The sequence below is a fragment of the Bradyrhizobium sp. MI1.10 genome (assembly GCF_055811035.1).
Genome location: NZ_JBVVPN010000019.1, coordinates 1 through 115,343 on the forward strand (window position 1 = coordinate 1; position 115,343 = coordinate 115,343).

Annotated in this window: 96 protein-coding genes, 12 pseudogenes and 1 riboswitch (1 of these 109 running past the window's edge); of the genes and pseudogenes, 74 read left to right on the forward strand and 34 right to left on the reverse strand. The window is 59.3% G+C overall.

Features of this window, described 5'->3' with window-relative positions:
• Window positions 1–59: 59 nt before the first annotated feature.
• Both AC0L3K_RS20485 and AC0L3K_RS20490 read left to right on the forward strand, forming a co-directional pair.
• Window positions 60–308, forward strand: coding sequence for a hypothetical protein (locus AC0L3K_RS20485; protein WP_473366779.1), 249 nt, complete (start codon window positions 60–62; stop codon window positions 306–308).
• A 107-nt stretch (window positions 309–415) separates the two neighbouring features.
• Window positions 416–664 carry a hypothetical protein gene (locus AC0L3K_RS20490; RefSeq protein WP_007599964.1) on the forward strand — a complete coding sequence of 83 codons (249 nt, stop codon included), beginning with the start codon at window positions 416–418 and terminating at the stop codon, window positions 662–664.
• 690 nt (window positions 665–1,354) lie between these two features.
• On the opposite strand, the gene AC0L3K_RS20495 is transcribed toward AC0L3K_RS20490, so the two are convergent.
• Window positions 1,355–2,779, reverse strand: a complete 1,425-nt coding sequence (locus AC0L3K_RS20495) for a methyl-accepting chemotaxis protein (RefSeq protein WP_007599966.1) — start codon at window positions 2,777–2,779, stop codon at window positions 1,355–1,357.
• A gap of 109 nt (window positions 2,780–2,888) precedes the next feature.
• Window positions 2,889–4,637, reverse strand: coding sequence for a methyl-accepting chemotaxis protein (locus AC0L3K_RS20500; protein ID WP_473366780.1), 1,749 nt, complete (start codon window positions 4,635–4,637; stop codon window positions 2,889–2,891).
• A 206-nt stretch (window positions 4,638–4,843) separates the two neighbouring features.
• Between AC0L3K_RS20500 and AC0L3K_RS20505 the strand changes: the two genes are divergently transcribed.
• The 9 genes and pseudogenes from AC0L3K_RS20505 to AC0L3K_RS20545 form a co-directional block, all read left to right on the forward strand.
• The gene (locus AC0L3K_RS20505) at window positions 4,844–5,590 is read left to right on the forward strand and encodes a YebC/PmpR family DNA-binding transcriptional regulator (RefSeq protein ID WP_473366781.1); all 747 of its coding nucleotides are present in this window, start codon (window positions 4,844–4,846) and stop codon (window positions 5,588–5,590) included.
• Window positions 5,591–5,660: 70 nt separating this feature from the next.
• Window positions 5,661–6,188, forward strand: a complete 528-nt coding sequence (gene ruvC, locus AC0L3K_RS20510; RefSeq protein WP_007599969.1) for a crossover junction endodeoxyribonuclease RuvC — start codon at window positions 5,661–5,663, stop codon at window positions 6,186–6,188.
• Window positions 6,185–6,802 carry a Holliday junction branch migration protein RuvA gene (ruvA, locus tag AC0L3K_RS20515; protein ID WP_007599970.1) on the forward strand — a complete coding sequence of 206 codons (618 nt, stop codon included), beginning with the start codon at window positions 6,185–6,187 and terminating at the stop codon, window positions 6,800–6,802. Before ruvC ends, ruvA begins: the two co-directional genes overlap by 4 nt.
• Window positions 6,799–7,329: a hypothetical protein gene (locus AC0L3K_RS20520; protein WP_473366782.1), complete on the forward strand. Its 531-nt coding sequence runs from the start codon at window positions 6,799–6,801 to the stop codon at window positions 7,327–7,329. The genes ruvA and AC0L3K_RS20520 overlap by 4 nt, the downstream gene beginning before the upstream one ends.
• The gene (ruvB, locus tag AC0L3K_RS20525) at window positions 7,326–8,378 is read left to right on the forward strand and encodes a Holliday junction branch migration DNA helicase RuvB (RefSeq protein WP_219682864.1); all 1,053 of its coding nucleotides are present in this window, start codon (window positions 7,326–7,328) and stop codon (window positions 8,376–8,378) included. Before AC0L3K_RS20520 ends, ruvB begins: the two co-directional genes overlap by 4 nt.
• 129 nt (window positions 8,379–8,507) lie before the next feature.
• The gene (locus tag AC0L3K_RS20530; protein ID WP_219682863.1) at window positions 8,508–9,425 is read left to right on the forward strand and encodes a metallophosphoesterase; all 918 of its coding nucleotides are present in this window, start codon (window positions 8,508–8,510) and stop codon (window positions 9,423–9,425) included.
• A gap of 50 nt (window positions 9,426–9,475) precedes the next feature.
• On the forward strand, window positions 9,476–9,667 hold the full coding sequence (locus tag AC0L3K_RS20535; protein WP_007599974.1) for a type II toxin-antitoxin system VapB family antitoxin: 192 nt from the start codon (window positions 9,476–9,478) through the stop codon (window positions 9,665–9,667).
• Window positions 9,664–10,035 carry a type II toxin-antitoxin system VapC family toxin gene (locus tag AC0L3K_RS20540; RefSeq protein WP_007599975.1) on the forward strand — a complete coding sequence of 124 codons (372 nt, stop codon included), beginning with the start codon at window positions 9,664–9,666 and terminating at the stop codon, window positions 10,033–10,035. The genes AC0L3K_RS20535 and AC0L3K_RS20540 overlap by 4 nt, the downstream gene beginning before the upstream one ends.
• Window positions 10,032–10,121: pseudogene (locus AC0L3K_RS20545) on the forward strand (4-hydroxybenzoyl-CoA thioesterase); the annotation flags it as partial. The gene AC0L3K_RS20540 and the pseudogene AC0L3K_RS20545, both read left to right, overlap by 4 nt.
• Here the strand turns inward: AC0L3K_RS20545 and AC0L3K_RS20550 are convergent.
• A complete protein-coding gene (locus AC0L3K_RS20550; protein ID WP_473366783.1) occupies window positions 10,103–11,806 on the reverse strand; it encodes a recombinase family protein in 1,704 nt (567 codons plus the stop codon). The pseudogene AC0L3K_RS20545 and the gene AC0L3K_RS20550 overlap by 19 nt on opposite strands.
• Before the next feature lie 740 nt (window positions 11,807–12,546).
• Window positions 12,547–12,707: pseudogene (locus AC0L3K_RS20555) on the reverse strand (IS256 family transposase); the annotation flags it as partial.
• 1,476 nt (window positions 12,708–14,183) lie between these two features.
• Here AC0L3K_RS20555 and AC0L3K_RS20560 point away from each other — a divergent pair.
• On the forward strand, window positions 14,184–17,288 hold the full coding sequence (locus AC0L3K_RS20560) for an efflux RND transporter permease subunit (protein WP_473366784.1): 3,105 nt from the start codon (window positions 14,184–14,186) through the stop codon (window positions 17,286–17,288).
• A 96-nt stretch (window positions 17,289–17,384) separates the two neighbouring features.
• On the forward strand, window positions 17,385–17,576 hold the full coding sequence (locus AC0L3K_RS20565) for a hypothetical protein (RefSeq protein WP_473366785.1): 192 nt from the start codon (window positions 17,385–17,387) through the stop codon (window positions 17,574–17,576).
• A gap of 422 nt (window positions 17,577–17,998) precedes the next feature.
• On the opposite strand, the gene queD is transcribed toward AC0L3K_RS20565, so the two are convergent.
• Complete coding sequence (gene queD / locus AC0L3K_RS20570; RefSeq protein ID WP_473366845.1) at window positions 17,999–18,361, reverse strand: 6-carboxytetrahydropterin synthase QueD; 363 nt, start codon at window positions 18,359–18,361, stop codon at window positions 17,999–18,001.
• A gap of 706 nt (window positions 18,362–19,067) precedes the next feature.
• Here queD and AC0L3K_RS20575 point away from each other — a divergent pair.
• A complete protein-coding gene (locus AC0L3K_RS20575; RefSeq protein ID WP_157234121.1) occupies window positions 19,068–20,486 on the forward strand; it encodes an MATE family efflux transporter in 1,419 nt (472 codons plus the stop codon).
• 86 nt (window positions 20,487–20,572) lie between these two features.
• On the opposite strand, the pseudogene AC0L3K_RS20580 reads toward AC0L3K_RS20575, so the two are convergent.
• Window positions 20,573–20,976, reverse strand: a pseudogene (locus tag AC0L3K_RS20580) (transposase); the annotation flags it as partial.
• Here AC0L3K_RS20580 and AC0L3K_RS20585 point away from each other — a divergent pair.
• Window positions 20,941–21,210: a hypothetical protein gene (locus tag AC0L3K_RS20585; RefSeq protein ID WP_157233980.1), complete on the forward strand. Its 270-nt coding sequence runs from the start codon at window positions 20,941–20,943 to the stop codon at window positions 21,208–21,210. The pseudogene AC0L3K_RS20580 and the gene AC0L3K_RS20585 overlap by 36 nt on opposite strands.
• A gap of 840 nt (window positions 21,211–22,050) precedes the next feature.
• Here the strand turns inward: AC0L3K_RS20585 and AC0L3K_RS20590 are convergent.
• From AC0L3K_RS20590 to AC0L3K_RS20610, 5 genes and pseudogenes are all read right to left on the reverse strand, one after another.
• On the reverse strand, window positions 22,051–23,451 hold the full coding sequence (locus tag AC0L3K_RS20590; RefSeq protein WP_473366786.1) for an aspartate ammonia-lyase: 1,401 nt from the start codon (window positions 23,449–23,451) through the stop codon (window positions 22,051–22,053).
• A 99-nt stretch (window positions 23,452–23,550) separates the two neighbouring features.
• Window positions 23,551–24,606 (reverse strand): LysR family transcriptional regulator, encoded by a 1,056-nt coding sequence (locus AC0L3K_RS20595; RefSeq protein ID WP_473366787.1) that lies wholly within the window; start codon window positions 24,604–24,606, stop codon window positions 23,551–23,553.
• Window positions 24,607–25,663: 1,057 nt separating this feature from the next.
• Complete coding sequence (locus tag AC0L3K_RS20600; protein WP_259217615.1) at window positions 25,664–26,869, reverse strand: MFS transporter; 1,206 nt, start codon at window positions 26,867–26,869, stop codon at window positions 25,664–25,666.
• An 879-nt stretch (window positions 26,870–27,748) separates the two neighbouring features.
• Window positions 27,749–28,058 (reverse strand): annotated as a pseudogene (locus tag AC0L3K_RS20605) (transposase); the annotation flags it as partial.
• 1,200 nt (window positions 28,059–29,258) lie between these two features.
• Window positions 29,259–29,465, reverse strand: a complete 207-nt coding sequence (locus AC0L3K_RS20610; protein WP_219682983.1) for a cold-shock protein — start codon at window positions 29,463–29,465, stop codon at window positions 29,259–29,261.
• A 414-nt stretch (window positions 29,466–29,879) separates the two neighbouring features.
• Between AC0L3K_RS20610 and AC0L3K_RS20615 the strand changes: the two genes are divergently transcribed.
• Window positions 29,880–30,185, forward strand: a complete 306-nt coding sequence (locus tag AC0L3K_RS20615) for a hypothetical protein (RefSeq protein WP_473366788.1) — start codon at window positions 29,880–29,882, stop codon at window positions 30,183–30,185.
• Between the two features lie 613 nt (window positions 30,186–30,798).
• On the opposite strand, the pseudogene AC0L3K_RS20620 reads toward AC0L3K_RS20615, so the two are convergent.
• From AC0L3K_RS20620 to AC0L3K_RS20630, 3 genes and pseudogenes are all read right to left on the reverse strand, one after another.
• Window positions 30,799–31,988: pseudogene (locus AC0L3K_RS20620) on the reverse strand (IS91 family transposase).
• A gap of 56 nt (window positions 31,989–32,044) precedes the next feature.
• Window positions 32,045–32,908: a site-specific integrase gene (locus AC0L3K_RS20625; RefSeq protein WP_473366789.1), complete on the reverse strand. Its 864-nt coding sequence runs from the start codon at window positions 32,906–32,908 to the stop codon at window positions 32,045–32,047.
• Window positions 32,909–33,336: 428 nt separating this feature from the next.
• Complete coding sequence (locus AC0L3K_RS20630; protein ID WP_456766250.1) at window positions 33,337–34,026, reverse strand: IclR family transcriptional regulator; 690 nt, start codon at window positions 34,024–34,026, stop codon at window positions 33,337–33,339.
• A 165-nt stretch (window positions 34,027–34,191) separates the two neighbouring features.
• On the opposite strand from AC0L3K_RS20630, the gene AC0L3K_RS20635 reads away from it, so the two are divergent.
• The 7 genes from AC0L3K_RS20635 to AC0L3K_RS20665 all read left to right on the forward strand — a co-directional run bounded on the left by AC0L3K_RS20635 (window position 34,192) and on the right by AC0L3K_RS20665 (window position 39,705).
• Window positions 34,192–34,980, forward strand: coding sequence for an ABC transporter ATP-binding protein (locus AC0L3K_RS20635; protein WP_473366790.1), 789 nt, complete (start codon window positions 34,192–34,194; stop codon window positions 34,978–34,980).
• Window positions 34,967–35,737, forward strand: coding sequence for an ABC transporter permease (locus AC0L3K_RS20640; RefSeq protein ID WP_259217608.1), 771 nt, complete (start codon window positions 34,967–34,969; stop codon window positions 35,735–35,737). The genes AC0L3K_RS20635 and AC0L3K_RS20640 overlap by 14 nt, the downstream gene beginning before the upstream one ends.
• 31 nt (window positions 35,738–35,768) lie before the next feature.
• The gene (locus AC0L3K_RS20645; RefSeq protein ID WP_259217606.1) at window positions 35,769–36,791 is read left to right on the forward strand and encodes an ABC transporter substrate-binding protein; all 1,023 of its coding nucleotides are present in this window, start codon (window positions 35,769–35,771) and stop codon (window positions 36,789–36,791) included.
• Window positions 36,792–36,841: 50 nt separating this feature from the next.
• Complete coding sequence (locus AC0L3K_RS20650; RefSeq protein ID WP_259217605.1) at window positions 36,842–38,107, forward strand: CaiB/BaiF CoA transferase family protein; 1,266 nt, start codon at window positions 36,842–36,844, stop codon at window positions 38,105–38,107.
• A gap of 55 nt (window positions 38,108–38,162) precedes the next feature.
• Complete coding sequence (locus AC0L3K_RS20655) at window positions 38,163–38,990, forward strand: citryl-CoA lyase (RefSeq protein ID WP_259217604.1); 828 nt, start codon at window positions 38,163–38,165, stop codon at window positions 38,988–38,990.
• Window positions 38,991–39,157: 167 nt separating this feature from the next.
• Entirely contained in the window at window positions 39,158–39,496 is a 339-nt protein-coding gene (locus AC0L3K_RS20660) for an SMP-30/gluconolactonase/LRE family protein (RefSeq protein ID WP_310473285.1), read from the forward strand.
• A 65-nt stretch (window positions 39,497–39,561) separates the two neighbouring features.
• Window positions 39,562–39,705 carry a hypothetical protein gene (locus tag AC0L3K_RS20665; protein WP_473366846.1) on the forward strand — a complete coding sequence of 48 codons (144 nt, stop codon included), beginning with the start codon at window positions 39,562–39,564 and terminating at the stop codon, window positions 39,703–39,705.
• A 714-nt stretch (window positions 39,706–40,419) separates the two neighbouring features.
• Here the strand turns inward: AC0L3K_RS20665 and AC0L3K_RS20670 are convergent.
• Complete coding sequence (locus AC0L3K_RS20670) at window positions 40,420–40,878, reverse strand: GNAT family N-acetyltransferase (protein ID WP_259217603.1); 459 nt, start codon at window positions 40,876–40,878, stop codon at window positions 40,420–40,422.
• 624 nt (window positions 40,879–41,502) lie between these two features.
• On the opposite strand from AC0L3K_RS20670, the gene AC0L3K_RS20675 reads away from it, so the two are divergent.
• The 3 genes from AC0L3K_RS20675 to metE all read left to right on the forward strand — a co-directional run bounded on the left by AC0L3K_RS20675 (window position 41,503) and on the right by metE (window position 46,900).
• On the forward strand, window positions 41,503–42,717 hold the full coding sequence (locus AC0L3K_RS20675) for an EAL domain-containing response regulator (protein ID WP_473351044.1): 1,215 nt from the start codon (window positions 41,503–41,505) through the stop codon (window positions 42,715–42,717).
• A gap of 577 nt (window positions 42,718–43,294) precedes the next feature.
• Window positions 43,295–43,498, forward strand: coding sequence for a 4Fe-4S binding protein (locus AC0L3K_RS20680; protein WP_007600001.1), 204 nt, complete (start codon window positions 43,295–43,297; stop codon window positions 43,496–43,498).
• A gap of 787 nt (window positions 43,499–44,285) precedes the next feature.
• Window positions 44,286–44,485, forward strand: a riboswitch (cobalamin riboswitch).
• Between the two features lie 99 nt (window positions 44,486–44,584).
• Complete coding sequence (gene metE, locus AC0L3K_RS20685; RefSeq protein WP_473366791.1) at window positions 44,585–46,900, forward strand: 5-methyltetrahydropteroyltriglutamate--homocysteine S-methyltransferase; 2,316 nt, start codon at window positions 44,585–44,587, stop codon at window positions 46,898–46,900.
• Between the two features lie 818 nt (window positions 46,901–47,718).
• Here the strand turns inward: metE and AC0L3K_RS20690 are convergent.
• On the reverse strand, window positions 47,719–48,786 hold the full coding sequence (locus AC0L3K_RS20690) for a cytochrome-c peroxidase (protein ID WP_473366792.1): 1,068 nt from the start codon (window positions 48,784–48,786) through the stop codon (window positions 47,719–47,721).
• 402 nt (window positions 48,787–49,188) lie between these two features.
• A pseudogene (locus AC0L3K_RS20695) lies at window positions 49,189–49,326 on the reverse strand (hypothetical protein); the annotation flags it as partial.
• Between the two features lie 2,030 nt (window positions 49,327–51,356).
• Here AC0L3K_RS20695 and AC0L3K_RS20700 point away from each other — a divergent pair.
• The 14 genes and pseudogenes from AC0L3K_RS20700 (at window position 51,357) to AC0L3K_RS20765 (ending at window position 66,174) form a co-directional block, all read left to right on the forward strand.
• Window positions 51,357–51,662, forward strand: a complete 306-nt coding sequence (locus tag AC0L3K_RS20700; RefSeq protein ID WP_341850297.1) for an XRE family transcriptional regulator — start codon at window positions 51,357–51,359, stop codon at window positions 51,660–51,662.
• Window positions 51,663–54,212: 2,550 nt separating this feature from the next.
• A complete protein-coding gene (gene nifD, locus AC0L3K_RS20705) occupies window positions 54,213–55,715 on the forward strand; it encodes a nitrogenase molybdenum-iron protein alpha chain (protein WP_473265626.1) in 1,503 nt (500 codons plus the stop codon).
• An 80-nt stretch (window positions 55,716–55,795) separates the two neighbouring features.
• The gene (gene nifK, locus AC0L3K_RS20710; RefSeq protein ID WP_473366847.1) at window positions 55,796–57,355 is read left to right on the forward strand and encodes a nitrogenase molybdenum-iron protein subunit beta; all 1,560 of its coding nucleotides are present in this window, start codon (window positions 55,796–55,798) and stop codon (window positions 57,353–57,355) included.
• A gap of 115 nt (window positions 57,356–57,470) precedes the next feature.
• Window positions 57,471–59,114 carry a nitrogenase iron-molybdenum cofactor biosynthesis protein NifE gene (nifE, locus tag AC0L3K_RS20715; RefSeq protein ID WP_473366848.1) on the forward strand — a complete coding sequence of 548 codons (1,644 nt, stop codon included), beginning with the start codon at window positions 57,471–57,473 and terminating at the stop codon, window positions 59,112–59,114.
• Window positions 59,115–59,119: 5 nt separating this feature from the next.
• Complete coding sequence (gene nifN / locus AC0L3K_RS20720) at window positions 59,120–60,502, forward strand: nitrogenase iron-molybdenum cofactor biosynthesis protein NifN (RefSeq protein ID WP_473366793.1); 1,383 nt, start codon at window positions 59,120–59,122, stop codon at window positions 60,500–60,502.
• A gap of 22 nt (window positions 60,503–60,524) precedes the next feature.
• Window positions 60,525–60,920, forward strand: coding sequence for a nitrogen fixation protein NifX (nifX, locus tag AC0L3K_RS20725; RefSeq protein ID WP_085394603.1), 396 nt, complete (start codon window positions 60,525–60,527; stop codon window positions 60,918–60,920).
• 10 nt (window positions 60,921–60,930) lie between these two features.
• Complete coding sequence (locus AC0L3K_RS20730; protein ID WP_473366794.1) at window positions 60,931–61,401, forward strand: NifX-associated nitrogen fixation protein; 471 nt, start codon at window positions 60,931–60,933, stop codon at window positions 61,399–61,401.
• 7 nt (window positions 61,402–61,408) lie between these two features.
• Window positions 61,409–61,633 carry a CCE_0567 family metalloprotein gene (locus tag AC0L3K_RS20735; protein ID WP_473366795.1) on the forward strand — a complete coding sequence of 75 codons (225 nt, stop codon included), beginning with the start codon at window positions 61,409–61,411 and terminating at the stop codon, window positions 61,631–61,633.
• The gene (gene fdxB, locus AC0L3K_RS20740) at window positions 61,623–61,907 is read left to right on the forward strand and encodes a ferredoxin III, nif-specific (protein WP_007605615.1); all 285 of its coding nucleotides are present in this window, start codon (window positions 61,623–61,625) and stop codon (window positions 61,905–61,907) included. The genes AC0L3K_RS20735 and fdxB overlap by 11 nt, the downstream gene beginning before the upstream one ends.
• Before the next feature lie 987 nt (window positions 61,908–62,894).
• A pseudogene (locus AC0L3K_RS20745) lies at window positions 62,895–64,054 on the forward strand (TlpA disulfide reductase family protein).
• A gap of 464 nt (window positions 64,055–64,518) precedes the next feature.
• Window positions 64,519–64,752 (forward strand): hypothetical protein, encoded by a 234-nt coding sequence (locus AC0L3K_RS20750; RefSeq protein ID WP_473366796.1) that lies wholly within the window; start codon window positions 64,519–64,521, stop codon window positions 64,750–64,752.
• A 197-nt stretch (window positions 64,753–64,949) separates the two neighbouring features.
• Window positions 64,950–65,303 carry a hypothetical protein gene (locus AC0L3K_RS20755; protein ID WP_473366797.1) on the forward strand — a complete coding sequence of 118 codons (354 nt, stop codon included), beginning with the start codon at window positions 64,950–64,952 and terminating at the stop codon, window positions 65,301–65,303.
• 34 nt (window positions 65,304–65,337) lie between these two features.
• Window positions 65,338–65,665: pseudogene (locus tag AC0L3K_RS20760) on the forward strand (Asd/ArgC dimerization domain-containing protein); the annotation flags it as partial.
• Window positions 65,666–65,712: 47 nt separating this feature from the next.
• Window positions 65,713–66,174, forward strand: coding sequence for a hypothetical protein (locus AC0L3K_RS20765; protein ID WP_473366858.1), 462 nt, complete (start codon window positions 65,713–65,715; stop codon window positions 66,172–66,174).
• 232 nt (window positions 66,175–66,406) lie between these two features.
• On the opposite strand, the gene AC0L3K_RS20770 is transcribed toward AC0L3K_RS20765, so the two are convergent.
• Window positions 66,407–66,997, reverse strand: a complete 591-nt coding sequence (locus AC0L3K_RS20770) for a hypothetical protein (RefSeq protein WP_007605617.1) — start codon at window positions 66,995–66,997, stop codon at window positions 66,407–66,409.
• Window positions 66,998–67,322: 325 nt separating this feature from the next.
• On the opposite strand from AC0L3K_RS20770, the gene AC0L3K_RS20775 reads away from it, so the two are divergent.
• The 10 genes from AC0L3K_RS20775 to AC0L3K_RS20820 all read left to right on the forward strand — a co-directional run bounded on the left by AC0L3K_RS20775 (window position 67,323) and on the right by AC0L3K_RS20820 (window position 74,348).
• Window positions 67,323–67,643: an iron-sulfur cluster assembly accessory protein gene (locus AC0L3K_RS20775; protein ID WP_473265628.1), complete on the forward strand. Its 321-nt coding sequence runs from the start codon at window positions 67,323–67,325 to the stop codon at window positions 67,641–67,643.
• A gap of 39 nt (window positions 67,644–67,682) precedes the next feature.
• Window positions 67,683–67,970: a NifU family protein gene (locus tag AC0L3K_RS20780; protein ID WP_473366798.1), complete on the forward strand. Its 288-nt coding sequence runs from the start codon at window positions 67,683–67,685 to the stop codon at window positions 67,968–67,970.
• Complete coding sequence (nifS, locus tag AC0L3K_RS20785) at window positions 67,971–69,182, forward strand: cysteine desulfurase NifS (protein WP_473366799.1); 1,212 nt, start codon at window positions 67,971–67,973, stop codon at window positions 69,180–69,182. It abuts the gene before it with no gap.
• Entirely contained in the window at window positions 69,179–69,403 is a 225-nt protein-coding gene (gene nifT / locus AC0L3K_RS20790; RefSeq protein ID WP_473347464.1) for a putative nitrogen fixation protein NifT, read from the forward strand. Before nifS ends, nifT begins: the two co-directional genes overlap by 4 nt.
• 851 nt (window positions 69,404–70,254) lie before the next feature.
• Window positions 70,255–71,808 carry a nitrogenase cofactor biosynthesis protein NifB gene (gene nifB / locus AC0L3K_RS20795; protein ID WP_473366800.1) on the forward strand — a complete coding sequence of 518 codons (1,554 nt, stop codon included), beginning with the start codon at window positions 70,255–70,257 and terminating at the stop codon, window positions 71,806–71,808.
• 15 nt (window positions 71,809–71,823) lie between these two features.
• Window positions 71,824–72,048, forward strand: coding sequence for a 4Fe-4S binding protein (locus tag AC0L3K_RS20800; protein ID WP_473366801.1), 225 nt, complete (start codon window positions 71,824–71,826; stop codon window positions 72,046–72,048).
• A gap of 1,091 nt (window positions 72,049–73,139) precedes the next feature.
• Complete coding sequence (locus AC0L3K_RS20805; protein WP_473366802.1) at window positions 73,140–73,457, forward strand: nitrogen fixation protein NifZ; 318 nt, start codon at window positions 73,140–73,142, stop codon at window positions 73,455–73,457.
• Entirely contained in the window at window positions 73,457–73,711 is a 255-nt protein-coding gene (locus tag AC0L3K_RS20810) for a nitrogen fixation protein NifZ (RefSeq protein WP_473366803.1), read from the forward strand. Before AC0L3K_RS20805 ends, AC0L3K_RS20810 begins: the two co-directional genes overlap by 1 nt.
• A complete protein-coding gene (locus AC0L3K_RS20815; protein WP_473366804.1) occupies window positions 73,708–74,067 on the forward strand; it encodes a DUF3024 domain-containing protein in 360 nt (119 codons plus the stop codon). Before AC0L3K_RS20810 ends, AC0L3K_RS20815 begins: the two co-directional genes overlap by 4 nt.
• Before the next feature lie 11 nt (window positions 74,068–74,078).
• Window positions 74,079–74,348, forward strand: coding sequence for a hypothetical protein (locus AC0L3K_RS20820; protein ID WP_473366849.1), 270 nt, complete (start codon window positions 74,079–74,081; stop codon window positions 74,346–74,348).
• A gap of 446 nt (window positions 74,349–74,794) precedes the next feature.
• On the opposite strand, the gene AC0L3K_RS20825 is transcribed toward AC0L3K_RS20820, so the two are convergent.
• Complete coding sequence (locus AC0L3K_RS20825) at window positions 74,795–75,178, reverse strand: hypothetical protein (RefSeq protein WP_473366805.1); 384 nt, start codon at window positions 75,176–75,178, stop codon at window positions 74,795–74,797.
• A gap of 1,131 nt (window positions 75,179–76,309) precedes the next feature.
• On the opposite strand from AC0L3K_RS20825, the pseudogene AC0L3K_RS20830 reads away from it, so the two are divergent.
• A pseudogene (locus tag AC0L3K_RS20830) lies at window positions 76,310–76,593 on the forward strand (conjugal transfer protein TrbE); the annotation flags it as partial.
• Between the two features lie 621 nt (window positions 76,594–77,214).
• Here AC0L3K_RS20830 and AC0L3K_RS20835 read toward each other — a convergent pair.
• From AC0L3K_RS20835 to AC0L3K_RS20870, 8 genes are read right to left on the reverse strand one after another with little or no spacing between them, the layout of a single operon-like run.
• Window positions 77,215–77,790 (reverse strand): DUF1045 domain-containing protein, encoded by a 576-nt coding sequence (locus AC0L3K_RS20835; protein ID WP_473366806.1) that lies wholly within the window; start codon window positions 77,788–77,790, stop codon window positions 77,215–77,217.
• Window positions 77,791–77,812: 22 nt separating this feature from the next.
• Window positions 77,813–78,523, reverse strand: a complete 711-nt coding sequence (gene phnL / locus AC0L3K_RS20840) for a phosphonate C-P lyase system protein PhnL (RefSeq protein WP_473366807.1) — start codon at window positions 78,521–78,523, stop codon at window positions 77,813–77,815.
• 13 nt (window positions 78,524–78,536) lie between these two features.
• A complete protein-coding gene (gene phnK / locus AC0L3K_RS20845) occupies window positions 78,537–79,316 on the reverse strand; it encodes a phosphonate C-P lyase system protein PhnK (protein ID WP_473366850.1) in 780 nt (259 codons plus the stop codon).
• Window positions 79,313–80,119 (reverse strand): alpha-D-ribose 1-methylphosphonate 5-phosphate C-P-lyase PhnJ, encoded by an 807-nt coding sequence (locus AC0L3K_RS20850; RefSeq protein WP_473366851.1) that lies wholly within the window; start codon window positions 80,117–80,119, stop codon window positions 79,313–79,315. Before AC0L3K_RS20850 ends, phnK begins: the two co-directional genes overlap by 4 nt.
• A 49-nt stretch (window positions 80,120–80,168) precedes the next feature.
• Window positions 80,169–81,362, reverse strand: a complete 1,194-nt coding sequence (locus AC0L3K_RS20855) for a carbon-phosphorus lyase complex subunit (RefSeq protein WP_473366808.1) — start codon at window positions 81,360–81,362, stop codon at window positions 80,169–80,171.
• Window positions 81,359–81,955, reverse strand: a complete 597-nt coding sequence (gene phnH / locus AC0L3K_RS20860) for a phosphonate C-P lyase system protein PhnH (RefSeq protein WP_473366809.1) — start codon at window positions 81,953–81,955, stop codon at window positions 81,359–81,361. The genes AC0L3K_RS20855 and phnH overlap by 4 nt, the downstream gene beginning before the upstream one ends.
• Window positions 81,945–82,418 (reverse strand): phosphonate C-P lyase system protein PhnG, encoded by a 474-nt coding sequence (gene phnG, locus AC0L3K_RS20865; RefSeq protein WP_473366810.1) that lies wholly within the window; start codon window positions 82,416–82,418, stop codon window positions 81,945–81,947. Before phnG ends, phnH begins: the two co-directional genes overlap by 11 nt.
• Window positions 82,419–82,433: 15 nt before the next feature.
• Window positions 82,434–83,885 carry an alpha-D-ribose 1-methylphosphonate 5-triphosphate diphosphatase gene (locus AC0L3K_RS20870; protein ID WP_473366852.1) on the reverse strand — a complete coding sequence of 484 codons (1,452 nt, stop codon included), beginning with the start codon at window positions 83,883–83,885 and terminating at the stop codon, window positions 82,434–82,436.
• A 164-nt stretch (window positions 83,886–84,049) separates the two neighbouring features.
• Between AC0L3K_RS20870 and AC0L3K_RS20875 the strand changes: the two genes are divergently transcribed.
• The 9 genes and pseudogenes from AC0L3K_RS20875 to AC0L3K_RS20915 all read left to right on the forward strand — a co-directional run bounded on the left by AC0L3K_RS20875 (window position 84,050) and on the right by AC0L3K_RS20915 (window position 93,327).
• Window positions 84,050–84,661 carry an ABC transporter substrate-binding protein gene (locus AC0L3K_RS20875; protein ID WP_473366811.1) on the forward strand — a complete coding sequence of 204 codons (612 nt, stop codon included), beginning with the start codon at window positions 84,050–84,052 and terminating at the stop codon, window positions 84,659–84,661.
• A pseudogene (locus AC0L3K_RS20880) lies at window positions 84,598–84,915 on the forward strand (extracellular solute-binding protein); the annotation flags it as partial. The gene AC0L3K_RS20875 and the pseudogene AC0L3K_RS20880, both read left to right, overlap by 64 nt.
• Window positions 84,909–85,220 (forward strand): hypothetical protein, encoded by a 312-nt coding sequence (locus AC0L3K_RS20885; protein WP_473366859.1) that lies wholly within the window; start codon window positions 84,909–84,911, stop codon window positions 85,218–85,220. The pseudogene AC0L3K_RS20880 and the gene AC0L3K_RS20885, both read left to right, overlap by 7 nt.
• 467 nt (window positions 85,221–85,687) lie before the next feature.
• On the forward strand, window positions 85,688–86,866 hold the full coding sequence (locus tag AC0L3K_RS20890; RefSeq protein ID WP_473366812.1) for an ABC transporter ATP-binding protein: 1,179 nt from the start codon (window positions 85,688–85,690) through the stop codon (window positions 86,864–86,866).
• Window positions 86,867–86,949: 83 nt separating this feature from the next.
• Window positions 86,950–87,807: a carbohydrate ABC transporter permease gene (locus AC0L3K_RS20895; RefSeq protein WP_473366813.1), complete on the forward strand. Its 858-nt coding sequence runs from the start codon at window positions 86,950–86,952 to the stop codon at window positions 87,805–87,807.
• On the forward strand, window positions 87,804–88,637 hold the full coding sequence (locus tag AC0L3K_RS20900) for a carbohydrate ABC transporter permease (protein WP_473366814.1): 834 nt from the start codon (window positions 87,804–87,806) through the stop codon (window positions 88,635–88,637). Before AC0L3K_RS20895 ends, AC0L3K_RS20900 begins: the two co-directional genes overlap by 4 nt.
• 371 nt (window positions 88,638–89,008) lie before the next feature.
• Window positions 89,009–89,761: a phosphonate metabolism transcriptional regulator PhnF gene (gene phnF / locus AC0L3K_RS20905; protein WP_473366815.1), complete on the forward strand. Its 753-nt coding sequence runs from the start codon at window positions 89,009–89,011 to the stop codon at window positions 89,759–89,761.
• A gap of 1,309 nt (window positions 89,762–91,070) precedes the next feature.
• A complete protein-coding gene (locus tag AC0L3K_RS20910; protein ID WP_473366853.1) occupies window positions 91,071–92,621 on the forward strand; it encodes a porin in 1,551 nt (516 codons plus the stop codon).
• Window positions 92,622–92,694: 73 nt separating this feature from the next.
• Window positions 92,695–93,327, forward strand: coding sequence for an HIT family protein (locus tag AC0L3K_RS20915; RefSeq protein WP_473366816.1), 633 nt, complete (start codon window positions 92,695–92,697; stop codon window positions 93,325–93,327).
• 498 nt (window positions 93,328–93,825) lie between these two features.
• On the opposite strand, the gene AC0L3K_RS20920 is transcribed toward AC0L3K_RS20915, so the two are convergent.
• Window positions 93,826–94,053 (reverse strand): transposase, encoded by a 228-nt coding sequence (locus AC0L3K_RS20920; RefSeq protein WP_473366854.1) that lies wholly within the window; start codon window positions 94,051–94,053, stop codon window positions 93,826–93,828.
• Here AC0L3K_RS20920 and AC0L3K_RS20925 point away from each other — a divergent pair.
• The 12 genes and pseudogenes from AC0L3K_RS20925 to AC0L3K_RS20980 all read left to right on the forward strand — a co-directional run bounded on the left by AC0L3K_RS20925 (window position 93,946) and on the right by AC0L3K_RS20980 (window position 105,063).
• On the forward strand, window positions 93,946–94,407 hold the full coding sequence (locus tag AC0L3K_RS20925; protein WP_473366860.1) for a hypothetical protein: 462 nt from the start codon (window positions 93,946–93,948) through the stop codon (window positions 94,405–94,407). The genes AC0L3K_RS20920 and AC0L3K_RS20925 overlap by 108 nt on opposite strands.
• A 387-nt stretch (window positions 94,408–94,794) precedes the next feature.
• A complete protein-coding gene (locus tag AC0L3K_RS20930) occupies window positions 94,795–95,844 on the forward strand; it encodes a glycerophosphodiester phosphodiesterase (protein ID WP_473366817.1) in 1,050 nt (349 codons plus the stop codon).
• 53 nt (window positions 95,845–95,897) lie between these two features.
• Window positions 95,898–96,053, forward strand: a complete 156-nt coding sequence (locus AC0L3K_RS20935) for a hypothetical protein (RefSeq protein ID WP_473366818.1) — start codon at window positions 95,898–95,900, stop codon at window positions 96,051–96,053.
• 23 nt (window positions 96,054–96,076) lie between these two features.
• On the forward strand, window positions 96,077–96,328 hold the full coding sequence (locus AC0L3K_RS20940) for a hypothetical protein (protein WP_473366855.1): 252 nt from the start codon (window positions 96,077–96,079) through the stop codon (window positions 96,326–96,328).
• A 22-nt stretch (window positions 96,329–96,350) separates the two neighbouring features.
• Window positions 96,351–96,623, forward strand: a complete 273-nt coding sequence (locus AC0L3K_RS20945) for a UTRA domain-containing protein (RefSeq protein ID WP_473366856.1) — start codon at window positions 96,351–96,353, stop codon at window positions 96,621–96,623.
• Window positions 96,624–96,840: 217 nt separating this feature from the next.
• The gene (locus AC0L3K_RS20950) at window positions 96,841–98,112 is read left to right on the forward strand and encodes an extracellular solute-binding protein (RefSeq protein ID WP_473366819.1); all 1,272 of its coding nucleotides are present in this window, start codon (window positions 96,841–96,843) and stop codon (window positions 98,110–98,112) included.
• A gap of 1,140 nt (window positions 98,113–99,252) precedes the next feature.
• Window positions 99,253–99,840 carry a CDP-alcohol phosphatidyltransferase family protein gene (locus AC0L3K_RS20955; protein ID WP_473366820.1) on the forward strand — a complete coding sequence of 196 codons (588 nt, stop codon included), beginning with the start codon at window positions 99,253–99,255 and terminating at the stop codon, window positions 99,838–99,840.
• Window positions 99,841–99,891: 51 nt separating this feature from the next.
• The gene (locus tag AC0L3K_RS20960) at window positions 99,892–101,064 is read left to right on the forward strand and encodes an aminotransferase-like domain-containing protein (protein WP_473366821.1); all 1,173 of its coding nucleotides are present in this window, start codon (window positions 99,892–99,894) and stop codon (window positions 101,062–101,064) included.
• Between the two features lie 24 nt (window positions 101,065–101,088).
• Complete coding sequence (locus tag AC0L3K_RS20965; protein WP_473366822.1) at window positions 101,089–101,931, forward strand: class I SAM-dependent methyltransferase; 843 nt, start codon at window positions 101,089–101,091, stop codon at window positions 101,929–101,931.
• A gap of 41 nt (window positions 101,932–101,972) precedes the next feature.
• Entirely contained in the window at window positions 101,973–103,151 is a 1,179-nt protein-coding gene (locus AC0L3K_RS20970) for an amidohydrolase family protein (RefSeq protein WP_473366823.1), read from the forward strand.
• A gap of 770 nt (window positions 103,152–103,921) precedes the next feature.
• Window positions 103,922–104,517: pseudogene (locus AC0L3K_RS20975) on the forward strand (transposase); the annotation flags it as partial.
• 249 nt (window positions 104,518–104,766) lie between these two features.
• Complete coding sequence (locus tag AC0L3K_RS20980; protein ID WP_473366824.1) at window positions 104,767–105,063, forward strand: recombinase family protein; 297 nt, start codon at window positions 104,767–104,769, stop codon at window positions 105,061–105,063.
• Window positions 105,064–106,481: 1,418 nt separating this feature from the next.
• On the opposite strand, the gene AC0L3K_RS20985 is transcribed toward AC0L3K_RS20980, so the two are convergent.
• From AC0L3K_RS20985 to AC0L3K_RS20995, 3 genes are read right to left on the reverse strand one after another with little or no spacing between them, the layout of a single operon-like run.
• The gene (locus tag AC0L3K_RS20985) at window positions 106,482–107,102 is read right to left on the reverse strand and encodes a CDP-alcohol phosphatidyltransferase family protein (RefSeq protein ID WP_473366825.1); all 621 of its coding nucleotides are present in this window, start codon (window positions 107,100–107,102) and stop codon (window positions 106,482–106,484) included.
• Complete coding sequence (locus tag AC0L3K_RS20990) at window positions 107,099–107,914, reverse strand: phosphocholine cytidylyltransferase family protein (protein ID WP_473366826.1); 816 nt, start codon at window positions 107,912–107,914, stop codon at window positions 107,099–107,101. Before AC0L3K_RS20990 ends, AC0L3K_RS20985 begins: the two co-directional genes overlap by 4 nt.
• 24 nt (window positions 107,915–107,938) lie before the next feature.
• Window positions 107,939–109,147 (reverse strand): pyridoxal phosphate-dependent aminotransferase, encoded by a 1,209-nt coding sequence (locus AC0L3K_RS20995; RefSeq protein ID WP_473366827.1) that lies wholly within the window; start codon window positions 109,145–109,147, stop codon window positions 107,939–107,941.
• 614 nt (window positions 109,148–109,761) lie between these two features.
• Here AC0L3K_RS20995 and AC0L3K_RS21000 point away from each other — a divergent pair.
• Window positions 109,762–110,067, forward strand: a complete 306-nt coding sequence (locus tag AC0L3K_RS21000) for a hypothetical protein (RefSeq protein ID WP_473366828.1) — start codon at window positions 109,762–109,764, stop codon at window positions 110,065–110,067.
• A 1,778-nt stretch (window positions 110,068–111,845) separates the two neighbouring features.
• On the opposite strand, the gene AC0L3K_RS21005 is transcribed toward AC0L3K_RS21000, so the two are convergent.
• From AC0L3K_RS21005 to AC0L3K_RS21015, 3 genes and pseudogenes are all read right to left on the reverse strand, one after another.
• Entirely contained in the window at window positions 111,846–112,964 is a 1,119-nt protein-coding gene (locus tag AC0L3K_RS21005; RefSeq protein ID WP_473366829.1) for an NAD(P)/FAD-dependent oxidoreductase, read from the reverse strand.
• A gap of 287 nt (window positions 112,965–113,251) precedes the next feature.
• On the reverse strand, window positions 113,252–113,755 hold the full coding sequence (locus AC0L3K_RS21010; RefSeq protein WP_473366830.1) for a hypothetical protein: 504 nt from the start codon (window positions 113,753–113,755) through the stop codon (window positions 113,252–113,254).
• A 482-nt stretch (window positions 113,756–114,237) separates the two neighbouring features.
• Window positions 114,238–114,517 (reverse strand): annotated as a pseudogene (locus tag AC0L3K_RS21015) (transposase); the annotation flags it as partial.
• Between the two features lie 186 nt (window positions 114,518–114,703).
• On the opposite strand from AC0L3K_RS21015, the gene aepX reads away from it, so the two are divergent.
• Window positions 114,704–115,343, forward strand: partial view of a phosphoenolpyruvate mutase gene (gene aepX, locus AC0L3K_RS21020; protein ID WP_473358004.1) — the 5' portion only. Its footprint extends 212 nt past the window's final position; only the first 640 of its 852 coding nucleotides appear in the window; the start codon lies at window positions 114,704–114,706; the stop codon falls past the right edge of the window.

Genomic DNA, 115,343 nt, shown 5'->3' on the forward strand with positions numbered 1-115,343 from the left:
TTCACTCTCTCCTCAGCTATTCGAGGAGGGGCAATTCCTCGTGACGCAGAGGGGGCAGTTTGCCACGGCGCGCGACAGCGACGGTCGCGGGCATTGCCGCCAGCGGCCTGCTTGGGCTTGCAACCCTGTCGCTTAGTCCAACCCCAGCCAAGGCTGTGATTTACTGCCAGTACGTAGAATATCCCGCGGGTTGCGTTGCCCGGGCAGGCGTCGTGCTCAGGCCGCGCCCGGTGGCGCGCGCCGCAGTCCGTCATAACGCCGGTGGCAATGCGAATGGTGGCGTCAACCGCGTTGGAGCCGGGCGGTAAAGGCCGGTTTCGCAAGCCAGCAAGAAGCCGTCATCGTTTCGTCCCGGTGGCGGCTTTTCTTGGTCTGGCGGGGATAGTCACTAGTACCGCCGGGGCGGCATTAGGGCATGAAACACACTTGGTATGTCACTTTTGAAGTGCCGCCGGACGGCACACTGTCAAGGCGGCGACATCCGCGTCTAACGAACACGTTTGAAAGCGAAGCAGCAGCTAAGGATTTTGCGCGCACCAAATTCAACGACGGACTGATCGTCACTGCAGGGACTATCATCCCTCACTTTCCGAGAGTGTCGATCCCATCGACCGAAATCCCAACGTGGCTTGAAGCACCGAAACAAGTTGATCCAGATCAATAGCTAGGCCACGGACGCTGGTGACATGCTCTGACGGGGCAGCAACCGGGAGCCTGAACATGAATGAACGTTCGGAGCCGAAACAGGTCTGTCGTCGCAACGCACTCACTTTCCTTGGATACGCAGGGGTGTTTGGGCTTGTGGCTTCGTCCTCAATTTTTGCGGCCTCAGAGGCTGTTGCTCAAACCACCGCGCCAGCCGCCGCGCCTACTACGCCGCCAGCGGACGCGCCTAAGTCGGGTACGGAACGCCGCCAGGAGCGGCGCAGCGGGCGAACAGAGCGGCGGCAGGAGCGCCGCGCCGGCCGCACGGAGCGGCGGCAAGCACGGCGTACGGGACGCGACGAGCGACGGGACGCTCGCGACGGCACCCCGGCCGCCACGACGACCACCGAGCAAAAGAAGTAGTCCGTTCATTGCCAAGCACAGCTACCGGGCCACCTCAGCGTAGGCCCGGAAGGCCGTACAGCGCGCGGCCTATCGAAATCGGCTTCTCTCGGAAGGGGAGAAGAGGGGCTGAAGATTTCGGAATAATAGCAGTATGCACCTGTTTTGCCCGACGGCGCAACCGCTTTGCGAGCGCCTAAGCCCACGGATTTATCGGGCACTTAAGCCATTGATTCCGCTCGCCCCGGCTACTGTGCATGGGGTTGTTTTTCAGGTTTTTTTGACCCAAGGGCCGCTGGAGCGGTCCTCAGCTCTGCCGAAAGCCCATCCGGAAGGCGCCCCAGTGCTTGCCGTGGATCATGATCGGTGAGGACAGGTCCTTCATCAGCACGAACTGACCGCCGCCCATGTCGCGGCGATAGGTCTGCAGCAGGAACGGCTTGGTGTTGGCTGCGACCTTCTGCACCGCGCGATCGGTGAACAGGCGGCGGTTGCGGCAATTGGCATTATTCCAGACCGGATCCTTGCCCTGCGGCAGACGGTAGTTCGGGTTGTGCGTTGGCAGATAGCCGCCCTTGGCCCAGGCGACGCAGAACACGATGCGGGGATCGGACTTCTGAATCGGATCCTGGATCGCGGGCAGCACGCGGTCGGTGAAGTCGACATAGCCAGTGTTGTACTGCTTGGGATCGGTGCCGGGGATTTCCCGGTAATTCTCGTCCATGAACTGATCGAGCGTGATCTCGCCGCGGCCGATGGCGGCTTCGAACTCGTCGGAGATCCGCTTGGCGGTCTCGACCACGATGCGGATCAGCGGCGCATCCGACGTCTCGACGCCGCTGTCGGCGATCAGCGCGATCAGGCCTTCGGACGTGTCGAGCAGTTTGGTCACGCGCTGATCGGCGTTCTTGAGATCGCGCGAGGAGAGGTCGACGCCCTTGGCGAGCTCGTTGAGCTCGCTGATGACGGTGTCGCAATGTCCGAGATTGGAGGTCGCGGCGCGCGTGACGCTGCCGATCTCCGCTTCCACGGAGGCGAAGCCCTGCTGGACCCGCGAGATGATGCCGGAGATCCGCTGGGCGCCTTCGCCGGCCGTCTTCGCGCGCTGCGAGGCATCGCTGCTCTCGCCGATCAGGCCTTCGATCTGGCCGTCGAGATCGCGCACGGTGTCGGAGATCTGGTGTGTGGCCTGGCGGGTGGCTTCCGCGAGGTTCTTGACCTCGCTTGCGACCACCGCGAAGCCGCGGCCGGCATTGCCGGCGCGTGCCGCCTCGATGGTGGCGTTGAGCGCGAGCAGGTTGGTCTGCTTCGCGATCGCCTCGATCGAGCCGGACACTTTTGCCACCTGCGCCAGCGCGGAGCCGACGGCGCTGAGCCGCGCCTCGATCCGCTCCACCGCCGCGACGAGCTCGGAGATGTGGCTGACCGCGGCATCGACCGCGCCACGCGACTGCGCGATCTCGCCGACCGCCGCTGACGTGGTCGTCTGCACCGCCTGCGACGCATTGGCGATGTCGTGATTGGCCGAGACCATCGTCTCGGCGGTTTCCTGGAGGTGATGGAACCGCTCCGACTGGTTCGCGACGCGGCTTGCGACTTCCTGGACGTTGCCGGCGATGTCAGCGAGTTCCACGCCGAGGCCGCCGATGCGGTCGGCGAGCTGATCGATCAGCCGTTCGGAAAGTGTTCGGTTGGAGCCGGTGTCCAGTACTGCAAGTTGTACGACGGACATGTCTTGAGAGTCCTCCAGTCAGAGCCGTTCGCCGGCTCTCCGCGGCATTCCCATTCCAATTCCGGTCTTAAGAGGTGATTCGCGCGTTGGCGTCTTGCCTGAGCGCGCACTAGAGCTTGTAGGCCGTCCTGAATCCGCCCCAGTGCCGGCCCTGCACGCGGATCGGAACGTCGATCTCGCGCATCATCACCGTGTTGCCGTTGCCCATGTCGCGCGCATAGCTCTGCACCAGATACGAGCGCAGGTTGCGCGCGGCGGCCAACCCCGCCGGATCGTTGAACATCCGCCGGTTGCGGCTATTGGTCGTGTTCCAGGCGGCATCGCCCGGCCGCTGCGGATGCGAGTAGATTCTGTTGTGCACCGGCAGGAACCCGTTGCGATCGACCATGGCGCAGAACGCCAGGCGCGGGTCCTTTGCCAAAAAGGCTTCCTGGAACGCCGGCAGCGCGCGGTCGGCCCAGTCGAGATATTTGGTGCGGTACTGCTGCGGATTGGTTCCTGCGATCTCGACATAATCGGTGTCGAAGAGCTCGTCGATCTTCACCTCGCCGCGGGCAATCGCCTGCTCGAAGATTCCGGTCAGCGCGTTACCGGCCTCCATGGCGCGGGTGACGAACTCCGTATTTTCCTCGTGGATCGACCAGAGCCTGTCCTCGATCTTCTCGCGGAGCTCGGCATTGGGACTAACGAATTGCGCGCGGGCGCCGGCCTTGGATTGCTCGACTACGCGCAGGCGGCAGGCGCCGACGCCTTCGAGGGTGCCTTCGATCATGGCTTGCGATGCAAGGCGGCCCGCGTCCGCGCCGCCGATCAGCACGCCGTCCATCGCTATCTCGTAGACCGGCAGCACCCCGCGGGCGGTTTCGAGCTTGAGATGGCAGGGCAGCCGTTCGGTCTTGCGGCGGTCGTCGTGCTCGCTCTGGCGCAGCAGCACGGCGCAGCGCGATTTCAATTTCTGTGCGAAGGCGGTCACGGCCTTGCCTGCGCTGGCGACGTTCTCGCCGTGGCTCTCGGCCGCCTTGGTCGCGGCATCGATCTCGGCCGCGCTTTCGCCGACCGAGATGATGAACTCCGATGCGCTTGTCGCGTTGCCGGAGACTTCGCTGGTGGTGGCGTTCTGTTCGGCGACCGCGCCGTTGACGGTCTCGAAGACCGGGCGGATGGCCTCGATCGCCTGCGAGATGCGGTGCACCGCATCCGCGGAGCCGGCGGCGTCGCGCTGCAGCGCGTCGATCTTTTTGGTGATCTCCTCCGTCGCGCCCTGGGTCTGCACCGCGAGTGCCTTGACCTCGGTGGCGACGACCGCAAAGCCTCTTCCCGCAGCGCCCGCGCGCGCGGCCTCGATGGTCGAGTTGAGCGCGAGCAGCGTCGTCTGCCGTGCGATCTGTGCGATCAGATTGACGACGTTGCCGATGGCGGCCGAGGATTCGCGCAAGCGGTCGACATTGGCGCGGGCTTCCTGTGCCGCGGCGCTGGCCTCGTCGGCGAGCTTGCCGGCCTCGCGAACCTGGGCCCCGATGCCTAGCGCCGACTGGGTGAATTTGTCGGCGGCATGGGCGAAGGTGGAGGCGTTCGATTGCGCGGCGTTGGTCCGGCCGGTGAGGGCGTCGGTACGGTCGCGAATGGCGGCAAGCGTCGTGGCGGTCGCCTCGGCACCGCCGGCCACCGAATTGGCGGCGCGCTCGAGCTGGCGAATCATCGCGCCCAGCTCGAGTTCCAGCAGTTCCAGGATTTCTTTGGCCGAATCGCTTTCGACGGCCACGGCAGACTCGGAATGGGCCGCCGGCTGCGCAGCCTGCGGGGCGGCCGCAGTTGCAGCCATGTCCGGCAGACGCTTCCGAAATAGTCCGAACGCCATCAGCTCTCTCTTGTCGGGGGACGGTCGGGCGCTATTTTCGCAAGCTGGAATGAAATCAGGGTTAACGATGCCTGACATCTAGGCACGGGCCCGTACGGTGTTACCTTAAAGTCGTAGAGCCTCTTTCTTTCCAGTGGGGTGGCGGCCTATAAGGCCGCGCTTCCCACGCTCACCTTGGCGCACGATTCCCCTAGAGAAGATCACGCATGGCCGGACATTCCCAATTCAAGAACATCATGCACCGCAAGGGGCGGCAGGATGCCCAGAAGTCGAAACTGTTCGGCAAGCTGGCGCGGGAAATCACCGTCGCGGCCAAGCTGGGGACGCCCGACCCCAACATGAACCCGCGCCTGCGTGCGGCCATCACCGCGGCGCGCCAGGAGAACATGCCGAAGGACAATATCGAGCGCGCCGTCAAGAAGGCGCTCGGCAATGACGGCGAGAATTACGACGAAATCCGCTACGAGGGTTACGGCCCCGGCGGCGTTGCCGTTATCGTCGAGGCGCTGACCGACAACCGTAACCGCGCGGCTTCCGACATCCGCTCCTTCTTCACCAAGTCCGGCGGCAATCTCGGTGAAACCGGCTCGGTGTCCTTCATGTTCGATCGCACCGGCATCGTCGAATACGACCGCAGCGTCGCCTCCGACGATGCCGTGCTGGATGCCGCGATCGAGGCCGGCGCCGACGACGTGATCTCGAGCGAAGGCGGCCACGAGATCTACGCCTCGACCGAAGGCTATCGCGACGTCGCCAAGGCGCTGGAGTCCAAGTTCGGCGAGCCGCGCAAGGCCGCGCTAATCTGGAAGCCGCAGAACACGGTCGCGGTCGACGACGAGACCGGCGAGAAGCTGCTCAAGCTGATAGACCTGCTGAACGAGCACGACGACGTCCAGCACGTCTACGCCAATTTCGAGGTGTCGGACGCGCTGCTGGCGAAGATGGGCGGGTAGGGGCCACTTCCCCTGTTACTTCCGTTCTGTTTCTGTTTCCCCCACGGCAGCCAGCCGCTATCACTGGCTCATGACGACGCTCCCGATTCGTGGCCCCGTTCGCATCATCGGCATCGACCCTGGCTTGCGCCGTACCGGTTGGGGCGTGATCGAGGCTGAGGGCAACCGCCTGATCTATGTCGCCTGTGGCTCGGTAGAACCGCCGGACGATTTGCCGTTGGCGAGCCGGCTGCTCGCGATCCATGAGGGGCTCGCCGCCGTCCTGTCCGGTCACAAGCCGATGGAGGCCGCGGTCGAGCAGACTTTCGTCAACAAGGACGGCGTCGCGACGCTGAAGCTCGGCCAGGCCCGCGGCGTCGCCATGCTCGCGCCCGCGATGTTCGGCATCAGTGTTGCCGAATACGCGCCGAACCAGGTGAAAAAGACGGTGGTCGGCGCCGGCCACGCCGACAAGCAGCAGATCGCGATGATGCTCAAGATTTTGCTGCCCAAGGCCGATCCGCCGTCCGCGGACGCCGCCGACGCGCTCGCCATCGCCATCACCCACGCCCATCATCGCCAGAGCACCGCGCTGCGGCTGAAGGTGGCAGGCTTATGATCGGCAAGCTCAAGGGCCTGATCGATTCCTACGGCGAGGATTTCGTCATCCTTGATGTTGGCGGTGTCGGTTATCAGGTGCATTGCTCGACGCGCACGCTGCAGCATCTGCCCTCGCCGGGCGAGGCCGCCGTGCTGTCGATCGAGACCTATGTTCGCGAGGATCAGATTAAACTGTTTGGTTTCCGCAGCGACCAGGAACGCGAATGGTTTCGCCTGCTCCAGACCGTGCAGGGCGTCGGCGCCAAGGTCGCGCTCGCCGTGCTCGGCACGCTACAGCCGTCCGATCTCGCCAACGCGATCGCGTTGCGTGACAAGGCTGCGGTGACGCGCACGCCCGGTGTCGGTCCCAAGGTCGCCGAGCGCATCGTCACCGAATTGAAGGACAAGGCGCCGGCCTTCTCCAATGTCGATCCGGCGGTCGTGCACCTCGCCGGCGCTGTCGATGACCAGCGCGCCCCGCGGCCGGTCGCGGATGCGATCTCCGCACTGGTCAATCTCGGCTACGGCCAGCCGCAGGCTGCGGCCGCGATCGCATCGGCCTCGCGCAGCGCGGGCGAGAGCGCCGAGACCGCGCAGCTCATCCGGCTGGGCCTGAAGGAGCTGTCGAAGTGAATGCGGCCCGCGCCAATCCCGTCGCCGGTCTTTTTCGTCGCCTTTCGCGCGTGGCCGGTATCGTCGTGATCTTCTCCATTGTGGGGCCGCTGACGGTCGCCGCGCTGGTTTCGGTGATGGTGACCACGCTCGGGGCCGCGGTGCTGCAGATGTTTCTTGCGCTCGTCGAGCTGGAAGCACTGCGCACCCTGGTTTCGATCGCGATCGTGCTGCTGGCCATCGCCACGGTTCTCGCCTCGTTCCTTCCCGCAGTCGCCGCCGGCTTGATCTTCGCGCTTGCCGCGGTCTACGCCGACCTCAACATGATCTGGATGGCGTGGCTCGCCGCGGCCGTGGCCGCCGCCGGGTTCGTCGGGTTTGGCATGTTCGTTGTGCCCTCCGAAACCTCGGCGGTGATCTTGCCGAGTGTCCGTTCCGCGCCTGAGGCGCTGAAGCTTTCCGCCATGCTCGCCGTCGTCGCTGTCATCCCGGCGAGCCTGTGCTGGTGGCTCGCGAAACCGCTGCACCGTGTTATCCTGCCCGCATGAGCACGCCTCCCCGCATGGTCACGCCCGAGCGCCGCAGCGATGATGTCGGCGACACTGCGCTGCGCCCGCAATCGCTGTCCGACTTCGTCGGCCAGCAGCAGGCGCGCAAGAATCTGTCCATCTTCATCGAGGCGGCGCGCAAGCGCGGCGAGGCGCTGGATCACGTGCTGTTCGTCGGCCCGCCGGGCCTCGGCAAGACCACGCTGGCGCAGATCGTGGCCAAGGAGCTCGGCGTCGGCTTTCGCGCCACGTCAGGCCCGGTGATCGCCAAGGCCGGCGATCTCGCAGCACTCCTCACCAATCTCGAAGAGCGCGATGTGCTCTTCATCGACGAGATCCATCGCCTGAGCCCGGCAGTGGAAGAAGTGCTTTATCCCGCGATGGAGGATTTCCAGCTCGACCTCATCATCGGCGAGGGCCCGGCGGCGCGTTCGGTGAAGATCGAGCTGTCGAAATTCACTCTCGTCGGCGCCACCACCCGGGCCGGCCTGCTCACCAATCCCTTGCGCGATCGTTTCGGCATTCCGGTCCGGCTCAATTTCTACACCATCGAGGAGCTGGAAAGCATCGTCACCCGGGGCGCCCGCGTGCTCAACGTCGGCATGAGCGTGGATGGCGCCAACGAGATCGCGCGCCGCGCGCGTGGCACGCCGCGTATCGCCGGCCGGCTGTTACGCCGCGTGCGCGATTTTGCTTCGGCGGCCGATGCCGACAGGATCGATCGCAAGATTGCCGACCACGCGCTGAGCGCGCTCGAGGTTGACGCCGCCGGCCTCGATGCCATGGACCGCCGTTACCTCACGACCATCGCGCAGAACTATGGCGGCGGTCCGGTCGGCGTCGAGACGATGGCCGCCGCTCTGTCGGAGCCGCGCGATGCGATCGAAGACATCATCGAGCCTTATCTGATCCAGTGTGGCTATCTGCAGCGGACCCCGCGCGGCCGCCTGCTCACCTCGCACGCCTTCCGCCATCTCGGCATCAGCGAGCCCTCGCGCGATGCGGCGGCACAGATCGGCCTGTTCGGCACCGACGAGAGCGACGACTGATCTACGCAACTGCAGACTGCTCGCGCCGTCATGAATTTCCGGTGATCTCGTGCAGAGGGTCTGCACAAACCCACCCCATTTCCGCTCCAATAGGATCGCATCAAGAAGCCGCATCACGATCGGGCTGCCATGATCACGCGCCGTCATTTCTTCCGTTCCATCGGCGGCCTGTCCGCCCTCGGCGTATCGACCGCGGCCTATGGCGTCGGCGTCGAGCCGGTCCTGCGGCTTCGTGTCACCCGCTATCATCCGACGCCGCGGCAATGGCCCGCGGACTTTCCGCTGAAGATCGCCGTGATCGCCGACATCCATGCCTGCGATCCCTGGATGTCGCTGGAGCGGATCGATTCCATCGTCGAGCGCACCAACGCACTGAACGCGGATATCATCGTGCTGCTCGGCGACTATGTCGCCGGCTTGCACCAGGTCACGCGCATCATTCCGGCGAACGAATGGGCCAAGGTGCTGGCCGGTCTGAAAGCGCCGCTCGGCGTCCATGCCGTCATGGGCAATCATGATTATTGGGCGGACAGGACCGTGCAGCAGGTGGGGCACGGGCCGACGGTCGCGCATCGCGCGCTGGAGGCGGCCGGCATTCCTGTCTACGAGAACGACGTCGTGCGGCTCGCCAAGGACGGCCGCGCGTTCTGGCTCGCTGGCCTCGGCGATCAGCTCGCCTTTCTGCCGGCGCGCCGCTTCCGGAGCACGGGGCGCTTCGGCGCTGACGATCTCGACGCGACGCTTGCCAAGGCCACCGACGATGCGCCGATCATCCTGCTCGCGCATGAGCCCAATATCGCGCCGCGCGTGCCCGCCCGCGTCGCGCTGCAACTGTCCGGCCACACCCATGGCGGCCAGATCCGCCTGCTCGGCTGGTCGCCGGCAGTTTCGCGGCAGCATGGCCTGCGGCTCGCCTATGGTCACTTCCGGCTCAAATGCGACCTCATCGTTTCCGGCGGCCTCGGTTGCAGCCTTATGCCGGTCCGCGTCGGCGTGCCGCCGGAAATCGTCGAGGTGACGCTGGGGCGGGGGCCGGTGGTGATCTAAGGCATGGAATTCTGCATCAAATGATGCTATATTCGATGTAGAGGTGCCCCATGAGAACGACGATCGCGATAGACGACGAGCTTTTTGCCAAGGCGCAGGAATTTGCTGGCGTCAGCGAAAAGGCAGCCGTCGTTAGGGAAGCCTTGATAGCCTTCGTTGAACGGGAGGCCGCACGCCGTCTCGCGCGGATGGGAGGTACCGAACCCAACGCCAAGGCTCCGCCGCGCCGCCGGCCCAAGTGAAAGTCCTGGCGGACACGTCGATCTGGATCGACCACTTCCGCCGCACGGATGGACGGCTTGCTGGCCTCCTCGATCACGGTGACATCGTTATTCATCCGTTCGTGATCGGCGAATTGCTCCTGGGGCGCGTGTCGAAGGCTTCTGACATGCTTGATGAACTGAACCTCCTCCCTAAGGCGACGATCGCCAGCAATAGCGAAGTCTTAGAGTTTATCGTTAAGCGAAAGTTGTCCGGATTGGGCATTGGGTGTGTCGATGCCCACTTGCTCGCATCGACGATGTTGACAGTCGAGGCAACAATCTGGACACGTGACAAGCGATTGCTTGCGGCAGCTCGGTCGTTGAAATTGGCTGCCGATATCCAATGAGTACGCCGATGTCTCATCTCGACGGCGAGATCCGCGACGGCCGCCACCGCATGCAGGTCCGCGTCTATTACGAGGACACGGATTTCCCTGACTTGCCATTGTCGTAGTATGCAAACGTGCTGATCTCTCGCTCCTTGCTGCGGTTTTCGGGAAAAAGGTTCTTTCCGCAAAGCGCGGAGCTGTTCAGGTAGGGCGTATATTCGTAGGGCATCCGCTTGCGAACCGGATGCACTACTATGCATTCAATCAAGTTGCGGAAGGCAATGCGAGTTTCGATCGCCTTCGGATTGGTTTTGAGCGCGGTGATAAGCCTTCTAACCTCCGAGGAGTATCGGTCACTGAATTTCGGGCGATCGAAGCCAACTATATTTTCGCCGCCACCGCCCAGCAGCCGCAAGCGCTCTTCAACGCTTTCCCGCTCCAGGTCGCACTCATCGATCCGCTTGAGCAATTCGTCCGGCTTGCGGCGGCTATTTGCGATGGCATAAGAGAGGCGTTCGATCTCGGTAGTCAATACGCGGCGTCGATGCTCTAGCTTATTGTGTTCGCTACCATTGTTCCGATCGTTTTTGCGCTCCTCCTTCCAAGTACGCATCGCCTCTTCAATGGCTTTCGGCGAAAGCAATTTCACCTGGATTTTTTCGGAGGCATCCTCGAGCAGAACGTCCATATCAAAGCTACGGGTGTGCTCGCAGGTGCCCCGCTGATGCGCGCTCGCGCATGCCGCGCGCGGCGCACCGTTACGCGAGGATTGAGCGATTCGCATATGGCCATTGCAGACGCCACACCGGAGCACACCGGCAAGCGGGTGCTCATTGTTGCGCGGACTCACGGCGCGACGCCGCGGCTGGCCAGTCGGTCCGAACATAGACACCGCGCGCACCCTACGAACCTTCTGCGCTAGATCCCAGAGCCCTTGCGGAACGATCCGCAGCTCTGGCTTTTTGACGATAATGTGGCGTTCTGCCGGATTGCGGCGCTTCTGTTTCTTCTGCGTCTCTGGGTTAAGAATTGTCGAGCGAACGTTCCAATGTATCTCGCCGATGTATAGTTCGTTGCCGATAATGCCGCGACCATGCCGACCGCCTGTGATGCACTGATGGTTCCAGGTGGTGCGACCCGCCTTGTTCTTGTGACGAGTTGCCCCTGGTGAGGGCACGCCTTCGCGGGTGAGGTCAGCGGCGATAGTTCGGGTCGAGCGGCCCGCTGCATATTCTTTGAAGATGCGGAGCACAATCTTTGCTTCGTTCTCATCGATTACGCGCTCGCCGGGCGCGCCCGGCCTTGGCCGATAACCATAGGCGTATGAGCCCGGAATTCTTCCGTTCGCAACAGCGTTGTCATGGCCGCGCCGAACCTTTTCGGCGAGCTGCGGCTTGTAAATCGTGTTGTACAGGCTTGCGATGCTAATGTCAGTGGCGGTCGCGTAGACTCCTTTCTGATCCATCAGCTCAACGCCGTTGAACTCGAAAACCTGCTTGAGACGCTGGATGGTTGCGGGATCGCGCGACAAGCGGTCGAAATGCTCAACGACGACTACGTCAAACTGCCGGCTTCGCACACCGTTGAGCAAGCGCTGATAGCCGTCCCGCGCACCTTCGGTAAGACCAGATTTTGCGGCATCCACAAACTCGCCGACGACATCGAGGTTGTTGCGCAATGCGACCTTGCGGCAGAGTAACAGCTGACCGTCAATCGAGCTCGCCTTTTGCATGTCGCTCGAATAGCGCGCGTATATTACGGCCGTTTTCTTCGATGACGGTGTCGTCATGCCGGTCCTCTATCGGCTGCCCCGAGCCATGATTTTCATCCCGTGCGATCTGACGTCCGATGGCGCGCGCCAACTCAAACCAGATTTCCTCATTGTCCGGATTATCCCAGCTCTGAGGATGGGAGGGGGCAAGCGGTCGAATGGTCGCTCGTTGTCTTCGGAAAGATCGAATGCGGGTAGGCATTTGCAAACTCGCGAGCGGAAGCTAGCGTAAATTTCCGCGCTGCGCTACGGCCAAGCCGCAGCGATTACTCGCAACGCGTCCCTCATGCTGGCTTCGGCAGCGTCGAATGAAAATGAAATTCGTCAAGTGCCGCAGCGTGCGTGAGGGCATTCCTGGCGATGAGGCGCGTAGTCCAGAGCAGAAATGCTAAGCAAAGCGGAGTAAAAATACTGTCGGCGGCGTAAGTTTGTTATCGGGTGCGGGTGCGGGTGCGGGTGCCCGGTGCGTAGGAGCCGTCCTCGGTTCCCCACAGATTGTAGTGGCTGCCGCAGAGCCCCGGCGAACTGTAACGTTCAGCCCAGACGCGGTGGTCCGACCCCAAGGACCCTTCGATGATTGGGTCTTTTCTTATTCCGCTTGTTCGATCGCTCTTGCGTCGAGGCTCCAAGAGCCAGCAATCGCGTCTTCGTGAGCTCCGCAGTAGGGCGCGAAAAGCACTGTCAGAAATACTCGTGTTCCTCAGCATGCTGTAACTGGCGCTCGGGCAACCGGTTCGCCGGCAAGAGGGCCGGGCCGGTCAGCTGGCGGCCGGAAGGCTGACGCTCGAATCATCGCTCAAAGGCGCGATGGTTTCTAGCGTCATGTAACGGGCGCGCTGGACGGCCCATTGTCGTTCTGTTCGAGCAGGACCGCTCCAATGAGGCGAACCATGGCCTCCTCGTTGGGGAACATGCCGACCATATGTCCAAACCGGTTCACAGCCTTGCTGCACCACATCGAGAAAGACGCTCTGCTTCGGGCGTTTCGACGACAAAAGCCCGCAGGCCGGCGCGGAGGTCGATGCGATAAGGGAGGCAAAGTACGAAGAGGGGCTCACGGACCTATCCGCGATCTCTGCGCACGGGTCCACACTGTCCCTACCGGCTACAGCCGGTGCGGCGCGTCTACATCCCCAAGCCGACGGGGGTAGGCGGCCTCTCGGTGTGCCGGCCGCTAGAGGACAAGATCGTCCAAAGCGCGGTGGCCGAGGTGTTGAGCGCCGCCTATGAGCCCGAATTCCTCGGGTTCTCCTACGGCCTCCGGCCGGGGCGGGATCCTCAGATGGAGCTTGATGCCCTGGATCCGGCTATCATGACATATCCAGTGTCTTCGATTCGGTCGACCACGAGTGGCTGCTGCGGATGGTGGCGCACAGGATTGCCGATCCTCGTATCCTGCAGCTCATCGAGATGCGGCTGCGAGCTAGCGTTCGTGAGAGCGGCGAGAAGCAGGACACACGCCGCAAAGGGCAGGATCAGTCCGCTCCTTTCCAACATCTTCCTGCATTACCTCCTCGATCGCTGGGTCGACCACTGGAGCGGTCGCCATGCACGCGGTCGCGTTGTGACCGTGCGCTTTGCGCACGACTTCGTCATCGGCTTCGAGAGCAAGGCAGATGCCCAGGAAATGCTCTTGGCCCTCAAGGCGCGACTGGCCGGCGCTCCATGCGGACAAAACCCGGTTGATCGAGTTGGGCGCGGTTCGCGGCCGTCCCGCGTCAGCCGCGCAGCGAGCGGTGGCCGAGACCTTCGCCTTCCTGGGGTTCACTTACTTTGCGGGCGGACCCAAGATGGCCGGTTCATCGTGAAGCACAAGACCGAAGGGAAACGCCTGTGCTCTCGAGCAACATCACAAGTCTCGCGCGGCTCATGCGGGCGTCGCTCGTCGACAAACGTTGGTATAGGTTATGCAACCCGTTCTATATCCCCGGCTTACCTCTGTAGAGTTGAGCTGCCCGTCGGCTTGTCTGTAGTTTCAGCGTCGAAGCTGGATCGTCCGAAGGGTGGGGCGGCGCGAAATCCTAAGCTGAGTTGATAAGTGTGCTGCAAGGCATTGCTGCCATTGAGGCGTGGGACGAGGTTAAATGGAAATACGTCAGCCCACTTCCGCGTTGGAGGTCCATCAGCACATTGTGTGCTCCCTCCAGAAGCAGGACCCAGTGATCTTGGACATCGGCTGCTACGACGGAGCTGACTCTTTACATTGTCTGCGGCTTTGCCCAGAGGCTCAGCTCTACTGGTTCGAGCCGGACCCCCCGGGGCGGTTGCTAGCTTAAGAGAAACATGGGGCTCTACCCTGAGAAGGTCCCCTAGCCACAGTCGCCGCGTTGATGACTGTTGCTGTAGCCTGGCTTACTGGCGAATTTCCGTCAGTCTCTTGAATGCGAGCATCGCGATGGCATTTACCGAGCTCTTCATCAAACGTCCGATATTGTCTATCGTCGTCAGTCTCCTGATCCTGCTGACCGGCATTGGTGCGGCCACCGTTTTGCCAATCCGGCAGTATCCTAAGCTGACCAACACGGTCGTCAATATCACAACCTCTTATCCTGGCGCCTCCGCCGACATGATCCAGGGGTTCATCACCACGCCCCTTGAGCAAGCGCTCGCTTCGGCCGAAGGCGTTGATTACATTACGTCCTCCTCGGTGCTCGGTGCCTCGACGATCCAGGTCTATATCAAGCTCAATTTCGAGCCCAACGAGGCGCTCACTGAAGTGCTCTCCAAGGTCAACTCGGTCAAATATTTAATCCCTAAGGAATCGAACGATCCGGTCGTCACCAAATCTGCCGGTCAGACCACAGCTGTCATGTATATCGCCTTCTCCAGCGAAGAACTGACGGCCAGCGCGATCTCCGACTATCTCTCGCGCGTGGTGCAACCGATTATGTCAACTGTAGACGGCGTCGCAGCGGCAGACATCCTCGGCGGCCAGAGTTTTGCGATGCGGTTATGGCTCGATCCCGCGAGAATGGCGGGCCACGGCGTGTCGCCAGCTGATGTTTCGGCTGCAATCGCGGCCAACAACTTCCAGGCTGCGGCCGGCCAGACTAAGGGCTATTTCACTCTCGCCGACGTCACGGTCAACACTGATCTGCGGAGTGTTGATGACTTCAAGCGCATGATCGTCAAAGCCAACGACGGCGGCTTTGTGCGCATGGAGGACATCGCGACAGTCGAGCTTGCGGCGCAGAGCACAAACGCCAGCGTCGCGATGAACGGCGAACACGCGATCTTCGTCGCCGTGCAGGCGAGCCCAGAAGGTAATCCACTGAACATAGCGCGAGGCGTTCGGGCACTGCTTCCAGAAATGAAGCGCAGCCTGCCGCCATCGCTGAAGATGGAAGTGGCCTACGACTCCACCAAGTTCATCCAATCATCGATAGACGAGGTGGAGAAGACGCTCCTTGAGGCGGTCGCGATCGTGGTGTTGGTGATCTTCCTGTTCCTGGCCTCCCTGCGGTCTGTCATCATTCCGGTCGTCACCATTCCGCTGTCCATTATTGGCGTCTGCAGTATGATGCTGGCGCTGGGGTTCTCATTCAATCTGCTGACCCTCCTTGCGATGGTGCTTGCGATCGGTCTTGTGGTTGATGACGCAATTATCGTGGTGGAGAACGTTCATCGCCATATGGAAGAAGGTGCGTCGCCCGCGCAGGCCGCTACGAATGGCGCGGGCGAGATCGTCGGCCCCGTCCTCTCCATGACGATTACGTTGGCCGCCGTGTACGCGCCCATCGGCTTTCTCGGCGGCCTCACCGGCGCGCTGTTCCGCGAATTCGCGTTTACACTGGCGGGTTCGGTGATCGTGTCGGGCGTGATCGCGTTGACGCTGTCGCCCATGATGTGCGCGGTCTTCCTGAAGAGCGCTGAAGAGGGGCGGTTTGCAAAGTTTGTGAATCGTGTGTTCAGCGCCATGACGCGCTGGTACGGCCGCAAGCTCGACCGCTCGCTCGACTATCGCCCGATTACCGGGCTGTTTGCGCTGACCATGCTGGGCCTCGTCGCCTTTCTGTATATGCACACTTCCAAGGAACTCGCACCCGAGGAGGATCAGGGCATCGTATTCGCACTGACAAAAGCGCCGAAATACGCCAATATTGATTACCTGGATTATTACGGCGCCAAGCTCGACAAGGCACTCCAGAAGTTTCCCGAGACGGATTTTCGCTTCGTGCTCAACGGCATCAGCGGTCCGCAGGGCGGCATGGCCGGGATGTTGCTTAAGCCCTGGGCCGAGCGCAAGCGCTCATCGATCGCGCTGAAATCGCTGGTCCAGGCCGAGCTGTCCAAACTGGAAGGCATCAACGCATTTGCCTTTAGCTTGCCGCCGCTTCCGGGCGGTTCGGGCGGCTTACCAGTGCAGATGGTGATCAAGTCGACGCTCGGTTTCCAGTACATCTACGAGCAGATGTCGGAGCTGAAGGATGCCGCGCGCAAGAGCGGTCTGTTCATGGTCAGCGACTCTGACCTTGAGTTCAACCAGCCGGGGGTGCGAATCAAGGTCGATCGATCCAAGGCGAGCGACCTTGGCATCACCATGCAGAACGTCGGTAGCGCGCTCGCGACCCTCCTTGGCGGAAACTACGTCAATCGCTTCAACCTGCAGGGCCGCTCCTACGAAGTGATCCCGCAGGTGCCGCGCGAGAAACGCCTGACGCCGGAATCACTTGGGAGCTATTATGTCAAGACAGCGGCGGGCTCGATGCTGCCGCTATCGACCGTGGTCTCCATCGAGACTGCGACCAATCCGAACGCACTCACCCACTACAACCAGCTCAACTCCGCGACCTTCCAAGCCGTACCGATGCCCGGCGTCACGATCGGTCAGGCTGTGGACTTCCTCGACGTCGAGGCAATGAAACTGCCCCCAGAGTTCAGCCACGACTTCCTCGGGGACGCCCGTCAATATGTGCAGGAGGGTAACAAACTAGTCATCACCTTTGCGTTTGCACTCATCGTCATTTTCTTGGTGCTCGCGGCGCAGTTCGAAAGTCTGCGCGATCCCCTCATCATCATGTTCAGCGTTCCCATGGCAATCGCCGGCGCCTTAATCCCGCTATTCTTTGGCTTGGCGACGATGAACATCTACACCCAAATCGGACTGTTGACATTGGCTGGGCTGATATCCAAGCACGGTATTCTGATGGTCCAGTTCGCCAATCAGCTGCAGCTCAAGGAGAGACTCGATTCCCGCTCGGCCATCGAGATGGCGGCGCGCGTCCGCCTCCGCCCAATCTTGATGACCACCGCGGCGATGGTCACGGGCCTCTTACCTTTGTTGACCGCAACGGGTGCTGGCGCCGCGAGCCGCTTCTCGATCGGGCTCGTGGTCGTCGCGGGCATGTCCATCGGCACGCTGTTCACGCTTTTCGTGCTGCCGGCGCTCTATGTCGCGATCGCGTCGGATCACCGCGCCGACGCGAGTTCCGATCACGTCCAGAACGCCGCCGAGCTCGCCTTCATCGGAGCATCCGATGCCCACCTGGCCAAGCGATGATCCTAACGATCAACTCGGGTTGCTCGATCGCGCCGCTAGCGTAGCGGCGCTGCTCGCCGACCGCGGTAACTTGATCGCACTGGGTGCCTGCAGTTCATGGCGGCGGACAGGAAGGATGATCCGCGGCTGCTGCGCTTCGTCTCGATCTACTGCTTGCCCGAGGTGAAGGACTACATCGCGACCAAATACCGCCGCTTCCGTGGCGGTGGCCTGCTCGGTCAGGTAACAACAGCATCCGCCTGTCGGAGCAGAAACGGATCCGCGACGCGCTCTTCGCCGAACACATGACCCCCCCCCAAGCTTCGCACCACCGGCTTGAAGCTCCGGACGCGCAAGGGACCGTGAAACCCTCCCAGGCATCCGTCGCTCACCACATCTGCACAACGCAGCGTCCGGGATGGCGGGTCGTCTCGCCGGTACAATCAGCATCGAATTCGCTCCTGAGGACGAGTCCCTCAGATCGTTCCGCGGTTAGCACAACGCGGGATTCCGAATCGTTTGGCCGGAAGCTTTTCGAATGCGGTCACGTGATGGGTGTCCTCATAGCCAAACCGGGCGCTCCGGTCGGATCCAAGGGCTCTTCTGTGAGCGCGGAAATCTAGCCGCGGGCGTGGCGGATGAAGAGCCGAATCGCAGATCGAGCAAGTCCGCTTCTGAGCCGAAGAACGACAGGCGCGCCGCATCGACACAGTCCCAAATGAGCGCTGAATTCAGCGATCGGGCCCGTCATATTCCGCCCAACTATCCGTCGTCTCGTACACCCTCACGCTCGAGAGTTGGGCGAGGCGCGGTTTCGCGTACTCCCAGATCCAGATGGCGATATTTTCCGCCGTCGGATTTTCCAGTCCCGGGACGTCGTTCAGGCAATGGTGATCGAGCTTCTTTATAAGAAGGCCAAACGCTTCCTCCATGTTGAAGAAATCCATTACGAATCCGGTGTGCGGATCGACTGCCCCTTTCAGCACGACCTCGACGCGATAGGAATGACCATGCACCCGATGACAGCGATGTGTCTGCGGGACGTTTGGAAGTCGGTGCGCTGCCTCGAACTTAAATGCTTGGGATATCTTCATGTGATGCCGAGTGTTTGTGGGACGGCACGCTGAGCCGCCATTTCGGCTGAGCCAGGCAGTATGAGATAGCCCGCCGCTCGACGGCGTCAGGGCGGTCTTTCGATCGAAGCAGAAATTGTCCAAGCCACGTTCATCGAACCGGTCTGGCAGGCTGCCGGTTGCGGCCACACGAATTTTCAGTTCGTGTCCGCGAGTGACGGCCAGCGCGGCGCGATTTACTGACGCAAATCCAGTCACCACGCTGGCCGGGGCCGGCAGCCTGCCGTTCGTCTCGATCGCGCTGAGGAACCCGATATCGTGTACAGATTGCAGGACATCATCGAACCACCACAGTGGTTCTGAGCACGTTCATTGCTTGTGCCATGCCGATGATGGAGCGTCTACTACAAGATCCGGTAGATGCCAAAACCAACTTGAGGCTCTAGGGTCTGGCCGCGTTTCCCCGACGATCATCATCCCGAGAAGTGAACGCAACCCGGCACGGTGCTCAACCAAAGGGCGGAACGGCACAATATGACTAGCAGAACCTGGGGGCTACCCTCGAACACTTCAGTCAGTATTCGCTACAACTGACGGGAGGCGATGCCCAGGCAAAAATCAGCTTTGAAAACGTCAACCTATCCAGGCGATCACGGCCTGCCAGAGCAGATCTGGAGAGGATTGCGCTGAGTACGCCATCGTCGAATTTGGAAAAGTTCACTCGTCCGTGAATGGACCGAATACAGAATTCGCCCTCGACAGCAAGCGCAATGTGATGCCAAAGAAAAAACAGCACGTCGATCTATCGGACCAGAATCTCTTGAGTCTTATCCTGCGGCTCGCCATTCCGTCTGTTGTTGGATTATCGATCCATGCGCTGCAGCAGGTCGTCAATGCGATCTTTGTTGGCGCCCTAGGCGCGCAGGCGATCGCAGCTGTTAGCATGACCTTGCCGATCGTGGTCCTGCTCGCCGCAGCCGGACAGGGGATCGGTGTTGGAGCAGCGTCGTTCATATCTCGTCATCTGGGCGCTCGTGAGTACCTAGAAGCGAGTCGAGGCGCAAGCACGGCACTCGCGCTGGCCGCTCCGATCGGTATCATAGTCACCCTCACTCTGCTTCCAAATCTGCCAGGGATATTTGCAACGCTCGGAGCAACCCCAACCATCATGCCCGTGGCGCTCGACTACGCGGGAACGGTTTTGTTGGGGTACACCCCGATGCTACTAAATACCGTCAGCGGGTTCATTGTAAGAGCCGAAGGCTATACACGATTTAGCATGTGGGTGATGATGACCGCGTTTATCCTGAACGCTGTGCTTGATCCCGTCTTCATATTTTCACTTGACCTTGGCGTGCGAGGCGCAGCCCTCGCAACGCTGGTGTCTCAGATCTCTGCTGTCGGACTGTATATCGTGTATTTTACGAAGCTTGGCGGGACGGTTCTCGTCAGGATATCTCACATATCATTGCGAGCAGATCGCATCAGACAGCTCGCGTTGGTAGGCGCGCCGGCGACAATGACGAGTATCTTATCTGCTCTTGCCGTTATGCTCTTGTACGGAGCTGCTGCGCCGTTCGGCGACGATTCCATCGCCGCGGTTGGAATAGCTGTGCGTATCTTGATGGTCGGCGCACTGCCTATCACCGGGTTCTGTATTGGCGCTCAAGCTATCCTGGGTTTCGGTTGGGGCGCACGCGACTATGCTCATATATTGAGAGCTGCGAAGTTCATGCTCTTCGTGACGATCGCATTCTCGGTGCTGTATTCTGCGGCCGTTGTGATTTTTGCGAGGCCTTTGGTGAGCCTATTTAGCGATAACGAGTACGTCACCGAAATTGCCGTCTCGACCTGCATCGTGTTCCATCTCTTCTTTGGACTGTTTGGGGTGCAGAGTTTCGTGACGGCAATGCTTCAGTCATTTGGGAGAGCGCGCCTCAGTGCAATTGTGTCCTTGGCCAGGCAGGGGTATCTCTTCATACCGGCCGTACTGTTATTCCCGCTGGTAGCGGGTTTTAACGGACTGTTAGCCAGTCAAGCTCTCGCAGAGCTTGGCGCCGGAATAATCGCTCTCATCGTCATGTTCAACCAGTTCGGCGAGCTCAGACGAGCGCTCCGGCACGGTCCTCAAGAGCGATCGGGATAGCGGGTTGAGCTGAGAACGGATATGATCGAGGCACAGAGCATTGGGCGCTAGCCTCCTGGGAGGCTCGCCCTTAAAGCGTGATGGGACTAGCTTCGATAGCCTGAGTTTTTGAGGTAGTTGGCGCATTCTTCGGGTGTAAATGCATAAAGGAGTTCGCTGATGGCGGCGCAGACCGCATCGACGGTTCGTGCGGCTGCCTTGCGGAGCAGATGCTTGAGTTTGGCAAAGACTTGTTCGATGGGGTTCAGGTCGGGTGAGTATTTTGGCAGGAAGAAGAGCTTTGCTCCGGCGAAGCGGATGAGCTGGCGTACGGCTTTGCTTTCGTGGCTGCCGAGATTGTCCGGGACGACGATGTCGCCGGGCCGAAGGGTCGGCAGGAGAACCTTCTCCACATAGATCCGGAAGCTCACGCCATGATTGGTCCCTCGATGAACCATGGCGCATCGATCCGGTCATGGCGCAGGGCCGCCAGAAAGGTAATGGTTTTCCAACCCATCTGGCCCCGAGCAACGCTGCCGGTCTCATCGACCCGCTTCATCCAGCCGATCGCCGTGCTGATCGCCACTCCAAACTGCTTGGCGGCCCGATTGCGCGCCCTACCGGCCAAATTAAGGGCGTCAGCTCTTACGGCATTGATATCGGCCAAAGGCTGGAAGTCGAAACGGCCCAAGGCAGCGGCAATGTGGTCGGCCGTGAAGCGGGGGTGATCTCAATCGAGAACTGACTGTCACACCAGTAACATGCGGCGTTTCCGAATTGGTGAATGGAAATGCGAACCCCTTTGCGCTTTGCCACTCTATGGCAAGCAGCTAAATGCAATGACGCCAATACAAAAGGTGATGCTAACTTTTGCTACAAACCAGGTAAACACTGGCACGGTCATCGACAAGGCCTATAGCCAGAGCATCTTGATTGACCTTACCTTATACTCAAACCGAATGTCGCATACGACATAAACAACGGCTGGGAGTGGGGAAACTTCAGCTGGGCCCCAGTCGAGACGACGGATGAGATTCTGACGCGCGCAGCTGCCTCTCGGCATCGGATGGATTTCGCGTGCCTCAGTGCCGTCTTGAATACGGCAGCGAACGAACGAAAAAATGTTGGGCCCGTGTTCGAACCTGCGGGACTCGATCACGCCTCGTGAATGTATCATCAGGTGAATCAGGCCGTAACCAGCTATCGGAGAACTTGCACATCTTGATCGGGCTACCGGCCGAACAGGATGTGAAGATTGGCGGAGGCCAGGACGGTCCCACGCGAATGGTTAGAATACGTTATCGACAATTTCTTACGTGTTTGCTGATTTTGCCGATCACTGCCCCTGGCACTTCGGCCAGGCGCGTCCGTATAAGCACGACTTGAAGAGAGGCCGGAGCACTGACCCATGAACAAGCGGCCTCTCGATCGCGGCGCATCGTCTCATCCGCCGCATCGGGTTGAGACAGGGCGATGGCGAGTTGGCTGTGGTATGACCTTCGTAGGTTGATCCTCCGGTGTTGTGCATCGACTCGCGGCATGCTCGTGAGCCCTTCCCGTACAAGGGCAGGTGCAGAATCGCGGCTCATGCGCCATTCTCGCGATAACGGGTGCTCTCGTGCAGCATCTGCAAAACCGCGCTACGGTTCAGAAGTCCGCGGTCGATCGCGATTTCGACGAAGGGCCGCATTTGCTCAGCGGCTGCAAGGACAAGTGTCGATACCTGTTCATAACCCAGGCGCGGTACGAACACGGTCGCAAGAGCCGAAGATTGCATCAAGTTGCTGAGCGACCGTTCCCGATTTGCCCGGATCCCCGAGATGCAGTGGTCGGCAAATATTCTGGCCGATCGCGTCAAAAGCTCGATCGAATCGAACAGGCGCGAGGCGATGACTGGCTCGAAGTGATTGATTTCGAGTTGGCCGCTCAACGCAGAGAGAGATACTGCGGCGTCGTTGCCGACGATAGCGAACGCAACTTGCTGGATCATCATCGGCAGAACTGGATTGAGTTTACCTGGCATGATCGAAGAACCGGGCTGGAGAGCGGGCAACCGCAACTCGCCAAGCCCCGTATTTGGCCCAGAGGAAAGGATGATCAGGTCAGAGGCAATTTTCGCCAATACCTCTGCTGCGATGCGGATTTCCGACGACACGCGTGCGAAGGCGTCGGCGTTCTGCATGGCATCGAACATGTCGTCGCCTGGGCGTACCGCGGCGCCCAAGATCGCCGCAAGATGTCCATAGACGGCACGGCGATAGCCCGGCACTGCTCCGAGCCCGGTGCCAATCGCAGTGCCTCCGAGGGGAAGCACCATCAATTCCTGGCGCGCCACGGACAGCTTCAAGGAGAGCCGCTTGATCGCTGATGCGTAACCGCCGAACGCCTGACCGAGCGTCATCGGCTGGGCGGCCTGCATGCATGTGCGGCCGACGCGCAATACGTCAGCGAATACAATGGCCCGCTCCGAAAGAGCGGCCGCCACCTTTTCCAGCGCACCCACCAGATCGCCGGACTTTTCGTGCGCCGCCAACTTGAGCGCCGAGGGCAGCACATCGTTCGTCGACTGGCAAAGGTTCACGTGATCATTTGGGTGGATCACGTCGTACCGGCCGGGCTTTTCACCGACAATTTGCAGGGCCCGGTTCGCCAGAACCTCATTCATGTTCATGTTGATCGATGTGCCGCCGGAGCCTTCGAGCAAATCGATGATAAACTGCCGATCGTGTTTACCAGCAATGACCTCGTCCGCAGCCGCGATTAGTGCTCCTGCTACTTTGGCGTCGAGGGCTCCGAGCTCACGGTTCGCCGCCGCGGCAGCGCGCTTGATGCGCGCTAGTGCCCGAAGAAGTGCCGGCTGATCACCGAGCTTCTGGAGTGAGATGTCGAAATTCTCGCTCCCACGCAGGGAGGCCAAGCCGTACAGGGCGCGCAGCGGCAGCTCGCGCGTTCCTAGACTGTCTATTTCGGTGCGAGTCGCTGACATCTCTGATCCCGGGTTCGGACGCTACGCAAACAACTCTCTCCGAAGACGGGCGAGAGTTAAAGCTGAGATCGGAGATGTTATGGAGGCTAATAAGTATGATTAATTAGGGATATACTGTTCGTCGAGCGTCCGGGTGGAGCCGCCCGCAACGCACCGGCAGGCGGCGTCCTCGTGAGCGAGCGGATCCAACACGATGCTGCCGACGGAACGAGCCATCCAGGGAATTTGAGCAGCGATCTGGGGCAAGGTCCAGTTCCGCAGGAGCACACGAATATCATCCGCTATTCGCGCAGCCAACGTGTCTAATCCGCCTTGCTTAGTCACCAACGCGATCGTGCGCGAGAGGCCGGTCGCCGGCAATGGCATGACTTCGAGCGCCGGTCGATGGACGGCAGCCTGCAATATGCACAGGGGTGTTGTAATCGCCACGCCCATGCCATTGGCGACCATCGAGAGCAGCGAGTCCGACGTGTCGAACGACATCGTCTGCGGATGCTCTATCCTTAGACGCCGGAGATGACGTTCAATTTGCGTTCCCATGTGCGAACGCGCAGTGTAGCGGATAAGTCGGTGCTCGAGGAGTAGGTCGTCCAGTGGACGATCGCGAAGAGTATCCGCCCAGGCAATCGGTGCTACCAGGAGGAATGGCTCGCGCAATAGGGGTAATGGGGTAACTTCGTCAACGCCCTCCATTGGATCCGATGTGACAGCTGCATCGATCTCGTTGCGCATCAATGCCTCGGCGTGCGCGGGTACCAGCCCCGAATACACGCTCACGCGAAGCGCGATTGAACCCGCCATGAGGCTGCGGACCAACAGTGGTCCAACTGTGGACGCGAACGTGTCGATCATCCCGAGCCGAAGGTCCTCGCGTTCGGGACGCGCTGCGGCGGCCCGCATTTCCTCGACAGCTCGTCCGACGCGCAGGGTTATCTCGCGCATGTGGGTGAGCAGAGCTTGCCCCGCCTCCGTGGGCCCAAGAGGACGACGATCGCGACGGACGAGGGACGCGCCAATATGCGCCTCCGCGCGCTTCATCGCTTGTGAAACGGCCGATTGAGTGATGCCAAGTCTGAGGCCGGCCGCGCTCATGCTGCCCTCTTCGATGACGACAGCCGCGACTTCCAGTACACGCAAATCAGGCAAGCTAAACATAGGAAGCTTACGCTAATGGATTTTTATCGGGTGTGCCACTAGTCCGATTTTGCAGTTGCGGCGAGTCAATCTGCTCAACAGGTTGGCGCACCGGAAACTCACGCTGACCGCGGAAACAGCCGCTCCAAAGCCGCAGCGGTGGAACTGTTCGATGAGACTTCATTTACCCACATTTCCAACCGCTCCAATTTCGGCGCAGAGTTCGATCCGGTGTGTCTGGAGAGTCCGCGCCAGATGACAACATTCCGAGCGCATTGTGGCAGGTCGCTTCACTCGTTTCGGGATGGCCGTCGCATTGGATCATCGGCCGTTGGTCGGACGTGTCTAGCGCGTAAACTTGATCTAGAGGCCGCGCCGATCTTGCGTCTCGTCTTAAGGCACCATCATGCGCGTTCATTGACAGTAAGCCCAGTTCTAGACCATGGCTTTGAGATCCCAGTGGGTCTAAGGACGCAATTGATCAAAGTCGCTGCTTGGAATGCCATTGTGATGCTGGTGAGCGCTCAATCAGGAAGGCACGCAAATAGGTCATCAGCTTGCTCATTTCGCGCAGGAAGGCGATGATGGCTCAGCTGCTCGGCAGCGCCTCAGAAGAGCCAGCAAAGAGCGCCTTCGGTTGAGCGCGATAGGACCGATCATCGAGAAGCGCGTCACACGCCAGCGTGAGGACGCTCACGGGATGAAGAAGGCGAGCTTGCCCGTCTGTCGGGTAGCGCCAATTATGATGCTAGAATGCCGGGTAATCTCAGGACAGAGACATTGTTGTGTGGAAAGAATGCAAAAGTGTTCCGCAGTGCGGTAGACCGCTCGACTGAATGCTCCTCGCAATGCCGCAACGGCGCAATCGCCCGAAATGTTCGCGTACATCGCCAGAAACCTCGATGCCGAGTTCCTCAACGAGTTCTCGGGCAAGGCCTGGCGTGGTGTTTCACCCCCTTCGACCGGTCCGCTTGGCTGCACGAACATTTTGGTCCAACGCTCGCGTACCAGCGGAAGGTTTCGTGCGACATTCGTGGTAGGGCACGCGGCGATCCGCGCGGTGCGCACGGCTGCGGCGTTATCCATCAAGCAACGCCCCCTTTTTTAGATCACCCTCTGGGGCTGCTTGCGGGAGAACTATCAGCAGAGGGATGATGACGACCATACCAGCTGCCAGCATCACTCCTGATGGGCCGGCTACAGTCAACATCTGGGCGCCAAGGACGGCTCCGAAGCCGATGGCCGAATTGATGACCGCCGAGTGCATCGCGGCAGCAGTCATCACTGTCGAACCGGCGGCGCGCAGGATCCAGGTCTGGAGTCCCGCGAACAGCGCCGCGACGGCAGCGCCCCAGATGACCAGCAAGACAAGGACCCGGCCTGTCCCCAAGTGGGGACCAAACCATCCAAGGCCAACGAGCGCCAGACACAGAGCAAGCAGCCCCGCAGTGATGATGGGCTTCATGAAGCGGTCGATGAGGACGCCCGCCAGGATGTTCCCCAGGAATCCTGCTCCGCCAAAGCCGAACAACAGCGCGCCGATCATGACTTGGGCAACGTTTGGAATCTCGCTGAGGAATGGTTCTATAAATGTGTACGCCCCGAAATGCGCCGCCGCCATGAATGTCGTTACGGCATAGATCCCCAACAGGTCATGCCTGCGGCAGACTGATCCAAGCTCTCTCCATCCCGCTGGCGTCCCGGCCTGCATTTTCGGAAGAACTGCCACCATCAGGGCTGAGGTGATCAGTCCGATGGCGCCAATTAATCTGAACGCTGCACGCCATCCGCTCACCTGACCGACGAAGTTCGCGAGCGGCACGCCAACAACGGTCGCCATCGAGATCCCGCCGAATACGATTGCCATCGCAACACCCATACTGCGGGACGGCGCAATCTTAGACGCAACCGCAGCCGCCATGGCCCAATAGAAACCGTGAACGACAGCGCCCACCGTGCGTGCCAGCAACAACCCTTCGAAAGTGTGAGACATCGTCGCCGCAAACGTTGTTGCGGAAAGGATAAGAGTCAAGGCGATGAGTAGCGGCTTGCGAGGAAACTTCTGAAGCAGAACGGGTGACAACAGACCGCTGGCAGCACCGATCCAGGCATAGAGGGCCACCGTGAGCCCGACCGCTGCCTGATCTCGTCCGAGGTCGCGAGCAATCTGAGACAACAGCCCGATAGGTGCTATCTCTGCCAAGACGATGTGAAACGAGGCGATGCCTAGCACGATGACGGCGAGCCAGATGCGGAGCGAAGATTCTGTGCCGTCACTCGTCATTATTAAACATCACTGTACGAAGGATCCGCCCGTTTGATTTGTCGATGATCAGCCGCTGCTTGTACGCATTTTTCATCCATGGACGTGGCGCCGCATGGCACGGGCGTCTCTCCGGATGTTAATCGACCTGCATCGGTGGTATCCGATCGTTACGGTTGCATGGGTCGTTCTCTCCATCAACTGCGAGAGTTGATAGTTGACACACGACAAACGGCACTCGGTGTCCTCGACTGGCGTCCTGAGTGGGACTGTCGTTCCGGCCGGCGTCGTGAAAGAGGGCCTGACCTTACTCGAAGAGCTGCGTCGCTCGCCACCAGGCGCTGCGCTTCGCCAACCCCGCCAAACGAACGGTGCAATAGCATCGTGATGCCTTTCGTGCGTTCGGACGGCCTGCAGATTGCCGAGCTGCCAACACCGAGGAGGAGGTCTCACTCACGATGTCCCGGCACGGCTTCGGCAGCTTTAGCAGGGCGCTCGCGGATCATGATCTCCGGGGAGCCGCGATTGCCTCGCCTGCGTACGCGCGCGCTGGGTGTCAATCGGCCCTTTAATTGCGGTTTGTTGTCAAAACTTACATTTCTGAACTCGCCCACGGCACGGTGGTAGTGCTCGCGCCGTCGGAGCTGGTCCGGATTGCGGAGACGGCGCGGGCCGGCTGATACGTGCATTAGATCGCCGGGGCTGGTTGAGGTCTTCGCTGGATCATGGTCCTTTCCAAGTCGCGCAGCGCCTCATGATGATGTCGGGGTCGGGCGCCTCAACGTTTGCAGCGGAGTGCGGACGAGCCGCCACCGCCTGATTGACCGAGGCCGCCACAACACCGTCCCAGCGAGACATCGCCAGTCCGGCAGACCGGACCAGGAACTCTACAAGATCGGATCAGGCTTCCTTCCTCTGGCCCCAGTCGAACGATGTGCCGTAGACCCAGATACAGTGAAGAAGGATGGCGAGTTTGCGCGCGATGGCGACCTTTGCCTTTCGCATGCCAATCCGCTTAGCGAGCTTCATGCCCCAAGCCCTAAGAGAGGACCATTTCTTCGTTCGATGAAGCAGGACGATCGCCGCCTCGTACAGGTAGGTTGGGAGAAGACGGTCGCCCCATCGTGATATCTTGCCCAGTTTCGCCAGAGTGGTTGCGTCGAGGCGTAAGACCCAGATAGGCGCCGACGCTTGATGCCGATCGGAAGCGCGATGTTTCAAGGTGCCGTCGCATGCGCTGGTTCATTAGGAGGACGGATCGAGCTTTAGCATTGATGCTAGCAGCCGCTCCGGCTTTGAATCCTCAAGTGGGCTTCAACGCGCGATGCCAACGGGCCGTATGTTGGTCCGTGCGAAGCCCTAATGATGGACGGAAGCGTTCCGCGGTTACATAAATTAGACTACGAGGGGCGCGGATCGGTGGTGGACGCCCGAAATGTCCCGGCTCAGCAAAATCCCCTTGGAATTCCGATAGGTGAGTTCGGCATTGCCTTCGTGCATCTCAAAATTCGATTTTCAGTTCTAGCCGGTTCGCTGCGCCAAGAGGATTGCCAACCTCCACGACGAGAGGCTCTAGGGCGGAGAGCGATCCCATAATGGCGTGGCGACTGGACGAGCACTCAACCAAAGATGGCCCCGCCCAATTAAGGTAAATTCAATCCAGCCCTGCCCCGACACTTATTGATGTGAAGGTAAACGATCATCGCCGCTGCGTATCATTTCTCGGCGAGATCATCCAGCACTTGAAGGGCGACTACGCGGTTGCAGCTTCAGCGTACGAGCCAGGCGTGTGGCTGAGCAAAGAACGCGGCGACCGCATGCACAACCGCGGCCGCAGGTGCGGCGTCGTGCTCCCCGAGATCCCCGAAGGCTCCTGATGGAGGGCGTTGAGGAGCCTGCCCACAATCTACGAATTGCCTGCTTGTGAGCCCTCGAGGCTGGCGACCTTGACCGGATCCAACGTCCGGCGAAGGGAGCTCGCGCAGCAATAGCCTGATATCGTAGCCCTCTCGAACGCGCGAGAGTCCTTGCTTAGGTTTCCCATCCCTTCGTTGGTCCACACTGTTGAACTCGCGCCGCAGCACGGTATCGGGTTTGATCAGCACCGGCGCCACCACCTCCGGTCCAGGATGATCGGCGAGGATGACCTTCCGACCAATAAGCCGCTCGCGAGCGCCTTCAAATCGCGCTATGACGAGCGGGCGGACTGACTGTTACCCGTCTACCAAACGGGACAAAGAGGCGATGCGCTAGCGAGCATCGCTAGCTACGTTCTTTTGTATTCGGACCCGCGAAACGTCGAAAATTGGCGAGAAATGAAACGACCCCAGTGCTTAAAGAGGCTGGGGTCGTTCCGAGGTAAGCGCCAGACTTGGGCGGGGGGCTGAGGCCAGACGCCTACGACATGAAATCAGACACGCAGATTTTCCGCACTGCTTTTACCGCGCCTCGGGTCGACTTTAAGCTCGTAAGAGACTGCCTGCCCTTCCCGCAGGTCAGAGAGGCCAGCGCGCTCCAGGGCGCTTATGTGTACAAAAACATCTTGGCCGCCCCCATCCGGCTGAATGAAGCCGAAACCCTTCGTCGCGTTAAACCATTTCACAACACCCCTCGCCACTCCCATCTCCCATTTGAGCAATACTGTAGAGTAGTTCTGGTCGGACCATTCGGGCGGCGCCGATTCGCCCATTGACGCACAATCTCCGCTGCTTCGGCGTCAGCGTAGTCGCTTGAGGAGTTCGAGCATGGCGAGCCTGGGCGATCATGCTTTCATGCCAGAGACCAGGCACAGCCGACGGGTTTGACCCAGGTCGCATCGTTCTGATCTTCCATCCTGTTGCGTCACTTGGGTGACGAAGGTTACGTTGGTGGGTTCTCCTAGCAGGGAAGCCGCGAATTTCATCGGCCCAGATGGCTCATCGGCCACTATTTTGCGGACAAGCAGCGGCCTCGCAACTACCAAAAGGGGTAGCTGGACGAGCGTACCGCACCAAATTAGCATGCTCCCATGGCTGTTCGGAGAACATGGAAGATGAACTGGAAGAAGGAACTGGAGGCCCTGGTTCAAGAATCCGCGGCACTCGTAGAGCGCGCACGGAGCGTAGCGCCTATTCCAAAGCTGGTAGCACCCATCGCGCCAATCGCAAAAGCTTCCCCGCCCGATTCTCCCCGGCGGCTGAGCTGGGACACCTCCGAGCGAGAGCACATCAGCAAACGAGTTGCGAATTTCAGAGCGCATCAAGAGCGCGTGCGCCGCGAGCGCGACGAATATTTTTCCCGCACGATGCAACGGACACGAGATCTCGCGAGAGGCCACGGCTCCGACGAACAGATGTAGGCGGTCGGACAGTCGCGCAACTTTGCTAACAATCCGCCAAATCGCGCCAGAAGAGTCGACTGCGGCCGACCACCGGCTGGGAACGGCGAGTAGCCGTGAGAGTCGTACGAGTCTCCAAAAGACGCCCGTCACAGCCCATCTGAGGATTGCCGCGCGCTGAGGATTGCCGCGTCGTGTCCTCACGCCATAGGTTGCTTTCGTACTGGATGCGCTGGGGGCAACCACGCGATCGTTGTAGTGGCGCCGCCGACGCCCACACGAATCTGGCGCATGGATTTTGCACCGCCGAGGAAGGCGTGGGTGTTGACCCTACCCCTCGGGCTTAATCCGTTTGACGTTCGTTCTGGCCGAAGACGAGGACCAGAGCATGCAGCACGTTCGAGATCGGAAGGCCCGATCTGCTGGCTCGGCGCGTGAGGCAGAGACACGAGATGTGCGCGTCGGGGAAGAGTTGAGATCAGACGCGCTTCACTGGAGATCGCGATAGGCATTTTGCTGCATCGGACCGTTGTTGTCGCGGAGTGTGAAAGCACGGAGTCGACATCGTCCGCGATGATCGAGACGCTGGGAGCGAAATGACGAATGATGATCGTCGTGCACGGCATGACTTGGCTCACGATGTGTCGCATCGGAACGGTGATGTTCGAGGGCTGGAGCATCTGAAGCTGTGTCGAAAGCGCTCAATGATGCGCATGACGCCACCACAATCGGGCCAGGCAGGAACTTCGGCCCAGGTTTGAGCTTCCAAATCCACAGGCGGCGGCTCGCTGTCGTTTGGGGCTGTCTCATGATCGAGAAGTTCGCGGCAAAAGGCGAGCTTGGCAGCGCGATGGCGGTTGGGCCATGAAGCCGAAGTGGCGGATGCGATGGAAACCGTCGGGCAGCGTATGAAGCAGGAAGCGGCGAATGAACTCGTCGGGCTTGAGCTTCATGATCGTTGTCGCGCCGTCCTGGCGGTAATCCTTCCATGTGAAGGCAACATGATCGTTGTCGGGTGCGACGAGCCGGCTGTTGGCGATCGCGACGCGATGGGTATAGCGGCCGAGATAGGCCAGCACCTGTGCGGGTCCGCCGAAGGGCCGCTTGGCGCAAGCGACCCAGTTGACGCGCTGCATGGCTTTGATGCGACCAGCGAAAGCGTCGAGTTCGGCAAGAGAAGCAAGATCGCCGAAGAAGCGCAAGGCGCCGGCGTTGAAGACCCCGATCAGGCGTTTGAGAAAAAGCCAGCGAAAGAGCCGGGACAGCGGTTTGACGGCCAGGAAGAAGTTCGGTCGGCTGGCGATCCAGGGTGTTCCATCAGGTGACGGGCCGCCGCCCGGCACGACACAGTGAATGTGGGGATGATGCGTTAGCGCTTGTCCACAGGTGTGCAGGACCGCGACGCCGCCGATCTCCGCGCCGAGCCGGCGCGGATTGGCAGCAAGCGTCGGTCATCGCCTCGGCGGCGGCCTTAAACAGGATGGCATAGACGACCGCCTTGTTTTGGAAAGCAATCGCGGCGATCGGTGCAGGAAGCGTAAAGACGACGTGGAAGTAGGGAACCGGCAGCAGGTCGGCTTCTCGCGCGGCACGGCACGCGGCTCGGGCTGGCCCCTGACACTTCGGACAATGCCGATTCCGGCAGGAATTATAGGCGATCCGCGTCATGCCGCAGTCATTGCGGGCCTCGACGTGGCCGCCGAGCGCCTCGGTTCGGCACCCAACAATGGCGCTCACCACCCGCCGCTCGACGCGACCGTGATGACCGGCATGGTCACGACGATAGGCGTCGCCATGCCGGCGCAAGATATCGGCAATGTCGATGGCGGGTCGGTGCGGGCGGACGTCGGGGGGTCATAAGCCGGATCCCGGAGCCGTTGTCATGCCGGTGGCGTCACCTCCAGCGACAGGCGGTCGAGCGGGCTCTGGGGCGCCCGGATCGTATGGGTGGCGACCTGCGTGTAGCGCGCCGTCGACGACGGATTATTTTGCCCGAGCAGAACCTGGATGATCCGGATGTCGATTCCGTTCTCCAGAAGATGTGTCGCGAAGCTGTGGCGCAGCGTGTGCAGCGTGACGCGCTTGGTCAGGCCCGCAGCCTTGACCGCCGAGCGGCAGGCGGCATGCAACACGGTCGGATCAATCGGGTGACCTTCGTCACGCCCAGGGAACAGATAAAGCCGCGGCCGGGCGAGCCGCCAGTAGGTGCGCAGGATGCCGAGCAGTTGGGACGACAGCATCACGTTGCGATCCTTCGCGCCTTTGCCGTGGCGCACCTGGATGACACCGCGGGTGCTGTCGATGTCTTCGATCCGCAGTCCCCCGACCTCGGAGGCCCTGGGGCCGGCCGCATAGGCGGTGGTGAGCGCGGCGCGGCTCTTCAGGCTCGACACCGCCTCGAGGAACTGCACCACTTCGTCGGCGCTGAGAACGACCGGCAGCTTGCGGGGCTCTCGCGCATAGGGAATGCGCTCCGGGATGAGCGCCTCGCCGAGCGTGACGCCGTAGAAAAACCGTAGCGCACAGACGATGATCTGGTTCAGCGCCGGCCATGAGATGTCGGTCGAGACCAGATGCACCTGGAAGGCCCGGACGTCTTCCAGCTCCAACCGCTCAGGCGATCGGCCGAAATAGCGGCTGAACTTCGAAACCGCGCTGATGTAGGATCGCTGCGTCGCCGGCGACAGATTGCGGACTGTCATATCCTCGATCATGCGGCGGCGAAGAGGGCTCAAATCGGCCATCTCAATACCCTGTCTGAGGGGGGCTCCAACACCCACATCCTCTCCGCCAGGAGGCGATCTACGCCACCTCGCCACGCACGCTGCGACAGCGGCTTCGTTCAATCCCAAATCGATTCGGTCTAACCCCATCCGGCTTTAGGCCGCACAATCCGCGAAACGTCCTAACCGCGCTTGCATCGATGTCGGCGCGCCGCAGCTTGGCCGTCAGGCCATGACGGCTCCAGAACACGCGCACCAGCACACATCACACGAGCAGCGTAATAGCCTTGAAGAAGCCTCCCTCCTGATGTCCGTGTAGGGATGGGTGGCGTCGAGATCGAGGATGATCTGCAGGCCTCAACAATGCGAGAAATGCGCGCTACGCTCAGGAGAGGCCATTGCGGCACCCGCTGAGCTGTGCGTTATAAACAGAACGCTGCCATTGTAGCTCAGCGCTCAGTTGCAGGCAGCAAACCAATCAGCGCTTTAGCCTCGGACTTCAGCACTTCAACGGCAGATTTCCGAGCATCTGCATCAAAGCGAGTGCGAATGGCGGAGACTGAGAGCGCGCCCCGCAATTTGCCATAGACATCGATTACGGGCACCGCTGCGGCCGCAACCTCAGGATCACGCTCGCCGATCGAGACGTAGAAGCCACGATCTCTGATCTTCTTTCCACCAGCTAATGCAAAATCGCGGTAAGCGGTAAGAACGCGGCCCGCAGCGCCGCGATCAATCGGCAATCGTTGTCCTTCTTCGAGGTGATGCCGGACGGAACGCGGAGAATTAACGCGATAAAGGCAAATGCGCTCGTCGCCCTCCGCGATGTAGAAGGATGCGGTCTCTCCGGTTGCTTCGACCAGACGATGGAGCGAGGGTCTGATCAGGTCACCGAGGTCCAGCCCACGCTGATAGAGCGCCCCAAGGCGCCATAGCTCCGGTCCGGGTCGAAATAGCCGGTCGGTCCCCCGCACCAGGAATCCGTCCGCTTCCAGGGATGCGGCAAGGCGAAGGACCGTGCTCTTGTAGAAGTCGGTCGCCTCGGCAATCTCGGTCAGCGTCATGGCTGCGCGCTCAGCGCCGAAGGCCTTGAGGATCGCCAGGGCGCGCCCGACCGCATCAACCCCTGTCTTTGCCATTGATACATTCCTCGTGTTCTGTCCTGCAGAACAGATATCCAGAATGGATAGAAAGTCCAGTATTCAAATGCTCATCTGGGTTCTATGTTACAGAATGCAATTGACTCCGGATGTAGCGCCAGTTACCTGTTTTGAGGCTTAGAACAGGTTCTGCGGAGCGAAACAATGGAAGGGCAGCCGGCACTTGCCGTCGACCTGCGCGACGTAATGATTCGCTTCGGCGACTTCACCGCCGTGAAGAGCATGAACCTCCAGGTCGGCGAAACCGAATTCGTTGCAGTGGTCGGGCCGACCGGCTGCGGAAAATCGACCATTCTCAATACTGTCACCGGACTGCTGAAGCCGGCCGCCGGCGAGGTTCGCATTTTCGGCAAATCGCTTAGGGGCCTGAACGGTCAGTCCGGCTACATGCTGCAACAGGAAGGGCTGCTGCCCTGGAAAACCGCCCAGGACAATGTCGGCCTCGGGCTCGTGTTTCAGGGAAGCTCGATCGCAAAGGCGCGCGAGCAGGCGCGGCCCTGGCTCGCCAAGGTCGGCTTGAAGGGGTTCGAGGAGCGCTATCCGCATCAATTATCCGGAGGCCAGCGCAAGCGCGTTGCCATGGCCCAGACCCTGATCATGGAGCCGAAGATCGTCCTGATGGATGAGCCTTTCTCCGCGCTGGACGTTCACACGCGCCGCCTCATGCATCGCATCCTGCTCGAGCTATGGCAGGCGGACCGGCGCTCCCTCGTCTTTATCACCCATGATCTCGATGAGGCGATCGCGCTGGCGGACCGCGTCGTTGTGATGTCTGCCGGTCCTGCCAGCTGCATGGTTGGCGATGTCAGGATCACGCTGTCCCGTCCACGCGACGTCTTGGCACTCCAGACCACGGATGAATTCGTCGCGCTCTATCGTGAAATCTGGTCGCTGCTCGGCGCCGAAGTGGAGAAAAGCTATGCGCAGGGGTAAGGTTGCTCTCACGCAGTTCGCCATCGTCCTCGGTGTGATCCTGATCTGGGAACTGGGTGTGAGGGTCGGGCTGATCGATCCTTTCTTCTTTCCGGCACCATCGACGCTTGTCGCAAGAATAGGCGAGTGGATGTCAACATCGGACTTCTGGACCGATGTTGGGACAACACTGCTGGAGACGGTGCTGTCTTTCCTGGTTGGGATCGGGATCGGCACCGCGCTTGGTATCTGGCTCGGCTTAAGCCCGTTTGCGGCCGAGGTGGTCCAGCCCTTTATCAAGATGTTCAACGCGATCCCCCGCATCTTGCTAGGACCCATCTTCGTCATCTGGTTCGGATTGGGGCTCACCTCCAAGGTCGCGCTCGGGGTAACGCTGGTCCTCTTTGTCGCATTCTTCAACACGTTTCAGGGGGTCCGCGAGGTCAATCCGGTCGTGCTCGCGAATGCCCGCTTGCTGCGTGCATCGAAGTCCTCGCTGCTGCGCCACGTCTACCTGCCGTCCGCCACCACGTGGATCCTGTCGAGTCTGCGGGTATCTGTCGGCATGGCCGTGATGGGAGCGGTGGTCGCCGAATATCTCGGTTCGTCCGCAGGATTGGGGCACCTGATTGCGCAGGCCGAGGGCGTCCTTGATGCCACCGGTGTCTTCGCAGGGATCATCGTCCTCTCCGCCTTCGTCATCGCGCTCGATGCCATCGTCGACCGGGTGGAAAAGCGGCTGCTGGTCTGGCGGCCGGCACCTGCCCACGAAGTTTGATCGTAGCGCTCCCATTCTCACGAAGGTTCCCATGCACGCTTTTCCGAGACTGATGGTGGTTATCGCGGCAGCTGTATTGCCGCTCATTTCAGCGCATGCCGCCGAGCCCGAGAAGACAAAATTGAAGATCGCAGTGGGATCACAGATCCTCAACTATATGCCTCTCGAGCTTGGTGTGAAGCTCGGTTCGTTTAAGGACCAGGGCCTTGAGGTGACCGTCGAAAACTTCCAGGCCGGTGGTTCGAAGGCTTTGCAGGCGCTGGTCGGCGGTTCGGTGGACGGGACAGTCGGCTTTTACGATCACACCATTCAGATGCAGGCGCAGGGCAAACAGATTTCCTGCGTGTTCCTGCTCAATGACATTCCCGGCGTGTTGCTCGGTATCCGCAGCGGCCTCGCTGACAAGGTCAAGTCCGGTGCCGACCTGAAGGGCCTCAAGCTCGGGATCACGGCGCCGGGGTCATCGACCGACACCATGGCGCGCTACTACATCAAGAAATCTGGGTTGGGTCCGCGCGACGTGAACATTATCGCGGTCGGCAGCGGGGCACCCGGTATGGTGGCACTCGAGGCCAGGAATATCGACGCGCTCGTCTATTTCGACCCGATTGCGACCCTTCTCGCGCGCAAAAAGAGTGCGACGCCGCTGTTCGACGCGCGCACACTCGAAGGCTCAAAACAGGCCTTTGGCGGAATCTATCCGACCGCCTGTCTCTACCTGCAGCAGACTTTCATCGACAAAAATCCAGAAACGGTCCAGCGCCTCGTCAACGCCTTGCTCAAAACCCACCGCTGGATCAACACGGCGTCGACGGAACAACTCGTCGACGCGATGCCTCCTGCATACAAGACCGACAATCGCGAGGTGAACATCGAGATCATGAACGCGTCGAAAGCGCTGTTCTCGCCAACAGGTCAGATGGACATCGAGGCGGCCAAGATCCCGCTGGCTGTCCTAGGCGACTTTGATCCGAAGATCGCAGCCGCAAAGATCGACCTGATCAAGACCTTCACGAATCGATTCGCGGAACGTGCTGCGCAGCAACTGAAATAAGTTGCGTACTAAGCGCTCGCTATCGGATCACCTACAAGAAGGCTCTTCAGATGTCTCTGCCGCTAACCGGTATCCGCGTTCTCGACCTGTCAAACGTGTTGGCGGGTCCGTTCTGCGGTTACCATCTTGCGCGCCTTGGCGCGGAGGTCATTAAGGTGGAAAATCCGAACGGCGGCGACCTGGCGCGGCGCCTCGGCGCGGATCCGCAAAGAGCGGAGCGCCTGCAGGGACTCTCGTTTGTCGCTGTGAACGCCGGCAAGCAATCGATTGCACTGGACCTGAAATCGGAAGCGGGCCGCGAGGTGTTCTTGCGACTGGTCAAGGAAGCCGACGTGGTGCTCGAAAACTTCCGGCCGAAGGTGATGGAACGCCTTGGCCTCGGCTTTGATGTGCTTGTCAGGCTGAACCCGCGTCTGGTCTACTGCGCGATCTCCGGCTTTGGGCAGAGCGGACCGTGGTCCGCCCGTCCGGCCTATGACCAGATCGTCCAGGGTCTCTCCGGAGCCATGAGCGTCACCGGCGATATAGCCTCGGCTCCCCTGCGCACGGGCTTTCCGATCTCGGACACGATTGCGGGACTGACTGCTGCGTTTGCTATCGCCGCGGCTCTGGTCGACCAGCGGCATAGGCAACGGGGTCGGTTCATCGACGTGTCCCTGCTCGAGGCCACCATTGCGGCGATGGGATGGGTCGTCTCCAACCACCTGAACGCCGGGATCGAGCCGCAGCCCATCGGCAACGAGAACTTTACCGCGGCTCCCTCCGGCACGTTCCGCACCGCAACGGGCCCGCTGAACATTTCCGCCAACGAGCAGAAGCAGTATCAAGCCCTATGCGACCTGATCGACCGACCGGACCTGAAGACGGATCCACGCTTTGCTGGACGCGAGATGCGCAAGGTGAACCGCGCTACGCTGAGCGCGGAGTTGAACAAGGCATTGAGTTGCAAGCCCGCTGAGGAATGGGAGGCCCAAATGAACTTGGCTGGTGTCCCTGCCGGCCGTGTGCTGACGGTCTCGCAAGTGTTGCAGCAGCCACAGGTCGTTGAGCGCGGATTCATCGAGACTTTGGCGCCAGAACAAGACGATGCGCAGCCGTTACGAATCACGCGGCCGGGGTTCCGGCTGGATGAGGAGTTTTCGGTGCCTTCACCACCTGCGACGCTCGGAGCAGACACTGAGCGATGGCTGCAGCGGCTCGGCTATTCGTATGCGGAGGTTGAGCAATTAGTCTCAAGCCGAGCCGTCGGGAGGCCAAAGCAAGGAGAGGCTGATTTCCTGCCCGTCCGCGCAGCCACGGACGGACCGATATCATGACATCCGACGGCTTGCGTCGGTTGGCAATCGGCAGGTTGAAAGGACGGAAGCGGAAATGAGCGAAGAAGAACTGAGACAGCAAGCGGCCAGTTGGTGGCGAACCTCCATTTGCGATATCGCGCCAGGTCGCATCGCCTATCGGGGTTATCCAATTGAAGATTTGATAGGCCGCGTTTCTTTTCCCGCCATGATTTGGCTGATGTTACGTGGCAATCTGCCGACGCCAGCACAGGAGCAGCTGCTGCAAGCTGCGCTGGTTGGATCCGTTGACCACGGTCCGCACGCGCCCTCCATTGCAATTGCCCAAATGGCGGTGAGCTGCGGCCTGCCCCTGAATGGCGCAATGGCCTCGGCAATCAACACGCTCGATGACGTGCATGGCGGAGCAGGGGAGCAGGCTATCGAACTCTACGAGGATGTGCTGCGACGGCGCCAAGGGCGAGAGATCGAGCAGGCCGCTGGCGCTGCAATCGACCATTTCACCGCAACCCGCAGCAAATATCTGCCGGGCTTTGGCCATCGGTTTCATCCAGTCGACCCGCGCGCGGCCCCGCTATTGGCGCTGGTGGATGCCGCAGCTGACGAGGGCAGTGTCGGCGGCGATTATGCCAAGGCCGCTCGCGCGATCGAGCGGGTGATGCAACAGCGCAAGAGCAAGCTCATTCCGATGAACATCGATGGCGCGACCGCGGTCATTTACGGCGAACTGGGCTTCGCCTCTCCGCTCGCGCGGGGGGTCTTCTGCTTGTCGCGCGCGGTCGGAATCCTGGCTCACGCCTGGGAGCAAACTGGGCGCAACGATCGCAACAAGGGCCCGATGCCCAAGCAGTTCGGCTACAAATACGAGGGCCAGCCGCGTCGCAGGCTCGAAGGCGCATCATGAGCATCTCGAAAACCCGCCCAAGCTGATGGAGGTTAGCGTGTTCTCGTCGATGCCGGCGGAGTTTCGTCGCCCGGCTGTTTCTTCGGAATGGGCAGACGCGAACCGCGGGGCATATCCAGTAGATTGTTTCATCGAGGGACCGTCGTTCGACCAGTCCGGGAATCTCTATGTCGTCGACATCCCCTTCGGCTGCATTTCCGGATTTCACCGGAGGGCGTCTGGTCTTTGATCATCGAATACGACGGCTGGCCGAACGTCTGAAGGTTGCTCCGGACGGCCGGGTGCTCGTGTCCGACTATATCAACGGTCTCCTGGAGCTCGATCCACAGAGAGGGACCATCCGACCGTTGCTGGGCCACCGCAATTCCGAGTCCTTCAGAGGCTGCAACGACCTGCATATCGCGACCAAAGGCGACATCTATTTCACCGATCAGGGCCAGACTGGATTGCACGATCGGACCGGCCGGGTATTTCGACTTTGCCCTGACGGCCGGATCATTGCTTGATTTCTAATGGCCCGGGCCCGAATGGCCTGGTGCTCAGTTCGGACGAGACCGGATTGTTCGTTGCAATGACGCGCGACAATAGCATCTGGCATGTACCGCTGATGCGTGATGGCGTGGGGCAAGTCGGACGATTCAGCTGGTTCTTCGCGACGAGCGGTCCTGACGGACTGACGGTCGATCAAAAAAGGGCGGCTCTTTGTCGCGCATGATTCCCTCGGCCCACGTTTTCGTATTGGCGCTAAACGGCGAAGCGGTCCGCTTGCATCCAGTCCTGCGCATGGGGGAGCTGCACGAATGTCGTATTGGACGCGGCACTCGGCACATTGCTCATTACGGAATCCTCTACCGGATCAGTGTGATGGCTGATCTCGCGCACCTTCCTCGAAATTCGCCAGCAGGAGTGGCAAGGTGGTGCGGAATCCTTTCACGCGCCGGTCCGCCGCACCAAGATGCAGGAAATGAGTCTGGTAGACGACTGGCTGGCCAGTTGCCGAGAGAATGTAATTGGTGACGAATGGATGGCGTTTGTGTGGGTGATCTCAAGCCAGAGCCAGTAAATCGCACTGCATGGGAAGCGCAAACGAACGATTCGTAAGGCTGGGTCGGGCTTCGCCCGCGACGGGCCGCAGCCGACCTGTCGCCTTTTGGTCGGGCGGGTCGCGGTATCGCTTCCCACAATGCAGAATGATTGATCGCTGATATTTTTGAACGTTCTCGCCAAGAAGGCCGAAGAGGTAACCGCTCGCGGTGGGAGTCAGCACCGCATCAGCGTCAAAGGTTCTCGATCATGCTGGGCCGCGACGCACGCGTGAAGCGTTCGTTTTGAGAAGCAACAAGCCCAGGATTGACTGCGTGAAGGATTTTGCCGATAGCACGCTAGCCCAGGAGCGCTTTAAGTGTGTGGCGCAGAGGTCGTACCACTGTCAGAGCCTCTTGCGCGCGCGCAATCCTCCAACCCGATATCCCCTCTCCTCGTAGAAGTGGCGTACCCGTTCTAGGGCCGGATAGCCATCCGGAGGCAACGCAACCTCAATCATCTGCCAGCCGCGTCGCTTCGCCTCCGAATCTACCGCCTCGAGCAGATGCCGACCGCAGTCAGAGCTGCGGAAGTCACGAGAAATCCATAGCTCCTGAAGCACGCCGTACGCTCCGGCTGCTCTCACGGCCTGTACGGCCGAGATGCTAGCTACCCCTACAATCTGCCCGGTGCCTTGTTCCTCGACGACAAAAATGAAGCCCTGCCCGGGATCCTGAATCAGGCGCAACGCCGCCTGCTTCGCGCCTCGAAGGCTGAACTCCGGTCCGAGGCCACCTAACTCGGAAAGTAGCTCTTCGACCGCTTTTGCGACCGCGTTCTCATCTCCTGGCACGCTCTTGCGCAAAGCCGTGCCCGCGCTGGACGTGCCTCGCCCTTCAGCGCCAACACGAACACCTGACCGAGCCCTCTGGAGGAAATTCATGCTCAGGAGGATACAGAAAACGCAATTGAGAGCAACTATCTGGCTCGGTAGGAAGCAGCACGTCCACACTCACTATAGGCAACAGAGCTGAGGTAATTGCAAGCCATTGCCGTTCTCAGAATCGACTGCGGTTTGAGCAGCTGCGAACTCATGATGGGCTGCCTTCGATTGGAAAACAATCACCAAACGGCACACGCCGGTCATGTCGATCAAACGTTCGTAAGAGTGATTGCCGATCGTCGCTCACGAACTACTCTATTCAATAAATCGTGCGCCACGATGATCGCAGCGCCATAGAGCGTCAGCTCGGTCCGTCCGAAGGAGAGATTCCCACCTCGCGTACGACATCGTACAAAGTTGCGCGAAGCGCGACAGGTATCATACGCGTGCGCCCGATAAAATCGTCTGAGCAAGATCGCGAAAGATTTTGCACACTAATGCACTATCTTAAGCTTATCTCGAACAATCGAAAGATATTGGGAAGCACAGCTTGTTTGGACCTTCGCTCCTCGTTTAAGGCACCGTCACGGAACGGGAGTGGTTGCGATGGAACATGGGCAGGCCGAACTGGTCGGAGGGAAACCTGTAATCTTCGGGCAACGTAAGGTGCGGCCGCGGGCATGCCTGGCCGTCGGCAAGCGGCATCTGCGCGCCTTTCTACGGGATGTGCTGGAGGATATGGGATTTGTTATCAGCGAATGCAGGACTGCTGACGAGTTGCCGCATGTACTCCGCACGGAGTTCCCTGATCTGATCCTGCTCGGCATTGGCTCGGACCGCATCGAGCCTGGACGATTGCTCGAGATACTGGTACGCGAAGAATTCGCAGGCCGAGTGCTGGCGTTCGGAGCGCGCGAGTCGATCATCATGGCGGCAGTGCAGCAGGTCGGCAGTGAATATGGACTTGCTATGCTGCCGCCGCTCAGGGCGCCGTTTGCAGCCGAGACGTTGCGCGATCGGATCGGCATGCTCTTGCCAAGAGAGCCGGCGCCCCGTCCCGCGGTCCATGTCGGAGAAGCCTTACACGCTGGCTGGCTTGAGCTCTGGTATGAGCCGAAGTTTGACGCGTGTACCCTTAGCCGCCGCGGCGCCGAGGCGCATGTGCGAATGCGGCACCCGACCTGGGGCGTTGTTCCACCGGCCTATTTCATCCCGGAACCTCACGATCCGCATTTTAGGAACTTGTCGCAGTTCGTGATCGACCGCGCGATCAAGGATTGGCAGTATCTTCTGGAGCAGCAAACTTCGATCGATCTCTCCATCAATCTCCCGGCAGCATTCCTGATTGACCCGCAGGCGGTACGCGATCTCTGTCGGCGCATGCCGTCGCACGCCGCTTTCGGCGGTTTGACGATTGAAATCGAGAGCGTGGAAGCGATCCAGAACCTAGATCTCCTGGTCGAGGTTGCGCGTGAGGTTCGCTTTCACAACATTGGCCTTGCAATCGACAATGTCGGTGCCAATTGGCCGCAGCTGATGGGGATGACAAAATTCCCGTTCATGAAATTGAAAGTGGATCGTCAGTTCGTCGGCGGCTGCGCGAATGGGCCCCTCAAGCGAACGGTGTGCCGCCATATCGTCGATCTAGCCAAAGAGTACAATGTGCGCACCGTCGCCGAAGGTGTGCAGAGCCAGGCTGACCTAATCGCTGTGGCCGAACTCGGCTTCGACCTTGCGCAGGGCCATCTGTTCGGAAAAGCCATGCCACTGAAGCAATTTGCACAGTCATCTTTCAACCCTGCTCCAGCTCGCCTAAAATAGTTGCGAGTGGCTGAGTGCGGCCAAGCGACGCTCACGAGCACCGCCATGCCTACTCGGCACCAGGCATGAGGCTGAGTGCAATTCGGTCTGCAGGGCCAGTGTCGCTCGTCCCGCCGCCACTTCATTTCCCTCCGAAGCTTGTTATACCACAAGCCCGTTTTGGCAAGCCTCCAGCGAGTCCTCCGCGCAGCTAGCGTTGCAGCCATGAGCGAGGCTTGCACAAACCTCCAGTCGGGGTGTGTGACCGGAGGTTTGCCGAGATCCAACGTAGACCTGCGTCCGTTGGCGGTTTTTTGTCGCCGCCGGTTGAGGAAGCGTCAGCCTCGCTTGCCCCCGCGCTGACGTGCCAAACAAACCGACGGATGCTTCCAGCGTCAAGTCGCGACTGACTCTCGCAAGAGGGCCCGAGGGCTCGTAGCCTGAAATTGAAGCGACCTGTTGCTGTCGCAGATGCAACATGGTCTCAGACCCGGGACAGCCGAATTGGGCAAATTGCCCAACATTGAGCGCGTCTGCGTTTGGCACGGCATTTGAAAGGGATCGCCCATGGCATCGCTCGCCTAAGGAGTCGGAAGGCATGGCTTACAAGATCGTCGCTTCGCAATGCACCGTTTGTGGCGCATGTGAGTTCGAGTGTCCCAACGCGGCGATCAGTCTGAAGCGCGACATTTACGTTATCGATGCCAAAAAATGTACGGAGTGCGAGGGCCATTGCGACACGCCGCAATGCGCGGTGGTCTGTCCGGTCCCTGACACCTGTGTCCCGTCCAAGACAGGATAGGCAGCCCGCGACCAAAAGGCCTCATCGCTCGATTTCGCGAACGAAGTTGTAGATGTGGGACCTTGAGGAGACCACGACCGCATGGGGCGCATCGAGGTCGATTAACATCGTTATGAGCTTAAGACGCTGAGCGACTCCGAGGAACCCCTCAAAGGGCTCTGTCGGAGGACACCGTCGAAATTGTCACGAACAAGGACAAGGCCCTCGATGCTCAGTGGCCGCGTTAAGGCCTATCGTCGCTGGCCGCGAGTCGAGGCGAGGCAGACCGGCGTCGAGCGGCCACGGACGCATCGAAGCCGGCGCAAAAGTCGCTCAGCACGTGAACACCTAGTGCACCGAGAAGATCATCTTGGCCAACCTCACGGAGGCGGACGACCTCGTGCCTGGTCGCGGGCCCGCCGAACACCAAGGAGCCGACCTGATCATCCGTGCGGTCCTGGAGCAATCCGGCTTTCGAAATTTCTAGGGAGCCTCGTGGGCTGTGACCAAACGGATGCCGGCCGAGGATGATCGCACCTTCCTGACGCGCAGGTTCGAAAAGCTGCTGACGGAAAAGGTCGCCTCCTCGCGATCACACAGATACCGAAAGCGGCCCGGGTTCGTTCCGGTGGTGGAGCTCAACCGTTACGCGAGCAAGGAGCGAATGCATTTCACAAGCGGAGCCTCCACAGATCCGGGCGTGTTCACCAGGCCGCAAGCAAGACCGTCGTACCCGCCTAGTGCGCTCGTAATCGCTTGGGCAATATCGCAGCGAGAATCGGTAGGTTGACGCATCGATCCTCGTGCGCATAATTCAAGCCGTCGCGGTCTCCGGATTTCGTTTGATCCGGAGCTAAGAGGGAAGCCGGTGCAATGCCGGCGCTGCCCCCGCAACTGTAAGCGGCGAGCCGCTGTCCAACGAAGTCACTGAAGCCATGCGGCTTCGGGAAGGCCGGACAGCAGCGACGACCCGTGAGCCAGGAGACCTGCCTCGACAACATATCGTCCACGGGCGGGGCGTCCCGGTGTGCGCCAAGCAGTTGTCGCTCACGCGATGTTCGCTGTCTGCGTCCGCCATGGCCTTTGCCCCAACATGGGGTCTAAGCTATGTCAATCCTTTCGCTTCCCGTTGCCACACTGGGGACGTCACGCATCGGCCCACGACGCGAACTCAAATTCGCGCTCGAGAGCTACTGGGCGGGAAAATCCAGCGAAGCCGAGCTCCTCGAGGCGGGGAGTGGACTTCGTGCCGCTAATTGGGCACGGCAGAAATCCCGCGGTGCGACCGTCATTCCTTCGAATGACTTCTCGCTCTACGACCATGTGCTCGATACCAGCCTAATGGTCGGCGCCATTCCCGACGTTTACGGCTGGAACGAAGGTCCTGTGTCGCTCAAAACCTACTTCACCATGGCGCGTGGCGCTCAAGACGGTGGTCACGCTCAGTATGGGCCCGGCGTAGCCGCACAGGAGATGACGAAGTGGTTCGATACGAACTACCACTACATGGTGCCGGAATTTCACCAGGATCAGATCTTTACGTATGCCTCTCGGAAGCCGATCGAGGAATATGAGGAGGCAAGAAGCCTCGGCTATCAGACGCGGCCCGTCCTAGTGGGCCCAGTCACTTTCCTGAAGCTCGGCAAAAGCGTGAATCCCGCATTCAATCCGCTGTCGCTGCTTGATCGCCTCCTCCCCGTCTATGTCGATGTTCTCCGCGAACTAGCCTCGCGCGGCGCTGAATGGGTTCAGCTCGACGAGCCATGCCTAGTGATGGACGTCGACGAAGCATCTCGGGCGGCTGTCCGCCGGGCCTATGCTCATTTCGCTAAGGCCGTGCCGGCCCTTAAAATCATGCTGGCCACATACTTCGGGGCTGTCGGCGACAATCTTGAAACAGTCTTGGCCTTGCCCGTTGCCGGGCTTCATGTCGACCTGGTTCGTGCACCTGACCAGTTGGACGCGATTGTCGCCAGAGCCCGTAGAGATCTCGTGGTCTCGCTCGGTGTCGTTGATGGTCGCAACGTGTGGCGCTCTAATCTGCCGGCGCTACTCGACCAACTTGCTCCTATAGTCAAAAAACTGGGCAGGGACCGTGTTCAGATTGCCCCCTCCTGCTCGCTGCTTCATGTTCCGACCGACATTGAGCTAGAGATCGATCTCGATCCCAATCTGAAGACGTGGTTGGCGTTCTCAGTGCAGAAGATCAAGGAACTTTCGATATTGGGCAAAGCGCTGGCTGGCTATGCTGCCGACGTGGCCGATGAACTCACGCTCTCAGAGGATGCATCCGTCACCCGCGAAACATCGCCGAAGATCCACAGTGCGAACGTCGCCGGACGAATGGCCGAGATCGACGATAGCATGCGTCGCCGTCGCAGTGCGTTCACCCAGCGCGCCAACGTCCAGCGCGTCGCCTTCGCATTGCCGATGTTTCCAACCACAACCATCGGATCCTTCCCGCAGACGGCGGACGTCCGCAATGCGCGTGCAGCTCATGCGCGGGGAGCGATGAATGACACGCAGTACGAGCAGCTTCTGAAAGCGGAGACAGCCCATACCGTGCATTGGCAGGAAGATATCGGCCTGGACGTGCTCGTACACGGTGAGTTCGAGCGCAATGACATGGTTCAATACTTTGGCGAGCAGCTGTTGGGTTTCGCATTCACCAAGCACGGCTGGGTTCAGTCTTATGGCTCGCGGTGCGTTCGTCCTCCTATCCTGTTTGGAGATGTCTCCCGCCCGAAGCCCATGACCGTTAAATGGTGGCGACATGCGCAGTCTCTGACCAAAAAACCCGTCAAGGCTATGCTGACCGGACCGGTGACGATCCTGAACTGGTCGTTTGTCCGTGACGACATCCCGCGGAGCGAGACATGCCGACAGATCGCTCTCGCGATCCGAGACGAGGTCATCGACCTTGAGGCAGCTGGAGCGACCATGATCCAGATCGACGAGGCTGCGTTGCGGGAGGGACTGCCGCTGCGAAAATCGCAGTGGAAGGACTATCTCGATTGGGCAGTGGACAGTTTCCGTGTTTGCTCCTCCGCTGTCGCTGACGGAACTCAGATCCATACGCACATGTGCTATTCCGAGTTCAACGAAATCATCGACGCGATCGCAGCAATGGATGCCGACGTCATTTCAATCGAGGCGTCGCGCTCCAAAATGGAATTGCTCGACGCTTTCAAGAGCTACAAATATCCTAATGAAATCGGGCCTGGCGTCTATGACATTCATTCACCGCGCATTCCCGCAGCAGCCGAGATCAAGCAGCTGATTGTGTTGGCGCGGCAGCGGGTTTCCGATCGGCAGCTCTGGATCAATCCCGACTGCGGACTGAAAACTCGAAGATGGGAGGAGGTGCGTCCCGCGCTCGTCAATATGGTGGCCGCCGCACGCGAGTTGCGGGCCGAGGCATGATCGTACGGAGCGTGTCGCCAACGTATCTGTGAATAAGATGAACGCGCTTTGGGAGCTCGCGATATCCTTGCGAGCTTCCAAAGTGTCCAGCGCCTGCGAATGCCGGTTTGCCCCGGCGGAGCTGATCGCATACAGCGGCGATAAGCTCGAATCCGGCGGACGACAGCATGCCGGCCATACCGATTAGGTGACATATTCCAAGTCACTTACGCCCGACGCGAACCACGGTCGTATCGCTTCATTTATCCATCGCGTGGATGCGTCCCATCACAACAATCTATTTTACCGCGCTTGCGGAATTTCATACGTAATTGGCGCCTTCGCGGTCTTCGGGAAGATTTGCTGGTATTCGGCGCTGCCAAATACTGGTCGCGTGACGGCAAACTGACGGTTGAGTTTCAAGGCTCGGCAGTCAAACCGCCTGCGCGATGCATCCCAGCTCCATCAAGGCGCTGCCCGTGCCAACCGGACAGCTGGCAAGTGGTGAGCAAGTCCTGAAGTTTACGACAGGAGCGGAAGGCAAGCGGCTCGCTAAGTAGTGCAGATCGATATCCGCTTCTCCTTGTTTGACGGCGAATGCCCTCGTCGTAAGTCGATCGCCGGTAGTCCTCCCTACCGACGAAAGCTGGAACGATGCGGAAAGCAGCGTCGCTCCCGCGTGACTTTCGCCCGGCCTCGCGTTGAGGCCGGGCGGTTTTTTATGTGCCTGCTTATCAGTGACAGCAGGGAATCATTCATTTTGGCGTCATTGCGCGACCCCGGGTTCTTGGAGCGCATCTGTTGCTGTTCGGCAGGGAATGAGGCCGGTGCTGCTAAGGCTATCTGTCTATTGAAGGCTTTGGTGTCGTGTTGGTGCGCGTCGGCAGTATCGGATATTCGATCTTAGGCAGCCGACCGGTCAGCGAATTCAGAAATGAGACAATGTCGTTTTCCTCTCTATCGCTAAGCTTGGTGCCGAGCTGGATTTCACTCATCAGGGCAACAGCTTGCTTCAGGCTCCAAACGTGTCCCGAATGAAAGTAAGGGGCTCGCAACGCGACGTTTCGCAATGGCGCCGCGCGGAAGACATATTCGTCGCCGACCGCCCTGGTGACCGCAAACCGGCCCTTGTCGGCGTCCGGAAGCACGCTTGCGTCCGGCTTTTTCATCACGCCGAACGGGAAGTAGGCCTGTCCACCGAGATTGATACCATTGTGGCAAGAGGAACATCCCTTCGCCATAAACAGTGCCAACCCTGACTTCTGCTGATCATCGAGAGCATGTGTATTGCCCTCCAGATACTGATCGAATGGAGCCGCAGGTGTAATGAGAGTCGCTTCAAAAGCCTCGATCGCCTTCGCAAAATTTTCAAAGGTGACCGGTCTCGCTTCGTTCGGAAAAGCGTTGTTGAACAAGACGACATAGCCGGGCATTGAGTTCAAGAGACCGAGCACATGATCTGGAGTCGCATTCATTTCGGCACTCGCCTGCACAGGGCCGGTGGCTTGCGCCTTGAGGTCCGCGGCGCGTCCGTCCCAGAATTGCGCCGCATTGAACACTGCGTTGTAGACGGTTGGGGCCCGACGTAGGCCGACCTTCCAGCCGTGACCAACGGAGGTCGGACCGGCATCGACTCCGCCGGTGCCGAGATTGTGGCACGTATTGCAGCTAATGACCCCGCTCGCCGATAGCCGCGGATCGAAGAACAGCATCTTGCCAAGCTCGACCTTTCCATGCGTCACCGGATTGTTTTTTACCGCAGGAATGACCGAGGGGATTGGATGGAAGATTTGCTTGGCGTTTCTCATCAGATCATCGTCGGCGTTAGCTCCTGACGACATCAGCAGCCCAATAGCTAAAATAGATGCTTCAGCGACAAGCCGAAGCTCCGGGATCGACTTGTTCATACTCCGCCTCATTAGTTCTGATTGTTAAACAAGGAAACAGTCGAAAGCGATGCCACGCGTTCCTCGACGGTCCGGCGCAGCATGCAGCGGATCGTCTGAAGCGAGGCTGCATCAAAATGTACGACTTTGAGGAGCTCGCCGCCGGCGTTCACGCACGGGCTTGAGGGGCTTACGTGATTCGCGAGTTCGCTTTGAGCTTAGATCGCGGCCTTTCTGTTGGTTGATCAGCCTAGCGCCTCAACGTTCGGCGTGATGGTCCATCTGACAACAACAAGTGTGCCGCAAGCAGTAAGCTGTCCGGTGGCCGCATCGGTGCTCCATCAAGCGATTGGGTGGCCAATACCCTCCCGCAAAATTGATGTATCCGTCTTACTCCGCTGGCCGGGCTCAGCGCTCACGGTGTCATTGGACAATTAGCAACTGCGATGCCAGTTGCGTCCGAGATGCAAGTTGTTGATTTAGTTGTAGAACGGGTCCGGACGAACAAACAAAGTCTGATGTCTTGGTGTGATCACTACATTCAGTGTCACAGATGCCACAAGCGCCAGGCCCGGCTAGAGGTGATCGTAGATACTATTGTGGTGAGGTTCGCTTGCTAGCTTGCCGGCCGCACGCGGGAACGGCGGTAACAAGACCTACGCAGCTGGGCGAGACACTGAGAGGCGCCCGGCGGTGCGCATCGTTCACGATTTCGCCGAGCCCAGCCGACTGAGGCCTCTCCGACTTATATCCAGGCCGCTCTGGCGCGCCGTCACCACGAAGCCCGGCTCGTTTGTAAGGACGAGCCTCAGAACCGAACATGGCTTGTTTCAATTCCACCTGAGGTTCGCTGGCATGGCAATTGCCGTGCTCAAGTCTGAAAGGCGCGGCTGCCCAGAGTTTGACGGTGCGACCGTCCGATTAATCGCTACTCCAATTCGACAGGGACTGGCCTGACCCCTGATCCGGCGGGTGTTGGTTGGATTACCTAGTCGGCCCACTCACGGGCTGCTGCTAGCTTTTGAAATCCTGCGGGCTGAGGGCGAAATAAGCTGAACTTCTGCAGGAGCAACCGCTACTTCGTGCTCTTGCGTTGAAAGACGCCGATACAAGAGGACACGTTGGGAGGAGATCGTGACATCATGTCCGCGGATGGCCCAAGTCCTGAGATCTATCGGCGTGTTAGCGAGGAAGGACGTGATTGAGCACTCGTCCATGGCTGGTTTAAGTTGGATACGGTATCCGTGATGGCTTCGATTGACGAGCGCTTGAATGAGATCAGATCTGTACGGAATGACATTTGGCGTTGTCGCAGAAGGCTTCAAAGCGAGCTAGATGATCTCCAGCGTAAGATGCTCGAAGAGCGTCTGCTTGAGCGGCAGTCTGCCTTTGAACGGCTCGTCTCGGCCACATTTCCTTTTACATTGAGATTGTGAAGCAAAATTTCGGGACCTGTGCCGCGGGAGCATTCCGCGTTAAATAGCGTCCGCTCACAGAGCGCCTGCGCCTGGGTCAGGAATGTAGCGCTCCGGCGCCGCGGGCCGTCGCGCCCCTCATGGCCGCCGCCGACCTGAAAAGCTCGGCCCATAGCCTTGGTTCACCGACGTGCTGCCCGCTGCGCACCGATAATGAAATCGTTCCGGCCCCATCCAAGGGCACTGCCGGGGGATACCGCTCGCCTCGCTTCTGCGACACCGCAGTCACCTGAGTAACGTTGATCCGGCAGAGCGATCGAAGGAGCTTGAATCGCCCGTAGCGTCAGATTGTACAGAGCAGGGAACGATATTTCAGATCAGGTGCAGTCGAATGATAAGACCCGCTCTCGCTTTTGTACTATGTTCCGCTCTCGAGTGGATCGGGCTAGGCATGGGGGCGGTTGCGGAAACTAGGCGGTACGCGTGCACGATCACTGCCGCCGATCGAGAGCCGGCCGGAGTTCGGAATGAGCGGGTTATTCTCACCGTTCAATATGGCTGCCGGATCGCAGGTGGTCTCTTGACCGACGCGGGGATCACAGCAGTGTCAGTCAGCGAGTGGGCTGCTGACAAAAGGACATACTTGGCCTCCATGGAATTTCACCACGCGCTGGAGGGAGTTGCACTTGGGCAACTCTCCGAGGCGACCGACTTCTCTAGCATGGAAGGCGAGCAAGACATTGGGGTCGCAACTTCCGGCACGACAGTTTTCACATTCGCATCTGGTTCATTGGCCGACCTTTCAGGGAAGACCCTTAAATTCACGACAAAACCCGCCGGCCTACGTAGCTTCGAGTTGGAGTTCACAGATTGGCCAGAATCTCTTCTATGGAAGTGACGCGTGTCTTACGCTGAATTCCGCAGGCTCCATACTCTTAAGCACACATATATGTGCTCCCCGGCCTATATATGCGGTTCCCCAAGACGAGCACACCCGCAACAGGTTAAGCCAAAACTCCGAAGACACTCGAGCGCGGTAGAGCGTTCAAATTGACCTTCACGCGGTCCGATCAGCAGCTCTTTTGGCCGCCGATCCGCATATGGGACGATCTGGCCTCGCATGGCAGCGCCTGCGCGACACGGAACCTATCAACACGGAATAAACGCAGCTCGATCATGAGCACGAAGAAGAAGTTGCCGGCCAACCGCCTCCCGAACGCCGACGAGTACCAACTCAAGGCAGCCCTCATTGTACAACTGAAGCGGTTGATGGCGGAGCGGGAGATCACTCAAGACCGAAGCCGCGAAGCTCGTCGGCGTGAAGCAGCCCAACATCTCCAAGCTGCTTCGAGGGCAGTTCAAGTTGGTTTCCGTGGAAAGCTGCTGCGCATGCTGGCGGCGTTCGATCAGGACGTCGAAATAAAGGTAAAGCCACATCGGAAGCGTGGCGAAGGGGGCCGGATCACGTTTATTCGGGCCTAAGAGCTGCCGAAACGGAGGGTTCATGACATCTAACCCGACGGCGGCAAAAGCGCTCATGAACTCACCCTGCAGTGCCCGATCTGCAATCGAGATTCGGCTGACTGAATCCTTCGCCCCCGCTGTTCTCGCCGAGACCCGCCAGCATTTCCAGGACCAACTGGGAAGGACGCGAAGTCGCCCGAGAGACCGAAGCGCTTCAGCAGGAGCGCGAGAAGCTCAAAAGGGAAGATTAACGGGTCGAACGCTAGCTCGTGAACCGGCGCGGCGGCTTAGTGCAGCAGCCAACTCGTCCCTACAGAAGCGAAAGGTGCGCGAGGCAGAGCGATCGATTCGGAGGGGATGATCTCCGCTTGCTCGACGGGCATCTTCCATCCAGAGGGCAGACATCGTTGGAGCGGGATCCCGGCTGGAGTCTTCGCCAGCCCAAGTACCGAATGCCGTGACATGGCGTCCAATGCTGATTTCGAGGACAATCGGCCCTGACACGGAGAATCAATTTAGCTGAGCGCGGTCAAGCGAATGACGACGTTCAGGATGGCCCCAGGCGTAGTGATGCCGAACCTAGAAGGCGGTGATGGTTGGGAGAAGGTACCAAGTGGGATCAGTCCAACCAGCCCAGCGGACATGCTGATCAAAGCGGAAAGCGCGACGATGGCAGCGATGAGTCCGATCCCGAACTGCCGGTGCTCGGTCATGTTCAAGGTGAGCGATTGGGCGATACTTTCTTCGTCCCTCCCTCGAGCTTCAATGCGGCAAGTAACCGATCTTTGGCGGCGCGATTTTCGAAGTGGAGCCGTTCATACTCCTCGCGAAGCGCGGCATCGACGAACAGGGTCCGTCACGGAAGCCGAAGCTGATCATCTTGAAGAACGCCGCCGCCGACCCCTGGGCTTTCGAGATCGCTCACGCCCGATGGCCGGTTCTAACGTGAACTTCTCCTCCATCTCATTCAGGACGCAAAATGACTGAAACAACCGCGAGAAAGGCGAGAGCAGCAATTGATCCGGTCCGGACACGTCCTCCCTGTGGGTCGTCCGCATAGCTTCCACCCTGGATTTTCGGGTCGATGCTGGTCCCGTAAGCCCAGCACGAAATATAAACCCTCAGAATGGCAACCTGAATAATTTCAGGATTTGCATTCGACAGCGCCGTGATGGGTATGTCCTTGAGCGCAAGTCCCACGAACCCAAGCGCTATTATCCCGTAACAGTGGTGATGCACCAATTTACAAGCGTTGCAATGCGTGAAATCCGCACCTGAGCACTTCGCTCCGAGGTCTTGGCCCTTTTTACCATAAATTACCTAGGCAAGAAAAATACCGTTCAAGTGGACCATCGGCATGCTGTTCTGCAAAAATGCTGGCGGAGCGCGTTAGCAAAACTGGTTTCAATGGCGATTGATATACCAAGCAACGGAGGTAAGCGTAAGGAATCGATCCTGTTCTGGAACGAGAAAGGATAAATCCACCAGTGGTCCGCATTCGACCTGCCCTATCTCGACTGCCGACACTTGCGAAGCTGCCGGCCTTTCCGTGAATCCGTTCAAACTGTCTGACGCGTCAGAATCCGATCTTCCCCTTCGTCGAACTACGCCGAACGCAAAAACCTGCAGATTGTTTGATGCGGAAGCGCCCTGTGTCGTAGCCGGCAAATTCGAATCTGGGCAAGCCCAAGGTGACCGTTTGCGGAGTTTAAGCTACCGCGCTGCTTGGGAATTGATCAGCTTACGTGCTCTCCACGGCGTCAGCTGTTCGCCCCTCCGAGCGCGCCTCTCCACAGTATCAAATAAAAGAACGCCGGAGCGAGAGACCACACGGAAATGGAAGAGGACTGCTGCTGGGCAACTGAGTTCTTGTGGAGACATCTGCAGCAGGTGGTGGAGCGCTCGATGCGATTCTTGCTCGAGGTAGGATCGCGAGCACGATGGGCGCATCTAACCCCGCTGAAACCGCTTCGAACGGATGGTGTTTGCGATCTCTGGATCGGCGCGTACGAAGCAGGCTGCGCATCGGAGTGACGTCGGCGCGGCCAGACTCCAGCCACGCCGCTGGTGGAGAGCGTAACCGATTGTTTTGTTTCAGACAGGGCGTTGCGGCTACGCTTGTCGGCGGCAGACAGGGTCAGGTTTATAACAATCCGCATCCGGCAGCTATCTAGCTCTATAAACGTTGCTTTTTCTTTTCGACCGGCGCTGGCACACTCGTTGCAGACCCCTGCGCAGGAGGCGGCTGTTAGTCCTTTGCATCCCGTGCACAGGGACATGCCCCGTGATCGCACGCGAGTGAATAAAGAGGCCGATATGACCAACCGCTGGAGAGCAGGCATGACTTCACCGAGAAGCGTCATGGTCATCGATAGACAGCGTCACACATGGCGCTCCTAACCGCTCAGCCGAGATGAGCTACCGCTGCGGCATGAACGTCGCGAAGTTGCGATCGGTAGGACCGCCCACGCAGATTGCACGCTTACCTGAACGCCGGATCGGAAAATCCGTCGGTCTACCGCAAAAGCGTCGCTTCTTGTTGAGACCACAATCGAAAAGGAAACCTGTATGAGCCGAGCACCTACCCAAAGCGTTGCAGAGATCAAGGCGCGCAACAAGCAGCTAATCGATGAGGTGTTGACGGTCTACCCCGAGAAGACCGCCAAAAGGCGCGCCAAGCATCTCAGTGTTCACGAGGCGGGGAAGTCGGATTGTGGCGTCAAGTCGAATATCAAGTCCATTCCCGGCGTGATGACCATCCGCGGCTGCGCCTATGCGGGCTCCAAGGGCGTGGTCTGGGGACCCATCAAGGACATGATCCACATCAGCCACGGTCCGGTCGGCTGCGGTCAGTACTCGTGGGGCTCGCGGCGCAACTACTACGTCGGGACGACCGGCATCGACACGTTCGTGACACTGCAGTTCACCTCCGATTTTCAGGAGAAGGACATCGTGTTCGGCGGCGATAAAAAGGTCACGAAACTCATCGATGAGCTCCAGGAGCTATTTCCTCTCAACAGGGGCATCACCATTCAGTCCGAATGTCCGATTGGCTTGATCGGTGACGATATCGAGGCGGTCTCCCGAGAAAAATCGAAGGAATATGGCGGCAAAACCATCGTGCCTGTGCGGTGCGAGGGCTTCCGTGGCGTGTCGCAGTCGCTCGGCCATCACATCGCGAACGACGCCGTTCGGGATTGGATCTTTGACAAGAGCGTCCCAGAGACCAGCCCTAAATTTGAGCCGACGCCATATGATGTTGCGATCATCGGCGACTACAACATCGGCGGCGACGCATGGTCGTCACGAATCCTGCTGGAAGAAATGGGCCTACGCGTCATCGCCCAGTGGTCCGGGGATGGATCTCTCGCTGAATTGGAGGCGACGCCGAAGGCAAAGCTCAACATACTGCATTGCTATCGCTCGATGAACTACATCTCACGGCACATGGAGGAAAAATTCGGGATTCCCTGGTGCGAGTACAACTTCTTCGGTCCCTCCAAAATCGCGGAGTCGCTGCGAAAAATTGCAAGCTTCTTCGATGACAAGATCAAGCAAGGCGCCGAACGCGTCATCGCGAAATATCAACCGCTTGTCGATGCTGTGATCGCGAAATACCGGCCGCGGCTTGAAGGCAAGACGGTAATGCTGTTCGTCGGCGGCTTACGTCCTCGCCACGTCATCGGCGCCTATGAGGACCTCGGCATGGATGTTGTCGGCACGGGCTATGAGTTCGGGCATAACGATGACTACCAACGCACCGCCCAGCACTACGTCAAAGATGGCACGCTGATCTACGACGATGTCACCGGCTACGAATTCGAGCGCTTCGTCGAAAAGATCCGGCCAGACCTGGTCGGCTCCGGTATCAAGGAAAAATACGTCTTCCAAAAAATGGGTGTGCCGTTCCGCCAAATGCATTCCTGGGACTACTCGGGTCCTTACCACGGCTATGACGGCTTCGCGATCTTCGCCCGCGACATGGACATGGCGATTAACTCCCCGATCTGGGGGAAGACCACGGCGCCTTGGAAGGACGCTCCGCAGCCGAGCCTCATGGCCGCGGAATAGGAAGTCGACCCCGGGCCGTTTCTTTCCGCAGAGGAGGGGAAGGGCAGGAGAACGAACGCAAGAACCCAAAGAGTGCTATGATGACACAGAACGCCGAACACATACTCGACCACTCCGAGCTTTTCCGGGGAGACGAATACCAGCAGATGCTGGCCAAGAAGAAGGCGCTATTTGAGAATCCGCATGATCCCGCCGACGTCGATCGCATCAAAGAATGGTCCAAGACGTCCGAGTACCGCGAGAAGAACTTCGCCCGCGAGGCGCTAACCGTTAATCCGGCGAAGGCTTGCCAGCCGCTGGGTGCGGTGTTCGCCGCCCTCGGGTTCGAGCGCACACTGCCGTTCGTCCACGGCTCACAGGGCTGCGTCGCGTATTATCGCAGCCATCTGTCACGGCACTTCAAGGAGCCGACCTCGTGCGTCTCCTCGTCCATGACGGAAGACGCGGCCGTGTTCGGGGGGCTTAACAATCTTACGGACGGGCTTGCCAACAGCTATAGCATGTACAAGCCGAAGATGATCGCGGTCGCCACGACCTGCATGGCGGAAGTCATCGGCGACGACCTCAATGCCTTCATCAAAACATCAAAGGAAAAAGGTTCAGTCCCAGCGGACTACGACGTACCATTCGCTCACACTCCTGCGTTCGTCGGCAGCCACGTTACTGGCTACGACAATACGCTCAAGGGCATCCTCGAGCATTTCTGGGATGGCAAAGCCGGCACGGCCCCAAAACTCGAGCGTAAAGCGAACAACACGATCAACTTCATCGGTGGCTTCGACGGCTACACTGTCGGAAACATCCGTGAGATAAAGCGTATCTTCGAGCTGATGGGGATCGGCTACACCATCCTCGCGGATAACAGTGACGTGTTCGATACCCCCACGGACGGCGAGTTCCGCATGTATGATGGGGGCACCACACTAAAGGATGCCGCGAACGCTGTCCACGCCAAGGCAACCATTTCCATGCAGCAATATTGCACGGAGAAGACGTTGTCCTTCATCAAAGGGCACGATCAGGAGGTCGTCGCTTTCAATCACCCGCTGGGCATCAGCGCCACGGACGATTTCCTGATGACACTGTCGCGTATCACCAACAAGGCAATTCCAAATGCGCTGGAGCAGGAGCGCGGGCGCCTGGTAGACGCAATGGCTGATTCTAGCGCGCATGTTCACGGCAAGAAGTTCGCGATCTACGGCGATCCAGACCTCTGCTATGGTTTGGCCGCATTCCTGCTGGAGCTCGGCGCTGAGCCGACCCACGTGCTGTCGACGAACGCGAGTAAGGCCTGGGAGCAGAGGATGCAGGCGCTGTTCGCGAGCTCGCCCTTCGGTAAAAACTGCCGCGCCTTCCCGGGCAAGGATCTCTGGCACATGCGCTCGCTCCTGTTCACAGAGCCAGTCGATTTCCTGATCGGTAACACCTACGGCAAGTATCTCGAGCGTGACACCGGAACGCCGCTAATCCGCATCGGCTTTCCCATCTTCGATCGCCATCATCACCATCGTTATCCAGTGTGGGGCTATCAGGGGAGCATGAATGTGCTGGTCAAGATTCTCGACAAGATCTTTGATGAGATCGATCGAAAGACCAGCTCGGTTGGCAAGACAGACTACAGCTTCGACATCATACGCTAAGGCGAGCTCCCCGCCTCATCGCCCGCAGGAACAGCGGCGCTGCGGCGGGGATCACAGGTTGTCCGCCGTCCCTCCTTGTGGTCTGCGGTGTGTTGACATCCCCGAGAGAGACACCATGACTTCGCTTCCCACGACCATACAGGACGTTTTTAACGAACCGGGCTGCGCCAGGAACGCGAGCAAGTCGAAGGTCGAGCGCAAGAATGGTTGCACCAAGCAGCTCAAGCCGGGCGGCGCCGCGGGCGGATGTGCCTTCGATGGCGCCAAAGTCGCGCTGCAGCCCTTCACCGATGTCGCCCATCTTGTGCATGGTCCAATCGCCTGTGAGGGCAATTCCTGGGACAATCGTGGTTCGGTCTCCTCCGGCTCCGATCTATGGCGCAGAAGCTTCACCACAGACATGAGCGAGACCGATATCGTCTTCGGCGGCGAGAAGCGGCTGTACAGGGCAGTCAAGGAGATCACAGAGAAATACGACCCGCAGGCCATCTTCGTCTACCAGACATGCGTGCCCGCAATGATCGGGGACGACATCGATATGGTCTGCAAGGCGGCCTCCGCCAAATTCGGCAAACCGGTCATTCCCATCAATTCACCGGGATTTGTCGGGTCGAAGAATCTTGGTAACAAGCTTGCTGGCGAAGCACTGCTGGAGCATGTCATCGGTACCGGAGAGCCCGATTACACGACGCCGTATGATGTCAACATCATCGGCGAATACAATCTGTCCGGCGAGCTCTGGCAGGTCAAGCCCCTGCTCGATGAGCTCGGAATTCGGATCCTGTCGTGCATCTCGGGGGACGGCAAGTATCGCGAGGTCGCTTATTCGCACCGAGCCAAAGCCGCGATGATGGTTTGCTCAAGGGCAATGATCAACGTCGCACGCAAGATGAGGCAGCGCTACGGCATCCCGTTTTTTGAAGGCTCCTTCTACGGTATTGAGGATACCAGCGATTCACTCCGCCAGATCGCGCGCATGCTGATCGAGAGTGGTGCGCCGGCTGAGCTGATGGATCGCACGCAAGCCCTGATCGCACGCGAAGAGACCAAGGCCTGGGCTGCGATTGAACGTTTCAAGCCGCGCTTTGCCGGCAGGAGGGTTGTTCTCATCACCGGCGGTGTGAAATCCTGGTCGATGGTGGCCGCCTTGCAGGAGGCCGGGCTCGAGATCGTCGGCACGTCCGTGAAGAAATCGACCAAGAAGGACAAGGAACGTATCAAGGAATTAATGGGCCAGGACGCCCATATGATCGAGGACATGTCGCCTCGCGAGATCTACAAGATGCTCAAGGACGCAAAAGCCGATATCATGCTCTCGGGCGGCAAGTCGCAATTCGTCGCACTAAAGGCGGCGATGCCGTGGCTCGATATCAACCAGGAGCGCTGCCACGCCTATATGGGCTATGTCGGGATTCTCAAGCTCATGGAGGAGATCGAGAAGGCGCTCTACAATCCGATATGGGATCAGCTCCGCCAAGCCGCGCCATGGGATGAGTTCGACCGGAAGCTTCAGGCAGGGACGGCTGCGCAGATGCATGCGCAAGCCGCGGATCCAGTTCGGGACCCGAGCAGGAACAGCGTCAGGACGATAAGTTTTTCCAATCAAGCTGAGGCCAGCGAGGGTGAGAGCGCGATTGCGCCGCATGGCCCGAAGCTCGGCGAGCCCACCAAGCCGTTCACCAGTTCCAGCGGGCGTTGCATTGCTTGTAAGGACATTCCTTCCGATCTCCAGCCGGCGGCACTGCAGGCGGCGGAGTAGGGGACATGGCGATCGTCACTACCTCGAAGAAAGCCTGTTCGGTCAATCCGCTCAAGATGAGCCAGCCGATCGGCGGCTCATTCGCCTTCATGGGGTTGCGCGGCGCGATGCCGCTTTTGCACGGCCCGCAAGGTTGCGCCTCTTTTGGGCTGACGCTGTTCGTGCGCCATTTCAATGAAGCCGTGCCGATGCAGACAACTGCTATGAGCGAGGTTGCGACCGTGCTCGGCGGCCACGAGAATCTCGAACAGGCAATCCTCAACATCTACAATCGCGTCGCGCCCGAGATCATTGGCATCAATTCGACTGGGGTCACCGAAACCAACGGCGATGACGTCGAAGCCTTCATCCGGCTGATCCGACAGAAGCACCCGCAGCTCGAAAAGCTCCCCCTTGTCTACGTCTCGACTCCGGATTTCAAGGATGCCTTTCAGGATGGCTGGGGCAAGACGGTCGCGCGGATGATCGAGGTGCTTGTGACTCCGTTCGATCCAGCGAGACCGCGCGATCCGTCCCGCGTTAACGTGCTACCTGGTTGCCACCTCACGCCCGGCGACCTCGACGAGCTTCGCACGATCTTTGAGGATTTCGGTCTCAAGCCCTCCTTCCTGCCGGACCTTGCAGGTTCGCTGGACGGCCACATCCCCGACGAATTCACGCCGACTACGATCGGGGGGATTGGAGTGGACGAAATTGCGACCATGGGGCAGGTGGCCTGGACGATCGCGATCGGCGCGCAAATGCGCCGTGCGGCCGAGACCATGCAGGTGCGGACAGGCGCGCCGTTCCGTCTATTCGAGCGGCTCTGTGGCCTTATCCCAAACGACGAATTTATGGCGTTCTTGAGCCAGATCACCGGCCGGTCAGTACCCTCGAAGTATCGCCGGCAGCGTGGACAGCTGGCAGACGCCATGCTGGATGCTCATTTCCATATCGGCGGCCGCAAGCTCGCGATCGGCGCTGAGCCGGACTTGTTATTTGATCTCTCCAGCTCGCTCCACGAGATGGGGGCGCAGGTCACTGCTGCGGTGACGACGACGAACTCACCGGTGCTGCAGCGGGTCAGGACCGAGGACGTCCTGATCGGCGATCTGGAGGATCTTGAAGAGCTTGCCAGGTCGCGTGACTGCGACCTCTTGATGTCCCATTCACATGGTCGCCAGGCGGCTTCGCGACTCAATGTTCCATTCTTCCGGGTAGGCTTTCCCATGTTCGATCGCCTTGGGGCTGCGCACCTCACAATCGTTGGTTATCGCGGCACGCGCGACCTGATCTTTGATATCGCCAATCTCATCATCACCGACCGAGAGATCAACCATCGGCCGACGCCTGACAGCTGGCGATTCACCAACTCTGGCCTGCAGGTCGATTCGCCTGGGTTGCATTGAGCAGGGAGAGAAAACAACACGGATGAAAGTTGCATTTGCCACTCAGGACTTGAAGCATGTCGATGCGCACTTCGGCTGGGCCAAGAACATCGCGATCTACGAGGTCGGCCCGGAGGGGCATCGGTTTATTGAGGCGATCCAGTTCGGTGGTGACCTCACGGAAGACGGCAATGAGGATAAGCTAGCGCCCAAGATCGAGGCGATCAGGGACTGCGCAATCCTCTATGTTGCGGCGATCGGCGGCTCGGGTGCTGCACGAGTCGTTGCGAGCAAGATCCATCCGATGAAGGTGCTGCAACCAGAGCCCATCGACGAACTTTGCGTCAAACTCGAAACCGTGCTGAAGGGCTCGCCGCCGCCCTGGCTGCGGAAGCTGCTCGCCAAAGACCCGGAACGTACAGTGGATTTCGAAACCTGAAGGAACGAGGATGGGAGATACGTCCGAAGTCACTCCAGCCGCCGCGGCGGCGGAGCGGCCATTTCTGAAAGAGCTCGTCAAGATCTGGCGCGCCCAGGACTCCCACGGTGCCTGGGAGGGCAAGAAGGATCTCGATTTGCTCGAACCCTACGTCCTCGACAAGCACAAGCGCCGTGCGCTGCCTATTGTCGGCAATGCCGACCCCAAGACGACATGGCGGCTGGAGCTGTTCTTTAACGCGGTTGCGCTCTCGATCGAGAAGGCGACCGGAGTGATGATCTCGCCAATGCTGAAGATGCACAACGAAGGGTTCGGTCGGATCGTGTTGATCGGCGGTCGGCTCGTTGTCGTGAGCAAGCAGCTGCGCGACGTGCATCGCTTTGGTTTCAACCATTTCTCTGATCTCGCTGATCAAGGCGACAAATTCGTCAACAGTGGCGTTGAGATGATCCGTAAGTTCCCGGAAGTGGCGAATTATTGAGGCAAGCATGAACGATGTTGAAGCGCTGAAAGCGGAAATAAAGAAGCTGTCGGCGAAGGCGACCCAAGCCAAGATGGACCTCCACGACCTCTCCGAGGAGCTGCCGGTCAACTGGTGCTCGATCCTGAGTGTGGCGCAGAAGGCCCACGTTGCCTTCAGCGAGCTCGAAAGCAAGCGCCAAAATCTCCAAGCGCTAGACAAAGCATCGCGGATCTCGAGCCATGTCATTTAGGACCCGCGACGGCCGCAGTTGGGAACCGGATTACCTGGTTTCTATCGATCTCAAGAAGTGCATCGGCTGCGGCCGCTGCTATAAGGTTTGCGGCCGCGAGGTCATGACGCTGAAGGGGCTAAGCGAGGCTGGCCAAATCATCGATCTCGATGAGGAGGACGATGAGCTCGAAAAAAAGGTCATGGTGCTGAACGACGAAGGCGCTTGCATCGGCTGCAGCGCCTGCGCGCGGGTGTGTCCGACAAACTGTCAGACGCACGCGCCACGGGCTTGAAGCGACTTTCTCCGGTATCAATAGGGCTGCTTTGCCAGAGACGAAGGCAAGTCGGGAGATCCGGTATCGAGCCGACGACATCTACGGTGCGATGTTCAAATATCGAAGCCCAGCCGGAGATTCATTTGCTATTCACCAACGTGCGACATCCAACCTGCTCTGTTGGCGCCAACCCAGCGTTCCTGAGCTGACCGTGCCCGAACATGGACTGTTGGCTGTCCTTCGGGGGGATCGGTCAAATGATCAAATGACACGACCGCGCCGTCTCGTGCTCGCGGACCACAGTAACCACGGCGCAAGGAGTTGATGGGCTAGGTGACTTTGGTTGCGACATTCTGCATGGTTTCACGTCGTTCTCACTGTGTTGATTACGCGCGGCTAACTCTGCTCCACCATGCCCCCAGCCAGGTTGGAGCAGCCAGTACGCGGCCACCCTATTGAGATTGTCCGGAACCGCACGTCCAAGGCAACCCGCATAACATGGGAGCGCTGGGTCGAACCGATCAATGCACGTGCCAATCAATGGACAGGTCACCGCCCATCAGTGCGGCAGAAATGCTCGTGAGTAGCCTGTCGGCTGGCTAGCATAGCCTTGTTCAGGGCTGCGCGCGCAGTCTCCGCCTTTGCGCCAGATCAAGAGACACTCGGCAGGAGATGCGAGCGGCCTTGGGCACCCCAGCTAGATCGCGCGGCAGTAAGGGGTGATCCTTAACTCGTTCAGCGCCCTGAGCCCGCCGCCGAGGGTTACGGCGAAGCCTACGTCGCGGCTCGCGGATGCGCATTCGCGTTTTGGCGACCGGAAGGGCGCGATGCGTGCCCGAAATCTGACGCTCACGCAAAGCATGTCAGGCTACAGTGGACCTATTGGGCGTGTGGATGTTTTTCAAAGCGTTTTCATGTGCTTAGTGCGCGCGGAGCGCCTGGCACGGTGGTTGCTAACTTAGTTTAGAGACGAGCTCTCGCAACAACTGACTTGGAGAAGAAATGATGGTGCTGTGCATGGCGATCCCGGCTCCTTCGCTCAAAGTCGAGAACTGGCTGCGTGGCGACCCCATTACGAACTTCCAGCCAGGGAAAGTGTACATCGTCGAATTTTGGGCAAGTTGGTGCGGTCCATGTGAGGAGGCGATGCCCCATCTTATTGAGCTGCAAGCAAAATACAAAGACGAGGGGCTTGAGGTCGTCGGAGTCGCAGCTAGCGAACGAGCACCAACGGCGGATGAGGCTCGCACCAAGTTGGACGTATGGTTGACTGAGAAGTTCTCAAATTTGAACTATCGAATCGGGTTCGACAGTACGGGCGAAATGAACATGCTTTGGATGGATGCCAGCTCATCTGTTGGGATTCCGACATCGTTCGTCGTAGACCGCGACGGCCACATTGCCTTTATCGGTCATCCGATCACACTCGACGACGTCTTGCTGAAATATTAAACGGCACTTGGCGCAGCAGCTATCAAGCTAAATCCGCTGATGCGAAACGGATTGCGGAAGGCCAGCGCCTAGCGCGCGAACGCTCAATGCACCGGAGAATTGGAGCGGCGATGGAAGCAAAGGACTGGCCGACAGCGCTATTAGCCGTCGAAGAGGGCATTGCCGTGACGCCGGACAATCTCCACTTCCGGGAGATTCATGCGCATCTGTTGCTTCACAAAATGCGCGACACGGCGACTGGTTTCCAGGTCTTACGCCAACTGGTTCGAGATGCGATTGAGAAACAGTCAGAGGCGTTGAGTGGCCTGGTTGGCGCGATGAGGCAACTCTTTAATGCGGAGAACGACAATACGCAGCTTCCGGGTGCGGAACGCTTTGCGATCGGCAGGGATGTTTCGGAACATATCCTCAATCCTGGGCAGGCCTTCGGCGGCCTCAACTGCTCTTCCTATATGGTGGTCGCTCAGTACTACCACGAGAGTGGTGACAAGCAACATGCGATCGAGCTGATCGAGCGGGCGATGACGTGGCTAGACGATCCGAAAGCTATGCCGGAATTGGCGGCGGAGCGTGCGAAGAAGTATTATATGCCGCGGCTGCTCCAAGCCTTGGCCAACTACAGGGACGAGAAGGTTTCTTGCGGCGGGTCTTGTTCGGTTCCGCGAGAGAAGTCTCCTGGAGCTCCCAACGTCCAGCCGCAGGAGGAGACATGAAGAGAAATGTTAATCAGAAGACGCACCATCGGGCCCAATTAAGCGCCTTCGAAACGCTCGCGACCAGCAGAATCGTTCAGGGCGATTGCGACATGCAGGTCACAAGGAAAACCTAGCCGACAACGAGCGATGCCACGCCCTGCGGCCCTTCGTTGCTGGAGTCTCGTTAGTGCTTGTATTCAAGGGATGCCGGCTCCGCCGTTTTTACATGCTCTGGTTTGTAGCTCGATATTATGATCTGCTACTCACATCGAGCATTACTCACGCAGTTATGTTCGCGTTGCCGGCACAAACCGCCCCTTCGAATAACTTAAATGCAGCATCGAGGTTCGATCTGGCAGTCTTCTACCGGTTGCGCCGCCGCAGACGTGGATCCCATGCTCTATTGGGCTAGCATAATGAACAGAACTTGTTGTCCAAAAAAGGAGGTGGCCGGTTCAGAAAATGCTGAAGGCGACTTGAGAGTGTCCGATCTCGAATGCTTCAAACCATCGATCCGTGACTCCTCAACATCAATTCTTGCGAAGCATACCGCCCAAGTAGCGGTCATGTTCACGACCACCGAACATGCGACCAAGACCACCACGGCTTTCGGGGCCCGGGGAGGCATGCGCGCCTACTCGTCCACTGAACGCACCAGCTCGACCGAAGCCCGCTGCCGTTGGTCGCGCACCTTTTTTGTTGTCTGCACAGCCTGATCCGGAAGAGTGGAATCCGAGTTTCCGACCAGATCATGCTCAAACCGAAATGGAGGAAAATGTGAGTAACGACTCCGTGCTCGCGATTGTCGGCGGTCACCGCCGCGGGGGGCGCCGAATTCACGCCTTCACGGACAACGCGGCTTTCGCCCCGGCAGGCTGAAGCGCTGGCCAGCCCCCGCTCGGCCGGCAAGACGATGTCGTTCTGGAGTAAGGGCGTCGTGATCGAGGAGCTGACGACATCGCCCTGTTCTCGGATGGCAACGGCATCTCCAAAACGACGCGCGCCGATCGCGGTTAGGGCAGGCGCTGTCGTGGTCGACAACTCCTCCGCTTTCCGAATGGATCCGAACCTCCCGCTGGTGATCCTCGAGATCAATGCGGCCCGCGTCCGCGACCGCAAGGGCATCATCGCCAACCCGAAGTACGCCGCGACCAAGGCGCTGGTGCCGCTTTGGCCAATCCACCAGAAGAACCGCATCAAGCGCGTGATAAGCGCAACTTACCGGGCCGCCAGCGGGGCCGGCGCCGCTGTAGGAAGGCGTTACTGAAATTCACGCCTGTCAATCTCAATTGCCAACTTTCAAGTTCTTCGAGGATGGGATAATCGTAACTGGTGTGACCTGCATGCGCGTACCCGTGCTGCGCGCCCATCAACTTCGAATGCGAGAAGCCGATCAGCGAGGAGCATGTGCGCCCGTTCATGGCGCAAGCGCCCGACGTGAAGGTCGTCCGACCGCACCAAAAACGAGGTCCGATACCAATCGCCGCCGCTGGCCAGGGTGATGTTCTGGTCGGCCGCATCCACAAGGACCTCAGCGATCCCTCAGGGCATCCGATCTCGATGTTCGTTGCGGCGGATCAACTGCTCAAAGGCGCGGCGTTGAACGCCATGCAGATCGCAGGGCTGTTGCTGGACCTGTCATCAGGCGCACGCCGAGACGATAGGTCTAAGCCTGGGTGGCCGAAGCCGAGGCTGACGGGAAATCCACCCGCCTGCTCGACCTCGCGGGTGCTGCTGATTACCGCGACGGGTACTCGGGCACTGCTACACATTTGCCAGCACCTCCACCCCTTGGCGACCACTCCGTCCTCCACACTCCCTGCGGCGGATTCTATCAGGCGATTTCGCACGTGCGCTACCGCGCATCCGGGTCGGCGCGAATTCTGCATCCAGCCGTGATCGCTGCAGTCGCGGAAGCCGCCGGCTTGCGCAGCACGGACATCGCGCAGCCCCGGAATGTCCGGATCACCGGCGGCCCTTCCGTGAACATCAGCATAGTGATCGCTCCTCGCGCCCATCTCAGCGCCGCTCAGGCCGGCAAAGGCCTGGAGCGCAACGCCAAAGCCAATCCACACACCGTCGATCAGCCTTTGAACTGTGACCGCGACCATGAACCGGTCAGATTTGGAATTTCCTGATCACGATAGACCCGCTCAGTCGGACCGTCGCGGTAAGCCGGCCTCAGCGTGATGACGACAGTGCTGTTGGCCAACACACGACCAGCAGAGTGGGCCTGTCATCTGCTCGAAAAGCTGGGCCGGAAGTGCATGGCCAAGGTTTGAAAGAGCCCGCCGCAAGCGAAGCGTTTGCAGTGAATCTCCTTGCGGCGGACTGTCGAGCTGGCGAGAAAAAGGGGTTTGAGGCGATGCCTCAGACTGGGCGGTTTTCGCTTCTGTTCTTCACCGGCTCCATTTTGGCTAGGCCGTCCTCGTATGAGATCTCCGTGTATGATCCATCGATTTCCTTGGCCGCATCAAGCAAGTAGTCGAGCCTCGCGGCGGTACCGAGCTTCTTGAGGTCGTTCTTGTCAATGCCGGCGAGGTCCATCATCTCCTTCCATACGGTTGATTCGTTGCAAGGCAGAATGCGGAAGGTGATGTCGCCTATTTTTGTGCGGTACTTCGCGAGCAGATCAATGTTGTTGCAGAAGATGAAATAGCTGCCGTTGGGGCTCAGCCTGCCATCCAGCACCTTCGCGGCCTCGGGTAGATAAGCGAAAGAATGCAGATATCCGGCAAGGACTGGGATGGCTGGTTCGCCTTCCTGTGCAATTGCAAGAACCTGTTCGATGGAATAATCCGGCGGTCGTTTCTCGTCGGCGAGCTGGGCTTGGAACTTCAGCGCGATGTCGCCTCGAAATCCAAATCGCCCCGACTTCGTTGTTTCACTCTTAAGCACCGCATTCAGCAATCGCCCCTCCTTGTCCAGCGGGCCGAGAGCGGTGTTGTCGATCGAGGTCATGGAAGCCTCCTCATCAATTTGTGGTGTGCACGGGGTCGCCCAATGCGACGTGCCCCTACCTTCCTGCAAGTTGTTTGCCGTCCGCTATGTCCGCAGCGACGTAGAGCGTAAACGGCGGCTTGGCGCGATTTGCGTGGATACCTGCTGGCACCATCACGAGGCCTTGCACGCATGACATCCTGCTGCCGGAAAACCGCCTGTCGCGAACCCGACAGGTCGCAAATCGAATGGTGGGCCTCTGCAACAGAAGCTGGTTTCATCTGCATCTCAACTGGCATGGGATTTGCCATTTGTGCTTTGCGAGAGAACTGAGAACGAGTCAGAGATGATCAACCTAACGGATAGCGCCATCAACGCACTGAAGGCCGCAATCTCCTCGACTGCGCAGCCGGCAAGCGGTTTGCGGATCATGATCGAAGGCGGCGGCTGCCAGGGATTCACATATAAAATGGGTCTTGCTCATGAGCCAAGCTCCGATGAGACCGTGTTCGAGCAAGGCGGGATTAAAGTCTTTGTCGACAACGCGAGCCGGGCGCATCTCAACGGCACCACGATCGATTTCGTGGTGTCGCTCGAAGGATCAGGATTCCGCTTCGATAACCCAAATGCCAAATCGAGTTGTTCCTGCGGCAAATCGTTCAGCTGACTCGCCTTGGGACGCTTGGCAATGGAATGAGCATCGAACATGGGCCTGAAGGCTGAACGGACGAAGCAGTCTTCGACTATCGAGCCTTCCGATCGCGAGCGGATTGTCCGCGCCGTGCTCGATGAGAGTCGGCCAAGCCTCAGGCGCGATCGGGGACATTGTGAGCTCGTCGCAATAGACGGCAACAAGATCATGGTCGGGCTCACCGGCGCTGCATGGTATGCAAGCCTTGCGGGCACGACGCTCATTCAGGCGCGCCTGATCGAGCGGCTCGGACAGTTTGTCCGCCTGATCCCGTTCCCCGGAGCTGCCAAAGTGAGGGCTTAAATGCAGAGCGAACTCTCCGTGCGACCGATTTACCTGGACAATAACGCCACGACCCCTGCACATCCCTTGGTGGTCGCCGCGATGCTGCCGTTCTTCTCTGGGCAATTCGGCAATGCGTCGTCCGGGCATGCATTCGGCATTGAGGTTGCACCCGCATTGACGCAGGCGCGCCGAAATGTGCAGGCTCTCATTGGCGCGGCATTCGATCACGAGATCGTTTTCACCTCCGGCGCGACGGAATCTGACAACACTGCGATCCTGTCCGCGCTCGCCGTGCAGGAAGGACGCGACGAGATCGTCACAACCGCCGTTGAGCATTCGGCCGTGCTGTCTCTTGCCGAGGAGCTGGGCCGACGAGGAATCAAGATCCATGTCATTCCGGTCGATGCAAGCGGTCGATTGGACATCGAGAGTTATGGCAATGCCTTGTCGGAGCGTACGTCAGTCGCCTCGATCATGTGGGCCAATAATGAGACCGGTACGATCTTTCCGGTGAAGTCCCTCGCCAAGATGGCGCGCTCAGTCGGCGCGCTCTTTCACACCGATGCAGTCCAGGCCGTCGGGCGGATCCCCATTGACCTGAAGACGACGGACATCGATATGCTGTCGCTCTCCGGCCACAAGCTCCATGGTCCGAAGGGCATCGGCGCGCTGTATGTGCGCAAGGAGATTAATTTCCGGCCGCTGATCTTCGGCGGCGTGCAAGAGCGGCGTCGCCGCGCTGGCACCGAAAACGTCCCAGGCATTGTTGGCCTCGGCAAGGCGGCGGAACTCGCGGCGGCACACCTCATACAAGATCAGATCCAGATTTGCGCTCTTCGCGACCGGCTGGAGCGCGGCATTCTCGCGCTCGGCGGTTGCATCGTGCTTGGTGATATCAAAAACCGGCTGCCAAATACCTCCAACATTGCCTTCGAGCGTCTCGAAGCGGAGGCCATCGTCTACCACCTGAATCGTGACGGAATTGCCACCTCACTCGGTTCAGCCTGCGCGTGCGGCTCGATGGAGCCGTCCCATGTCCTGCGCGCGATGAGAGTAGCGCCGGCGTTTTTGCGGGGTGCGGTTCGCTTCTCGCTCTCGCGAGAGACGGCGCTGGATGAGATCGATCGTGTGCTGCACGTCCTGGCGCACATTACTTCCGAACAGAGAGCCTTGTTGCGCGCGTGTCAGGAGCGTGCGGGCGAGAGTTCGCAACCTGCAGAGCCCCTATGAAGGTCATGATTCGTCGTTCGCCTGAGACAGGCCTTTCGATTTATGTACCGAAGAAAGATCTTGAGGAGGCGATCGTCGGCTGGGAGCACGAGACGCTTTGGGGTGGTTGGATTAAAATCGCAAACGGCTGGGTGCTCGACCTACCGGCGATGGCGAGCGACACCACCCTACCAATCACCATAAACGCCAAGAAGCGCGGCGGCGAAGCAACCGAAAAATGAACACTCCGTGTCTACGGACGTTGTCAAACTGGGATGTCGAGGGAAGTCTTGGCGGGCGCGGCGCGCGCGTACCGGTCAACGCGACAGCCCATGCAGCCTTGTTCGGAACCAAGATCGTGCTGCCGCGCGGGCCAAAGGCAGTATCTTGGCCGGGGCGCAGCATCGAGGCATCCGGCCAGCGCGATGGCGTTTAGGGGGAGGCCTTCGCGACCTCCCCCTTTTCGGCGACCGCCAGGCCGCTCGTTGCATTCCGCGCGTCTTAACAGCGTCAGGCCAATGGCTGGACTCCATAACGTTCAGCTTTGAATGATTGAGTCGCGCGCCGGCCCAGAGCTTATAAACCTTCGTGATGATCCCTGACCGCTGGCGAGCGGGCGTTTCTCTTCACCGGGGTTGACAATGCCCTTCCGAACATGCGCCGGGGTCCGCCTGATCTTCCATGGCATAGGTCAGTCACAGGACTGCTTTTTCTCTGCTTCTAGGCTCGCCTTATCAACCTGTCCTTCAAAGCGCCCGGAACGTCTTTTGCGGATTGTGCTTTGCCTAGGCGTCACATTCTGACGGAAGATCAACTTTCAAACGACGCCACCCGCCTGCTGTTTGCCGAAGCCATAGCTGAAGCAGCCTGCCGGGCCTCAAAACAATGGTGTCAGCGCTGTTGTGATCGCAACCCCTGTCAGCTTTCGAACCATGCATTGATAAAGCTAACAATCGACCAGGGCTTAGCTAAGTGCTTGAAAGAGAACTGTTAAATTCATTCTGCAGGAATGGCACGCCAGTTGCTCTTGGCTTTCCAGAAAGGCTCTGGGGATGCTTGCCGAAAGGGTTCGGCTGCGAAGAGAATTGGAACAATGAGTACTTCAGCGCAACACCAGGTATCCTGCGGCGGCGAGATCAGCGAGACCATGCAAGTCATGGCGACGCACAAGGGCTGCGGTACGATCGGTGGCAGCGGTAAGGCAAGCTGCGGATCTCAGGCTGGCATCGCCAATCTGCCAATTGAGATCTGGGAAAAGGTGAAGAACCATCCGTGTTACAGCGAGGAGGCGCACCACCATTATGCCCGCATGCATGTCGCCGTCGCACCCGCCTGCAATATCCAATGCAATTACTGCAATCGTAAGTACGATTGCGCTAACGAATCGCGTCCTGGCATTGTCAGTGAAAAGTTGACGCCGGTGCAGGCCGCCAAGAAGGTGCTGGCGGTCGCTTCCGCGATCCCTCAGATGAGCGTGGTCGGCGTTGCCGGTCCTGGCGATCCGCTCGCGAACCCGGACAAGACATTCAGGACATTCGAGCTCGTCAATAGGCTCGCGCCAGATCTCAAGCTGTGCCTCTCGACGAACGGCCTTGCGCTACCGGATCATGTCGACACAATCGCGAGACTCAAGGTCGACCACGTGACGATCACGATCAACATGATCGATCCCGAAATTGGTGCAAAGATCCATCCGTGGATCTTTTACGGCCACAAGCGCTGCACCGGAATTGAAGCCGCAACCATCCTTAGCAGCCGGCAGCTCCAGGGCCTGGAGATGCTCACCGCGCGCGGCATCCTATGCAAGGTCAACTCGGTGATGATTCCCGGGGTTAACGATCAGCATCTGGTTGAGGTTAATCAGGCCGTGAAGTCGCGCGGGGCCTTCCTGCATAACGTGATGCCGCTGATATCGTCGCCCGAGCACGGCACCGTGTTCGGTCTCAGCGGGCAACGCGGCCCGACCGCACAGGAAGTGACAGCGCTGCAGGATAGCTGCGAAAGCGAGATGAACATGATGCGTCATTGTCGCCAGTGTCGGGCCGACGCCGTCGGACTGCTTGGGGAGGACCGCGGCGCGGAGTTCACCATGGAAAAGATCATGGCGATGGACGTCAAATACGACGAGCAGGCACGAAAGGAGTATGAGGCCAAGATTGAGAAGGCGCGCATTGCAAAGTTTGCTGCCAAGCAGGAGGGGCTTGCGGGGCTCGCCAGCGCGTCCAGCGAAATCAAGGTGCTGGTGGCGGTTGCAACCAAGGGCTCGGGATTGATCAACCAGCACTTCGGTCATGCCAAGGAGTTCCAGATCTACGAGCTCTCGACGTCGGGCGCAAAATTCGTTGGTCATCGTCCAATCCACCCCTATTGCCAGAACGGCCATGGCGAGGACAGCAAGCTCGAAATCGCCCTCGGCGCCATCAGGGATTGCCACGCCGTATTCGTGTCAAAGATCGGCGGCTGCCCGAAGGCCGAATTGATCAAGGCCGGCATAGAGCCGGTCGATCGGTACGCCTACGAGTTCATCGATGGCTCGGCCATCGCCTGGTTCAAACTCTATCTCGATAAAGTCAATGAGGGGAAGATCAATCACGTTGAAAGGGTCGATCCGGCGGCCCGCTCCAACGCGCTGATTTCCGCCGCCTGAGGACGGGTTCAGATAATGCCGTTCAAGATAATCGCCTCGCAATGCACCGGCTGTTCGGCGTGTGAAACGCAATGCCCAAATCTTGCTATTTCCGAGCTAGCCGGCGCTTTCCTGATCGATTCGGAGCAATGCACCGAGTGTGCCGGCTACTTTGACGAGCCGCAATGCGTGGCGGTTTGTCCGGTTGACAACACATGCGTGCTCGACACAGCACTGCCACGGTATCGGGCGCCCCCTTGAGGACCACAACATGGATGTCACCACCACACGAACTGCTCAGAAACTCGCGTGGATGATGCTCGGCATAGACGAAGGGCCCGGCCGCGGCATACGCCTTCTCAGATCAGGTGGACGGTCCGGTCGTCGAGTTTTCGCGAGCTACCAAGACATATTCTCGCGACGCGATCGTCGACGGAACGCGTTCAGCTATGCCTGCCGGCCCCACGGCCGCGGTCTTGAGCATCGAGGATCGATTTCGCGGATGGGCTCACAAAGAGCGGCCCCGTCTTCCGCGATGTCAATCCAGTCACCTGCGGCCATCATTGAAGGCGGCATTCATGCCCGAGGCTTTCTTCAGTCGGTCATCCGAGCGAAACGAAGGCGTCCTCACCGAGTCCTGTGTTGGTCGCACGGTGTCGAGCCGGCCGAGCATCATCAGGGCGGCAGGGATCCTATCACGTCGATGAAGATGCAAAAAATCAACCTGTGCCAAGCCCAGGCCTTCGGGATACAGACATGATTTTGCTGCCGACCGGCGCGGTCGTGCCACCAACCCCGATTTCGGCTGCTATGAGCACCTCGCATGGGTCTTCCAGTTCTCGCTCAACGCTTGTTGCCCATTTGGCGATGCATCTCGGGCAACTCGAGAAAGGACGGCGGCTGTCGATAGACAGCTGGGGCGCGTTCCCGCGCACAAGATTGGCGCCAAGGTTTTTGAGGCACGCTCGAGCGGATGGGCGGGACCATGAGTGATGTCATCCACGATGCCCTCAGTTGCCGGGGCAATCAGGTCGATTATGCCGGCTGGCGTCTCGCGCTGAACCGCACTGCTTGCTGCCGGCTCAAGCTCGTTGCGTCAACGACGGGCTCGTGTGCAGCATCGGCTTCTTACTCAACACCAATCGTAGCTCGCGGAGCGCTATCTCAACCATCCGTTTTGGGATGCGGGCGTTGATGTTGACGCACCGTCATCCCCGTTGTTCATGTGTGGTGGCGGGCCGCGCCGCGGTGTGGGAATCGACGGAGTTGATCGAGGATCATGATAGGGCGGTCCGTGACGCCGGGCGCTCGCGAGGCGCGGTACAGTTGAAGCATGGAACGGGAACGGCAGCATGAGCAACATCGCCCGTGATAGTGACATCGTCGAGTTGATGGACGCGCCCTTCTTTGATTATGGCGACAAGGTGCGCGCCAATCGCACCATCCGCAACGACGGCACCTACGTCGGCAAGGAGGTCGGTGAGGTTCTGGTCAGGAAAGGCGAGCTTGGCTATGTCCTCTCGATCGGCACGTTCCTGCAACAATTTTATATTTATGGCGTCGAATTCCTCGATTCCGGCCATCGCGTCGGCATGAAGTGCAAGGAGCTCGATCTAGTCACGCGAAGCCACAGAGGCGAGGAGCCTTGCTTGTCAGGAGGGGCACCCTGATGATCGAACCGAGGTTGCCAAAATATCGCTCAGGCCAACGTGTCAAGGCGGCAATCGATCTGCTCAACGACGGTTCCTTTCCCGACGCGTCGGCGGAAGAGTGTCTGGTCAGCGTCGGACAGACTGGTGAGATCGTCCAGGTCGGTCGCCATACGGAAGCGAACCTACCCATCTATATGGTCGACTTCGGCAAGCAGTTAGTGGTTGGCTGCCTCGAGGCAGAGATCTCCTCAGTCCACGACATCGCGCAATGAACGCCGCCATCATCAGACGCCATCATTCTGGATTGCCTGCGCATCCCAACGAGCTCGACCGGTGGCGGATCGTGCGCGCGCTGACGAGGCGCGAGCGCTACCGATATGTCTCGCCAAAGGTGACAGCGGTTGCTGGCGGCTATCTTGTCGAGAGCCCGTGCTGCTCAGGCAATATCGAAGTGGAGGGGGGCCTCGTCGACGTCGCGCTGTTGCACCACGATAGGACCGGGGCGGCATGGCAGCTGTTCCGCAAAGATCACCGCAAAGGCGTCTGGGAGTGGCATTCGACCCATCAACGGCTTGGCCTGGCGACAGCGGTTCTGATCGCCGACCCTGAACGTTTGTTCTGGCAATAAGCATTATGGAGATGGTGCTCGCCGCAGTCGAATTGACGAACATCGAGCAGACGCTCGGCGTTATTGATACAGCGTCTGAGCCCTGCCTCACGCTCCGGCATAAATTTCCACATCTCGTCTGGATTTATTGCGAGGCCTCCGACATGACGCAGAGTCCGTACCGCCGCGTTGGACAGTTCGACCTGCATCTGCTTGACGGTGGCGGTCACTGTGCACAGATTACGAATGATCCCCAGCGCGCCACCGGCATTGTGCTGGCCAAGCGCTCTGGCAAGTCATAATCAAGCAATCGCCTGCCGGTGCCAAGCTCATCCAGGACGGCTAGGCCTGCGGATTGTTTGCCCTGCGGTAGTGACCAGCCCGGGGAATATCACGACGCTCGTTCGTCAGGTCCAGGAGACGGGGGCAGGCAATCGTTCTCGCAGCGGAATTGCCTCGGTATCTGAACGTGACTAATTAGATTAAGAATACTGCGGCAGATCAAACTAGGACGGGCGAGCCGTCCTCGATCAGCTGACGAGGATCTGGCATCGCAAGATTTGCCTTTGTGAGTACTTTCGCTTATAGCCGCTGGCCTTCGGAAAATAGGACTAAACGTTTGTTCTTCGCGATAACGCCGTGCACTCGCCGTGGAGGCCGGTTGATAGTGTCGCCCCACGTGAGGCAGTGCGAGTGTCCCGGCAGATCCAGCGTTACTCGATCAATACTGGCGCTTGGAAATATCATTCTACGAAATGTCTTGGTGAGCTGAGGTGGAGCATACAAGCAAGAAGCGCTTTTCAAGTTGCCTTTCGAAGCCAAATCGAGCCTCCCTTCCCTTGCTTCCATGTTGAAGCTGGGTGATGTGCATGTCGAGAATGGCATTTGTCACGCAGATAAAAATCCAGGAGCGGACAAATTCGCGTGTAGTTCCAATTCGTATCTCGAAAGAGAAGAAGCCGCTTGAATAGTTGTCGATGACCATTGATATGGTAATGGAAAGCAGTTGCGTCTTCGCCAAAAAAGACGCTACAGGCAAACGTGCAAAGCGAAATCGGAGAACATCAACGTGGCAAAAATCGCGAAGCGCAAAGAGTATAGTAAGGATGACGTCAAGCTGCTCAAAGCGCACTCAAAGGCCCGCACCCCTGTAGCTAGGGTTTCAAAGCTAATGAAGCGATCCGAGGGGTCTCTACGACAGAAAGCACGTACCTTGGGGATTGGCTTGGGTCACCAGCGCTGAGTTATGATTCAATTTTCGGATATTGACCGGCGTGATCGAGCCCCAGGCGGCTTACGACCGCCGGGCCAGCTGATCGTTTCAGGTCCCTGCGTCCGAGGGGCAGCTAGCGCGATGAACGAGCTGACCGGTCTGCCGATGGACCGGCCCACTTGGCCTAGACCTCGTCGATTGTCATGTTTCAATCAGCGACTGATAAAGGCGCATCTGTGAATACAGATCTACCTCCCAGAATCGCGGTCCGCGAGCGTGCCGACGGATTATCAGCTCGGCCGGCAGACGTCATTCGGCGCTGAGCTGTCTCTCGCTGCCGCCCACCTCTCTCGAGACGCCGCGACTGAAACCTAGAGTGCCCCCAAGAGGATGCTTGGCACGTTTTTCCGAGTCCGGGGGGCGCCGGCATGTCGGCCTACAGCATATCGTTAGCGGCCTCCGGCTGACGCGAATCGCCCCGATAAATTTGCAGGCCGGCGAGCCGCAGAAGAAGGAATAGCCGAGGTCCGGCCTACGTCAATAATGTGAAGGAACTCAGGCGGAGATGTGGGTCTAGCTAGCGGCGCACAAGGGTGCGAGCATTTGTATGTTCATGCAGAGCGGCCCCGGCATCCTCTTGTATTCGGGATTTGATGTGAGGTGAGAAAAGTAGTGGTGCACAATGTTCATGGTGTTCATCGTCATCTCGAGACCGTCGATTTCGCTGGTGCGACTGCCACGCGCAAGTTCGCCGCGCCCGCGGCCGCGGCAGGCTCCATGCCCGCTATGAGAACTGAGCGCGGTCGGCCTGCTCGTCAGCCATTTTGAAGAACAGCAGGTAAGTCAGTTGCTCGACATAATCTGGGTGCAAAAAAACCGTCGTCCAACACATTGCCGCACTGCAAAAGCTTTCGAACTGAGGTCTGCGCGCCGGGCGCTCGGTTGGTCATGTCCATCATTTCGAAGCGTTAGAACTACGTCGTTCACGCACCAAACGTTCCTGAATGACTCAACGTAGACCTTGGCAGCGGTTGAGTACCCGGCCCGTGGAACCGGCTTGCCTTCCGCCTACCGCTGGTCGACGCGCGCGATCCTGCTCGACAAGACGGAGGCGGTGAAGCTGCTGACCCGGATCCGCCGGCAGCGGTTCGCCAGGCGAAGTCGATCGCCGCCATCGTCGAGATAGCGATGCGGCGAACAAGGTGGTCGATGCAATCCTGGCCTTGCAGGAACTGGGCACCAACGAGGTTAGCCAAGCCTATGTCACAGCGAGCGTCACCGTCTGGGACGAGGACCCCGGTCTTGCCGCTGAGAAGCTTCGCTTCTTCGATCAATGAACCGCTCACCGGAAACGTTCATAGACCCAGCATTGTCTATGTGCAGCACGTCTGTACCGTCGACCAGATTCAGGTCACTTCGCGCGAGCCGCTGCTCAAATGATGCTTCGCATTCTCGTCCGCGTCCCCGAAGGCGCTCTGACAAGCCTTCAACGGGTGCGGTGACATTGATGACTCATAGTTGCGAATAGCGCTGACGGGCGAGGGGTCGCATGAATCCTATAGAAAAGCCCGTGCGCGTGCCACCGAACTTGCCGGCGCTGGCTCGGCGTCGGAATTCTTCTACATCGACTGATTGGTGATCCTCGCTGATAGAAGGAGGCCTGGTGATGACCGGCGGAGGAAATGGAAGAACGGATCGGACCTCAACCTCGTGCGAGCATAATCGAGCAGTGTGTCCTTGCCCGCCCGGCTTGGTCCAACAACGAGAACCAGGGTGTTCGCTCCAGAAGGTCATTAGCTCACACCGCTTCTCTGAGGAGGCTGGGGGCCTCACGGCGAACTGCGATCGCACCACAATCAGCGCCGGAATGTTCCTTAACGAAGAGGGAAAGGGCATTGATGCTCTAATCTTCGAGGAGCAAGGGTGCGAAGACCGCATCCCACTCCCGCCGCACTTCAGGCTGACTCTCGGCGGGAACGGGGTTCGGTCAACGTCATGTAGAAGCGGAAGCGATTGAAAACGTATGGGTAGCCCCATCGCACAGGATGAGTGGTCTCGATCTCGTCGAGCGGACCGCACAGACGTCCTTGAAGCTCGCCCTGGCTCAGCGGCGCTCGAAAACAGTCGAACTCTTCGACTATACACGAGGCAAAGCCCTGCGAAGTGGGTGTCGGATTCACCGGAACCGGCGCAAAGAAGCCCCCCAGCAGATCGATTTTCAGAGGACCGATCGGGCATGAAGGCCAAGCTGATACGAACGCGCGGAGCGCCTGCTCCAATTTCTGGACGGAATACCCCTCCTTCAGCCGGAACGGCGGCTTGAGCGTCGCGTGGAAGCCGGAGCGGCGGGGCGCAGTGGTAAGAGCACCGCGATTTTGGCTCGTAGTAGCGCCGTCAAGTCCAGCCGACGCACGCGGGCGAGCATCCGCAAAGGCGTCGCGCCAAAGCCACGTTCTCGCCGCTAACGTCAGCGGGTGTTCCGGAGCCGGTGTGTAGTAGATCGCGTAGCGGGGAGAGGACGGTTCGGACATTATACGACAGGTTCCGCTTCCGTCATATTGCGCCGAGACTTACGAAGGGCGACTGGCCCACTTTGAACAGGCGGTCGGCCACAGCCTCGCGCACTTCCTCATCATGAAAAATGCCGACAATGGCGGCCCCACGCGCTTTAGCCTCGTTGATCAGCGCGACCACGCTCTGGCGGTTGGCGGCGTCGAGCGAGGCTGTCGGCTCATCGAGAAGCAGGACCGGGTAGTTGACCATGAAGCCTCGTGCAATATTGACGCGCTGCTGCTCGCCCCCCGAGAAGGTGGCGGGCGCCAGCGACCAGAGCCGCTTGGGGATGTTGAGGCGGGCAAGTAGCACCTTTGCCTTGGCATGTGATTCATCTGCTGGAATACCAATGGTGATCGCTGGCTCGGTGACGATGTCGATGGTGGCGACGCGGGGGATGACGCGCAGGAATTGGCTGACATAGCCGATCGTGCGGCGCCGCACCTCGACCACTTCCCATGGCTCGGCGCTGACGAGGTCGATAGATTCGTCTCCGTGTTGCACGACGACGTGCCCGGCGTCCGGCTTGTAGTTGGCATACAGCGAGCGCAGCAACGTCGATTTGCCCGCCCCGGAGGGTCCGTGTAGGCAGACGCACTCTCCCGCGCGGACCTCGAGTGAGATGTCGTCGAAGACGGCGATCTCTGCGCCGCCCTGAGTATGAAGCGTGAAGGTCTTGGAAAGGCCGCCGACGCTGACGAGGATGGTCATGACCGGCCTTTCCTTAGACCTGCAGGATGGAGGAGACGAGCAGTTGCGTATATGGGTGGTGAGGATCATCGAGCACTTGGTCGGTGAGTCCCTGCTCGATCACTCGACCGCACTGCATCACCATCAACCGATCGGCTAGCAGACGCGCAACGCCGATATCGTGGGTGACGACAATGACCGCGATGCCAAGTTCGCGGACAAGGCTGCGCAGCAGGTCAAGGAGCTTTGCCTGAACGGAGACATCGAGGCCACCGGTCGGCTCGTCCATCAGCACGAGGCGAGGGTGGGTGGCGAGTCCCCGGGCGATCTGCAGCCGCTGCTGCATGCCGCCGGAGAAGATTTCGGGGAGGTCGTCGATGCGCCGACCCTCGATATCGACCTTCTCAAGCCATTCCAGTGCCGTCGCGCGTAAGGAGCCGTAGTGGCGGCCGCCGGCGGCCATCAGAGGCTCGGCGATATTGCCGCCGGCGCTGATATCAAGGCGCAATCCGTCGCGCGGGTTCTGGTGAATGAGTGAAATCGTCGTCGGCAGGAATTGCTCGCGCGAGGCTTCGTCCATCGCCCAAAGATCGACGACGTGGTCATCGGAGGCGATCAGCACTTTGCCATCATCTGGCTCGATGCGACCCGCAAGACAACGGAGCAGCGTCGACTTGCCCGAACCGCTCTCGCCGACAATGCCGAGAACCTCGCCCTGACGCAGCGAGAACGATACCGCGCTGCAAGCCGAAACGCGCCCAAAGGTTTTGGACAGATGCTTCACCCGGAGAATTTCCCTTACCCTCGGGTTCATGATGCGGTCCTTTCGTCGCGCCGCTCGGCGCAATAGGCGGTGTCCGAGCAAACAAAGGCCCGGGTGCCGCGATCATTGAGGAGGATCTCGTCGAGATAGCTGTCCTGCGCGCCGCAAAGTGAGCAGCACGCCTCGAAGCGTTGCACTGTGAAAGGATGGTCAACGAAATCGAGACTCTTGACATCGGTGAAAGGTGGGATGGCATGGATACGCCGCTCCCGGCCCGCGCCGAAGAGGGCGAGCGCGCGGCTGCGGTGAAGCTTCGGATTGTCGAATTTCGGGATTGGCGACGGCGAGGCGAGATAGCTTCCATTCACGATAACCGGATAATCAGCCGACATCGCAACGTGGCCAAGCCGAGAAATATCTTCATACAGCCGGACATACATAATGCCGTAGCGGCCGAAAGCGTGGATTTTCCGCGCGACCGCCTCATGTGGAATGAATCGCCGCAACGCTTCGGGCTGCGGCACCTGGAAGACGATGATCTGGTCCCCAGTGAGCGGCCGCTCAGGAATGCGATGACGCGTCTGAATCACCGTTGCTTCCCCCGTACGCTCGGTCGTGGCAACATCGGCGACATGGGCGAAGAAGCGGCGAATCGAGACGGCGTTGGTGGTGTCGTCCGCGCCTTGGTCAATTACCTTTAGCACATCCTCGCGGCCAAGGATGCTCGCGGTAACCTGGAGTCCGCCAGTGCCCCACCCGGGGGGAAGCGGCATTTCACGGCTCCCGAACGGCACTTGGTAGCCCGGCACGGCCACCGCCTTCAGGATCGCACGCCGAATCATTCGTTTCGTCATCTCGTCGAGATAAGCAAAACTGTAGACGCCGCTGTCGTCGAATGTGAAGTCAGTCTCCACTGAGAGCCTCCGTGATCATATCTGGCCCGGGAGCGGGTTTTTGACTGGGCTTTGCATGTCGTTCCGCATAGTCCGCGCGCATCTGGCCGAGCAGCTGCATCTCGGCTTGGAAATCGACGTAGTGGGGCAGCTTTAGGTGCTGCACCAACCCGGATGCCGGCACGCTATCGCAATGAGACAGGACAAATTCGTCGTCTTGTGCCGGGTAAGTAGCCGTCTCACCCAGTTCAGCCGACCGCAGCGACCTGTCGAGGATGGCCATCGAGAGCGCTTTGCGCTCACTATGGCCAAAGACGAGACCGTAACCGCGCGTGTAACGAGGCGGCACCGCACCGTCGCTGGTTGTCAGATGCACGGTTTGACATTCGGTAAGGCAGATCGTCCCAATGCCAACAGGTATGTTGAGCTCAGGGATGATCAGGAGAACCCCAACGTCACCGCAGCGCAGTTCGGCAACAAACGGATGGTTACGCCCGTAGCCGCGCATCGTCGAATAGCAGAGGCCCATCAGGAAGCCCTCATCCCCGCGGGCCAAGCTCTGCAGCCGCTGGTCCCGTGTGGAGGGAAACTCCACTGGATCGCGGGTGATGTCGGCAACGTTCGACTGCCCGTCAGGCCGGGCGTCCTCGACGATATCGGCCAGTGCGAGGACGCCGCAATCTTTTGTCAAAGCATGAGCCGCTGAATCGGACCCCGGCTCTGCAGCGTCGTCTTCAGCTTCCTTTTCATACCTACTTTCGCCGTCACCGGCGAGATCGGAGAGATCGTCGCTGCTTGCTTGCAAAAGAGCGATATCAAGGATCCGGTGGGTATAGTCATAAGTCGGCCCGAGGAGTTGGCCGCCCGGCACGTCCTTGTGGGTTGTCGCGATGCGTCGGCGTACCACCATCGCCGCGGGGTCGACCGGTTCGGCGTAGCCGAACCGGGTGAGCGTGGTCCGGAAAGCGCGCAACAGGTAGATCGCCTCGGTGAGGTCGCCCTCGGACTGCTTGATCGCCAGCGCCGCCAAGTCAGGGTCGTAGAGCGAACCCTCGCTCATCACTCGGTCGACGGCGAGCGACAATTGCTCGCGGATCTGGTCGACGCCGAGGTCGGCAATCGTCGGATTGCCACGGCGGCGCTTGGCAAGGAGACGATGCGAGGCAGCGATGGCGGCTTCGCCACCTTTGATCGAGGTGATCATGGTTCCTCGGCTTTGGTGGAGCGCGGGAGGCCGACAACGGCGAGGTCGTCAGTCAGGAAGATGTCGATGCCGAGCGGATAGCGAGCGGCATTCTCGCGCCAGGACGGCCAAAACCAGTCCGGCAGGCCACGAGGCGCGAAGCTGGTCGTCGTCTCGATTCCGGGCCCGGAAAGACGGACGACAGGCCCGCCGGTGAGCGAAGGCACTTGGAGCAGTAGCGTCGTCGACCGGTCAGGATACGTGGCCACACCCGGATGGAAGCTGCCGAATCCCGGCATCCGGCCAACATCGCCGATCAGCGCGCAGGTCGCAGTTCTCGGATCACTGACTTGTGGCGCGTTTGTATGGAAATGGAGATAGCGCCGCACCGAATCCCTCGAGAGTGCCGGGTCGAGCCAGATCGAACAATCGTGGTCGATGAGCGTCAGCGCGATAGCGGCGAGCGGCCCGTTCATCGGCTGCGGCGGCTGGGCGGGGCCGGGAAACGAAACCGGTGTGCCGGGCCGCGATAGCGCTTTCAGGAGTCGGCGGAAAGCTGACTGCGCATCGTGAACGGGATCGCGGAATGCAGGCGGGATCAGATCAGCCGTCATTCGCCATGTCTCCCTGGCCCAGCATGAAGAAATCAACCTTGCTCCGTTGGGCCTCGCGTCGGATCGCCCGCTCTGCTTGGTGTACGCAGCGATCGATCGCGGCGATGATCGGGCCGATCGCGCCCGCCCCGGTAGCTTGGTCGCGCTGCATCAGTCCGTCGAACACGGCGGCGAGTGCCGCGTGGCGCTTGCTGCGGCCGAGCACGTAGGCAATGCCAATCTCGCCAGTCTCGATCTGGAGCGTACAGCGCGTCACGGTCGCCTCGCCGAGATTGAACACAGTGCCGGTGCGCCCGACGGCCCCCCGCAGCATCGCTGCGCCATACTCGGGACGCCGTATCCACTGGAATTTTGGCCGAGCGATCGCCGCCCAGTGCCGGTCCAGTTCTGCAACCGGTGCTTTGGCAAGCAAGGTCATCCAGTTTTGTCGGTTATATTGATGGTGCGTCACTGAGATATTCATGTGTCTCGGATCAACTCACAGCGCTTGACGTCCGGCCGTCCAGACCGCTCGGACGACAGGACCGGCTCGGTCGGCTACGCGGATGAGGTCGGCGCGCTTGCCCACAGCGATCTCGCCGCGATCGAGAAGGCCGAAGGTTTCCGCTGGCCGCTTGCTTCCGAGTGCAACGGCCTCAGGAAGCGTTAGCCCCCCGGATTGGCTCGCTAAGTACCAAATGCCGCGCAGAATGCTGGCAGGGATGTAATCTGAGCAGATGATGTCAATGAGACCGTCCTGCGCGAGCTCCCGCACCGAGACGTTCCCAATATGTGACCGCCCGGCGACGAGGTTCGGTCCCCCGACGATAATCGTCATGCCCGCGGTGCGGGCGGCTTTCGCCGCCGCCAGCGTAATTGGGAATTCAGAGATGGCGAGACCGTATCCGATCGCTTCCGTGATATGGGCGACCGTGGTGTCATCATGGCTAGCGAAAGGTACACCGCGCGCGCGACAGTGTGCGACGAGGCGGCGCCGATTTTCTTCCGTGCAGTCCTCTGTGGTCGCGACGGCGGCAATCGCAGCTTCGATCTCCGCCGCAGGCGTATTTTTGCGACGTTCTAGATGGCGGAAGCGCTTCGGGTCCCGCCGCGGCCCGTCATCCATGATGGTGACGAATCGAAGTTCGGACTGGTCGGCATATTCAAGGAAGAGTTCAATGAGGTCGTGCTCGCGGGCGTCGCAGCGCAGGTGAAGCAGGTGGTCAGCCCTCAGCAGGCCGTGACGGCGCGCCTCCCCAAGACCCTTGAGCATCAGCGGCAGCAGACGCCGTCGCTCCGGGTTGCCCACCGCCCCAACGATCAGGGAATCGAACACAGTGGTCGTCCCAGCCGCGCAGACCTGAACGTCATGAGCAATCGCCGCACCCAAGGGGTCCCAAGTCATGCCGGCGCGCGGGAGAATCTGCTTTTCGAGGTGGTCGGTATGGACGTCAATCAAACCGGGCAGCAGATGATCGCCTTCAAAGTCGAGAGCGCCCCGCGCCTTGCTATTGTTTGTCGAGATGTCAGCTATCGCGCCGTCAACGATCTGGACAGTTCCTTTGAAACAGGTCGACCGGGTCACGATCTTGGCGTTGGTCAGGACAAGTTCGCGGGATTGAAGAATGGCGTGTGAAACTTGACTTAGCGTACCGATCGATTGACCCATCAGAGGACGCCTCTTTCTTGCTTGCAAACCCGCTTGAGTTCTATCAGCAGTCAAAGGAGCAGTGAGAGACAGCGCGATGACAAATCGTGTGACTTTGATAGAATTGTACAATGTCCTCAATCGAGAGGCGCTGTCACAATAAACGTTCGACCATGCCGCTTCAGTTTCGTCGCCAACGTGAATGAGAAGCAAGGCCCCGGATGGTTCTTTCCGAAGGTACAGGTGGCGATCTGATTCCAATTCTGTCAATTCAGTTTCATCTGGCCCGCTTAGTCGGAGCATGTCGAGCACATGCCGTTCCGGCCACGCCTATTCGGCGCTGGCGTGATCCGTCTCCGCTTCAAGGCAGGTTGTCATGATGAAAATGATGTCTTAGGCAATATTAGCCATCGCTGGCGCTCTCATCGGGGTGACCGCAGCCCATGCCAATCCGGTCACACTGAGGGGTGGGCTACGCCTTTCCGGCCCGCGACGGCCTCTTCCGCCAGCCGACTATCGAGCGGTTCATGCAACAGAACCCCGAGATACGAATCGTCACGGAAGCCAACGCCGCCGGCTGTCCGGCCCTGTTGCAGCAACTCCTGAGGGCGGCGGTCACCGGGGATCTGCCAGACGTCGTCGCCTCGCTCTGCTATCCGGATATGCCGGTCCTCGCCGAGCGAGGGCTGCTCGTACCACTCGACAGCTTTCTTGCCGCTGACCCGCTATGGGCCGCGGTCGGTGTGAGGCCAGAGGCGTTCGCCGCGACGCAATGGAAAGGCAAGACGATCGCCCTTCCGGAATCCGTATCGACGAGCATCATTTACTACAATATAGGCGTCATTCGTAAGGTGCGTCCGAATCTCTCAAACCTGGATCTTTCCAGGGACGATATCCTGTCGCTCGCCGACAACATCCACACGCCGATCCCTGCACTTGTTCCGATCTTCTTTGAATATGATCCCGACAGTTACAATGGTCGTTCCACGCGCTGGTATATAGCCATGGTAGCGACGTGTTCACACCGGACGGAAAGATCGCCTTCGACGGCGCTGCCGGGCAGGCCGCCTTGCGGTTGATGCGCCGCTTCGGTCAGACCGGCATGGTCGACATGATCACCGAACAGGCGCGCCAAGCCTTTGCCTCGGGCAAAATCGGCATTTATGTCGCCTCCAGTTCGCGCCTGGAACAATTGACCGCCAACGTTGGATCTACGCTCGACATCCGCACGGGTCCGTTCCCGCAATCGGCTGCCCACGGCAGGATGCCCTCAGGTGGCAGCGGACTGGCGATCATGACTCGCGATCCAGCGAAACAGGGAGCGGCGTGGGGATACCTGAAATTCGCTCTCGGCGCGGAGGCGCAAATGCTGATGGTATCGAAGACCGGATTGAGCCGGTCAACACGATTGCGGTCAACGACCCGAAATGCCTTGGCGACTATTACAAATCGAAGCCGAACGCCCTCGCTGGCCTCGCCCGGATAAAGAGCGCGAACGTCTGTCCCGGCGACAACGGGTCCCGCATCACCGCCGTAATTCGAGATCACCTGCAAAGTGTCGTGACGCTGAAACGGACGCCGGATGAAGCGCTCGTCGACATGGTCAGCGATGTCCAAAAGCTCTTGCCGAAGCGCTGATTTAGCTGTCTGCTTCAGCTGCCAATTGCTGGTGCGGAGGACAATCAATCATTCCTCGGAAGCCCGTTGCTGTTTCCCAAATTCTCCCTCAGAGCGAAAATCTCCTGCACGCGGTCGACTGTGACGAGAGGAATTCATTCCCGCCGGCCGCCGACCAGCCATCTGACTAACATTCAGGGTGCCAGAATTTCCGGTCTACCTCTCGATGCCTTGGTACTGCTACGGAGGTGGTGCAGAATCGTGCACCTTTGTCATCTTGGCAATCGCATTGCCCCGAGTGCGATTGAATACGGTGTGGCGGCACATTCACTCAGCCTGGACGTGCTAAGCGACCCCGCGGATGGGTATGAATGGCGCGGTCGTACCTATTCTGTCAGTGCAGTTTCATCAAGAGCGGGTAGCGATCGCCAGAATGCCTCAGCAAGGTGCCCGGCACGATGAGGGCCGGTTTGGAAAGAAAGTGGCCCATGAGTGACATCCACCTTCATCACATCACCAAATCCTTTGGCCCAACACCGGTCCTTCGGGGTATTTCGCTTGCGATCGACCATGGAGAGTTCCTGACGCTGTTGGGGCCCTCGGGGTGCGGTAAGTCGACGCTCCTCAGGATTTTGGCGGGGCTGGAAGTGCAAGACAGCGGCTCCGTGAGGATCGGAGAGGGTCTAGTTGATGGCTTGCGGCCGAAGCTCCGTGATATCGCCATGGTGTTCCAGTCCTACGCACTTTACCCCCATATGACCGTGGCCGCCAACATGGCCCTGCCGCTTCGCATGCGGCGATTGACGTTCTGGCAAAGGCTGCCGATCCTGGGAAGGTTCATGCCAGGCGCCGGGCAAGTCTCGGCCGAAATCGACGCAGAAGTCGCCCGCACCGCAGAGGCGCTCGGCATCGCCCATCTGCTTTCGCGAAAGCCCGGCCAGCTCTCCGGCGGACAACGCCAGCGCGTCGCTGTAGGTCGCGCGATGGTCCGCCACCCTGCCGTCTTTTTGATGGACGAGCCGCTCAGTAATCTGGACGCCAAGCTCCGGGTCCAGATGCGCGCCGAGATCAAGGACCTCCATCGTCGTCTGGGCGTCACCTTCGTCTACGTCACCCACGACCAGGCCGAGGCGATGACGCTATCTGATCGAGTCGCAGTGATGCTCGATGGCGAATTGATCCAGGTCGCTCCGCCCCAAGATATCTATGCCGACCCCGACGACCGCCGCGTGGCCGAATTCGTCGGAAGCCCAAAGATCAACCTTCTCGACGCGCTTGTGCGCGAGCGGGGCTTGGCCGATGCCCTGGACACCAGCTTCAAGATCCTCTCCGATGCGCCGCCCGGTACGGCGCTCGCCCTTGGCATCCGTTCGGAAGCCTTCCACCTTTCCGAGAGCGCAGGCGTCAATACCCTGACCGGGGCGGTCCGGCTCATTGAGCACATGGGTTCCGACCTATTTGTCCACCTCGACCTCGCCGGCCTCGATCATCCGCTTATCGCCCGGCTCGCCGCCGAGCGGGCACCCCAGATTGCGCTCGGCCAAACGCTGTATTTGTCGGTGAATCCCGACCGCATCCTGGTCTTTGGCCAGGACGGCAAGAGGCTTCGGTCCAGCGGGTCGGCGGAGACACTCAAGGCCATCCCGATCCGGCAGTTCGCCCTGTGAATGCGCTCGGTCCAACTCAATCGGTAGACGCGCCAGCGCGCGCCGCTCAGGTGCCTTTGCGTCGGCAGCGCCTTGCCGAGGGGATGGCTGCCTACGCCCTCGCGGGCCCGGCGGTCCTGCTTCTTTTCCTGCTGTTCTTCGTACCTGTGATCGCGGTCTTCGTTATCGCAATAACCGACTGGCAGTTCGGCGCTCACATGTTCGCCTTCGTAGGAATCGCGAATTTTCGCGAGGTGTTCGCCGATGAGGGGTTTCGAGCCTCGCTCCTAAACACCGTCATCTATGTCCTCATTGTGGTGCCCGGCACCGTGATCTTCGGCCTTGCCATCGCAATGCTAATCGAGAGCGGACGATCGCTGCGCGCTCTTTACCGCGCCATTCACTTTCTGCCATTCATGGCGACGCTGGCTGCGATGGCGATCGCATGGGAGGCGCTGCTCCATCCTACCATCGGCCTCGTCAACCAGACTTTCTCAGCGCTGGGGCTGCCTACCGCGAACTGGTTGCGCGACGAGGTGACGGCCTTGCCGGTGCTTGCAATCATCGGCATCTGGCAGAACCTCGGCTTCGCTATGGTTCTCTTTCTCGCCGGCCTCAAATCGATTCCCCGCGACCTCTACGATGCCGCCGAGATCGACGGTGCTGACCTCTGGCTCGATCGCTTCCGCACCGTCACCTTGCCAATGCTCGGTCCAGTATCGATGTTCGTCGTCATCGTTGTGGCGCTCCGCGCTTTCGAGGCCTTCGACACCGTCAAGGTGTTGACCAAGGGTGGGCCAGGCCACGCCTCGGATGTACTGCTCTACACGCTCTACCGCGAGAGCTTCGAATATTTGCGCACCGGCTACGGCGCGGCTGTCGCCGTCGTATTCCTCGTCATCGTTGTGGCACTAACGCTCATTCAAGCCCGCGTCATGGATAAGAGGGTGCACTATCAATGAACGCTCGGCTCTCGCCGCAGGCCGCCATATTGCGCCACGCCGTATTGCTGATCACGGCAGCCCTCATCCTCATCCCCTTCGTCTGGATGATTAGCCTGTCCATGAAACCGCCGGGTGAGATATTCCGCGAACACTTCGCGTTTCTCCCTGAGCAATGGTACGCGGTGCAGAACTACAGAAAAGCGTTAACCTCCGCGCCGCTTCCGCGCTACATGGGCAATGGCGTACTGGTCTGCGCGGCAATCCTGACACTGCAGATCCTAATCTGCGCTCCCTGCGCCTATGCTCTCGCCAAACTGCGCTTTCCCGGCCGTGATCTGATCTTTGGTCTCGTATTGATCGGGCTCCTTCTGCCGCACCAAGTGCTCTCGCTGCCACTTTTCGTGCTCTGCTATGAACTCGGTATCCTCAACACCTATGCAGCGCTTATCTTTCCCTTCGTGGTTTCGCCATTTGGCATCTTCCTCTTCCGCCAGGTGTTCAAGACTATTCCCGACGACGTGGTCCACGCCGCGCGCCTCGATGGGCTCTCGGAACTGGGCATCGTTTGGAAGGTGATGGTGCCGATGGCGCTCCCGGCAGTGATTGCTTTCTCGATCTTCTCGGTCGTTGGCCGTTGGAACGATCTCTTCTGGCCGCTGATCGCGGTGCGCTCAGAGAGTCTGATGCCGCCACCGCTCGGGATTATTGCCTTCGCGAACGAGGAGGCAGGGAACGACTACGGGCCCCTCATGGCCGCCGCCACAATCGTCATCCTTCCCCTCATCATCGCCTTCCTCGCCGCTCAGAAGTGGTTCGTTGAAGGAACGACAGGGGGAGCCGTCAAATGATGAAGTCTTCTTGAGAGGCCGGGTAATGAACGGTCTGTATCGAATCGGCCCGACGCTCTGCCACCCTGGCTTGGCGACGCACCCAAATTTGGTACGTTTCGGACAGTAGGATACAGGGAGCCCAAGACTGCGACTCCAGAATAATATCGCGCGTCCCCGTTCCGGCGCGTTGGCGTCGGCTCCAGTGGAGCGAAATGCCAATATGGCACCAGGGGAGTCCCGCCGGTTTCCTGCGGCGCAGGTGAATTTTCCGGCGGATTTCGACTGCCATCTGCCCCTTACGTTCATTGCCGCGCGGTTTGATGTGGTAAGCGCAGGACGTTGGCGGGGGCTTTGGCGCAGACTTTCCGCCAAGCACAGGCCCGAGATCGATGAGCGGACAGAATCAATCGCCTTCCCTCTACGCCAGGCGTGGCGCGAGTTCGCTTTGGCGGATCGTGGTGGAGGCGATCCGCAAGGATATCATCGGTGGGACGTATAAGCCGGGCGAACGCCTACCTACAGAAACTGAGCTAGCGGCGATCTTCGGCGTTCACCGCAACACTGTGCGCCGGGCATTCGCGGTGCTCAAGGAGCGCGACTATGTGCGCATCGAGCAGGGACGGGGTACCTTCGTCAAGGAGCGCGTCGTCCACTCCCGATTGGGTGCGCGAACCCGTCTGAGCACGACCGTGCGCGACATGCACAGGATCAGCGAGCGCCGGTTCGTCGGCTCCGCGCGGGTTCGCGTCGACAGGGACCTTGCGCGCGACCTCCGTGTGCCACAGACCCAGTTCGCACGCAGAGTCGATACGCTGATACTGATCGATGGTATCGCTGCCTCGATCTCGTCGAGCTATTTCCCGCTGCCTCGATTCGAGGGAATCGAGGCGTTGATCGAGCAGACGGGCAGTCTCACGGAGTCCTGGAAGCACTTTGGCATCCTCGACTATCACCGATTCGAGACGCGGATTTCCGCGGGTTCATTGTCGCAGGCCGATTCCCTTCTGCTTGCGCTGCCGCGACGGCAACCGGTCATCCTGATGACCAACATTAATGTGGACCTTGACGGCGTTCCGATCGTGGTCACAAGAGGGAGAATGGCACCGCAACGCATGGAAGTTGTCATTCGATTCAGCGAGTGACCAAGCAATCTGTGTTTTGGGCTGAGGGGATGCTTGCCACTTTCATCCGAAAACAGCCAATGCCGTACAAGCCGGCATTGGCAAGCAGATCCCTCGTTCTTTGCTAGATCAGAGAAGCGCCGGTGCTTCACCAAGACTGATTGCATCGGCGCTACCTCGCGGCTGCCGCTTCCTGTACCAAACCATTCCTTTTTTGTGAGCGAAAGCGGTGACCAGCAGACGGCGCAATCCATCTCTCAACTGGTTCAAGCGGGCGTCGCGCCTAAAGGATGACATCAAGGAATTCCTCTCCGGAAAGCGGACGAGAGAGATTTTACTGCCTCATAGATCATGTGCGACTCACGTAGCTAAACTGTCCAACTGGGAGTCCTCAAGCAGGAGTCACAGGCAAGAAGCCGACTAGCGTTACTGTTGCAATTTATTGAAGGCTCGAAACCATGAATGACAATGAAACGTATCTATGATTGGGGGGTGCGTGGCTTGCTCATGCTCTGGACCACGTCACTGCGAAACACCGAGCAATGCAGCCGGTCCTATCCGGCGATTGTGATATTACCCGCCGGGCCTGCATGTTGGCGCGCGGCGCTGTACGAGGCCTCGTTCTGTTGCAAGAAGCTAGCTTTCTCGATGATCCGAACTACCCGATCATTGCCAAGCGTTTTCGTAGTTCGGCGGCCCGCTGCGACAAATTTTGGCATTTCGGAGTCCTGGACACTATCGTCGGCTGGAGATGCGTATTTCCGTAGACTAACTGTCGCACCGATTCTCTCCTGCTCGCATGCCACGCAGGTGAGTGGATGATCCGGATGACCAACATCAAGATCGATGGCGACGGCGTTTCGATCACCGTCTCAACCGCCCGAATTGTCCAGCAATACGTGGTGAAGTCATTCGCTTCAGCGAGTGATTAGCCGAGGGCCGGATCTTCGTTTCGGCTGAAGGTGCGTTTGGCGCATTCATCCAGAAATTGTCAGCACTGTTTCAGCGAACCGACATCGGTACTTTAGATGCCGGGTTCATCTTCCCAGTCAGAACGCTAGTCGAATTTGACGTGAGGCCTCGCCTACCAGTGGTCGGTCTTGCGCGACACCATCCCTGCGCTCGCCGAACGCTTTGGCGTCCTAGTCTCGCTAGGAAACCGAAAACGTACAGTCAACGATTGCGTCTTTTTTGAATGGAGACTTTTGTGCTGAAGAAAGTAGTCAAGCTAAACTCGAACGAGAATACCTGCCATCTCGCATCACCCTCACGACGGTCATTGAATGGCGGCTGTAGGAAGCATTCGGACGCGGCTTCCAGATCAGCCGAGATGGAGCTGGGCTCTGCCCTGAATAAGCCGATCCATGGCGAGCGGGCGCGGTACATAGGGGCGATCAAACAGGCTATCTTGACTTCAGCGGCAGCTGTCATTGCGTTGAGTGGCGCACAAGCAGCTGACCTGCCGGTCAAAGCGAAGCCGATCGAGTACGTGAAGGCCTGCTCGCTGTATGGTGCCGGATTCTACTACATCCCGGGGACCGATTCCTGCATCAGACTGGGCGGATATCTACGCTTTGACACAACTCTCTTGCCGAACCCCGTGACTGGCGCGGGCGGAGCTGACAACCGCCTCAGCAACTACTACAGCATGCGCTCTCGTGAGGCTCTTGACATCGATACGCGTACCGCGACCGAGTACGGCGTAGTGCGGACCTTCTTCGAAGGCCTGCTCCAGTGGACCGGCGGTGGCTACGCCGGTGCTGGCGCGGGTCTCTCTGGCGGTGCCACAACGTACTCCGGTGACAGCGTCGGAGGCGGTTACCTCCAAGTGTACTTAGCCTTTATCCAGTTCGCCGGCTTCACCTTCGGTCAAACGCAGTCGCAATTCAACACACCCTGGACCGAGTATCCAGCGAACATCTTCGAGCTGCCGGGCAGCGGCGGCGGAGACGCCGTCAATCAATTCACGTATACAGCCGAATTCGGTCAGGGCATCACCGCTTCCTTTTCGGCTCAGGATCAGGTCGCCAGATACACAACAAGCATCTGGAACGTGAGCGCCGCGACTCCCGCAGGTCTCGCAACCGGCGCGTACGGTGCCAGCGACATCGGGGGGGCGCGAGCTCCAGATCTCGTTGCTATGCTTCGCGTTGACCAAATTTGGGGCCTCTTTCAGGCGTCGGTCGCTGCGCATGACAACCATGCCGCATATTATGGCGCCACCGAGACCACGGGTCATCCGGGCGACAAGTGGGGCTGGGCCGGGCAATTGGCCTTGTCGATCAAGAACCTCCCGACCGGGCCGGGCGACACCATCAATGTGAGCGGCATGTATGCCAATGGCGCAAGCCGCTATGGATTCAACAGCTATATGCCGACGACGTACGCGAGATACGGCAGTACCGGAGCAGCAGGTGCTTACCAAAGTCTGGGCATTGGCGGTGTGTCTGACTCCGTCTTTGTCGCCGGTGCCGGTCAGGAGCTGACCACGGTCTATGGTTTCAACGGTGGGTACACCCACAACTGGGATCCACATTGGGCCACCAGCCTCTACGGAGCGTGGGCTGCTGTCCGGTATGACAGCAGAGCGAAAGGTTACGTCTGCGGCGCAGTCGTCGCAGGTCTCGCGCTATCGAGCGGCGTTGCCGGTTGCAACCCCGACTTCAACTACGCGATTGTTGGCGCACGCGCAATCTGGACCCCGGTCAAGAAACTGTCCTTCACAGCCGAGGTTGCTTACAACATGCTCGATCAAAAGCACGCAGGCGGAAGCACTGTGACGCTGCCGACCCAGTCAGGTATTGCCAAACCGGGTGCTGCGTATGAGCTGAAGGACCAAGGCGCCGTGAGCATCATTCTGCGCGCGCAACGGAATTGGTGAAATCCGTTCAGCCAATGCCCACCCCGACCCCGAAGTTCAGGAGGTTCACATCCGTCGTGACAACCTGCAAAATATGGTGCCCCTCAAGCAGGCCCGCCCAAGCGCCGATGCCGGCAATGGTTCGCGACGTGACGAGCCTACCGAAATCCTGATATCGACGGTTGGCCGTCCTCCCTTCGGTGCGAGGACGGCCAAAGAACCTCCGACAGAAAGACATAATACAATGGCTCATGAAAGCTATTCGCCGGCCGAAATCCTGCGGTTGATCGACAATTCAGACGAGCGCCATTTCGTTGCCGAACTCGAAACAGGCATTGTTACGCTCAGCCGCAATCGTCAGTACTTCAAAGGCTACTGCTTCTTTTCCGCGAAGCGGAAGGCACGCGAACTGCATGATCTTCCGATCGAGACTCGCACGAAGCACCTTCTGGAAATGGCGATGGTCGCTGAGGCAGTTCAGTTGGCCTTCGGCGCGAAGAAAATGAATGTCGCATTCTTCGGAAATTCGTTCGCTCACATGCATTGGAACATCGTTCCCCGTTATGGCACGGATCCGCTACCTGAAGATTCGATCTGGACGCTGGAGCGCAAGTTGATCGAATCGCACGTCCTATCGGAACAAGAATTTTCGGAAGTGAAAGCCACTTTGCGTGAGGCGCGCTCCAAGCTCTGCGAGCGCGACCGGATTCCGATCTCCTTCTCCTGATCAGGCACACCTCTCGTCCTGCCCGTCATTGCCGTCCTCTAGGGTCTTCCATTGAGGTGTCCCTGACCGCGATCCAGGCACCTTACGATCTCAATAACCTCCTTGATCCTGCGGATTGAGCTTCGCCACGGCGCTTCAGCGCCACGCATCTGAACACGAACTATGCACAATTGAATACGGCGATTCCGTCCAACCCGGCCCGCCGAACGACATTGGTAAGCTTGCAATTGCCGATGTCGCCAGAATGGTCGCTCGGCATGGGTGCGACCTACAAGGTATCGCTCGAAAATCACGGTCCATTGGACTTCGGCATGGATGCCCGCTACGGCGCCTCAGCTTGGATCTCCGCCGCAATGCTCGCACGGGCAGGTAAGCTATGCATTTCCGAACGCTCATTGGACGGTGACCGGACGAGTGACAGCTGGTAAGCTCGATCTCGATGATTCCAGCCCTTGCACACTGCGCAGGCGGTGAAGAGGGTGGTTGTGGCACGCCGTTCTAGATCGGAGCCGCCACAGGTGTGATCTCAACGGGAACAAGAGCAGGCGCGGCATCTCCGGCCAGTCGATCGTGGCGCGCTTGTCGACGCCACGCTAACAGCAGGGCTATGAGCGACCCGTGCCGGCGCGCGACGCCGCAGGCCGCCTCGCCAGCCTGCAAGGTCTCTTCGGCCCGGCGAACCTTCTCGTCGTAACTGCATCGCCGCCGACGCTCGGCGCCCGGCACATTGACCTGCATTCGCCACGTGACCTTAAAACTTTAAAGCTAGACTTGAGGTCAAATCCTCGGCCCGCCTCTCAAACTACACAAGGCGGCCGCCGCCGGAGGGATACGCCATTTCGTCCGCAGGCGCACACGATCACGATGGTGGACGGCTCGCCATCGCTGTCGCATCCAGCTATTGTCCGTTGCCGCGGTTCGAGCGCATTGAACAATCATCATGTAAACCGGCAGTTTCGCGGGTTTCGCGGAGGCTTGGCGCAGATCGGCGTCACGATCTACAAGCGCCACGAAGCCCGAATCTCGGCACTCGCACTCTCCAAAACCGATTCTGAATCGCTCGGACTGTCCCGATACTGATGACCAACGTCAATCTGGACGCCGCCGGCAATTCCGATCGTGCTTTCGAGGATGCGCCTCGCCCCCAGCACATGGAACTGGCCATGAACATCGACTAAGTCGTTTCGGCCCTGTCGCCTCTCTTCGGCAGAGGGGCAGCCTCGCCAGGCTCTTCTTTCCCCAAGGTAATGTGCCGATATTGTACGGTCCGTACCATCCCGGCCATCCCGGTGATCAAGGCCATATCTTACCCCATCCGACTTCTGAAGCACTCTCGGTAGCCCAAGATCTGCGCGCCCATGTCCATCGAAATGGGTATGACCGGCCTAATCGTCCTGGTTCTGTCAGCGCGGCTTCATTCTCGCCCGATACAGGATACCCAAGGTGCCTCGGCGAGAGGAGGGCCGAGTGGCTACAATCGCCTTCTCGATCTTCGCCGTTGTCGGCCAGTGGCACGATCTGTTCTGGCCGTTGATCGCGGTACGCTCGGAGAGTCCGCCGCTCGGGATTATTGCGTTCGCAAACCAAGAAGGCGGCAACGACTACGGTCCCCTTATCGCCGCTTCGACAATCGACGTGCTCCCCTCGTCGTCGCTTTCCTTCGCTTACAAATGGTTCGTCGAGGGAATGACAAGAGGAGCGGTCAAGTGCAGAGCCATTTCAGGAAAGGATGGGGGAATGAACGGCGCATCTACTGAGTCGGTCGAAACGTTTGCCGCCAGTTTCTGGTCAACCCCGCCCAAATTAGGGAAGTTTCGCGTGATCGGACACAGGGGAGCCCCGGAATACGTGCTTGAGAATACCAGGGCGTCTTTTCGCCACGCCCTCGACTCGGGCGCGGATGCGGTAGAGACCGACGTCCACCTGACCAAGGATGGGACCGTAGTCTGCCTTCACGATGGCGACCTGCTACGTGTCGCTGGCTTTCCCGACGCTATCGCCGACATCGATATTCAGCAGGCACGACGGCTCTTTCCGGCACTGCTCACCTTCAACGACTTTTTGGAGATGACTCGCGGCAAGCCGATCATCGTCGACTTGAAGCACGCCACCGCAGCTGAGGTGGACATCTACGTTGGAAGTTGCCAGTCCCTCGGAGCGATCGAGCGCATCCTCTTCACCGCCTACACGACCGAGATCGCTGAGGCGATCCGGCGCCGGTCAGCTTCCGCGACCGTCGGCGCCTTCTTTCCCAATGGGGGCGCCGGCCTGCATGTTGCCGTTTCCGTCGGCGCCAGTTGGATCCGGGTGCTACCCGCAGATTATAACCGCCCCACGATCGATACCATCCGTCGCGCCGGTCTTGGAACCATTGCGGTCGCCTCGCCGCGATCGAGCTTTCAGACCGCGACCGACATCGGGGCGCTCGTGGCGATCGCGCGCCTAGGGATTGACGGCGTCCTCACCGACCGGCCGGCCCTCGCCCGGGATCGGCGCCTTGTCGGTGCGCCAGTTTGATCGCGCAGCGGCTGGACGTCACCGGACGGCGCCCGGAGACCCGAGATCGACCAATGACTGTCAACAACCAGGATCGACCATCATCCCTCTACGCCTGGCGCGGCGCAACCTCGCTGTGGCGCATCGTCGAGGCCATCCGCAAGGACGTCACCGGCGGGGACGTACAAGCGCGGGCTAACGCCTGCCAACCGAAGCTGAGTTGGCCGTGAAGTTCGGCGTTCACCGCAATACCGTGCGGCGCGCCTTCGCAGTGCTCAAAGAGCGCGATTATGTGCGCATCGAGCAGGTCGGGGGACGTGCGTCAAGGAACGCATCGTCCGCCACCGCTTGGGCCCGAAGTCCCGCTCGACCACCTCTCTGCGCGACATGGACCGGCTCGGCGAGCGTCGCTTCGTACGTTCCGCGCGGGTCTGAGTTGACAAGGACCTTGCGCGCGACCTTCGCCTGCCCCACGGGCAGTTCGCACGCGGGGTCGATACTTTGAGCCTCATCGACGACTCGCCGGCATTGTTGCATCGAGCTATTTTCCGGTGCCCCGCTTCGAGGGAATCGAAGCGATCATCGACGGACCGGCAGCTTCAGCGAATCATACAATTCGCGTCCTCGACTACCGTCGGTTCGAGACGCGGATTTCCGCCGGTTCACTCTCGCAAGCCGATTCCATGCTCTTCGCCCTGCCGCCCCGGCAACCGGTGATCTCGATCACCAATATCAACGTGGAGGCCGAGGGCGTTCCGATCGTGATCTCAAGGACCCAAGTCGCCCCGCAGCACATGTAATTGGTCGTTCGCTTCGGCGAATGAGCCCCCATGCGCCGAACGCTAGCTTTCGCCGGAAGAGTACGTTTGTCCGACTCGTCTGGTATCTGTCAGTGCCGGTTAAAAGAACTGTCATCGGCTTATCAGATGACGCGCTCATGTTCACGCCCAGAGACGCTCCGTTGCTTCCCAGGATGGGAAGAACATCGGAGCCTACCGTTTGCCTCGGAGATGTTCAATGACAAGGATTGCCTGTGTCGGCGCGATTGCCCTGACTCTGCTTGGCCTGGCCACTGTGCATGCCGAGACAGTGCTCGCCGTGTCGTATGCGCTGCCGAGCAGCTACCGGCCGACGCAGGAGGAAATCGCCAGACGCTTTGAGGCCGAGCATCCCGGCGTACGGATCGACTTGCGCGCGCCGCTCGCAACCTATGATGACGTCGTAAATGAACTTCTGAAGTCCCGCCTCACTGGCGGCGCACCCGACGTAGCCTTTATCGGTATGAATCATGTCGGCCTCATCGCCGAACGCGGCCTTGCTGTGCCGCTGGACCGGTTTGTGGAGGGCGACGGGGGGTGGCCGGCGCTGGGGTATTATCCGACGATCTTGTCTCTCGGCGCCGTCGCCGGCCGGCAGCTTGGAGTACCATTCGCGATATCTGTCCCGGTGCTGCATGTGAATCTGAATCTGGTGCGCCGCGCGGGCGGATCCATGGAGGCTTTTCCAGCCCGCTGGGACGAGATCGCTGAACTCGGGCAAAGAATCTCCGCTCTCGATCCCAAGCTAACGGGCTTCACCTTTCAGTACGACTCCTGGGGCAACTGGACACTGCAAGCCCTCATTCGAGGAGCCGGCGGACAAATGGACGGGCCCGACGGCTGCGGCATCGGCTTCGACAGTCCAGAGGGGCTGCGGGCGCTCGAAGTCCTTCAGCTCTTTCACGACACAAGGATGCCAGCGATGTCATGGCAGCAGGTGCTGCAGGCCTTCTCCTCCGGAACAATCGGCATTTCTGCTGCATCCGGCGCTACGACCCTGCGCAACGAGGCGGAGATCAAGACTGCCTTTCAATATCGGACGCTGCCGTTTCCGACAACGTTGGCCAACGGGAAGCTGCCCGCCGGCGGATCTATGCTCGTTGTCACCACTTCAGCTCAGGAAAAGCAAAAAGCGGCTTGGGACTACGTCAAGTTCGCCACCGGACCGGCAGCCCAGACCATCATGGCCCAGAACACCGGCTATCTTCCTGTCAGCCAGCGTGCAGTCGATGATCCGGCGTTGCTCGGGTCCTTCTACAAGAGCCATCCAAATCAGGCGACGGCCCTGGCCCAGATGGGGAAGCTCACTGCCTGGTATATGTGGCCGGGCCCCAACGGGCTGAAGATCCCTTCCGTCATCCAGGAGTATGTGGACGCGATCATCACCGGCAAAGCGGGTGCCGGAGAGACCATGCCAAAGCTTGGTGCTGCCATCACCGCATTGTTGCCGCCCTGCAAGACGACCAAGTGAGCGGGCAGCTCGAGCCCAGAGCCGCATCAGGCAAGCCAACCACGATGACAGTCAGACCACGATGACAGTCAGATATGACTATGTACGGGTCAATAGCGCCCGTCTGCGTGAAAGCCGCGCCAGCTGCAACTGGAAGTGCCAGGACCGATCTCCTGTTCGTAACTCCGCTCAATGAGCCGGCGCATCTTGGCGGACTCGACCAGTTGGCGAAATTGAATATTGCGCCGGAAGTGTTGAAAGCGTCTTCGCCTTTCCCCGGTCTGTTTCGCGCAGTGTGATCGATGGCGTACCCACATGGTACTGAGTCATTTCCCGCTGCCTCCGCTTGAGAGGAATTACTCCTTCGAACGGACACGCAGTCTCTCCGATTCTTGCACTTCTATCTTCGATTGTCATCGGTTCTAGCCGGTTCTCGCTAGCTGAGTTCCTTCTGATCGCCCCCTGAACCGATAATCACGAGTATCCACATCTATGCGGTCGTCAAGGGCGTTCTCATCGTGGTCTCAAGAATCCGAATGACCCGCAACAGGTGAAAGTGGGGATTCTGCTTCGAGGCCCTGCGTACGAGTGCATTGAGTACGTCTTTGTCAAGGTGGTCTGGGAATTGTAGTTGCCGCTCAGGCGAACCGACATCGGCACATCAGATGCGAGCATATCCGCAGCCAAGTCGGGCCGTTGGTTGACCAGGCCGTATCGCCGCCAAATGCGGGGATCACAGCGCCTCATAGCACCGAAATCATCGGATGAGGGATGCGATATTATCTTTGACCACCTCTTTCTTCAGAGTCGCCGTTTGATGGCTGCGGCTGGTCTCCTGGCACGAGACCGAAGACCATGCTGGCCGAATTGCTCGGACACAGGTTGTTCTCAAGGACCGCGAGCGAAGGTATGATGAACGTCTGATGGTTACCCGAATCCGTCAGAAGCTACGAGGACCTGAGCTGAGCATAGCAAGCGTCATACGAGTCAACATCTCCTGCATCAATTCTGTAGGGACTTACAAAATTCGCACTCCGGTCAACTACCAACGTTAGCAATTGATCGAGAGAACCGACGCATGGCATCCTCTAGGAATGTAGAGCGAAGTCACACCTTCGGAATTCGGCACGCAACATCAACCCTGAGAGCAGGGGCAAGGTGATGATCGGGTATCGGCGTGACTATGAAAATGCCATCTCGGCCGTCGCCTATCTGTTTGCCGTCGTCGGGCTGTTCCTGGCCTTCAACGGCAAGATAGAGTTCGACGTTGCGGCGATGCTCTGGATTTTCTTTCTAGATCATTGGAACGGGCATATTGCTCGCAAAACTAGCCATCTTCGCCCCCCAGGTGCAGCAGAATTCGGAAAGAGCTTCGATAGCTTTGTCGACTTCATCCACGGCATCTTGTTCCTGGCCGCCATCATTATACTTGTTGGCCGAGGTTCGGCACTGTCACTTTTCGCCAGTCTGCTCCTGGTTTTGGGTGCGATTAGGCTGAGCTATTTCGAGAATGTCGGCCTAACGCATGACGCTCCTTTTCTCGGGATTCCGGTTTCGTATGATGCTCCATTACTTGCCCTGATGTTCTTGCTCCGACCGCTAATGTCCGGGGGGACGTTCGAGACGGCACTGGCCCTACTGTTTTCAGTCCTTGCGGTCTTCCATGTATCCGAGTTTGTGAAGGTCCGGGCAATCCGAGGCCTTGGCGTTCAGATAGTACGGCCACAGCGATTGGGTCGTTGGTTCTAATGGCCGCCACTTTGATGTAGCTGGAAGTGAACTATCTAGGAGGGCGCCCCAATGAACAACGCGTTTGCAGCAGCACCTGCTGTGAAAGCCTCACTTCAGGCCCAGCTTGACCAACGCCTTAAAACGCCGATCGCACTTAGGCTGAATCCGCCGCCGCCAGTAGCACACGTCTTTGATCCGGTCCTCAGCAACGCAATAAATAACATTCTGGTACGGGGTGCTCTAAGTAACATTATTGGACATCATCGTTGGTGCGGAACCGAACCCGACCGACGAGCCGGCGCTGAATTCTGCGCCTCGCGCCTGGGTTATCGAGCTGACGAAGCGCGTATTGTCCTGGCAAGCAGCACACAAAGTACTCTGAACATGCTCATTCCCGGCCTCGTCGGCGCAGGCGGGATGCTGGCCGTTGATGAACTAACCTACCCGCCGATCAAGGTGTTTGCAGCCCGTTATGGTGTAAGCTTGGCGCCGGTCCGGATGGATGACGACGGCATGATCCCGGACGCATTTCGAAAGGTGTGCCAGACGCATCGCCCGAAAGCGCTATACCCTCTTTCGACGCTTCAAAACCCGACCACCGTCACCATGTCCCTGGAAAGACGCAAGGAAGTCGTCGCGATTGCTAGAGAGTTCGGCGTCTCCATCATCGAGGATGACATCTACAGCCTTATTCCCAGGAATGCGCCACCGCCGCTTTCTGCCCTTGCCCCGGAAATTTCTTGGTATCTGCTCGGCTTAGCCAAGAGTGTCGCGCCGGGAATGAAGGTGGCCTATGTCGTTGCGCCGTCAAAGGAGGCGGCGGCGGACCTCTTTTGGCCGGGAGTCCGGGCTACCTTCTGGATGACGGCGCCGCTTAGCGCCGCACTCGCCACAGAATTGATTGAGACTGGATCAATCGCAAGGATTCTTGACGCTGTTCGCAGCGCAACGGCCGCGCGGCATACTTTGGTTCGCCAACATCTCACAAACGTCGATCACCGACTCGGGGAGGGGGGTCTCCATGTATGGATGCTAACGCCGCCTCACGTCACGAGTGCCGATCTAACTACGAGACTTGAGCAAGCTGGCGTGCTTGTTTCGACAAGTGATGGGTTCGTGATCGGTGAAGCGGAGCCGCCACGAGCGATCCGGTTCGGCCTCGGCAACCCATCGGATGACTCAACCCTCGAGAGGGCAATCAAAATTATCGCGGCAGAGTACGACAAGTACCGATTGACCTAGGCCCAGCGTCATGGAGACAATAATATGTCCATACGAAGCACGGCAACGAGCCAACCTGCGTCGGGCCAGATTCACAGTCCCTGGGACGATTTTGATGATCTCGGCTACTTTTATCAGTTTCGCCCGACGTACCCGTCGCGGATTGCAGAACAATTGAGGTTCGTGCTCGCTGATTGCAGGGGAGGTCAAATCATCGAGGTAGGCGCCGGGACCGGGCTGTTCACGCGCAGCCTTGCCGCGGTTTTTGGCTCTAGCTTCCAGATCGTCGCAGTAGAGCCAAACGAAGATATGCGGCGGCACGCGGAGACCCAGACGCCAACCGGCGTGCTCGTGCACTACACAGACGGGGTGGCCGAACATCTGCGAGCGGCAGACGGTTCTGCTCAGTTAGTAACGGCTGCTAGCGCAGTGCATCGCTTCAATCGTCCGGCGTTCTATCGAGAGGCGCAGCGTGTCCTGGCGCCTGGGGGTGTCCTCGCAATCGTTCAGTACGAGCCTTACGACAAGGGTAGTGCCTTCGTGGATGGCTTTCTCTCGGTAATCGAGGCCGCACTCCCCGGCTACCGCCGGCATCGGCATTCCAGACCTGAGGGCGGCTACGCAGAGATTGATATTGCGGTCGAGTTAGGAGCCGAAGCTGGTCTGAAAGACGTGACGCGAGAACGCTTCGTTTTCAACGAGCTGATCGATCGCGAAACGTTTCAGCATCGTGCGCGGTCGTTCACAATCGTGCAGAAAGCGATCAATCACGAGGGAGAGGATGCGATCCTTTCGGCCCTCGGCATCCTCTTCGAACAGTGCCGTGATAGCAACGCACTTGTCGAAATGCCTTACGAGGGCGAAATCATTACAGCGCGTCGCACCTAGGGTCTAGTGGAGTCTTCCGTCAGTGGATGGTGGAGATCAGGATGCGTTTAGTATTAAGCGGCGCCACATTAATCGATGGACGTGGAGGCAGGCCAATTGCGAATGCTGAGGTCGTTGTTGAGGCCGATCGCATAATTGCTGTCGGCTCTGCAGGTGAATTGGCTGATCAAGCCGAAGCGAGAGTTATAGACCTGACTGGGAAATATCTTTTGCCAGGCTTCATTAATGCTCACGATCACCTAACAACAAAAAGACTTCGCGGCTCGCGGACAGATCGCGCGGGTGCCGATGATGCGATAATGGTCGCGCGGGGCATCCAGAACGCACTTGTCAACTTGCGAGAGGGCATAACAACTGTTCGCGATGCGGGCGCCCCCAGAGGATTGTCGCTGTCACTCAAGTCTGCGATTACAAGCTCCGATATCGTCGCGCCTCGCATTCTCGCAACCGCTCAGGGCCTTACTGAAACGGCGGGCTACGCGCATGAGATATTTGTGGAGGTGGATAGTCCTCTTGAGGCGAAGAAAGCCGCCGGAGCGATGATTAAGCGGGGCGCTGACTTCATCAAATGCATGGCTAGCATCGAATGGGGCCATGCCGAAGGCGAGCCATTAAGCGCGGTTAACATGGATGTTGCAACGATGCGGGCCGCTTTCGACCTTGCGCACCACCATGGCCGCAGATGCATGGCACACGCGCTTTGCGACGAAGCGATCGCAAATGCCATCGAAGCTGGCGCTGACACCATCGAACACGGTGTATTCCTCAGCGCTGCTACCGCAAGAAATATGTCAAAAAGGGGCGTGGGCCTGGTGCCGACTCTCAGCGGGTATAAGGAACTCGGAAATGACTGGGGACGAGGTCAAGGCATCATGCGCCACAGCGCCGAGCTCGTTGAGCACCACAAGGTAGGCTTTCGGCATGCCCTTGACGCGGGAGTGACGCTTGCCTTTGGTTCGGATAGCCTAGGCAATCTGACGGATGAATGCAGTACGATGCAGGAATGGGGGATGACCCCGATGCAGTGCGTTGAAGCGATCACCCGGAACGCTGCGATCCTGTTAGGCATCGATGATCGAGTGGGGATCGTTACTGCGGGAAGAGCGGCCGACCTCGTCGTTCTCGATGCCGACCCAATGTCAAATATCGCTGCACTTGGCGAAGTCGAAATCGTCGTCAAATCCGGCCGCTTAATGGATCCAGCGATGCTGCCCATATAGCGCGATCTCGGCAGCCCCCGCAGGCTTTCTTTGGCTGCCCGCCGACATCAAAATGCCCGTGGTCGTGAGGAACGTTCAAATCTTCAAGCTGAGCTGGAAGGCGCCAGCTATCACATGGTGATGCAGATCCTGTACAATCCGCTCGAAGCTGGCGCCTTCGCGCTTGGCCGAATGAAGACACGGATGCGGTCGCGCCCGTAAGGTCAGCGGGTTCGAGAAGCCGCGGGAGCACTGGAATGTTCTTCTGCACGGCAATCACCCCGGCTATATTAGTTGGCAGGAATATAAAGACAATCAGAGGCTCCAGCTGGAAACCGTGCACACGAAGAAGAACTGCTCGGGTAAATCGGCGCGCGGGGGACGCGCACCTCTGACCGGCGTGGTACGGGGCGTTGCGGGCGGATGATGCGTGTGTTCTATGGCCAGGCCAAGGGCAATGCACATCGTTATCAATGCCGCGGTGACGAGGCCATATCGGGCAGGCTTATGTATCAGCATCGGCGGAGTGCGGGTCGATCGTGCGGTCGCGCTGCAAAGCTTGAGCTGTTTCCGACCTGGCTGTTGCAGCGATATTGGTGTCCGACCAGGTTGAGCGCTCGAGATACGCATGATCTGCCGCGGGTTTGGAATGCACGTCCACGGACACACGCACCAAGCAGCGGCTGGTTCACATCGTAGTCTTAGAGATTGTTTGCGATCTCGATGAGAACGCCAATGGGGCGTTTCTGCTCACCCACTGGGCCGGTGGCCGGCACACGGAGGTTCGTGTTAAGAGCACGCAGAGCTGGCGTAAGCTCCTGATCGACGTAGAGCAACGCGGGTTGCAGATCACCCCGGAAATTGCCCTTGGTGATGGCGCGCTCGGCTTCTGGAGGGCGCTTGACGACGTCTTTCCCGGCACGCGGCACCAGCGCTGCTGGGTGCACAGGACCGTGAACGTCCTGGACAAAGTCCCGCTCTCGGTGCAGGCCAACATGAAGAAGGACCTGCGAGGTCTTCGCCGAGAGATACTGCGCCAAATACACCCGGGCGGACGAATGCCTCGCCAGGGACCGCGACGCGCTGCTGGCCTTTACGACGCCCGGCCGGGCATTGGGATCACTTGTGCACGACCGACGCCATCGAAAGCGTGTTCGCGACCGTGCGGCACAGAACCGTGCGGACGAAAGGATCGCTGTCGTCAAGGACCGCCCGGCTGATCGTGTTCAAGCTGCTTATCGCCGCATCAAAAGCCTGGCGGCGGCTCAAAGGCACAAATCAGTTGCCGAAGGTGATCGCAGGTGTCAGATTCAACGACGGCATCGAGGTCATCCACATGCCGGCAAACACGCAGCCTGATTGCCTTGTCGCCCACGATTCCGCATAGCCTTGATTAGCGCTGAGGAAGAGCATTCGGGATCAAGCCGCGTCTGAGAACCGGCAGTGAGAGAGGCCTTCCCTGCCAAACGAGCGGTCAAATCGTTCTGCCCGGCGCGTTGCTCCGTTGCGACAAAGGGTGTCAATTGAGTGGCGTCCTGGCGAGGCTAGTTTGTGAAGAACCGTCTATTGCCTAAGATTTCGCGATAGGCATTAGTCCTGCTGAATACAGATCATGATTGTTGGAGATAAGAGGAGAATGGAAGCGGAGGTGTTGGCTTCAGGACTCCAAAAAGGGAATCTCTCATCGGGTCGCAACCTAAACAAAACCGAATCGCCTCTGAGGATCTTCGCGAAGATGGGTCGAACCGCCGAGGCAGCACTCCGCGGCCCTGGATTTGAGCGGCTTGTGGCGATGGTGTGTTCGGGGACGTTGGGGGCCGTCTATTGCATCGAGGCCTCGCGGCTGGCGCGCAATGAACGCGACTGGCATCACTTGATCGACATATGCGCCCTCGCGGACGGGTTCGTCATCGATCCCGATCGGCGTCTATGATCACCGGCTTGTCAACGACCGCCTGCTGCTCGGACTGAAGAACCGATGTCCCAATATGAGCTGAGCCTACTTCGCCAACGTGGAATCGCTGCTCGAGGCTTCAAGGCCCAGCTCGGCGAGTACCGCGCTCCCGCCACGTTTTCGTCGGCATCGATCTCGGTCTTGCCGAGTTCATTCCAACAAAAATCCGGGGGAAAGCATGAAGCGTCGCTTCCTACGTCCACACTAGGGTCGTCGAAGCATTTGGTTGGCGACGTGATCAATGATCACCCTCGCAACTTCAGCGGGATAGCTGGGTCTATAAAGGTCGTAGCTTTCGCCATCGCCAGTGAACCCGGACCAGGGGGCCTCAAAATTGGGAAATTTGGCAGTCATGGTAAGCTCTCAAAGATCTCCGAAAGCTATGCTCTGATAAGTTTGACGGGCCGTTGCGAAGTTGGTCGCGATCGACGGCGACCCCAAGCCCTATCCGGAATGTTGTGTTACCTAGAGACGACCACCGGCGAATGAATCTCCGGCCGCGACGACAACACCTCATTGCTTCGAAGTTTAGGTGGTCGGGCGGTTTGATCCAGAGGTGGTAACTTGCCGGATCGATATCGGATGGCATAACGAACGCCTCTTCCGCGATATTCCGGCGGCTGTGCGTTTCAAGGCGCACTGCATCCATAATTCAGATGCCAAGCCAGTCGTTAGCCAATGGGGCGCGATCTCCGCGATGAGAGGCGCAACGATCCAATTTGTTGTTCTACCCCCATGCCAAAATGCCCTCTGCGTCGATAAACTGGACCCGCAACGTAGCCGACCCGAAGCTGACAAGCCAAGGATTTGCTGAGACCCGAGATGTACTAGCTGCGTGCGGGGCGCATACGCAGAAAGGGGAGGAGGAGCGTTCTTCGGGAGGACGCCATAGATGTCGCCCTCAAAGATTGAAAGATTATGACGGCGCGCGATCTTCGCGAGTTCTTGTCGCCTCGTCTCGGTCACGATCGCTGATGTGGGATTATGAAGGGTAGGCATACAGTATAAGGCGCGCGCCTTCCCCTTGAATTTTATGGACGCACAATCAAGGGTCTCAGGCTCAATCCCTCCCAACATCGCGAGGATGCTCTGCGTACCGGTTAGCGAGTACTATTCGGCCCGGATCCAGCGTTCCTTCGAGTCGCCGTGCGAGCCAATTGGCACCGGCTTCACGATCCTTCTGTGCCGGTGAAATGAGGAAATCGAATAGCCTCTGCGACATTCGTCTTCGCAAAATCGGAAAACATTTTAGAGTGCAGTCCGGACGAGCGGACTCGGAGGGGGAAAATTGCGCCCGAAGTCGATGAGCCGTGCGGCAGCCTGTGCAACTTCGCTAAGATGTGAAAAATTGTCTATTGTCCCCTCCCTGGCTTGAAACCAAAACGATCTTCAGCCGGTTAGCGGGCAACACCCGGGACAGTTGCCAGCGCGATCGAGCCGGCAATTGCAAAGGCTGTCGCGACCGGCACCGCAATTCCACGAATTGCTGGGACGCGGATTGCAGTGGTCACGTGTAAGAGCGCGAGTATGATGAAGGTTGCCGCAACAATTGTCGGAAAAGCATCGTCCGACAACAACGGGCGAGCGAGCAGCAGGATAGAAAGGACTGGCGTATCGTATGAAACGGGAACGCCGATAAATCGCGCGTCAGATGTGAGTCCTACATTTTTGAAATAGCTGAGCCTGATCGCGCCCGCCAATACCAGCGCCATGCTCGCGACGAGCGATAGCATCGTGCCTTGACCCACAAGAATAATGATCGTGGCCGGGAACACAACGCCATGAATGAGATCGGCAAATCCATCGAAGCTTTTTCCGAACTCCGCCACACCTGGACGGCGAACATGTCGCATCTTCCGGGCAACATGCCCGTCCCAATGATCCAGAAACCAGGTCCAAAGCATTGCCGCAACGCCGAACTCTATCTTTTGGTTCAAGGCCAGGAACAGCCCGATGACGGCAAACAGATACGAGAGGGCGGTGATGGCATTTGCGTAGTCACGCAGATACCCGATCATCGCCTCGCTCCCGTCAGCGGGATGCAACTTGCCGCAGGAAGTGCGCGGCTCATCGGCGGCGCGAAAATCTTCTCGGCCAAGCGCAGATCATCTTCGCTATCGATTTCGAACCAGCGCGTATCGCTGCAATCCGCTGCTGAAAGCTGCAGCTCTCCCTTCTCGACAAGCAGCGCGAGGATCTGCTCGACATAGGCCGTACGATGCCCACTTTCCATAGCCCGGTGCAGTGCTGGGACGAGCTGTTCGCGCGAGGCGTCTGCGGAAAAGCGCACCAGGTTGATGGTCTTGAAGAGACGCCTGGCCCGGGCCTCGACGGGCGTTTGGTTCATGACGAACGTGACGACAGAACCATTGTCAGCAAGCTCCACCGCGGAACCACTCATTGCTGCGTTGAACGCTGCGACGGCCGCCACACTCTGCTTGGTGGATGAGACCGTTCGAATGGTTCGTTCGAGGACTTCCCGCTCGAAGAACACGTCGCCCTCGAGAAGGACAGTGTCGCCGGCGAGCATTGTATTTCGCGCTAGCCATAGGGAATATGCGCTGCCGGTCCGATCGAAGATGGGATTATGGACATACTCGATGTCGACCCCCTCGAACCGATGACCGCACGATTGTTCGATGTCTTCCTCGCGATAACCCACGACGATGGTCGCTTCGCGAGTCCCGAGCTCGGACAACTGGTGCAGCGCGTTGTGCAGCAACGGCGTTCCGTTCACCTCCACCAGGGGTTTCGGAACGAATTCCGTGTAGGGGCGCAGTCTTGAGCCCATTCCTGCGGCAAGGATTACGGCCCGTGTACCATTGAGCATCTCGAAATGTCCTTTTAGGAAGCCTCAGGCCGCTGATTGTCTGGTCCGCAGGTTGTTCAGGGTCTCGACGGCGCGTCTTAGTCCCGACTCCAGCAGGTCTGGCGGAGCGCCGAACGAGAGACGCAGCCCGTTCACGTCGCCAAAGGTACTACCGGCGACGGAGCCCACATCGGCTTCCTCCAGGAGCAATCGTGCAATGTCGTCGGCGGATCGAAGGTGGCCGCCGGCCGGCAAAGCGGAGACAAGCCTACTCAGATCGAGATAGAAGAAGAATGAGCCGTCGGCGCCCGGCCAGGTTACGTCCTGCAGACCAGAGAGGATGCGAAGACCATCGTTTCGTGCGTCGGACAGACGCTCGTGCATCTTTCGTTCGAAACTGCCGTCGCCGACTTGAAGGTGATGCAGGATCGCGTGCTGCGCGATTACATTGGCATTCGAGGTCGTATGGCTCTGCAGCTTCTTGGCCGCGGAAACGATCTCCGGAGGAGCTGCGAAATAACCCAGGCGCCAACCGGTGATCGCCAGCTCTTTGGAGAAGGCGTTGACTAGGATCGTGCGTGAACGGACGCCGGGATGCGCCATGACGATCGACTCATGGCGCGAACCGGTGAACACGAAGCTGGAGTAGCATTCGTCGGAAACGATCCAGAGCTGATAGTTGATCGCGAGGTCGCCGATAGCTTGTAGAGTCGTTCGATCATACACTGCGCCAGTCGGATTGTTCGGCGAGTTAATGATAATGGCTTTCGTGCGCGGTGTGACAGCGGCACGGATTGCATCAGTTTTGGGAATATATGTCGGGGGACGGGCGTCAACGAACACGGGCTTTGCGCCAGCGAGAAGAACCTGGGACGGAAATGTCGGCCAGCAGGGGCGAATGATGATGACTTCGTCACCCGGATCGAACACCGCCAAGGCAACGTCGAGCAGTCCTTGCTTTGCACCCGCAGTGATCGCGATGTCATCCGTATCCCAGCCGATGCCTGTTTCCCTCGACAGCTTTTCGGCGATAGCCTTACGAAGCGGCGTCAGGCCGATGGAATCGGTATAGCGGTTAGTCCCGGCATTGATCGCGGCAATCGCTCCTTCGCGCACGGATCTTGGGGGCCCGATGATGACTTCGCCGGCCGCCAGATCGATGATCTGACGTCCGGTCGCGGCAGCTGTCTTAGCTGCCTCACGGGCGGCAGCAGTGCCCGAACCTGAAAGCAAAGACATCCGTTGCGCCAACATGTGCGCTTCTCCTGAGCCGATTGTCGATTTTGTTAAGGTGATCGCAACCGCTTCGCCGCCGGTACGCGATCTGCCTCAGCGGATGTCACTCGTCCGCTCGACAACCGCGTCGTAGCCAAATGAGGCTTAAGAGTTTTGGGACCGGCGACCTCTTCATCGCGCCAAGGAGCCCTTCATGCACTTACACGAGGAGGGAGGGGCGCCGTTGGAGTAGACCTGAGCACACAGTATTTTGGCACCGCGCAGCCGACGCATCGATCGCGGCCGTCGGCCAGAACAGAGTGAGAGTGAGTTTGCATGCTGAACTCCTTGCAGCTGATGTTGCCCAGCGCGATGCTCATCCGTCAAATAGTTTGCTCCCATCACCGGATCAAATACTAACGTTGGTAGTTGACCCGAGCGCAAACGCAAGAATTGGAGCGAAATTTGCGGATTTACGAGGTTCGGAGTCGAGCGCGTCTAGACTTGCTCCTGGTGATGGCTTCCATCATTTGCAAGCTTGTCGATGCACGAGGCGGTTTGAAACATGCCGCAGTCCGATCCTGACAGTGCCCCCCGCGCCATCGATGAGGCCGATTGGCGCGCCGTGCGCGGGCTCTATGCTGTGACGCCGGATGTCAGTCGACTTGGAGAACGGCTATTGGGGTATCATGACCGAGCCGGTGCGGCGTCAGTTCATCCGCCAATCCGACATGCTCAACTACCAGAATTCTTACTATGTGCGGCAGCGCTCCAGACCGGAATTCGAGGCCGTGCGCGCCAAGGTGGCGGAAGCCGTGGGCTCGGCACCCGAGAAGATCGCGCTCACGCCTGGCGCGACCGATGCGCTGCAGTTCCTGGTGGGCGGCTACAACAAGCTGAAGCCGGCGATGCTATGCTCTACGCCGATCTCAAATACGCTTCGATGCTATATTCCATGAACGCGCTCAAGGCACGGCGTGGTGTCGAGGTCATCAAGTTCAACGTGCCGGAGCCGGCGACCCGACAGGCCGTGCTGGACGCCTACGTCCGGGTGCTCGACGCGAACCCGAAGACGAGAATCCTACTCCTCACCCAGATCAGCCACCGGAAATGCCTCGTCATGCCGATGGCGAGATCGCGTGCATGGCGAAGGCCAAGGACATCGACGCCATCGTCGACGCGACCCATTCGTGGGGACAACTCGATTTTAAGGTGGCGAGCTCAAGGCCGACTTCGTCGGCTTCAACCTGCATAAACGGATCGGCGCGTCGCTCGGGTGGGATTCTTCGACATCCGGAGGACCGCCTCGCCGAAGACGAAGAGTTTCTGGAGCAAGCCCGGGTGAATCTGGGAACGACTCGACTTTTGCCTCCAGACCCAGTTGAAGCACCTTCAACGGTAGCTCCGCCTTCCAGCAGGGCTCGAGAAGGAATATCATCTCGCCCGTGGGCTCGCGCATGTGGTCCACGGGAAACATGCTGGTGTTCGCAAGCACCTTGCTGACGGTTGGGGCGCTTGCCGACGAATTCGGCCGCAAGCGCAGTGTTGGCGGCGGCATCACACTTTTCGTCGTAGCGCCCGCGCTGCGCTGGCTACCCCGACGAGGAATACGAGCATTGGAAATGCGAGCGCTATTCAGAAGAGAAATCCGAGGAGAGACGAGGCCCACGAGCAGCGGCGCAGATACCACCACGGGCTTGGCTCGTTCGCTGGGATTCGTCGATTGCGCCTGCACCCGCTCGCCTCAATCTCCCGGATGATCTGCTCCTGCTCCACCGGCAGACGTGCCAGAATATCCGTCTGAAGGAGGGCCGCCGGCAGGGGTGCGCGGGGAGCTGCGCCGGCGGCGCGCTGCGTCGGCAGCCGCGGCCGCTTCGCGTGCTTGCCTGCACGACTTCGCGCTCGGTGCCTGCATCGATGGCCCGTTCGGCAAGCGGTTCACGCTGCAATGTCGGAGTGAGTGCTGCAACCGCCTCTTGGCGACGCTCGCCGCCAACGGGTACGATCGGGTGGAGCGCGCAGCGTCGCTGCTTCCCGTCCCTCCCGCAACCGTTTCGCGTCCGTGCGCTCGATGAGCCGCTCGCGTGCTTCTCGGCACACAGGAAGGCGTTTTCTCACGAGCCATAAGTCTTTGGGCGGAAGGTGCCGATGCGAGCTTACGCTTCACTACGCGTGGGGCAGAGGGGGCAGACGGCTCGGGCTGTTGCTGCCGCACCAGGTCATTCGTCGCTTTCCCTGAACGCCTACCTCGCGGCCTGCCATCCCCCAGCCGATCGAGAAGCCAGCGCCGAACCTTTCGTGGATACGAGGTCTCCGTCTGCGCACATCGTGGCGGCACCATGCGGCACATCTACGTTGTCCGGCGAGCCTGCCCGGTGGACATTCGTTGTGATACGTCACGATCAGCGCGCGCACCATCCATGCATTCTGTGATCATCCGGCTCGTCCCCGCAAATTGTTCGGCTGCACACTCAGCGCAGCAATTCGCTCGCTGAATCGCACCCTTTGCTCGATCAATGGGGCCGTTCACATCCGAATGTCTCGCCGATGCGCGGCGACCACAGGCAACGCCTTCTCCGGAACCGCACGGGCTGCACCACCCTCAAAGCACCCACAACTCCTTTGTTCAATCCGGCTTCTATGAGATCGTACGAAGACGGAGCGCGCGGCTCGCCCCGCGACCGCATAAAACGCTCAAGATTTCCCATTAGATGCCTTCAACGAATATCGGCAGGAACTACTGGATCCTTGGGATTCTGTTTTGATCTATCGGCATACAGAAGCGTTGGGGTCGAAAGGTGCCAAGCACCTCACATGATCCTTCCCTTGCAATTTCTTTGGTGAGCAGTAGCGCGACATATGGGGCGAGCGTGACGCCTGCGTGCGTCACCGCAATAAATATCTGTGCATGACCAGGTAGTCGCCCGACGATGGGGTAGCCATCTTTCGGAACGGGACGGGTCCCTCTCCGCACGGCGATGGACTCCCCAAGGGAGGAGCCTTTGAGCTCGCCCCTTACTAACGAGACATTCTCTCTGGCAGCCGTGAGCTCTACACCAGAGTCGCGGACGCCTGTGGGATCGCCGGCACTGCCGACGATGATAGAGGAAGGCCCGTTTGCCCGGAAATGAATATGATTAGCAAAGACAACGTGCTCGATCGGAGGGCCGAAATGCTGTATCTGCGCAAGTACCTCGGGCGACTCATGAACCAATGGCGTACATGCTAGATCTTCAAGCAAGGCGTTGATTCCGGTGCCGCTGGCGAGCACGACTGCATCGACAAGATAGCAAGTACGATTAGTCCAGACCACGGCGCCTTGGTTGAGAGGCTCCATCTTTGTACATTTTTCAGAGACGCAATGGGTTAGCCCGGTAGCGACGGCAGCGTCGATCATGCGCTTCGTAAAATAAACAGCATCGAGCCATCCCTCCTGAGGAACCCGCACAATAACTTCGGGAGACCCGACGATGCTAAGACTGGGCTCAAGGTTCAATGCCTCGTTTCGTGAAAGGTACTCAACGGTCCTTCCTAGCCCCTCGGCCATACTGGCTGCCTGAAGCAACTTCTTATTTTGCGTGGAGTCGGTTGACCAACGCAATGTTCCGGTTGCTCTGATGGCGTCTACCAGACCAATCGGGCGTGCAAGTTCCATGTGGTAGTCAAGGGCTTCGGACCTGAACTGCATGTAGTCCGACGCCGCCGCAGCAAAGAAGTTTAGGCACGCGAAACTTGATCCGGTCGCTCCGGAGCCGGGCACGGCGCCATCAAACAACAGTACCGTCATTTCGTTCGCGGCGAAATGAAGCGCGAGCGACGCGCCCATAATCCCAGCTCCAACAACAGCGACCAACATCGATTCCTCCTTCAGGCAGCCGGGCGCTTGTTGGAGGAGAAGCTATCGGCAAAGAGGGGCTCCGCCACGGCGTGATCGCTCGCTCTATTGTGTCTCGAGGCATTGGATGGTCAATGCACAATCGGATCGCTTCCGGAGCTTCCTCCGTTGAAACAGATAAATTGCCACTCTCGCAAATTATGACGCCTGCCGAGGCAGCGGCTGCCACGTAAGCGCTCTTGTGGTCCAGCATGTTGGTTGGGCAGCCAGATGTGGATGCTTTGAGATGCAACTGAGAGCTAGTCCTCTCAAGGGTCTGGGCCCCCATTCCCCCCGAATGGTGGTCTCTCGCGAATAGTTTCTAGGATTCTTGCCGAATCATCATCGATCCAATGTTCCGTGGTAGCTGCTATTCTTCCCCGCCCGCGGTCGGCCGCAGAATTCAGCGATCGACGACGGGATGGCAGTCGGCAAGAAGCGAGCTCTTCTTCAAAAAACGCTATCAACGAGCGCGACGCCGGCAGCGTTGCGCTGACGAGCTTGCGTGCCAAGATGCGCGCGTTATTGAAGTTCGTGGAGTTGCTATCGCCGTCACCGAGCACGGCCAGTTCGGTCGAATCTACGATGTTCTCCCCGCAGAGGCCTTTCAAACCTGCGCGCTTGGCGGTCGCACTGGAGTGCACATCCTGCGCTTCCATGAACGCGGAGAGATCATGGCCGAAGCAGGCCGGGACGCGCAGCATTTCTGCTGGCGACAAGTCAACGCATCGATCGGGGGCGTTGACGAGAACAGATTGTGGTTGATGTTCCATGCCGAACACCTGCAGGTGACGTTGGCTCGAAGTAATCAACTAGTCCGTGACATGAGTCTCTGATCCAGATCAACTACTAACGTCGGTAGTGGATGCAAACTGTTATGCTCGGTACAGCGTTGCAAAATTGAGCACCAATGTCCGATACGGAAGTGCTAAGGGGCAATGAGCGAGTTTCATCGTCTCATCACCCTTTTGTCGTAACGCCAACATGATCGTCAATTTTGTATATAGGCTCCCGGTTGATTTCATCCTTTTTCAGTCACGTGGTTCTCTTATGGCACGCTCAATCGAGGATAACATCACCATTCGCACCGCTGCTCACAGAAGCGAGTCGACGAGTGTTCGGTTGCACCAAGTTTCGGAGATTCATCCGCGCGGCGCTACGGGCGTGCGCCCCTTCGACCGCGAATCACAAGGGAAACGGAATCAGTGTGCGGAACGTTTTCAACGACGTCCGACCTGGCAGCGCTGCGGGGTGGCGTGGCGTTCAGCGCCTTGGCGGCGGCGGCCTTGATGCCCTCGGGGCGTCCGAGATTCACTAGCTAGACGCCGCGGAGACCCCGCCTGGCGAGCCTACGCAGAAACGCCATCCCCGGACGGGCCGACATGCATGCCGGGAACTTCGCGTCGGCCATCACTATACGCCAATCGCGACGATCCCTGCGACCGAGACAATACGCCCCTGCCGGGCACCTTCACGTGGGTGGCCTCGATCCACAGAGAGGGCCAGTCGCCCTCGACCGGACCGGCGAGGAACGCCCAGTCAACTATCAAGCCCGCTAGTTGATCGAGATATCAGAAAAGGGTCAGTGTTTGCCGAATGTAGGTTGGGCTGCTCAGTCGGGCTGCTCAACCGTCGCTCCCGGGGTATTCGGCATGAAACATCAACCACAATCTGTCCTCGCCAACGGTCTTGATCGACGCACCGCATCCTCTCCCGCAGAAATGCTGCGGGCACAGGTTTGCTCCGATCTTGAACTCTCCGTCCTCATGGAAGCGCATAACGGCCTCTCCGCTGCCATCGCCGAGCGCGCAGGGTTCAAAGGTCTGTGGGCGTCGGGTCTTTCAATTGCCTGCTCTCTCGGCTATCGTGATGTCAACGAAGCGTCATGGAGCCAACTTGTCGATGCAGTCGAGCGGATCGTGGACTCGACCAAACTGCCTGTTCTGGTTGATGGGGATGGCGGCTTCGGGAATTTCAACAATGCACGCCTCCTCGCCCGCAAGCTCCGTCAGCGAGGCGCTGCGGGCGTTGCGCTGGAGGATAGCTGCTTTCCAAAGATGAACTCGCTTATTGGCGATCGTCATCCGCTCGCCGATATCGACGAATTCTCCGGGCGCCTGCGGGCGGTCAAGGATACAGTCGCAGAAGACCTGGTCCTCGTGGCCCGGATCGAGGCGTTGATCGCGGGGCATTGCATGGACGAGGCAATTTTACGCGCTCACGCCTACGCGGACGCGGGTGCGGATGCGATCCTCATTCACTCGCGAAAGAGCACCGCGGACGAGGTTCTTTCCTTCACGCGCACCTGGCAAAACCGATTGCCCGTCGTGATTGTGCCAACGACATACTATCGAACACCGG

Coding starts and splice junctions, on each gene's coding strand:
- AC0L3K_RS20490 (WP_007599964.1), top strand. CDS start 416: ATGAAACACACTTGGTATGTCACTTTTGAAGTGCCGCCGGACGGCACA.
- AC0L3K_RS20495 (WP_007599966.1), bottom strand. CDS start 2,779: ATGTCCGTCGTACAACTTGCAGTACTGGACACCGGCTCCAACCGAACA.
- AC0L3K_RS20500 (WP_473366780.1), bottom strand. CDS start 4,637: ATGGCGTTCGGACTATTTCGGAAGCGTCTGCCGGACATGGCTGCAACT.
- AC0L3K_RS20505 (WP_473366781.1), top strand. CDS start 4,844: ATGGCCGGACATTCCCAATTCAAGAACATCATGCACCGCAAGGGGCGG.
- ruvC (WP_007599969.1), top strand. CDS start 5,661: ATGACGACGCTCCCGATTCGTGGCCCCGTTCGCATCATCGGCATCGAC.
- ruvA (WP_007599970.1), top strand. CDS start 6,185: ATGATCGGCAAGCTCAAGGGCCTGATCGATTCCTACGGCGAGGATTTC.
- ruvB (WP_219682864.1), top strand. CDS start 7,326: ATGAGCACGCCTCCCCGCATGGTCACGCCCGAGCGCCGCAGCGATGAT.
- AC0L3K_RS20530 (WP_219682863.1), top strand. CDS start 8,508: ATGATCACGCGCCGTCATTTCTTCCGTTCCATCGGCGGCCTGTCCGCC.
- AC0L3K_RS20535 (WP_007599974.1), top strand. CDS start 9,476: ATGAGAACGACGATCGCGATAGACGACGAGCTTTTTGCCAAGGCGCAG.
- AC0L3K_RS20550 (WP_473366783.1), bottom strand. CDS start 11,806: ATGACGACACCGTCATCGAAGAAAACGGCCGTAATATACGCGCGCTAT.
- AC0L3K_RS20560 (WP_473366784.1), top strand. CDS start 14,184: ATGGCATTTACCGAGCTCTTCATCAAACGTCCGATATTGTCTATCGTC.
- AC0L3K_RS20565 (WP_473366785.1), top strand. CDS start 17,385: ATGGCGGCGGACAGGAAGGATGATCCGCGGCTGCTGCGCTTCGTCTCG.
- queD (WP_473366845.1), bottom strand. CDS start 18,361: ATGAAGATATCCCAAGCATTTAAGTTCGAGGCAGCGCACCGACTTCCA.
- AC0L3K_RS20585 (WP_157233980.1), top strand. CDS start 20,941: ATGGCGCAGGGCCGCCAGAAAGGTAATGGTTTTCCAACCCATCTGGCC.
- AC0L3K_RS20590 (WP_473366786.1), bottom strand. CDS start 23,451: ATGTCAGCGACTCGCACCGAAATAGACAGTCTAGGAACGCGCGAGCTG.
- AC0L3K_RS20595 (WP_473366787.1), bottom strand. CDS start 24,606: ATGTTTAGCTTGCCTGATTTGCGTGTACTGGAAGTCGCGGCTGTCGTC.
- AC0L3K_RS20600 (WP_259217615.1), bottom strand. CDS start 26,869: ATGACGAGTGACGGCACAGAATCTTCGCTCCGCATCTGGCTCGCCGTC.
- AC0L3K_RS20615 (WP_473366788.1), top strand. CDS start 29,880: ATGAACTGGAAGAAGGAACTGGAGGCCCTGGTTCAAGAATCCGCGGCA.
- AC0L3K_RS20625 (WP_473366789.1), bottom strand. CDS start 32,908: ATGGCCGATTTGAGCCCTCTTCGCCGCCGCATGATCGAGGATATGACA.
- AC0L3K_RS20630 (WP_456766250.1), bottom strand. CDS start 34,026: ATGGCAAAGACAGGGGTTGATGCGGTCGGGCGCGCCCTGGCGATCCTC.
- AC0L3K_RS20635 (WP_473366790.1), top strand. CDS start 34,192: ATGGAAGGGCAGCCGGCACTTGCCGTCGACCTGCGCGACGTAATGATT.
- AC0L3K_RS20640 (WP_259217608.1), top strand. CDS start 34,967: ATGCGCAGGGGTAAGGTTGCTCTCACGCAGTTCGCCATCGTCCTCGGT.
- AC0L3K_RS20645 (WP_259217606.1), top strand. CDS start 35,769: ATGCACGCTTTTCCGAGACTGATGGTGGTTATCGCGGCAGCTGTATTG.
- AC0L3K_RS20650 (WP_259217605.1), top strand. CDS start 36,842: ATGTCTCTGCCGCTAACCGGTATCCGCGTTCTCGACCTGTCAAACGTG.
- AC0L3K_RS20655 (WP_259217604.1), top strand. CDS start 38,163: ATGAGCGAAGAAGAACTGAGACAGCAAGCGGCCAGTTGGTGGCGAACC.
- AC0L3K_RS20660 (WP_310473285.1), top strand. CDS start 39,158: ATGTCGTCGACATCCCCTTCGGCTGCATTTCCGGATTTCACCGGAGGG.
- AC0L3K_RS20665 (WP_473366846.1), top strand. CDS start 39,562: ATGACGCGCGACAATAGCATCTGGCATGTACCGCTGATGCGTGATGGC.
- AC0L3K_RS20675 (WP_473351044.1), top strand. CDS start 41,503: ATGGAACATGGGCAGGCCGAACTGGTCGGAGGGAAACCTGTAATCTTC.
- AC0L3K_RS20680 (WP_007600001.1), top strand. CDS start 43,295: ATGGCTTACAAGATCGTCGCTTCGCAATGCACCGTTTGTGGCGCATGT.
- metE (WP_473366791.1), top strand. CDS start 44,585: ATGTCAATCCTTTCGCTTCCCGTTGCCACACTGGGGACGTCACGCATC.
- AC0L3K_RS20690 (WP_473366792.1), bottom strand. CDS start 48,786: ATGAACAAGTCGATCCCGGAGCTTCGGCTTGTCGCTGAAGCATCTATT.
- AC0L3K_RS20700 (WP_341850297.1), top strand. CDS start 51,357: ATGAGCACGAAGAAGAAGTTGCCGGCCAACCGCCTCCCGAACGCCGAC.
- nifD (WP_473265626.1), top strand. CDS start 54,213: ATGAGCCGAGCACCTACCCAAAGCGTTGCAGAGATCAAGGCGCGCAAC.
- nifK (WP_473366847.1), top strand. CDS start 55,796: ATGACACAGAACGCCGAACACATACTCGACCACTCCGAGCTTTTCCGG.
- nifE (WP_473366848.1), top strand. CDS start 57,471: ATGACTTCGCTTCCCACGACCATACAGGACGTTTTTAACGAACCGGGC.
- nifN (WP_473366793.1), top strand. CDS start 59,120: ATGGCGATCGTCACTACCTCGAAGAAAGCCTGTTCGGTCAATCCGCTC.
- nifX (WP_085394603.1), top strand. CDS start 60,525: ATGAAAGTTGCATTTGCCACTCAGGACTTGAAGCATGTCGATGCGCAC.
- AC0L3K_RS20730 (WP_473366794.1), top strand. CDS start 60,931: ATGGGAGATACGTCCGAAGTCACTCCAGCCGCCGCGGCGGCGGAGCGG.
- AC0L3K_RS20735 (WP_473366795.1), top strand. CDS start 61,409: ATGAACGATGTTGAAGCGCTGAAAGCGGAAATAAAGAAGCTGTCGGCG.
- fdxB (WP_007605615.1), top strand. CDS start 61,623: ATGTCATTTAGGACCCGCGACGGCCGCAGTTGGGAACCGGATTACCTG.
- AC0L3K_RS20755 (WP_473366797.1), top strand. CDS start 64,950: ATGTCGTTCTGGAGTAAGGGCGTCGTGATCGAGGAGCTGACGACATCG.
- AC0L3K_RS20770 (WP_007605617.1), bottom strand. CDS start 66,997: ATGACCTCGATCGACAACACCGCTCTCGGCCCGCTGGACAAGGAGGGG.
- AC0L3K_RS20775 (WP_473265628.1), top strand. CDS start 67,323: ATGATCAACCTAACGGATAGCGCCATCAACGCACTGAAGGCCGCAATC.
- AC0L3K_RS20780 (WP_473366798.1), top strand. CDS start 67,683: ATGGGCCTGAAGGCTGAACGGACGAAGCAGTCTTCGACTATCGAGCCT.
- nifS (WP_473366799.1), top strand. CDS start 67,971: ATGCAGAGCGAACTCTCCGTGCGACCGATTTACCTGGACAATAACGCC.
- nifT (WP_473347464.1), top strand. CDS start 69,179: ATGAAGGTCATGATTCGTCGTTCGCCTGAGACAGGCCTTTCGATTTAT.
- nifB (WP_473366800.1), top strand. CDS start 70,255: ATGAGTACTTCAGCGCAACACCAGGTATCCTGCGGCGGCGAGATCAGC.
- AC0L3K_RS20800 (WP_473366801.1), top strand. CDS start 71,824: ATGCCGTTCAAGATAATCGCCTCGCAATGCACCGGCTGTTCGGCGTGT.
- AC0L3K_RS20805 (WP_473366802.1), top strand. CDS start 73,140: ATGAGCAACATCGCCCGTGATAGTGACATCGTCGAGTTGATGGACGCG.
- AC0L3K_RS20810 (WP_473366803.1), top strand. CDS start 73,457: ATGATCGAACCGAGGTTGCCAAAATATCGCTCAGGCCAACGTGTCAAG.
- AC0L3K_RS20815 (WP_473366804.1), top strand. CDS start 73,708: ATGAACGCCGCCATCATCAGACGCCATCATTCTGGATTGCCTGCGCAT.
- AC0L3K_RS20820 (WP_473366849.1), top strand. CDS start 74,079: ATGGTGCTCGCCGCAGTCGAATTGACGAACATCGAGCAGACGCTCGGC.
- AC0L3K_RS20835 (WP_473366806.1), bottom strand. CDS start 77,790: ATGTCCGAACCGTCCTCTCCCCGCTACGCGATCTACTACACACCGGCT.
- phnL (WP_473366807.1), bottom strand. CDS start 78,523: ATGACCATCCTCGTCAGCGTCGGCGGCCTTTCCAAGACCTTCACGCTT.
- phnK (WP_473366850.1), bottom strand. CDS start 79,316: ATGAACCCGAGGGTAAGGGAAATTCTCCGGGTGAAGCATCTGTCCAAA.
- AC0L3K_RS20850 (WP_473366851.1), bottom strand. CDS start 80,119: ATGACGAAACGAATGATTCGGCGTGCGATCCTGAAGGCGGTGGCCGTG.
- AC0L3K_RS20855 (WP_473366808.1), bottom strand. CDS start 81,362: ATGATCACCTCGATCAAAGGTGGCGAAGCCGCCATCGCTGCCTCGCAT.
- phnH (WP_473366809.1), bottom strand. CDS start 81,955: ATGACGGCTGATCTGATCCCGCCTGCATTCCGCGATCCCGTTCACGAT.
- phnG (WP_473366810.1), bottom strand. CDS start 82,418: ATGAATATCTCAGTGACGCACCATCAATATAACCGACAAAACTGGATG.
- AC0L3K_RS20870 (WP_473366852.1), bottom strand. CDS start 83,885: ATGCTCCGACTAAGCGGGCCAGATGAAACTGAATTGACAGAATTGGAA.
- AC0L3K_RS20890 (WP_473366812.1), top strand. CDS start 85,688: ATGAGTGACATCCACCTTCATCACATCACCAAATCCTTTGGCCCAACA.
- AC0L3K_RS20895 (WP_473366813.1), top strand. CDS start 86,950: ATGGCTGCCTACGCCCTCGCGGGCCCGGCGGTCCTGCTTCTTTTCCTG.
- AC0L3K_RS20900 (WP_473366814.1), top strand. CDS start 87,804: ATGAACGCTCGGCTCTCGCCGCAGGCCGCCATATTGCGCCACGCCGTA.
- phnF (WP_473366815.1), top strand. CDS start 89,009: ATGAGCGGACAGAATCAATCGCCTTCCCTCTACGCCAGGCGTGGCGCG.
- AC0L3K_RS20910 (WP_473366853.1), top strand. CDS start 91,071: ATGGAGCTGGGCTCTGCCCTGAATAAGCCGATCCATGGCGAGCGGGCG.
- AC0L3K_RS20915 (WP_473366816.1), top strand. CDS start 92,695: ATGGTGCCCCTCAAGCAGGCCCGCCCAAGCGCCGATGCCGGCAATGGT.
- AC0L3K_RS20935 (WP_473366818.1), top strand. CDS start 95,898: ATGACTGTCAACAACCAGGATCGACCATCATCCCTCTACGCCTGGCGC.
- AC0L3K_RS20950 (WP_473366819.1), top strand. CDS start 96,841: ATGACAAGGATTGCCTGTGTCGGCGCGATTGCCCTGACTCTGCTTGGC.
- AC0L3K_RS20955 (WP_473366820.1), top strand. CDS start 99,253: ATGATCGGGTATCGGCGTGACTATGAAAATGCCATCTCGGCCGTCGCC.
- AC0L3K_RS20960 (WP_473366821.1), top strand. CDS start 99,892: ATGAACAACGCGTTTGCAGCAGCACCTGCTGTGAAAGCCTCACTTCAG.
- AC0L3K_RS20965 (WP_473366822.1), top strand. CDS start 101,089: ATGTCCATACGAAGCACGGCAACGAGCCAACCTGCGTCGGGCCAGATT.
- AC0L3K_RS20970 (WP_473366823.1), top strand. CDS start 101,973: ATGCGTTTAGTATTAAGCGGCGCCACATTAATCGATGGACGTGGAGGC.
- AC0L3K_RS20980 (WP_473366824.1), top strand. CDS start 104,767: ATGGAAGCGGAGGTGTTGGCTTCAGGACTCCAAAAAGGGAATCTCTCA.
- AC0L3K_RS20985 (WP_473366825.1), bottom strand. CDS start 107,102: ATGATCGGGTATCTGCGTGACTACGCAAATGCCATCACCGCCCTCTCG.
- AC0L3K_RS20990 (WP_473366826.1), bottom strand. CDS start 107,914: ATGCTCAATGGTACACGGGCCGTAATCCTTGCCGCAGGAATGGGCTCA.
- AC0L3K_RS20995 (WP_473366827.1), bottom strand. CDS start 109,147: ATGTTGGCGCAACGGATGTCTTTGCTTTCAGGTTCGGGCACTGCTGCC.
- AC0L3K_RS21000 (WP_473366828.1), top strand. CDS start 109,762: ATGTCAGTCGACTTGGAGAACGGCTATTGGGGTATCATGACCGAGCCG.
- AC0L3K_RS21005 (WP_473366829.1), bottom strand. CDS start 112,964: ATGTTGGTCGCTGTTGTTGGAGCTGGGATTATGGGCGCGTCGCTCGCG.
- AC0L3K_RS21010 (WP_473366830.1), bottom strand. CDS start 113,755: ATGGAACATCAACCACAATCTGTTCTCGTCAACGCCCCCGATCGATGC.